Origin of the sequence: Paracoccus aminovorans, from assembly GCF_900005615.1 — a bacterium.
GTDB lineage: Bacteria > Pseudomonadota > Alphaproteobacteria > Rhodobacterales > Rhodobacteraceae > Paracoccus > Paracoccus aminovorans.
The window spans coordinates 1-111,329 of sequence record NZ_LN832562.1 but is presented as its reverse complement, the minus strand read 5'-3'; the positions used below and the strand labels follow the sequence as shown (position 1 = coordinate 111,329).

The following is a 111,329-nucleotide window of genomic DNA, read 5'->3' as shown; positions in this document are numbered from 1 at the left end:
TGAACGGCATTGGTCCTTATGAATAAGGTTGGCCCGCTTCGCCGATACGTCAAGTCCCCGATCACCCGCAGGCGACTGAAAGCACATAATATTGTATGCAGTTTGGCTGCTTATGCGATCCGCCGCAGGGGCAAGCGCGTCAGGTCGCGCCGGGCGCGAAGCCCGGCCAGTACAGGCTGTCGGGAGTCGGCCGGGCGCCGAAGATCGCCTGCCCCACCCGGACCACGGTCGCCCCTTCGGCGATGGCCAGTTCGTAGTCGCCCGACATGCCCATCGAAAGCCCAGCGATCCGCGGATCGACCGCCCGCGCCTTGTCGCGCAAAGCCCGCAGCCGCGCAAAGCAGGGACGCACCCGGTCCATGTCGGTGCTGAACAGCGCCAGCGTCATCAGCCCCTTGGGACGCAGGCGCGGAAAGCGTGGCAGCGCCTCGACCAGGGGCAGCAGTTCGTCGGGGTGCAGGCCGAACTTGCTGTCCTCGTCCGAGGTATTGACCTGCAGATAGACGTCGAGGTCGCGCCCCTCCTGCGCCAGACGCCGGTCCAGCGCCTCGGCCAGCCGCAGGCTGTCCAGGGCATGGAATTCATGCGCGAAGCGGGTCAGAAACTTGACCTTGTTGGTTTGCAGATGGCCGACGATGCACCAGCGGATGTCCAGATCGGACAGCGCCTCGTGCTTGCCCATCGCCTCCTGGATCTTGTTTTCGCCGAAGTCGCGGATGCCGGCGGCGAAGGCCAGGCGCAGGACATGCGCGGGCACGGTCTTGGTGATCGGCAGCAGCCGCACCTCGGCGCGGTTCCGGCCGGCCTGGGCGCAGGCGCGGGCGATCCGCTGCTCGACCGCAGCCAGGTTGTCGCGAAAGGTGGTCAGCGGATCGGCGCCGAAACGCGCAAGCTCATCGGGCGAGAAAGGGGCGGTCGGCTGATCGGTCATGCTGTTCTTCCTCGGTGACGCTTCGGCAGGCCGCTGGCGGGCCGGCCTTGCCCAATCTGCGCGGTTCGCGCGTCCGCCGCAACACCTGCGAAAGGTCATGCAGGGGAGAAGCCCGGGCCTGCCCAATCCGGCGCTCACACACCGCGCCGATGCGCCCGCCAGGTTATCTGGGGTAACTGTTTCTGTTCTCGTCGCGTGTGGAGAAAGCGCCTCTTGCCATACCGTGAACGGTGATCTGACCGGCTTTTGCCGGGCCACCACCAACCGGAATGGAGAGAGACGATGGACTATTTTGCAGGACTGGATGTTTCCCTTGAGATGACGAGCATCTGCATCGTGGATGCTGATGGGGCCGTGATGAAGGAGGCGAAGGTTGCTTCCGAACCGGGCGACCTCGTTGCGTTCTTCGAGCAGTGCGGCATGGTGATGAAGCGGATCGGCCTTGAAGCCGGCGCTCCGTCGCAATGGCTTTACGGCGGCATGGCCGAAGCCAGTCTGCCGGTCGTGTGCATCGAGACGCGGCACGCCAAGGCGGCGCTGTCGGCCATGCCGAACAAGACCGACCGCAACGATGCGCGCGGGATCGCCAACATCATGCGCACCGGCTGGTTCCGCGCCGTGCATGTGAAGACGCAGACCGCACAGGAGCTGCGCTTCCTGCTGGTTGCTAGACAGACGCTGGTGCGCAAGCTGATGGATATCGAGCTGGCGATCAGAGGCATGCTGCGAAGCTTCGGTATGAAGATGGGCGTGGTATCCAAGCGCAACTTCGAAGCGCGCGTTCTGGAACTCGCCGGGGGCCGTGCGATGCTGATGCGGGCGCTCAATCCGATGCTGACCGCGAGGCGCGCCCTGGCCATCGAATATGCCAACCTGCAAAAGGTGGCGATGGACTTCGCCCGTGACGACGACGTGTGCCGCCGGCTGATGACCGTTCCCGGCGTCGGCCCGATCGTGGCGCTGACCTATCGTGCGACCATCGACGTGCCGTCGCGGTTCCGACGCTCCAAATCGGTCGGGGCGCATCTGGGGCTGACGCCGCGCGCCTACCAGTCTGGCGAGGTCGACTGGAACGGGCGCGTCTCCAAGAGCGGCGACGCGATGGCGCGGGCCGCCCTCTACGAGGCCGCACACATCTTGCTGACCCGCGTGAAACGCTGGTCGTCGTTGAAGGCGTGGGGCATGCGGCTGGTGAAGAACCGCGGGCACAAGCGGGCTGTTACCGCGCTTGCGCGCCGGATGTCCGTGCTGATGCATCGTATCTGGGTCGAGGGAACTGTCTTCATCTGGAAGACGGGCGATAGCCAAGTCGTGGCCCCCGCCGCAGTTGGCGGAGCATGAGATTGCCAGTCGGTCATCCGCATCGTGGGAGGCTGACATAGGCTGAGAGATCCGCTGCGGCGGAGAGATGTCCCCCGAGGGGACGAGGGTTCGGGTGAGACCGTTCAGACTCTTGTCCGCATCGCGTTCTGCGATTGTGACGACGCGGGTTAGCTTGGCCGCCCGACCTTCCGATCCCTGCTTGTGGCGATCCTGATATCGACCACGGAAAGAAGCGTGAGCCGCTCGGGGTGATGTCGATGATCCGCTCATGGCGTGTCCTCCGGCTTGATGCCTGGAATCCACGGAAGACGGACAGATCGGGATGGCTCTTTCGCTGCTTGTTGCGAACGCGCACGATCATTGGCAAGATGATCGCGGATGGCACTGGGCGCGTGCTTCACACCCACAGAAACAGTTAAAGAAGAAACTGAGACAGCACCGTCGCCCACGGAACCAGAGCCCGCGCGGCATGGCAGTCGAGGGTCTGCTCCTCGTCCGAAGCAACGGCATCGCCGGGGACGACATATGGATGAAGCCGCCGGAGGATGACACGGCAGTTCTGGCGCGGACGGCCGCCCTCGGTCAGCCGGGGACGGTCAGGGCGCGGCGGCCGCGATGGTCGCCTGCACCGCCTTCTGCCAGCGGGCATAGCGGTGCTGCCGGCGCTCCTGCGCCATTTCCGGCAGGAACCGCCGCTCCAGGGCCCAATCCTGGGCGAAGCTGTCGGGATCCGGGCAAAGCCCCGCGGCCAGTCCGGCCAGATAGCCGGCGCCCAGCGCCGTGGTCTCGGTCACCCGCGGCCGGTCCACCGGCGCGCCCAGGATGTCGGCCAGGAACTGCATGGTCCAGTCGCTGGCCACCATGCCGCCGTCGACGCGCAGCACGCCCTCGGCCGCGGCGGGCCAGTCGGCGCGCATCGCTTCGAGCAGGTCGCGGGTCTGGAAGCCGACGCTTTCCAGCGCCGCGCGGGCGAATTCCGCCGGGCCCGAGTTGCGCGTCAGGCCAAAGATCGCGCCCCGGCACTCGGGCCGCCAATAGGGCGCGCCAAGGCCGGTAAAGGCCGGGACCAGCAGCAGTTCCTGCGAGGGATCGGCGGCCTCGGCCAGCGGCTGGGTCTCGGCGGCGTCGCGGATGATCTTCAGCCCGTCGCGCAGCCATTGCACCACGGCCCCGGCGATGAAGATCGAGCCCTCCAGCGCATAGGTCGTTCGTCCGTTCAGGCGATAGGCGATGGTGGTCAGCAGCCGGTTCGACGAGGGCACCATGTCGACGCCGGTGTTCAGAAGCGCGAAGCAGCCGGTGCCATAGGTCGATTTCATCATCCCGGGCGCGAAGCAGGCCTGGCCCACAGTCGCGGCCTGCTGGTCGCCGGCGACGCCGAGGATCGGGATCTCGCGGCCGAAAAGGTCGGCGCGGGTCATGCCGAAATCGCCGGCGCAGTCCCGGACCTCGGGCAGCAGCGCCATCGGGATGCCCAGAAGCGCGCATATCTCGTCGTCCCAGCGGTTTTCGGCGATGTTGTAAAGCAGGGTGCGGGCGGCATTGGTGGCGTCGGTGACGTGCCGCTTGCCGCCGGTCAGGTTCCAGATCAGCCAGCTGTCGACGGTGCCGAAGGCCAGTTCGCCCGCCTGCGCCCGGGCTCGCGCGCCGTCCACGTTGTCCAGCAGCCATTTCAGCTTGGTGCCCGAGAAATAGGGATCGAGCAGCAGCCCGGTGCGTGCCGAGATCATCGGCTCGTGCCCCTCGGCCTTCAGCCGGTCGCAGAGCGCGGCGGTGCGGCGGTCCTGCCAGACGATGGCGCGGTGCAGCGGCTGGCCGGTCTTGCGGTCCCACAAGAGCGTCGTCTCGCGCTGGTTGGTGATGCCGATGGCGGCGATGTCCGCGGCATGCAGCCCGGCCTTTTCCACCGCCGCCCGCGCCACGCCGGCGACGCTGACCCACAAGTCCAGGGCGTCGTGCTCGACCCAGCCCGAGGCGGGGAAATGCTGAGGGAACTCCTTTTGCGCCGAAGCGACGGGGTTGAGCTTGGTGTCGAAGACGATGGCGCGCGACGAGGTCGTGCCCTGGTCGATGGCAAGGATATGGATCATGGGCCGGTCTGTTCCACGGGTCGCAAGGCAAGGCGGGCAAGGCCGAGGCCTTGCCCGTCGTCAGATCATTTCTGCCAGGACTTGATCAGCTCGTCATAGGAAACCGTCTCGCCCTGCGGCTTTTCGTTTTCCAGCTTGCCGACCGGCGCGCCGGGGGCATCGAGCCATTCCTGCGGGTCCTTTTCCTCGTTCAGCTTCGGACCCAGATCGCCCTGCACCTTCGAGCGCTCCAGACGGGCCAGCACCTTTTCCTGCTCGGCGCAAAGCGCGTCCAGCGCCTCTTGCGGGGTCTTGGCGCCCGACAGCGCATCGCCGATATTCTGCCACCAGAGCTGCGCCAGCTTCGGATAGTCCGGGATATTGGTGCCGGTCGGCGACCATTGCGTGCGGGCGGGCGAGCGATAGAACTCGACCAGACCGCCCAGCTTGGGCGCGCGATCGGTGAAGTGCTGGCTGTCGATGGTGGACTGGCGGATGAAGGTTAGGCCCACGTCCGATTTCTTCACATCGACCGTCTTCGAGGTCACGAATTGCGCATAAAGCCAGGCGGCCTGCGCGCGGTCCACCGGGGTGGATTTCAAGAGCGTCCAGCTGCCCACGTCCTGGTAGCCGATCTTGGTGCCGTCGGACCAATAGGCGCCATGCGGGCTGGGGGCCATGCGCCATTTCGGCGTGCCGTCCTCGTTCATCACCGGGGTGCCGGGCTTGACCATGTCGGCGGTGAAGGCGGTATACCAGAACATCTGCTGGGCGATGTCGCCGCGCGCCGGGACCGGGCCGGCCTCGCCGAAGGTCATGCCCATGGCTTCCGGCGGCGTGTATTTCTTGAGCCAGTCGATGGCCTTGGTCACGGCATAGACCGCCGCCGCGTCATTGGTCGCGCCGCCGCGCGCCACGCAGGAGCCGACCGGGCGCGAGTTCTCGTCGACCCGGATGCCCCATTCGTCGACCGGCAGGCCGTTCGGCTCGCCCTTGTCGCCCATGCCGGCCATGGACATCCAGGCATCGGTGTAGCGCCAGCCCAGGCTGGGGTCCTTCTTGCCATAGTCCATGTTGCCCCAGGCCTTCTTGGGACCGCCCTCGATATAGGACATGTCGCGGCCGGTGAAGAATTCGGCGATGTCCTCATAGGCCGACCAGTTCACCGGCACGCCCAGGTCGTAGCCGTATTTGGCCTTGAAATCGTCCTTGGTCTTCTGGTCGTTGAACCAGTCGTAGCGGAACCAGTAGAGGTTCGCGAACTGCTGGTCGGGCAGCTGGTACAGGTCGCCGTCCGGCGCGGTGGTGAACTTCAACCCGATGAAATCGGGCAGGTCCAGCGTCGGGCTGGTGAAGTCCTTGCCCTCTTCGGCCATCCACTTGGTCAGGTCGCGGGCCTGCTGATAGCGCCAATGCGTGCCGATCAGGTCCGAGTCGTTGACATAGCCGTCATAGATGTTCTCGCCGGTCTGCATCTGGGTCTGCAGCTTTTCGACGACGTCGCCCTCGCCGATCAGGTCGTGGGTGATCTTGATGCCGGTGATCGCGGTAAAGGCCGGGGCCAGCACCTTGGATTCATATTCATGCGTGGTGATGGTTTCCGAGACCACCTTGATCTCCATCCCCGCCAGCGGCTTCGCGGCGTCGATGAACCACTGCATTTCCTTTTCCTGGTCGGCGCGGGGCAGCGTGGACATCTCCCCGATCTCGGCGTCCAGGAATTTCTTGGCGGCCTCCATGTCGGCCCAGGCCGGGGCACCCGTGACCATCAGCGCCAGCGCGATGGCTGTGGCCGCGCCGGCCCCTCTGTGCGATATGATTCTTGTCGGTCTCATGGTTTTCCTCCCTGACGAGACTTCTTGGTTAGACCCAGCGGAACACCGCTGCGGCAAAGACAAGGCACAGCGCGAGTGCCCACCACAGCGGCGGGCCCGCGAAGAACAGCCAGCCCAGGCAGATGAAAGCCGAGCCGAGCAGGCTGATGAACAGCCGGTCCCCGCGCGTCGTCTCGATGCGCAGGATGCCGGTGCGCGGGGTTTCGGGAAACCGCAGCGCAAGAATGGTGAAAAGCGTCAGCAGGCTGGCGATCACCCAGAAGAACAGCGCGACCGGGAAGGTCCAGGCCATCCAGCCGCCGGGGATCATCGGGTCGAACCATTGCTTTTCGCCGCTCGTGCTGGGGGTGGCCCAGAGCAGGAACGCCAGGGCAGCGCCCAGCACGGTGACGGCAGCGATGCAGATCGCGGTCCAGTTGACGCGGCGAACGGCCAGGTCGGTCATCACACCCTCCCCAGGGCGAAGCCCTTGGCAATGTAGTTGCGCACGAACCAGATGACGAGCGCGCCGGGGATGATGGTCAGCACCCCCGCCGCCGCCAGCACGCCCCAGTCCATGCCGGATGCGCTGACCGTGCGGGTCATGGTCGCGGCGATGGGCTTGGCGTTCACCGAGGTCAGCGTACGCGACAAGAGCAGCTCGACCCAGGAGAACATGAAGCAGAAGAAGGCCGCGACCCCGATGCCCGAGGCGATCAGCGGCATGAAGATCCGCACGAAGAAGCGCGGGAAGCTGTAGCCGTCGATATAGGCGGTCTCGTCGATCTCCTTCGGCACGCCGCGCATGAAGCCTTCCAGGATCCAGACCGCCAGCGGCACGTTGAAGAGGCAATGCGCCAGCGCCACCGCGATATGGGTGTCGAACAGCCCGATCGAGGAATAAAGCTGGAAGAAGGGCAGCGCGAAGACCGCCGGCGGCGACATGCGGTTGGTCAAGAGCCAGAAGAACAGGTGCTTGTCGCCCATGAAGTTGTAGCGCGAGAAGGCATAGGCGGCGGGCAGCGCCACGGCGATGGAAATCACCGTGTTCATAACCACATAGATGATCGAGTTCACATAGCCCATATACCAGCTGGGGTCGGTCAGGATCACCCGGTAGTTCCGCAGCGTCAGGTTGTGCGGGTAGAGGCTGAAGCTGCCGGTGATCTCGGCATTGGTCTTCAGGCTCATGTTGACCAGCCAATAGATCGGAATCAGCAGGAACAGCAGGTAAAGCACCATGACGATGGCCGAGGGTTTGAGGCGCATCACAGGCCCTCCGGAATGTCGGACGGGTTTCGGTCCATGCTGGTCATCACGGTGTAGAACACCCAGGAGACCAGCAGGATGACCAGGAAATACATCAGGCTGAAGGCGGCCGCCGGGCCCAGGTCGAACTGCCCGACCGCCATCTTCACCAGGTCGATGGACAGGAAGGTGGTCGAGTTGCCGGGACCGCCGCCGGTGACGACGAAGGGCTCGGTATAGATCATGAAGCTGTCCATGAAGCGCAGCAGCACGGCGATCAGCAGCACGCCCTTCATCTTCGGCAGCTCGATATAGCGGAACACGGCCCAGCGGCTGGCCTGGTCGATGCGCGCCGCCTGGTAATAGGCCTGCGGAATGGATTGCAGCCCGGCATAGCAGAGCAGCGCGACAAGCGAGGTCCAGTGCCAGACGTCCATGACGATGACCGTGACCCAGGCGTCGATCGGGTCGTTGGTATAGTTGTAGTCCAGCCCCAGGGCCTCAAGCGTATGGCCCAGCAGGCCGATGTCGACGCGGCCGAAGATCTGCCAGATCGTGCCGACCACATTGAAGGGGATCAGCAGCGGCAGCGCCATCAGCACCAGCACCAGGCTGGACCAGAAGCCCTTCTGCGGCATGTTCAGCGCCACGAAGATGCCCAGCGGCACCTCGATGGCGAGGATGATGGCCGAAAACAGCGCCTGCCGCCCCAGCGCCTCGTGCAGGCGCGAGGAATGCACCATCTCGTCGAACCATTCGAGCCCGGCCCAAAAGAATTCGTTGTTGCCGAAAGTGTCGTTGAAGGCATAGTTCACCACCGTCATCAGCGGGATCACCGCCGAGAAGGCGACGATCACCAGGACCGGCAGCACCAGGAACCAGGCCTTGTTGTTCCAGGTCTTTTCCATCAGCCTTCCCCCTCCGGCGCCACGCGCCAGTCATCGGCATAGACGTTGATCTTGGACGGCAGGAACGCCACGCGCGGCTCGGCCGGCAGGGCGCCGCCCTCGGGCAGGACCAGGTTCAGCGCCCGGCCCGCGACCTCGCCGCGCAGCAGGCGGTGACGGCCGACGTCCTCGATCCGGCGCACGGCCAGCGGCAGGCCCTCCGCCGCCAGCGCGACGTGTTCGGGGCGGATGCCGATCTGCACCCGGCCCGCCAGCGCCGGATAGCGGGCGCCCAGGGCCACGATCTCGCCGCCCGGCAGCCGGGCCTGATCGCCGCGCACCTCGGCGTCCAGGAAGTTCATCCCCGGCGAGCCGATGAAATAGCCGACGAAGCTGTGGGCCGGACGCTCGAACAGCTCCTCGGGCGTGCCGATCTGGACGACCCGGCCGTCATACATGACCACGACCTTTTGCGCGAAGGTCAGCGCCTCGGTCTGGTCATGGGTGACATAGATCATGGTATGGCCGAACTGGCGGTGCAGTTCCTTGAGCTGGGTGCGCAGTTCCCATTTCATATGCGGGTCGATGACGGTCAGCGGCTCGTCGAAGAGGATCGCGTTCACGTCCTCGCGCACCATGCCGCGGCCAAGGCTGATCTTCTGCTTGGCGTCGGCGGTCAGTCCCTGGGCCTTGCGCGCCAGCATCGCCTCCATGCCGATCATCGCGGCGATGCGGTCGACGCGCGCCTTGATATAGGCCGCGTCCTTGCCGCGGTTCTTCAGCGGAAAGGCCAGGTTCTCGCGCACGGTCATGGTGTCGTAGACGACCGGGAACTGGAACACCTGCGCGATGTTGCGGGCCGCCGTCGGCGCGTCGGTCACGTCGCGGTCGCCGAACAGCACCCGGCCGTGGCTGGGCCGCAACAGCCCCGAGATGATGTTCAAGAGCGTGGTCTTGCCGCAGCCGGACGAGCCCAGCAGCGCATAGGCGCCGCCGTCCTGCCAGACGTGGTCCATTTCCTTCAGCGCGTAATCCGCTTCCGATGTCGGATGCGGGTTATAGCTGTGGGCCAGGTTCTTCAGCGTGATCTGCGCCATGTCAGGCCGCCTTCGCATAGGATGCGGGCGCGGCCAGCCGGCCGTCCGCGTCGAACAGATAGACATGCGCCGGGTCCAGCCAGACCGTCAGCGGCTGGCCCGCGCTCAGCACATGCACGCCCTCGACCAGACCGACCCAGCGGTCGGCGCCGTGATCGACATGGATGAAGGTTTCCGAGCCGGTGATCTCGGTCGCGACCAGCGTGCAGGGGAACGCCACCGCCGCCGGGCTGTGCCGTTCCAGCGACAGGTGATTGGCGCGAAAGCCGGCCAGATAATCGCCATCGGGCAGGCCGGGAACGGCGGGCACCGCGACTTCGCCCAGCAGCAGCCGGTCGCCGCGCCGGGTGGCGGGGACGAAATTCATCGGCGGATCGCTGAACACCCGCGCCGTGGTCGCATCGACCGGCGCGCGATAGACCTGCGGTGTCGGGCCGAATTGCGTCACCCGGCCCTGCCACAGCGTCGCGGTATGGCCGCCCAGCAGCAGCGCCTCTTCGGGCTCGGTGGTGGCATAGACGAAGATCGCGCCGGATGCCTCGAAGATGCGCGGGATCTCGACGCGCAATTCCTCGCGCAGCTTGTAGTCGAGGTTCGCCAGTGGCTCGTCCAGCAGCACCAGCCCCGCGCCCTTGACCAGCGCCCGGGCCAGCGCGCAGCGCTGCTGCTGGCCGCCCGACAGCTCCAGCGGCTTGCGCGCCAGCATCGGCGTCAGGCGCAGCATCTCGGCGGTCTCGCGCACCTTGCGGTCGATCTCGTCCCGCGGCCGGCCCAGGATGCGCAGCGGCGAGGCGATGTTTTCATAGACCGAAAGCCCGGGGTAGTTGATGAACTGCTGATAGACCATGGCGACGCCGCGGTCCTGCACGCGCTGGCCGGTCACGTCCCGGCCCTGCCACAGGATGCGGCCGGCGGTCGGCTGGTCGAGCCCGGCCATCAGGCGCATCAGGCTGGTCTTGCCCGAAAGAGTCGGGCCCAGCAGCACGTTCATCGTGCCCTCGCGCAAGGTCAGGCTGGTCGGGTGGATATGCACCCTTCCGCCGACAAGACGCGAGACGCCCTGCAATTCCAGCGCCATTCCTTCTCCTCCCCTCGCCGCCCCCTCCGGGCGGCGGATCATCGCGATCCGACGAAGCCTTCCAGCGCGCGGATCTGGTTGTCGCTCATGTGCAGCCCCAGCTTGGTGCGGCGCCACAGGATGTCCTCGGCCGTGCAGGCGAATTCGTTGGCAATGAGCCAGTTTACCTCGGTCTCGCTCAGCCCGGCACCGAAATCGCGGCCCAGGTCCGCAAGACTTTGCGCGCCGTCCAGCATCAGGAAGGCCTCGGTGCCATAGGTGCGCACCAGCCGCTGCGCGAGGCGCGCGGTCAGGAACGGAAAGCCGGCCCGAAGCCGCGCGATCAGTTCGGGGGCGCCGTCGACCGGGAAATCGCCGCCGGGCAGCGCCACGCCGGCCGTCCAGGGCTGGCCGGCCTGCGGAAAGAACGGCGCGAGCTTTTCCAGCGCGCCTTCGGCCAGCCGGCGATAGGTGGTGATCTTGCCGCCGAAGACATTCAGCAGCGGCGGCCCCCGGGTGTCGAGGCTTAGCACATAGTCCCGCGTCGCCGCCGTCGCCGACTTGGCGCCGTCGTTGTAGAGCGGCCGCACGCCGGAATAGGTCCAGACCACCTGCTGGGGCGTCACCGGCGCGGCGAAATACTGGCTGGCGAAGGCGCAGAGATAGTCGCGCTCGGCGTCCGAGCAGCGCGCCTCGCCCGGCGGACCCTGGTGGTCCATGTCGGTGGTGCCGATCAGGGTGAAATCCTGCTCATAGGGGATGGCGAAGATGATGCGCCCGTCGCTGCCCTGGAAGAAATAGCAGCGGTCGTGGTCGTAGAGCTTCGGCACCACGATATGGCTGCCGCGCACCAGCCGCACCCCTTCCGACGAGCGGATATGCGCGACATTGCGGATCACGTCCTCGACCCAGGGGCCGCCGGCGTTGACCAGGGCGCGGGCCTGATGGGTCTGCAGACCCTCGGGACCTTCGGTCGTGACCTGCCACAGATCGCCGACGCGCTCGACATGGGTGACGCGGGTGCGGGTCAGGATGGTGGCGCCGCGGGCTGCCGCGTCGCGCGCGTTCAGCGCCACCAGCCGCGAATCCTGCACCCAGCAGTCGGAATATTCCCAGCCGCGCCGGAAGCCGGGCTTCAGCGGCTTGCCGAAGCGGTCGGTCGCGAGATCCAGCCGCGTGGTGCCGGGCAGGATCTTGCGCCCGCCAAGGTGGTCATAAAGAAACAGCCCCAGCCGGATCAGCCAGGCCGGCCGGCGGCCGCGCGTCCAGGGCATGACCAGGCCCAGCAGGCGCGAGGTCGGCGTGTCGCTTTCAAAGCGCATCTGCGGCGAATAGGGCAGCACGAAGCGCATCGGCCAGCTGATATGGGGCATGGCGCGCAGCAGGGTCTCGCGCTCCTCCAGCGCCTCGCGCACCAGGCGGAACTCGAAGAACTCCAGATAGCGCAGCCCGCCGTGGAACAGCTTGGTCGAGGCGGAGGAGGTCGCCTGCGCCAGATCGCCCATCTCGGCCAGCGTCACCGACAGTCCGCGGCCGGCCGCGTCGCGCGCGATGCCGCAGCCGTTGATGCCGCCGCCAAGAACGAAAAGGTCGGTTGCAGGTCGCGCTTCCGATGACACGCCGGTCCCTCCCTTTCGTGCTGCCGCAAAGGTGCAATGCCGGCGTCGCAACGGTCAAGCATTAATTTTCGTTTATGATCGTTTCATAACAAAAACGAACTTCAATGCGCGGCAGCGCAGCAAGATTGGCGCAAAATTGCTGCGCTTGCAGCATGGACCTGCGGCGGATGCGCGCTTCCTTTCGCCCATCCGCGCGGCGCGACCCGACGAATCGGCGCCGCAACGATCCCTGTTGAAGCCGGGCTTCCGCTCTTGCTAAGCATCCACAGCGCAGAGAACAGGAAGGAAAGCCAATGCCAGCCCCAACCCCGAAACTGCGGATCGCCGCCCTGTCCGCCCTGGTCCTGCTGGTTGCGGGCTGCGGCCTGGGGAGGCGCCACAGCCCGCTGGAATGTATGGAGCGGGCGATGTATTTCGAATCCAACCGCTCCAGCCGCGACGGCATGATCGCCGTGGGCAGCGTGGTGATGAACCGGGTCGAATCCGGACAGTATCCGCGCTCGATCTGCGGCGTCGTCGGCCAGCGCGGGCAGTTCGCGCCGGGCATCATGACGCGGCGCATGAACGACAGCGGCCTGCCCAAGGTGCGCGAGGCCGCCCGCGCCGTCATGCGGGGCGAGCGCCACCCGATGATCGGCAATGCGATGTTCTTCCACGCCGCCAGCCACCGCTTCGGCTATGACAACATGCATTATGTCCTCGTGGCCGGCGGCAATGCCTTCTACGAGAAGCGCAAGAGCCATCTCGTTACCCAGCCCGTGCCGCCGCGGCCGGTCGAGGGCGTCACCGGCTGGTAGCCCGGCCCCGACAAAGCGAACGCAAACGAATATTTCCGAGCACGCGCTTGTCGGCCCTTGCGCCGCGGCGGCGTCCTTGACGGCCGGCGCGATGCACATCCCCGTGCGCCACCGGCGGAGGAAGGCGGATTCCCGCTCTGGTGGTCTTGGTATTGTCCGGAAAATCTGGCAAAGGACGGCGCATCGTTGAACAGGGGCCATCCACATGAGCAGCACCGAGACAGAAACCCTGGGTCAGGCGGCCACGCTGACCCATCTTCAAAGGCTTGAGGCCGAGAGCATCCAGATCATGCGCGAGGTGGTCGCCACCGCCGACAATCCGGTGATGCTCTATTCGGTGGGCAAGGACTCGGCCTGCATGCTGCATCTGGCGAAAAAGGCCTTCTACCCGGCACCGCCGCCCTTCCCGCTCTTGCATGTGGACACGACCTGGAAGTTCCGCGCCATGTACGAGCTGCGCGACCGCGCCGCGGCCGAGGCGGGCATGGAACTGATTGTCCACCACAACCCCGAGGCGATGGAAAAGGGCATCAATCCCTTCGACCACGGCAGCCTGCACACCGACATGTGGAAGACGGACGGGCTGAAACAGGCCCTGACCCAGTTCAATTTCGACGTGGCCTTCGGCGGCGCGCGGCGCGACGAGGAGAAATCCCGCGCCAAGGAGCGTGTGTTCTCGTTCCGCTCGGCCAACCACCGCTGGGATCCCAAGAACCAGCGCCCCGAGTTGTGGAAGCTCTACAACACCCGCAAGGGCAAGGGCGAATCGATCCGGGTGTTCCCGCTGTCGAACTGGACCGAGCTCGACATCTGGCAATATATCCACCTGGAAGGCATCGACATCGTGCCGCTGTATTTCAGCGAGCCGCGCCCGGTCGTGGAACGCGACGGGCTGCTGATCATGGTCGACGACGAACGCTTCCGCCTGCGCGACGGCGAACAGCCGATGATGAGATCGGTGCGCTTCCGCACGCTGGGCTGCTATCCGCTGACCGGCGCCGTGGAATCCGAGGCCAGGACCCTGCCCGAGGTCATCCAGGAGATGCTGCTGACCACGACCTCGGAGCGTCAGGGCCGCGCCATCGACCACGACCAGTCCGCCTCGATGGAGAAGAAGAAACAAGAGGGGTATTTCTGATGAACCTTGAGAACAAAGACCCCGTCTATGTCACCGAAGCGCTGATCGCCGAGGATATCGACGCCTATCTGCTGAAGCACCAGCACAAGACCATGCTGCGCTTCATCACCTGCGGCTCGGTCGACGACGGCAAGTCGACGCTGATCGGCCGGCTCTTGTACGACAGCAAGATGATCTTCGAGGATCAGCTGGCAAGCCTTGAAAACGACAGCAGATCGGTCGGCACCCAGGGCGGCGAGATCGACTTTGCCCTGCTGGTCGACGGGCTGGCCGCGGAGCGCGAACAGGGCATCACCATCGACGTGGCCTATCGCTTCTTTGCCACCGACAAGCGCAAGTTCATCGTCGCCGACACTCCCGGCCACGAGCAATATACCCGCAACATGGTCACCGGCGCCTCGACCGCCGATCTGGCGGTGATCCTGATCGACGCGCGCCAAGGCGTGCTGACCCAGACCCGGCGCCACAGCTATCTGGTGAACCTGCTCGGCATCAAGAACGTGGTGCTGGCGGTGAACAAGATGGATCTGGTCGATTACTCGGCCGAGCGCTTCTACGAGATCGTCAGCGATTACAGCCATTTCGCCAAGCAGATCGGCATGGACAGCTTCCTGCCGATCCCGATCTCGGGGCTCAAGGGCGACAACATCGTCACCAAAAGCGCCGCGATGCCCTGGTACCAGGGCCCGACCCTGCTGGGCCACCTGGAAGAGGCGCCGGTCAACGATGCCCGCATGCAGGAACAGCCCTTCCGCATGGCGGTGCAATGGGTCAACCGGCCGAACCTGGACTTCCGCGGCTTCGCCGGCCAGATCGGCGCCGGACAGGTCGCGCCGGGCGACGCGATCCGGGTGCTGCCCTCGGGCAAGACCACGACGGTCAAGTCCATCGTCACCTTCGACGGCGATCTGGACCAGGCGGTGGCCGGGCAATCCGTCACCATCACCTTCGCCGATGAGATCGACTGCTCGCGCGGCGACGTGATCGCTCAGACGGACGCGCCCTGCGAAGTGGCCGACCAGTTCGAGGCGACGCTGGTGTGGATGGCCGAGCAGGAGATGCTGCCGGGCCGGCCCTATATCCTGAAGATCGGCACCCAGACCGTGACCGCGACCGTCACCGAGCCCAAGTATGAGGTGAACGTCAACACGCTGGAACATCTGGCCAGCAAGACGCTGGGCCTGAACGCGATCGGCGTGGTGAACATCTCGACCGACCGGCCGATCCCCTTCGAGGCCTACGCCACCAACCCCGACCTGGGCGGCTTCATCCTGATCGACCGGATGTCGAATGCCACGGTCGCGGCCGGCATGATCCATTTCGCGCTGCGCCGCTCGCAGAACGTGCATTGGCAGGCGCTGGATGTCGACCGCGAGGCCCATGCCAGCCTGAAGAACCAGAAGCCCGCCGTGGTCTGGTTCACCGGCCTGTCGGGTTCGGGCAAGTCGACCATCGCCAATATCGTCGAGAAGAAGCTGCATGCGCTCGGCAAGCACACCTTCCTGCTGGACGGCGACAACATCCGCCACGGGCTGAACCGCGACCTGGGCTTCACCGATGCCGACCGGGTGGAAAACATCCGCCGCGTGGGCGAGGTCGCCAAGCTGATGACCGACGCCGGGCTGATCGTGCTGACCGCCTTCATCTCGCCCTTCCGCTCGGAACGGCAGATGGTGCGCGACCTGATGGCGCCGGGCGAGTTCGTCGAGGTCTTTGTCGACACGCCGCTGGCGGTCGCCGAATCGCGCGACGTCAAAGGGCTCTACAAGAAGGCGCGTTCGGGCCAGCTGAAGAACTTCACCGGCATCGACAGCCCCTATGAACTGCCCGAGAACGCCGAGATCACGGTCAATACCGTCGATCTGACGCCCGAGGATGCCGCCGAACGCATCGTGCAGCATGTGTTGACCCGCATGAGCTGACGCGGCCAACCCCGCGGAATTGAATAATAAGCCAGGCAAAAGGGCGGGGTCGGCAACGGCTCCGCCCTTTCCATGCGTCCTTTCGGCAACACTGTCCGAAAGTGGTATTGTTGTTCCGCCCATGTGCAAGGCAGGCTGGGCGAAAGAACAGCAGGAGATGACCAAATGAAAGGCACGGTCACGATCACGGGCCGCAACGGCGCGCTGGTTTCGGGCGAATACGAGGTGACGGGCGACCGGCTTCGGGTGGTCTATGAGGGACAGGAACGGCTGGCCCGCATCGACGCCTGGCAGGTCGATCATCTTGCCGAGGCTTTGCTGCGCGACCTCTGGCTGGGCTAGCGCGCACGCCGCACCGCAGACAAGCCGAAGGGCGAGGCCCTCGATCCAGAGAAGCACCGGATCGAGGGGCCTTAACCAGCCAGCACAACAGCCGCGCCGATTCCCCGGTCGAGAGCGTCAGGCGGACGAAAAGCACGGTGTTCCCTGCCCGTCCTTCCCGACCTCCGCATCTGCAGCAGTTCATTCGATACAGGGTAACGGTTCCGGAATCCCGGAGGCGATTCGTCGCCCCTGCATTGCCGCCTCCGGCGCGGAATCAGCCCGGAAAGGGCAGGACCTCGGCGGCAGCGGGCCACTGCAGGATGAAGGCGCCGCGGCCGCCGTCGCGTTCGTTGCCGCACAGCACCAGCGCGGGACCGGCCGCGCCCTTGGCCGACGCTTCGCGCGCGGTGGCGCAGGCGGTGGCCAGCCAGCCGGCACCGACATGGCCGAATCTTTGCGCCGGATGGATCGGCTCGATCCCCTCCTGCGCCAGAAGGCCGGTCATCCTGACCATAGCATAGGACAGTTCCGAGGCGCGGTAGCGGCTGTTGTTCCAATCGCTGAAAAGCGCCTGCGGCGCGGCAAGCCCCAGGCGCTCGGCCTGGTCCAGCACCGCCAGCGCCGCATCGCTCAAGCCGGTGAAGGCGCTGTCGCGTTCGGCTTGGGCGGGCACCGGCTCTTCGGCTTCGGCCAAGGCGGCCACCTGCAAGGCGGGTGCGTGCACGGCATCCGCCTCGACCAGCGCGGCGATGGCGGCCTCGCCGGGGACCAATCCCCAGGGATTGTCGCGGCTGAACAGCCCATTCGCGTCGCAAAGCGCATTCAGCCGGCGCCGGCAGCAGAAACTGTCCGCCGCGATCAGCAGCACGGGCCGGCCCTGCGCCGTCAGTTCGGCCGCGGCCCGCAGCGCGGGCACCGCGGTCGCGGCGTCGCCCCGCAGCGCCACCACCGGACCATCCGGAGGGATCCAGCCGCTGTTGCGCAGCTCCTGCACGATGTCCCCGGCGATGGCCTGCGCCTGCGCTTCCTCCAGCCCCGGATCGCCGCAGGGTGTCAGCAGCACCAGCCCCACCGCCGGCCAGGTCCGGCCCAAAGCAGCGAAGGACTCGCCCAGATCCTGCAACGCCTCGGCGACCAGCGCCCGCATCCGGGCCTTGGCCCCGTCCAGCGTGGCGCCGGGGGCGAAGGCGCACAGCTGCGGCCGGAAGTCGGCGCCGATGAAATCCGACCGGCGGGCCAACGGCAACAGGTCCTCCTCGGCCGCCGCGATGATCGCGGCCAGGCCTTTGCCGAAAGCCGTGGACAGGCCGGACGCCGTGATCTGCATGTCCGGTTCAGGCCTCGATCGGTTCGGGCACCGGGGCGGGACCCAGGCAGGCCAGGATGGCGTGCAGGGCCGCCGCCTCGATCGAGATCGAGGTGATCGCCAGGTCGTCGCCCGCGGGGAAATATTCCTCGTCCCCCGGCTCGTGCTCGGCCGGCGTGCCGGGCGGCAGGAAGCCGCATAGCGCCGACAGCATCAGGATCGCGTCCTCGGTCTCGGCATCGGGCATCCACGCCGCCCATCCGGGAACCAGCAGCCGCTCGGCCTGCCAGACCGGACCCGGCACGCCGCCCAGGTGGAACGGGTCGAAGGGCGCCGCCGGCCCCTCGCCTTCGGCGGTGATCTCGATGCCGGCGACCTCGGTCTCAAAATCGGTGCCGGCATAGATGGCCAGCGCCGCCTCGCGGTCGCCGTCGAGCGCATCCAGCAATTGCTGGAAATCGCCGGGGTCGTTGTCGTTGGCGGCGATGAGCAGCCGCAGCGCGACCACGAGCAGGTCGCGCGGCAGCGGATCGGCCTGAAGCAGGACCTCGATCAGGTCTGGGCCGACTGCTGCGACCGAAACCTCAAGCCCGCGCGCGCCCAGAAAGCCGCGCCCGGCCAGATGGCGCAGCGGAGCAAAGCTGTCCGCCAGCGTCTCGGCATCGCCGGCCAGGTCCAGTTTCACCGCCTTTTCCGCGCTGTAGCGCAGGGTCAGCCGCGCCCGCCGGGGGTTCTGCGGCACCGGGCCGAGCGTCAGCTTGGCGATATATTTCTGCACCGTCATGTCATGCCCCGTAACGTGTGAACCAGTCTTCCAGCCGGTCGATCTTTTCATCGCCGCCGCCGCTGCCGAACAGCACGTTGCGGACATAGTTCCACTCGACGCGCGCCGGCCGCAGCGATTGGGCCACGGCGCGATAGACCGAGATATCCTCGGCCCGGTTCACGTCGCCCCAGATCGGCGCCGGGCCGGCGGTGATCGCGGTAAAGCCGCCATGATCACGAATCTCGACCCCCGCCGTTCCGGCCAGCGCCGACAGATCCAGCGCCGCGCCAAGGTCCGGACCCATCAGGCAACGCCAGCCGATGTCGGGGATGCGAGGGGTATCCTCCTCGCCGCCGCCGGCCGGGCGGCGCAGCGCGCGCTCGGCCTGGTCGGGCTGCACCTCGATGGCGGCGCGAAAGCGCGGCGTGACCCGGGGCAGCATCCAGACCAGGCTGTCCTTGGCCGTCGGCAGATAGAGGCCCATGCCCATCACGCCCCAGACCAGCGGCAGCCCGGCGACGGCCGCGCAGAAGGCATCGGCAAAGCCCACCGGATCGGGCGTGTCGGGCGGCAACTCGACCTGGATCAGCGCCAGATGGGCGCGCTGCTCGATGCGCAGATGCGGCGGCGCGACGATGGCATCGGGCGCGTCCAGCCAGCCGTTGAAGCGCAGGGTCGAGGGCCATTCGAACGGTGCCTGCGCCAGCCATTCCCGCGCCTGGGCGATGGTCCGGTCATCGACCGGCTGCGGCGCAGGCCTGCGTGACCCGCCCCCCGCCTTGATGAACCAGGCCAGCCGGTCACCGGCGGCGACCAGGAACAGGTCAAGCACCCGCAGCGCCGCCGCCCGCATCCGCGGATCGGCCACGGGCAGATCGAAGAAGCCCATCATCCGAAAGGCCGGCAGGGCGAAGGTGGTCTCGTTGTATTGCAGCGGCGCGGGGGGCATCAGATCATCCCCACCGGCGGCGCGCCCGCCGCCTTGTCGCATTGGCAGGTCTGGTTGTCGACCTTTTGCGGCACCTTGTCGTTCCCCAGCGCCTGGCCGTAGGCCTCTTGCTGGCGCTGCGCGGATTGCCAGTCGTCCTGGTATCCGGTCGCGGGATCGTCGAACTTGAAATCGTAGATGTCCTGCAGGGCGCCGTCCTGGTCCATGACCGCGAAATCGGGCTGGATGCGGATCGCCTTGTCCATCAACAGGTCGCTCGACTTGATCATGTCATAGACCTCCTTGACCGAGATGGCGGTATCCACCACGTCGTAGATCGTCGACAGCACGTTCAGCCCCGGCACCAGCTTCAGCCAGGCGCGGCCGGCCATCTGCGCACCCTTCTGCACGATCTTGCGCTGCATCAGCTTCTCGACCTGGCGCTTGATCGCCCGTTCCAGCCCCGAGCGGTCGTAGATCTTGCGCGCGCCCTCGAAGATCTTGTCGGCGGTGGAATAGAAGGTGCGCTCGGCGGCGCCCAGCCGGTTGCCGAGCGCGCGGCTGAGCGTGCTGCCCTTGTTGGCGAGCTGGCGCTCCAGCTTGTCCTTGGCCAGCCCCGAGGGGCGCGGGCAGTTCGTCCGCCCCGAGCGCTTGCACTGGTGCCATTCGTCGCGCGCCTCGCAGAAGACCTTGCACAATTCGCGCATGATCGGGTCGGTGATCGCCGCCGGCACCTCGTAATGCCCGCCGGCGCCCGAGATGCAGTTGCGGTTGTTCATGAACATCTTGTCCGACAGCCGGGCGATGTTGCGCCCCTCGACGCGGACGTTGGGCGACCAGGTGATCCAGGTGCTTTCATGCAGCTGCGTGCCAGAGATCACGCCCTTGTTCACCCCCGGCTCGTCGCCGATGCAGCGGCTGTGGGCCGAGCCCCGGCAGTCGATGGTATTGCCGCCGTCGGCCAGCACCGTCCGCGTCCCGCGCACCAGGTCGCGCGAGAAGGAGATGATCGAGAAGGGCACCGGCACGTTGTTCGCCAGCCGGCAGACATCCGGGGTCGAGTTCACCTCGTGCCCGCCGGTGCCCCTGTGCGAGATCGTCAGACCGTTGGCCGAAACGGTATGGGCCATGCGTCCTCCCTATCCTTGCGCCGCATCGAAGGCGGGCATGTCGGGCGCGGCGACGGCGAAGCCCTGCAGCTCGCGCAGGGCGATGAAGCTGCGCTCGACCTTGACGTCGAATTGCGCGGCGCCGATGGGCAGCGCCGCCTGCAGCACCATGGACAGGCGCATGGCGTCGCTGTCGATGGTCAGCATCTGCAGGCGCGGCGGATGCTGCACCCATTGGCCGCGAAACCGGGTCGCCACCTCGAACCCCAGCCGGGGCAGCGCGAAGCGCAGCGGCTGCGGCGCGATGCCGATCAGTTCAACCGGGGCGCCGAACAGGGCCTCGGGGTCCAGCCATTGGTCGGGCGGCGCCGCCTGCCAATAGCGCGGGTCCAGATCGGCCGGCAGCAGGGGCGCGCGGCGGCGCAGCCACGCCTGGTCGTAGGTGCCGCCCAGCCGGCTGCGCTGCGGCCAGCCATGGGGCACGGGGGCGAAGCTGACCGGCACCCGGCTGCTTTCGCCCTGACCCTCGGGGACGAGGCGCGGCAGCGCGGCCCCCTCTTGCCAGAGCGTGCCCCGGCCCAGCGGGTTCTCGGCCACCTCGGGACCGCCCCAGGTCGCGGTCCAGTCCAGGGGCACGGGGGCGCCGGGCTGCGGTGCGGGACGCGGCCGGCCGCGATGCCATTGCCGCGCCGGCAGCACGCGCAGCGCCTTGCGCCAGTCGCCGATGAGCAGGCTGGCGGTCCAGCCCCGGTCGGGGCTCGCCCCGTCCGGCGGATGGGCATGGCCCGACAGCAGCACGTCGCAGAACGGTCGCGGCAGCGAGATGTCGCGGTCCGCCACCATCCGCTCGCCCTCGGTCAGCGGCGCCTGCAGCAGGGGCGGCTGCGGCACCAGATGGCGCAGGGGCTGATCGGGCCGGATGGCGAAACTGGCCTTCAGCACGATGCTCCACAGGCTGCGGCCTTGATGGTCGCGCTGGAAGCCCGCCCAATGCGGAAAGGGGCTGCGGTTTTCAACCTGCCACATCTGCGGCCCTCAGTTCAGGTCGATCCAGGCCCCGCGCAGGCCCATGCGCCCGGCGGAATCGATGGTGATGTCCTGCGCCTTCAACCGCATGCGGCCGTCGGGATGCAGGCGGATCTGCGCCTTGCCGCAGCCGATGCTGACCCAGCCCTCGGCATCGGCGCCGCCCTGGGCCAGCCCGGCCCGGGCCGCCTGCGCGGCGGTGACATAGCCCAGCACCACCGTCCGGCCGGGAATGTCCCTGCAGACCGCGACCAGCCCAGCGGCGGCCCGCGGCAGGTCCGACAGCACCAGCAGCGCGCCCGGCACGGGCTCGGCCAGTACCGGCAGCCCGTCGGCGCCCCGGCCCAGCACCAGCCGCAACTGCAGGTCGCCCTGCGCGGCGGCCTCGGGTTCGGAAAGGAACGGCTCGTGCTTCATGCCGCACCTCGTCCCGGCAGGGCCGGGCGGATCGGGCGGCCGCGACGGCAGGCCTGGCTTTTGGGGGCGTTCATCCGGGCCTCCGCGAAAAATACTCAAACAAAACTGGCGGCATATTGCCCGCAGCGCGCGGCCAAGCCAAGCACCAACTGAACGTCACTTACGCAAAGGCCCGGGACGGCGGCACGGACATGAAAAAGCCGCCCGGATCCGAAGATCGGGGCGGCGGCATGGGTGTCGTCGGATCGGCCGGACCGGCCGCGATCACAGATGGATCGCGCGGAAGGCCTTTTGCGAGATGCCCAGCATTTTCAGGTCGCGCGCATCCGGGCTGCGGTGCATGTCCACCGCGGCGGCGGCATGGACAGCGGCGCGGAAGGCGCCGAAGAACGAGCGGAGGGACTGAAGGGCGGTCATCTGATTTGCCTGTCTGGTCTTGGTTTCAACAAGACACAGATGGGCCCGCACGCGTCCATCCGCAACGCGCATTCGGTCAGACCCGCCATGACCTGGGATCATGGCGGGTCTTGGGATCAGTCCTCGTCGCCGGCCAGCTGCGCCAGCACCTCGCCCTTGCCGCGCGCGCGCAGGATCAGCGGCACGATCAGCGCCAGCGCGGCCAGGCCCAGCAGCGTGGCCGCGATGGGCGAGTGCAGCAGATAGCTCCAGTCGCCCTGGCTGATCGACAGCGCCCGGCGCAGCTGCTGCTCGGCCATCGGGCCCAGGATCAGGCCGACGACGATGGGCGCGATGGGATAGCCGTAAAGCCGCATCACATAGCCCAGCACGCCGAAGCCCAACAGCATCCCCAGTTCGACGCTGGAGGGGTTGGCGCCGATGGTGCCCAGGGTCGCGAACAGCAGGATGCCGGCATAGAGCCAGGGCTTGGGAATGGTCAGCAGCTTCACCCACAGCCCGATCAGCGGCAGGTTCAGCACCAGCAGCATCGCGTTCGCGATCAGCAGGCTGGCGATCAGCCCCCAGACCAGCGTCGGGTTGGTGGCAAAGAGCAGCGGGCCTGGCTGCAGCCCGAACTGCTGGAAGCCCGCCAGCATGATCGCCGCCGTGGCCGAGGTCGGCAGGCCCAGCGTCAAGAGCGGCACCAGCGTGCCCGCCGCGCTGGCGTTGTTGGCGGCCTCAGGACCGGCCACGCCCTCGATGGCGCCCTGGCCGAACTCCTCGGGGTGCTTGGTCAGCTTCTTCTCGGTCGCCTAGCTCAGGAAGGTGCCGATCTCGGCCCCGCCGGCCGGCATGGCGCCGATCGGGAAACCGATCACGGTGCCGCGCAGCCAGGGCTTCCAGGACCGTGCCCAGTCCTGGCGGTTCATCCAGACCGAGCCCTTGACGGCGGTGACCTCGTCGTCGTGCTGCACGCGCTGGCCGGCGATGAACAGCGCCTCGCCCACCGCGAACATGGCGACGGCCATGGTGGTGACCTCGATCCCGTCCAGAAGCTCGGCCTGGCCGAAGGACAGCCGCGCCTGCCCGGTCAGCTGGTCGATGCCGACGCAGGCCAGCGCCAGGCCCAGGAACAGCGAGGTCAGCCCGCGAAGGGCGGAATCGCCGAAAGCGGCCGAGACGGTGACGAAGGCCAGGACCATCAGCGCGAAATATTCGCGCGGGCCGAACACCAGCGCCACCTTGACGATGGTCGGCGCCAGGAAGGCCAGCAGCAGCGTCGCGATCAGCCCGGCGATGAAGCTACCGATGGCGGCGGTGGCCAGTGCCGGCCCGCCCCGGCCCTTGCGGGCCATCTTGTTGCCTTCCAGCGCGGTGATGATCGAGGCGCTCTCGCCCGGCGTGTTCAGCAGGATCGAGGTGGTCGAACCGCCGTACATGCCGCCGTAATAGATGCCGGCGAACATGATCAGCGACCCCGCCGGGTCCAGCCGATAGGTGACGGGCAGAAGCAGCGCCACGGTCAGCGCCGGGCCGATGCCGGGCAGGACGCCCACGGCGGTGCCCAGCGTCACGCCGATCAGCGCATAGAACAGCAGCATCGGGTCCGAGGCGGTGGCCAGCCCCTGCATCAGGAAGTCGAAGGCGCTCATGGTTCAGCCCCCCGGAAAGACCAGATGCTCCAGCGGGCCGGGCGGCAGGTGCAGCATCAGGAGTTGCGAGAAGATCACCCAGACCAGGAAGGACAGGGCGATGCCGACCGGCAGGGTCAGCGCCAGGTTGCGCTTGCCGAAGGCCCGGGCGGTGCAGGCGAAAAGGACGCCGGTCGCGATGGAAAAGCCCGCGACATGCAGAAGCAGCAGCTGGGCGGCAAGTCCGGCGACGATCCACAGCACCGGCGCGACGCGCTGCGGCGGACGCTCGGGAAAGTCGCCGCGCAGCGCCTCGATGGCGGTCCAGACGCCCAACCCGATCAGGCATCCGGCCACCACGCGGGGCACGCTGGCCGGGCCGACGCCGGAATAGCCGCCCAGATCGGCCAGCCGGGCGCTGTCCCACAGCATCACCCCGGCGATCACCACCAGCCCCAGGGCGATGACAAGCGCCGCCACATCCGGGCGGCGCTTGGTTTGCGGTTGCAACTCGCTCATTTCACCAGACCGATGTCCTTGAGGATCGTGGCGGTGGATTCCTCGTCCTTGGCGAGCTGGGCGTCGAATTCCGGCCCGGCCAGGAAGGTGTCGATCCAGCCCTTGTCGGCCAGCTGCTTCTGCCAGTTCTCCGACTTGGCCATCTTCTCGATATCGGCGGTGACCTTGGCCTTCTGCTCGTCCGAAAGCCCCGGCGCGGCCGCGACCATGCGCCAGTTCTGCAGGTCGACGTCCAGGCCCGATTCCTTCAGCGTCGGCGCGTCCACGCCCTCGATCCGCTCGGGCGACGAGACCGCGAGCAGGCGCAGGGTGCCGGCCTTGACCTGGGACTCGAACTCGCCCAGCGAGGAAACGCCCGCGGTGACCTGGTTGCCCAGGATCGCGGCCAGCGCCTCGCCGCCGCCGGAATAGGCGATGTAGTTGATCTTGGTCGGATCGACGCCGGCCGCCTTGGCGATCAGGCCGACGGCGATATGGTCGGTGCCGCCGGCCGAGCCGCCGGCCCAGCTGACCCCGCCCGGGTTTTCCTTGAGCTTGGCGATCAGCCCGGCCATGTCCTGGATCTCGGACGCGGCCGGGACCACGATGGCCTCGTATTCGCCGGTCAGCCGGGCGATGGGCGTCACGTCCTTCAGCGAGACGGGCGAGCCGTTGGTCAGGATGGCGCCGACCATGACATAGCCGCCGACGATCAGCGCGCTCGGGTTGCCCTTGTTCTGGCTGGCGAATTGCGCCAGGCCGATGGTGCCGCCGGCGCCGGGCACGTTCTGGACCTGCACCGATTTCGAGATGCCTTCCTCTTGCATCACGGTCTGCATGGTGCGCGCGGTCTGGTCCCAGCCGCCGCCGGGGTTGGCGGGCGCGATGATGGTGTAATCGGCCATGGCCGGCAGCGCCATGGCGCCGGCGAAGAGGCTGGCGAGAACGAGATGCTTCATGGTTTCCTCCGCATCGGCCGAACGCGCGCGGCGCCGGCCCGTTTTCTGTTATTCATGGCTTGCGGCCCGCATCTCTCCCGGAATGCGGGCGCTCCTCCGTGAACCCGGCTGGCGGGTCCTGCACCCTTTGCACCATAGAAACCTGTCATGGACCTGACGCCAAGGGGAAAAACCGCGCCGCCCTACTTGGCCGACAGCGCCGCGTTCCAGCGCGCAAGCAGCCGCGCCCGCGTCGCCTGGTCCAGATAGGCCAGCAGGCCGGGGCTGACCGGTACCGGTTTCAGCCGCACCCCCTCCAGCCCCGCCATGCCGCCCGCCGGCTGCGCCTGGCCCGCCACCTCCAGGCTGACGGCCGACAGCCGCAGCGTCCGCGACAGCAGCGCCTGCCCATCGGGGGACATCAGAAAGGCCAGGAATTCCGCGCCCCGTTCCGGCGCCCGCGCCGCGCGCGGCACCAGCGCCACGCGCGAGACGACCACGGTGAAGTCGCGCGGCAGGATCACCCCCACCTCCTCGGGGTGCTGGCGCGCCCAGTCGGCGGCATAGGAGCCGAGCAGGTTGTAGCCCACCGCCAGCCTTCCGTCGGCGATGCGGGTCAGGATCTCGGCCGTGGTCGGATATTGCCGGACGCCGGTGCGCCCCATCTCGCGCACGATGTCCCAGATCCTCGGGTAAAGCTCCTGGTCGCGGGCCAGGAACAGATAGCCCACGCCCGAGCGCGCCGGGTCGTAGGTGCCGATCCGGCCCCGCGCCTCGGCCGGGTGCTCGGCCAGCCAGCGCAGCAGCTCGGCCCGGGTCGAGGGCGGCGGATGGTCGCGGAAGCTGGGCTTGTGATAGGCAAAGACCGCCGGCTCGAAGGTCAGCGCATAGGCGGTGTCGCGCCAGTTCGCCCAGTCGGGCCAGTCGGGCGTGTCCGGCGTCACCACCGGCCGGGCGAAGCCGTCGTTCGCCAGCTTCACCTGCAGGTCCATGGCCGAGGAAAAGGCGAAATCCGCCGTGCCCCGGCCCGCCTGGGTCTCGGCCACGATGCGGTCGTGCAGGGCGCCGGTCAGCAGGTTCTCGTAACGCACCGCCAGGTCGGGACGGCGGTCCTGGAACGCCCGGATCAGCGGCCGGGCCAGATCGTCGTCGAGCGAGGAATAGACCAGCAGCTCGCCCGCCGCGCGGCCCGAAGGCGCCGGAAACAGCACCGCCTCGGCCCGGGCGATGCCGGTCAGGGCCAGGATCAGCAGGGCGGGCAGCAGGGCAAGGCGCATGATCGCGAAAGCTTGCCCCAGCCGGACCCCGTTCACAAGCTGGGGCACAGCCGCTAACCTGCCGGGCCGAGGGGGGACCTTCATGCGCATCCTGCTGGTCGAGGACAATCTTTCGCTGGCCGAGGGCCTGTCGGCGCTGCTGCGCCAATCGGGCTATGCCGTGGACGTGGTCCATGACGGCGCCTCGGCCGAGGCCCTGGCGGCGGCGGAAAGCTTCGAACTGGTGATCCTGGACCTGAACCTGCCGCAGATGGACGGGCTGGAAGTCCTGCGCGCCATGCGGGCGCGCAGGAACCCGGCGGCGGTGATGATCCTGACCGCGCGCGGCACGCCCGAAGAGCGGGTGCGCGGCCTCGACCTCGGCGCCGACGACTATCTGATCAAGCCCTTCGACATCGGCGAGTTCGAGGCCCGCATCCGCTCGCTTTTGCGCCGGCAGGCCGGGCTGCGCACGGCGACGGTCAGCTTCGGCGCGCTGAGCTTCGACCAGAACAGCCGCAGCTTCGCGGTCGAGGGCCGGCCGCTGGACCTGCCCGCGCGCGAACGCGGCCTGTTGGAGCTGCTCATCACCCGCGCCGGCAAGGTGGTGCCGCGCGACAGCATCGTGCAATCGCTGACCTCGCTGGAGGACGACCTTTCCGCCAATGCCATCGAGCAATATGTCAGCCGGCTGCGCAAGCGCCTGGCGCCCGCCGGACTGACGGTGCGCACGGCGCGCGGCATCGGCTATTTCCTGGACCGGGCCGAGCCTTGAGCGGCAGCCGGCCCTTTTCCATCCGCCGCCGGCTGCTGGTCTGGCTGCTGGTGGCGACGGCGGTCTTCGGCGCACTGGCGCTGGTCGACACCTGGCGCGAGGCCAAGCGCATGGCGACGGCGCTGGCCGACCGGGTGCTGGCCGGCTCGGCGCTGGTGATCGCCGAACGCGCCTCGCTGGACCAGGACGGCATGATCGCCATCGAGATTCCCTATGGCGCGCTGGAAATGCTGAGTTCGGCCGCCGAGGACCGGGTGTTCTATCGCGTCGACGGCCCGCCGGGGCGGCTGGTGACGGGCTATGGCGACCTGCCGGTGGCGCAGGCGGTGCCGGGCGGCGATCCCGGCTTTGCCGACGGCAGCTTCCGGGGCGAGCCGGTGCGGGTCGCGACGCTGGCCCGCGCCGCCTCGACCGGCATCGACGAGGTGCCCTTCACCGTCACCGTGGCCGAGACCACCGGCGCGCGCGAGGAATTGACGCGGACCATCCTGATGCGCTCGGCCCTGCGGCTGGGGCTGATGATGCTGGGCGCGGCGCTGATCGTCGGCATCGCCGTCACCGTCTCGCTGCGGCCCTTGTCGCGGCTGTCCGAGGCCATCGCCACCCGCAGCCCCGACGACCTTTCGCCGGTCGAGACCCCGGTGCCCAGCGAGGTGCGCGGGCTGGTCGGCGCCATCAACGGCTTCATGCTGCGGCTGAAATCGGCGCTGGACGGCTTGCGCAACTTCACCGGCAACGCCGGCCACCAGCTGCGCACGCCGCTGGCGGTGGTGCGCACGCAGCTGGCGCTGGCGGCCCGCGCCGGCACGCTGGCCGAGGCGCAGTCCGCCGCCGCCAAGGGCGACGCCGCCGTCGCCCATGCCGAGCGCATCCTGGCGCAGCTTCTGCTGCTGGCCAAGGTCGATGCGGCGGCCGGCCGGGCGCCCGACGTGATCGACCTTGCCGGTTTCGCCCGCGACCTGACCGCCGAACAGATCCCCGCCGCCGCCGAGGCCGGCATCGACCTGGGGTTCGAGAGCGGCTTCGCGGGGCCCCTGCCCGTCCGCGCCGAGCCGCTGCTCTTGGGCGAGGCGCTGGCCAACCTGATCTCGAACGCGATCCGGCACACCGGCCGGGGTGCGATGGTGACGATCCGCGTCCGCGCCGAGGGCGCCGAGGCGGTGCTGGAGGTCGAGGACGACGGCCCCGGCATCCCGGCCGAAGCCCGCGCCGCCGTCACCGGCCGCTTCGCGCGCGGCGAGACCCAGGGCCAGGGCATGGGTCTGGGCCTGCCGGTGGTGGAAGAGATCGCGCGGCTCTTCGGCGGCCGGCTGAGCCTGCATCCCGGCGCCGGCGGCCGCGGGCTTTGCGCCCGGATCGCCTTTCCGATCGCGGATTGAACCCGGCCTAGCCGTCGGCGCCGCGGAAATGCCATGCGCCGTCGCCAAGCGCCGGGGCGGCGCGGTCCGTCACCAGGGAACTGCGCGAAAAGCGCAGGGGGCTGCGCAGCCCGGCGATGCCTTCGGGCGCGATCCGCAGCCCGCGCGCCAGCACCTGCGGCTCGGCCAGCGCCTCGGCCACGTCGTTGACCGGGCCGGCCGGCACCCCCACGGCTTCCAGCGCCGCGATCAGCCCGGCGCGGGTGAAGCCCCGCGTCGCCGCCGCAAGCCGCGGCACCAGCCGGTCGCGATGCTCCACGCGGGCGGGATTGGTGGCGAAATCCGGCTCCGAGGCCAGACCCGCCAGGTCCAGCACCCGGCAGAGCGCCGCGAATTGCCGGTCGTTGCCGCAAGCCACGATCAGATGCCCGTCCGCGGCCGGAAACAGCTGATAGGGCACGATGTTCGGATGGGCATTGCCCAGCCGGTGCGGCACCATCCCGCCCAGCAGGCAGTTGGTGGCCTGGTTCGCCAGCACCGCCACGCCGCAATCCAGAAGCGACAGGTCCAGATGCTGGCCCCGCCCCGAGCGCGCGCGCTCGGCCAGCGCCGCCTGCACCGCGATCACGCCGTAAAGCCCGGTGAAGATGTCGATCCAGGCGACGCCGACCTTCTGCGGCTCGCCCGCCGGGTCTCCGGTCAGGTCCATGATGCCGGACATGCCCTGGATCAGGAAATCGTAGCCCGGCTGCGCCGCCCGCGGCCCGTCCTGGCCGAAGCCGGTGATCGAGGCATAGACCAGCCCGGGATTGCGCGCGGCAAGCGTGTCGTAATCCAGCCCGAAGCGACGCAGGCCCCCGACCTTGAAGTTCTCGATCACGACATCGGCCTGGTCGATCAGCCCGCGCAGGCGCTTCAGATCGGCCCGGTCGTTGAAATCGCAGGTCACCGAGGTCTTGCCCCGGTTCGCGGCATGGAAATAGGCGGCGACCTCTTCGGTCGTGCCGTCGGCGCGCGGCCTCTGGACGAAGGGCGGACCCCAGCGGCGGGTGTCGTCGCCCTCGGGCGCCTCGACCTTGATCACCTCGGCGCCGAGGTCGGCAAGCGTCTGGCCGATCCAGGGACCGGCCAGGATGCGGGCCAGTTCGACCACCCGCAGCCCTTGCAGCGGCGGCTCAGCCAAAGGCCTGCAGCCCGGTCTGCGCCCGACCCAGGATCAGCGCATGCACGTCATGCGCGCCCTCGTAGGTGTTCACCGTCTCCAGGTTCTGGGCATGGCGCATGACGTGATATTCGACGGAAATGCCGTTGCCGCCATGCATGTCCCGGGCCATGCGGGCGATCTCCAGCGCCTTGCCGCAATTGTTGCGCTTGACCAGCGAGACCATCTCGGGCGCCATCCTGCCCTCGTCGAACAGCCGGCCCAGGCGCAGGCTGGCCTGAAGCCCCAGCGCGATCTCGGTCTGCATATCGGCGAGCTTCTTCTGGTAAAGCTGCGTCGCAGCCAGCGGGCGACCGAACTGCCGGCGGTCGAGGCCGTATTCGCGGGCCCGGAACCAGCAATCCTCGGCCGCGCCCATGACGCCCCAGCCGATGCCGTAGCGCGCGCGGTTCAGACAGCCGAAGGGGCCGCCCATGCCCTCGGCCCCGGGCAGCATCGCCGATTCGGGGACCGCGACATCCTCCATCACGATCTCGCCGGTGACCGAGGCGCGCAGGGACAGCTTGCCCTCGATCTTCGGCGCGGACAGCCCCTTCGTGCCCTTGTCCACCAGAAAGCCGCGGACCTTGCCGCCATGCGCCTCGGATTTCGCCCAGACCACGAAGACATCGGCGATGGGGGCGTTGGTGATCCAGGTCTTGGCGCCGTTCAGCACATAGCCGCCCGAAACGGGCGTCGCCCGGGTCTTCATGCCGGCGGGGTCCGAGCCGGCCTCGGGCTCGGTCAGGCCGAAGCAGCCGATGAGCTCGCCCGAGGCCAGTTTCGGCAGGTATTTCCGCCGCTGCTCGTCGCTGCCATAGGCCTCGATCGGATACATCACCAGCGAGCTCTGCACCGAGGCCATGCTGCGATAGCCCGAATCGACCCGCTCGATTTCCCGCGCCACCAGGCCATAGGCGACATAGGACGCGCCGGCGCCGCCATGGGCCTCGGCGACGGTGACGCCCAAAAGGCCGGCGGCGCCCATCTCGCGAAAGATCTCGGGGTCGGTGGTCTCGTCCAGATAGGCCCGCTTGACGCGCGGGGCCAGGGCGGACTGGGCGAAGGCGGCGGCGCTGTCGCGGATCAGCCGCTCTTCGCCGGTCAGCTGGTCGTCCAGCAGGAAGGGGTCGTTCCAGGCGAAGGGGGCGGGCTTCCGGGCCATGGGTCACTCCTTGAGTCGCGGCGATGCTAGCCGAAACCGGAAGCCGAGGCCAAGCGGCCGGCGCCATGCGAAAGCGCCCGAGCCAAGGCCCGGGCGCTGTCCCGCATCGCGGCAATGGGCGTCAGGCGTCGCCCTTGAAGTCCATGCGGCCGGCCAGCAGCACCGCGACGGTCGAGCAGATGGCGCCCGACAGCAGGTAGAGACCCGCGGCGGGCAGCCCCAGCCAGGTCGACAGCAGCAGCGCGGTCAGCGGCGCGAAGCCGGCGCCGAACATCCAGGCCAGGTCCGAGACGAGGGCCGAGCCGGTATAGCGGTTGCGCACCCCGAAGAGCGAGGCGACCGCACCCGAGCTTTGCCCGAAGCTGAGGCCCAGGATGAAGAAGCCGGCGATCATATAGATCGTCTCGCCGGTCTGGCCGGCCGAAAGCAGCAGCGGCGCCAGGATGGCGAAGCCGCCGATCAGCAGCGCCCCGACCAGCAGCAGCCGCTGGCGGCCGATCCGGTCGGCCAGGAAGCCCGACAGCAGGATCGCGGCGATGCCGGCGACGGCGGCCACGGCCTCGATCACCAGGAAGCTGACCAGGGTCTCGTTGGTGTAGAGGAAGATCCAGGACAGCGGATAGACCGTGACCATGTGGAACATGGCAAAGCTGGCCAGCGGCACGAAGATGCCCAGCAGCACGGCGCCGCCGTCCTCGGCCAGGGTCGTGCCCAGGCGGGTGGGCTGCAATTCGCGCGACCGGAACAGCTGGCCGAATTCGTCGGTGGCGACGATGCGCAGCCGGGCGAACAGCGCCACCACGTTCACCGAGAAGGCGACGAAGAACGGATAGCGCCAGCCCCAGTCGAGGAAGTCCGCTTCCGAGAGATTCGCCGCCAGATAGGCGAAGAGCAGGCTGGCCACGATCAACCCGATCGGCGCCCCCAGCTGCGGGATCATGGCATAGAAGCCGCGCCGGTTCCGGGGCGAGGTCAGCGCCAGCAGCGACGGCATGCCGTCCCAGGCGCCGCCAAGCGCCAGCCCCTGGCCGATGCGCAGCACCGCCAGGATGACGATGGCCCAGTCGCCCGCCGTGTCGTAGCTGGGGATCAGCCCCATGGCGACGGTGGCGGTGCCCATCAGGAACAGCGCCGTGGTCAGCTTGGTGACGCGGCCGTGGCGGCGGTCGACGGCCATGAACAGCGCGCTGCCCAGCGGCCGCACCACGAAGGCCAGCGCCAGCAGCGCGAAGGACAGCAGCGTCCCGCTGAGCGGATCCACGAAGGGAAAGATCCGCTGCGGGAACACGATCACCGAGGCGATGGCAAAGACGAAGAAATCGAAGAACTCGGAGGTTCGTCCGATGATGACGCCCACGGCAATGTCCGAGGGCGAGACCGGATGCCCCTGGTGTTGCGGGGCCGGGGCGCTGGAGCGGCCGGAATGGGCCGAAGAAGAGGTGCTCGACATGCGGATGATTTCGATCTGGTCCAGATTCGTGCCGGGCGCGGCCCAGGGCCCCCCGGCGTCCTGCCCTTTCCCTAGCGCCAGACCGGGGGCGAACAGCATAGGGCAAAACGTCGCATGTCGCCTTGACCCAGATCAAGGTAGTGAAGCGCAACTTGCCCGGTGCATTTCCGATTCGGTCGGCTGCGCCATCAACCGGACAGCAGGTAGTCCAATGAAAATAAAACATATATTTCACCGCCTGATAGGGCTTTCGCTTCTTGTCCCCCTTGCCGCCTGCAAGGCCGAGGTCCTGGCGCCGGCCGGTGACGTCGCGGCACGGCAGCGCGACCTGCTGGTGATCTCGACGCTTCTGATGCTGCTCATCATCGTGCCGGTGATGGTGCTGACGGTGTGGTTCGCGGTGAAATACCGCGAAAGGAACCGCGCGGCCGAATATGCGCCCGACTGGGACCATTCCACCAAGCTCGAGTTCGTGATCTGGGCGGCGCCGCTGCTGATCATCATCTCGCTGGGGGCGCTGACCTGGGTCGGCACCCATCTTCTGGACCCCTACCGCCCGCTGGAACGCATCGAGGCCGGGCAGCCGGTCCCCGCGGAGCAGACGCCGCTGCGGGTGCAGGTGGTGGCGATGGACTGGAAATGGCTGTTCATCTATCCCGACGAGGGCATCGCCACCGTCAACGAACTGGCCGTCCCGGTGAACCGGCCGGTCGAGTTCACCCTGACCTCGACCTCGGTGATGAACGCCTTCTACATCCCGGCCATGGCGGGCATGATCTATGCCATGCCGGGGATGCAGACCACGCTGCACGGCGTCTTCAACACCCCGGGCGAATACAAGGGCATCGCTTCGCATTACTCGGGCCACGGCTTTTCGGGGATGCATTTCAAGACTTTCGCCAGCGACGACGCCGATTTCCGCGCCTGGGTCGAAAAGGCCCGCGCCGCCGGCGGCACGCTGGACCGGCCGCGCTACCTCGATCTCGAGGCGCCCAGCGAGAACGTGCCGCCGATGTCCTTCGCCGAGGTCGATCCGCAGCTGTTCGCCCGCGTCGTCAACATGTGCGTCGAGCCGGGCAAGATGTGCATGGCCGAGATGATGGCCATCGACGACCAGGGCGGCGCCGGGCTGGCCGGGACCATGAACACCACCGCGCTGACCTATGACAAGCACCAGCGCCGCGGCGCCCGCGTCCCGGTGCTGGGCTGGGAGCCCTTCCAGGTCGCCTCGTTCTGCACGCCCGAGGATTCGGCGCTGATGTTCGGCAGCGGGGCGCTGGCGGTGCAGCCGCCGGCGGACCAGTCGCCGCTGCGCGGCCGGGCGCTGACCCCGCCGCGGGGGCTTCTGTCCCTCTCGCATGACACTGACATGACCCAGCTCGACCCGGCGGCGGGTCAGGCGCGGAATTTCTGAACGGACGCTCGCATGGCTATCCCCAGCAACGAAACGACATTCCTTTTCGGCCGGCTGAACTGGGACGCGATCCCGAAGGAGCCCATCGTCTGGGCCACCTTCGTCGCCGTCGCCGTCGGCGGGCTGGCACTGCTTGCGGTGCTGACGAAGTACCGGCTGTGGGGCTATCTCTGGAAAGAGTGGTTCACCTCGGTCGATCACAAAAAGATCGGCATCATGTATGTGGTGCTGGCGCTGATCATGTTCGTGCGCGGCTTTGCCGACGCCATCATGATGCGGCTGCAGCAGGTCTGGGCCTTCGGCGGCTCCGAGGGCTATCTGAACAGCCATCACTACGACCAGATCTTCACGGCGCATGGCGTCATCATGATCTTCTTCGTGGCCATGCCCTTCATCACCGGGCTGATGAACTACATCGTGCCCCTGCAGATCGGCGCGCGCGACGTGTCCTTTCCCTTCCTGAACAATTTCTCGTTCTGGATGACGGTGGGCGGCGCGGTGATCACCATGGCGTCGCTGTTCGTCGGCGAATACGCCCAGACCGGCTGGCTGGCCTTTCCGCCGCTGTCGGGCATCGGCTACAGCCCCTGGGTCGGGGTGGATTACTACATCTGGGGCCTGCAGGTCGCGGGCGTCGGCACCACGCTGTCGGGCATCAACCTGCTGGTGACCATCCTGAAGATGCGGGCGCCGGGCATGACCATGATGCGGATGCCGATCTTCACCTGGACCTCGTTCTGCGCCAATATCCTGATCGTCGCCTCGTTCCCGGTGCTGACCATGACGCTGATCCTGCTGACGCTGGACCGCTATGTCGGCACCAACTTCTTTACCAACGACCTTGGCGGCAATCCGATGATGTATATCAACCTCATCTGGATCTGGGGCCACCCCGAGGTCTATATCCTGATCCTGCCGCTGTTCGGCGTCTTCTCGGAAGTCACCTCGACCTTCTCGGGCAAGCGGCTGTTCGGCTATTCCTCGATGGTCTACGCCACCGTCTGCATCACGGTGCTGAGCTATCTGGTCTGGCTGCACCACTTCTTCACCATGGGCTCGGGCGCGTCGGTGAACTCGTTCTTCGGGATCACCACGATGATCATCTCGATCCCGACCGGGGCCAAGCTCTTCAACTGGCTGTTCACCATGTATCGCGGCCGCATCCGCTATGAGCTGCCGATGATGTGGACGGTGGCCTTCATGCTGACCTTCGTCATCGGCGGCATGACCGGCGTGCTGCTGGCGGTGCCCCCGGCGGACTTCGTGCTGCACAACTCGCTGTTCCTGATCGCCCACTTCCACAACGTGATCATCGGCGGCGTGCTGTTCGGCCTGTTCGCGGCGATCAACTTCTGGTGGCCCAAGGCCTTCGGCTTCAAGCTGGACGTGTTCTGGGGCAAGGTCTCGTTCTGGTTCTGGGTCGTGGGCTTCTGGGCCGCCTTCATGCCGCTCTATATCCTGGGGCTGATGGGCGTGACCCGCCGGCTGCGGGTCTTCGACGATCCCGACCTGCGGATCTGGTTCGCCATCGCGGCCTTCGGCGCCGTACTGATCGCCTGCGGCATCGCGGCCATGTTCATCCAGTTCGGCGTCTCGATCCTGCGGCGCAACCGCGCCGACTATCGCGATGTGACCGGCGACCCGTGGGACGGCCGCACGCTGGAATGGGCGACCTCGTCGCCGCCGCCGGCCTACAACTTCGCCTTCAGCCCGATCTCGCACGGGCTGGATACCTGGTGGGAGATGAAACAGGCCGGAGCGCGCCGGCCGCTGGCCACCTACCAGCCGATCCACATGCCGAAGAACACCGGCACCGGCGTCATCCTGGCGGCGCTGTCCACGATCTGCGGCATGGCGCTGATCTGGTATGTCTGGTGGCTGGCCGCCGCCAGCTTCCTGGGCATCATCGTCGTCTCGATCGCCCATACCTTCAACTACGACCGCGACTATTACATCCCGGTCACGGACATCGAGGCGGCCGAGGACGCCCGGACGCGCCAGCTTGCGCAGGGGGCCTGAACCATGAACACCGCAACCCAAGACAGCATGAGCCGCTATTGGGAGCTTGAGCCCCATCACCACCCCGAGGGGGCCTCGACCAGCATCGGCTTCTGGGTCTACCTGATGAGCGACTGCCTGATGTTCGCGGTGCTTTTCGCGGTCTTCGGCGTGCTCGGCAGCAGCTATGCCGCCGGGCCCGGGCCCAAGGACCTGTTCGACCTGGAGCTGGTGGCGGTCAACACCGCGATGCTGCTCTTGTCGTCGATCACCTTCGGCTTCGCCATGCTGGCCATGGCCAAGGGCAACCAGAGCGGCACGCTGCGCTGGCTGGCCGTGACGCTTTTCTTCGGCCTGTGCTTCCTCGCCATCGAGCTCTACGAGTTCCACCACATGATCCATGTCGGCGCCGGGCCGCAGCGGTCGGGCTTCCTGTCGGCCTTCTTCACCCTGGTCGGCACGCACGGGCTGCACGTCACCTTCGGCTCGATCTGGCTGGTGACGCTGATGATGCAGATCACCCGCAAGGGGCTGATCCCCGCCAACCAGCGCCGCATGACCTGCCTGTCCATGTTCTGGCACTTCCTGGACGTCATCTGGATCGGCGTCTTCACCTTCGTCTATCTGCTGGGGATGATCTGATGCCTGCCGATCACGCACACGCCCATCACGACCACCATGGCCACGGCGCGGGCCACGACCACGGCAGCTACGGCTCCTATCTCAAGGGCTTCCTGCTGTCGGTGATCCTGACCGCCATTCCCTTCGGCATCGTCATGGCCGGCGGCTTCGAAAGCCGGGGACTGACGGCCGTGGTCGTCATCGCCTTCGCCGTGGTGCAGATCCTGGTGCACATGGTGTATTTCCTGCACATGTCCGGCAGCCAGGAAGAGGGCTGGACCCTGCTTTCCACCATCTTCACCGTGGTCGTGGTGGTGATCCTGCTCGCCGGCTCGATCTGGGTCATGTATCACATGAACACCAACATGATGCCGCAGATGAACCACGAGATGACGCAGGGCTTCGGCTCGTGACCCGGGCGGGGGACGGCCGTCCCCTGCGCAGGCTGGCGCTCCTGACCGGGGCGCTGGCCATTTTCATGGGCTTCTGCGCGCTGGGGGTCTGGCAGGTGCAGCGCCTGGCCTGGAAGACCGACCTGATCGCACGGGTCGAGGCGCGGCTGGCCGCGCCCCCCGTCCCCGCCCCCGGCCCCGCCGATTGGCCGGGGCTTTCGCCGCGCGCGGACGAATACCGTCGCGTGGCCGTCGCGGGCCGCTATGCCGCGGACAGCGACGTGCTGGTCAAGGCGGTGACGGACCGCGGCCCCGGCTTCTGGGTGATGACGCCGCTGGCGACGCCCGGCGGCTGGACGGTGCTGGTCAACCGCGGCTTCGTCCCCGACGAGGCCCGCAGCGCCGCCCGCGCCCTGCCCGCCGCCCCCGCCGAGGTCACCGGGCTGCTGCGCATGAGCCAGCCCAAGGGCGCCTTCCTGCGCCGCAACCGCCCCGACGAAAGCCGCTGGTATTCCCGCGACACCGTCGCCATCGCCGCCAGCCTGGGCCTGCCCGCGGTCGCGCCCTATTTCATCGACGCCGACGCCCGCCCGGACGGCGATCTGCCCATCGGCGGGCTGACCGTGGTCGGCTTTCGCAACAGCCACCTGGGCTATGCGCTGACCTGGTTCGCGCTGGCCGCGCTCTGGGCCGGCTGGCTGGGCTGGCTGTGGCGCCGCGGCAAGGCCGACTGATACCGACACGCCGTGAATTCGACCGCAAGCCGCGGAGTGCGGCACATGCCTTTCGGGTGCAGATATGCTATCGCACCCATGACAGAAAGGCCGCGACCATGGAACAGCGTCCCCTTCCCACAAGCGACGATCCCCGCTGGCAGGCCGTGCTGGCCCGCGACGCGGCCGCGGACGGCGGCTTCGTCTATGCCGTGCGCAGCACCGGGGTCTATTGCCGCCCCTCCTGCCCCGCACGGCGGCCGAGGCCCGAGAACGTGCGTTTCTTCGCCACCCCCGACCAGGCCGAGGCGGGGGGCTTTCGCCCCTGCCGGCGCTGCAACCCGCGCGGCGCCTCGACGGCCGAGGCCAATGCGGCGCTGGTCGCCGCCGCCTGCCGGCTGATCGAAAGCGCCGAGACCCCGCCCAGCCTCGACGTTCTGGCCGACGCCGCCGGGCTCAGCCCGTTCCATTTCCACCGCCAGTTCAAGGCGATCACCGGGCTGACGCCGCGCGCCTATGCCAGCGCCCATCGCGCCGGCAAGCTGCGCGAGCGGCTGCGCAGCGGGTCCAGCGTCACCGGCGCGATCTATGAGGCCGGCTTCGGCGCGAACAGCCGCTTCTACGAAAGCGCGGACGGGATCCTGGGCATGACGCCCTCGGCCTGGCGCAAGGGCGGCGCGGGCGAGGAAATCCGTTTCGCGCTGGGGCAATGCGCGCTCGGCGCCATCCTGGTGGCGCAAAGCGGGCGCGGCATCTGCGCCATCGCGCTCGGCGACGACCCCCAGGCGCTGCTGCGCGAGTTCCAGGACCGTTTCCCGCAGGCGCGGCTGATCGGCCGCGACCCGGAATTCGAGGCGCTGGTCGCCCGGGTCGTCGGCTTTGTCGAGGCGCCCGGCATCGGGCTGGACCTGCCCCTGGACATCCGCGGCACCGCCTTCCAGCAGCGGGTCTGGCAGGCGTTGCGCCGGATCCCGCCCGGCACCACCGCCACCTATGCCGAGATCGCCCGCCGGATCGACGCCCCCAGCGCCACCCGCGCCGTCGCCCAGGCCTGCGCGGCCAATACGCTCGCCGTCGCCATCCCCTGCCATCGCGTCGTCCGCAGCGACGGCGGGCTGTCGGGCTATCGCTGGGGCGTCGCCCGCAAGCAGGCGCTGCAGGACCGGGAACGCGCCGGCTGACCCGATCCGGACTATACCTGCGATTCCTGCGCCGAAGGCGCCTGCCGTCTCTGCGACCGGACTCCAAGGAAGCGTCGGATCCTGCAGCCCGGGCCTTCGGCAGCCAAGCGATCCTGCCAGCCGAGAGCCAGATGCTGGAGAAAACGGCCTTCCGACGGGATGGGCGAACGGACACAGCTCCGGCATCGCACTGCGACGACCTGCCGCCACCGTCCACCGCCTCTGCTCTGTTGCGCCGCTCACGGAGCCGAAGGGGGCACGGCCCCCCGGCATCTGATCGCCGGCGCCCCGGGCCGGCGCGTGTTCATCGCCCGGCCTAGCGGGACCGACCCAGCCGCAGCCGGGGCAGCGAGGCTGCGGCCGCGGCCCAGGCCAGGACTGCGCAAAGCGCGATGGCCGGCACCATGGTCGCGGCGGTGTTGTCGATGAAGGGCCCGGTCACGGCGATCATCAACCCTCCGGTCAGCATCTGCACCGTGCCGCCCAGCGACGAAGCGAGCCCGGCGATGTCGGGATGCGGGTCCATCGACATGACCATGGCGGTGGGCATCACCAGGCCCAGGCAGGCATTGGCCAGGAACAGGCCCGCGACCACCACCGGCAGCGCGTCGATCCCGGCCAGCACCACCGCCGACAGCCCCAGCGACAGCGCCGCGAAGCCGGTGATCGCCAGGGAAATCACCCGCTCCATCCCATAGCGCCCGGCCAACCGGCCGGCGAATTGAGAGGCCGAGAAGAATCCGATCGCATTGACCGCGAAGGCCAGCGAAAAGCCGGTCGGGCCCAGCCCGTATTGCCGGGTATAGACGAAGCTCGCCGAGGCCAGGAACACGAAGAAGCTGGCGATGCCGAAGCCGCCGATCAGCGTCAGCCCCAGGAAGCGGCGGTCGCCCAACAGCCGACGCGCGCCCGCCAGCATCGCGCCCAGCCGCACCGGCCGGCGCTGCTCGGGGGCCAGCGTCTCGGGCAGCACGAAAAGGATCAGCATCAGGCTGACGGCCGCGGCACCGGCCAGAACCGCGAAGATCTCGCGCCAGCCGCCCCAGGCCATCACCATCGAGCCGGTCAGCGGCGCCAGCATCGGCGAGACCGAGATCACGATCATGATCGCCGCCATCATCCGGGCCGCCGCCGGGCCGGTCGCCATGTCGCGGATCACCGCGCGCGGCACCACCATCAGCGTGGCCGCGCCCAGCCCCTGCAGGGCGCGGGCGGCGATCAGCCAGCCGATGTCGGGCGCCAGGCTGGCGGCGATGCTGGCGACCAGGAAGATCACCACGCCGACCAGCAGCGGCCGGCGCCGGCCGACGGCATCCGACATCGGCCCATAGATCATCTGGGCAATGCCGAAGACGATGAAATAGGCGGTCAGCGTCAGCGCCGCCATGGGTTCGGTGGTGCCGAGGTCGCCGGCCACCTCGGGCAGAGCGGGCAGATACATGTCGATCGCGAAAGGACCGACGGCGGACAGCAGGCCAAGCAGCAAGGCCATGCGGAACAGGGGATCACGCATCGGGAAACCTGTGGGATGTGCAGATGTGGAAAGGCGGACGCGAAATCGCGCCAAGAGTCGTTCGCCGCCGCCGCGCCCCTGATGCCACGGCCGGGCGGCAGCTGCAAGCGCCCCGCGCGCGCCGCCGCCGGGTTGATAAATGTTTACCTTTCGGGAAACCTGCTTCCCCGACGCCGCGTCCGGCCGCAAGATGGCGCCTCGTTTGCCGGATTCTGTCGCGGAGGTCGCGGATGAGGCTCTATCATTTCATATTCATGGCCCAGCTCGCCGGGATCGTCGGCCTGCTCGGAGCCGCGGTGGTTTATTGGTAGACGGGTTGCAGCCGATGGCTTGACAGGTGCGCCTGACATGCAACAGTGGCGCCATGAACAACGTGGCTGATTGGTTGACAGACGAAAGCCCGGTCAGTCGGAGAAACGCCGCCGAAACGGTGTTCGAGGATCTGCGAGGCGCCATCCTGGCCGGCCAGCTGCCGGTCGGAACCCGCTTGCCCTCCGAGGCCAAGCTGGCCGAGCGTTATGGCGTCAGCCGCCCCATCATCCGCGAGGCGATGCGGTCCTTGCAGACGCTGGGCCTGACCCGCAGCCGCAGCGGCAGCGGCAGCTTCGTGATCTCGGACCGGCAGTCGCCGGAACTGGCCTATGGCCAGTATTCCGCCCGCGAGCTCATCGAGGCCCGCCCCTTCATCGAGATCCCCGCCGCCGGCTGGGCCGCGCTGCGCCGCAGCCCCGGGCAGATGGCCCGGCTGATGCAGCTTTGCGACAGCATGGAGCGGCAGGAGGACGCGCTGAAATGGGTGCGGCTGGATTCCGATTTCCACTGCCTGATCGCCGAGGCCGCGCATAACGGCGTTTTCGGCCGCATCGTCACCGATTCGCGCGATGCGCTGATCCGGCAGTCCGAGCTGGTGAACCTAGTGGCCGATCGTCGCGTGACCTCGAATCACGAACATCGCCGCATCGCCGAGGCGATCCGCGCCGGTTCCGAAGAGGCGGCGCGCGCGGCGATGCGCGACCATCTGGACGAGGTCGAGCAGGCGATGGGCCGGATCATCGGCCAGCCGCCGGTGCGCCGGTAGAATCCATCTTTCCCACGCCGTTGCAGGCGATATATCGTCCGGTTTCGCGGGCTTCGAGGGTCTGGCGCAGCCGGACGGCCGCTTGACCCCAGGCGGCGCTTGCGGCTAATTCGGGAAAGCTGTCAGACAGATTTTGCGCCGCAACACCCAAGGCGGCGGACCAGGGGGAAGGACATGCGCGATCCTGCCGAAGGCGGCGCGGCCATGCGCGCCGGGCAGCCGGTTCTGGCGGTTCTGGCCACCGGCGGCACCATCGCCAGCCGGCGCGGCACCGACGGCGCCGCCCGCCCCGGCCTGACCGGACAAGAACTGCTGGCGCTGGCGCCGCCCCTGCCGGCCGAACTGCGCGTGCAAGAGCTGCTGGCCAAGGATTCCGCCAGCCTGACGCTGGCCGACATGCAGCGCATCAGCGATGCCGTCGGCGCGCAGCTGGCCGATCCGGCCATCGCCGGGGTGGTGGTCCTGCACGGCACCGACGCCATGGAGGAAACCGCGCTGCTGGTGCAGCTTCAGCACCTGCCCGCAAAGCCGGTGGTGTTCACCGGCGCCCAATTCGCTGCCGACGACCCGCGCTCGGACGGGCCGCGCAACCTGGCCGACGCGCTGCGCGCGGCGCTGCGGCCGGCCCCGGGGGTGGCGCTGGTCTTCGGCTGCCGGGTGTTGCCGGCCTGGGGGCTTTACAAACATGCTTCGGATTCGCCCCAAGCCTTTTGCCGCGCCGCCGAGGAAGAGCCGACCGTGACCCGCGCCCTGCCGGCGCCGGTGTCCCGGCTGCGCGTCGACATCGTCGCCGCCCATCCCGGCAGCGACGGGCTGCACCTAGACGCCAGCGTCGCGGCGGGGGCCAGCGGCATCGTGGTCTCGGCCATGGGCTCGGGCAATGCCACGCCGGAACTGGTCGCAGCCATCGCCCGCGCCCGCGCGCAGGGCATTGTCGTGGTCGTGTCCAGCCGGGTGCCGCGCGGGCTGCTGGCGCCGATCTACGGCGGCGGCGGCGGCGGCCACGACATGCGCCGCGCCGGCGCCATCCATGCCCGGCTGCTGCGGCCGGGCCAAGCCCGCATCCTGCTGGCGGCGCTGCTGGCGAACGGCTGCCCCGAGGCCGAGATCGCCCGCGCCTTCGAGGGCCGCGCCGGTCTGAGGCTGGCCGGATGCAAGCCATGCTGCTAGGGTCATGCCATTGCCCATCTGGATGATCTTGACGCCATGTCCGCTCCCGCTCCTCCCGCCCGGCTGATGCTGAAACCCGCGCAGCTGCGCCTGATCCAGCAGATCGCGGACCATGGCCAGCTGCAGCTGGCGGCCGAGACCGTGGGCATGACCCAGCCCGCCGCCTCGCGCATGCTGGCCGAGATCGAGAACCTCGTCGGCGCCCAGCTGTTCCTGCGCCAGCCCAAGGGCATGGAGCCGACCGAAATCGGCCGCACCGTGCTGCGCCGCGCCCGCGTCATCCTGCGCGAGATGGTCAGCATGGCCGCCGACGTGCGCGCGCTGCGCGAGGGCGTCGGCGGCAGCCTGCGCGTGGGCGCCGTGACCGGGCCGGCGGTGGGCTATCTGGTCTCGGCCATCCGCGAGATCAAGCAGGACGCGCCCGATGCCGACATCACCGTGGACGTGATGCCCTCGCGCGAGCTGCTGGGCCATCTGGCGGCGGGCGAAATGGATTTCGTGCTGGCCCGCATCCTGCCCGAGTTCGACAGCCAGGACTTCAACATCCTGCCGATGCGGGACGAGAAGGTCAGCTTCCTGACCCGCGCCGGCCATCCGCTGAGCCGCGCACCGACAGTCACGCTGACCGAGCTTGCGGGCCAGGAATGGATCATGCAAAGCCGCGGCGCTCCGATCCGCGAGGCGACGCTGGCAGCCTTTGCCGATGTCGGGCTGGCCGAGCCCAGGAACATCGTCAACAGCCCCTCGCTGCTGCTGACCATCGCCTATCTGGCGCAATGCGACGCGGTGGCGCCGATGTCCGAGGAGGTGGCCGAACTGCTGATCCGGCCGCCGGTGGCGGCGGGTTTCGCCATGCTGCAGGTCCCACACGAGATCCGGGTCTCGGCCTATTACCTGCTGGACCTGAAGCGCCGGCCGCTGTCGCCGCTGGCGATGCGGCTGCGCGAGAAGCTGGTCGCCCTGTCGCAAAGCCCGGTGCGCGACGCCTGGCAGGGCAGCCCCGGCGATGCGGGGCTCCCGCGACAACGCTGAAAGCCGAGCCCCTGTCTGCCGCGGCGCCCGCTCCTGGTCAGGCGTTCTGCAGCTCGCCCGCATCGGGGTTCTGCAGCACCGCGCGGTCGGTCTGGCCCAGCAGCTGCGAGGTGACGGTGCCGGCGGTCATCGCCCCCGAGACGTTCAGCGCCGTGCGGCCCATGTCGATCAGCGGCTCGACCGAGATCAGCAGCGCCACCAGCGTCACCGGCAGGCCCATGGCCGGCAGCACGATCAGCGCCGCCATGGTGGCGCCGCCGCCCACGCCGGCGACTCCGGCCGAGCTGAGCGTGACGATGGCGATCAGCGTCGCGATCCAGGTCGGGTCCAGCGGGTCGATGCCCACGGTCGGCGCCACCATCACCGCCAGCATCGCCGGGTAAAGCCCGGCACAGCCGTTCTGCCCGATGGTGGCCCCGAACGAGGCCGAGAAGGACGCGATGGTCTGCGGCACGCCCAGGCGGCGGTTCTGGATCTCGACGTTCAGCGGGATGGTCGCGGCGCTGGAGCGGCTGGAAAAGGCGAAGCTCAGCGCCGGCAGGATCTTCTTGAAAAAGACCAGCGGGTTCACCCCCGTCGCCGTCAGCAGGATGCCATGGACCGCGAACATGATGGCCAGCCCCAGATAGGAGGCGATCACGAACTTGCCGAGGTTCAGGATGTCCGCCGCGTTCGAGGTCGCCGCCATCTTGGTCATCAGGGCCATGACGCCATAGGGGGTCAGCGCCATGATCAGCCGCACCAGCTGGCCGATCCAGGCCTGCAGCAGGTCGATCAGGTTCAGCAGGCCGTGCCCCCGCTCGGGGTCGCGCCGCACCAGCCGGATCGCCGCCACGCCCAGGAAGGCGGCAAACACCACCACCGCGATGATCGAGGTCGGGTTGGCGCCGGTGAGGTCGGCGAAAGGGTTCTTCGGGATGAAGGACAGGATCAGCTGCGGCACGGTCAGGTCGGCGACCTTGGGCGCATAGCTGGCTTCGAGCGTGGCCAGCCGGGCGGTCTCGGCCGCGCCCTGGGCCAGTCCCTCGGCGGTCAGGCCGAAGGCCAGCGACATGACCACCCCGACCAGCGCCGCGATCGCCGTGGTCAGGAACAGCGTGCCCAGGGTCAGCACCGAGATGCGGCCAAGCGCCGAGGCGTCGTGAAGCCGCGCGACGGCACTGAGGATGGCGGCGAAGATCAGGGGCATGACCACCATCTGCAGCAGCTGCACATAGCCGTTGCCGACGATGTTGATCCAGCTGATCGTGGTCCCGAGCGCGGCGGATCCGGATCCATAGGCCAGCTGCAGCCCGATCCCGAACAGAGTGCCGATCACCAGGCCGACGAGGACCCGCATCGACAGCGACAGCCGACCGCCCCCCAGGCGGGCCAGCGCCAGAATCAGCGCGGCGAAGATTGCGAGAGTGATGAGAACGGATGCCATGGGCGCCTCCGGCAATTGCAGATTGTTCCGTTTACCTCGAATGCAAGCCTCGCGTACAGGCGTGCTGCGGATCGCGATGCGGGGCCCTGTTCGCAGGCAAGCCGCGCCGCCTCCCGCCGGTTCCGCAGCCGGGGGCGGATTATCTATCCAGGCTAGCTTCATCTTCTGGATATTGCCGGATTGTCGCCAAGGCCGCAGGCAGGATAGCCTTCCGCCCGCACGGAATGCGGAATCGGCCCCGGCCGGTCCCGCGAAGCGGCGGGGGGCCGTTTGCCGTGCGCGAACGGGGCCGCAGCCCCGCCCGAGCATTGCACGAGGAGGACCCCATGCTCACCATCACCCGCCTGGACCAGCAGGACGCGCGTCGCCTGATCGAGGGCGCCGAAGCCCATTCCCGCAGCATCGGTGTGCCGATGTGCATCGCCATCACCGACGAAAGCGGGCATTTGCTGGCCTTTTCGCGGATGGACGGCGGCAAGATCACCTCGACCACCATCGCCATCGACAAGGCCTTCACCGCCGCCGCCGCCCGCAAGCCGACCCACGAATACGGCACCGCCAGCCAGCCCGGCGCACCGGCCTGGGGCATTTCCTCGGCCATCGGCGGCCGGCTGATGGTGGTCGGCGGCGGCCTGCCGGTCGAGCACGACGGCCAGGTGATCGGCGGCATCGGCGTGTCTTCCGGCTCGCCGGCACAGGACCAGTCGGTGGCGCAGGCCGGCATCGACCATTGGCTGGCCGCCCGGCCCTGACAAAGGTCGACGGGACGCGAAGGCCCCCGCCATCCGGGCCGCTTAGGCGGCGGCGGACCGGCCGAAGCGCCTAGCGCTTCGGCTTGCCCTTGGGGGCGGGTTTCGAGCCGGCCTTGAAGCCCAGCTTGGCCGCGAAGGGCTTGCCCTCGGATTTGTGCGACTTGAAACCGGCGGCACGGCGCGGCCGGGCATCGCCGTCGCGCTCGGCCCGCGCCGGTGCGCCATGCGAACGGAATCCGGCCGCTTGCGCCGCCCCGCCCTTCTGCGCCTGCTTCTTCTCGCTGCTCCAACGCGCCTTGCGCGGCGCTTCGGCGGGCTCTGCCTCGGCGGGCTTGCTCGGGCGCACCGGCTCGGCCAGGTCCTGCGGATCCAGCAGGGCCGGCCGCTTCTTCGGCGCCGGCCGCTCGACCGGCTCCGGCCGGGGCGTCTCGGCATGGGATGCCCGCTCGCGATCCTGTCCGCGATGCGGCTTCCTCTCGCGCGGGGCCTGCATTTCTTCGTTCTGCAAATACTCCTGCCGAGGCTTCCGCTCGCGCGGCGCCGCCGGCTCGAACACCGGCTCACCCTCGATGCGGCGCATGGTCAGGCCCGGCTCCAGCTCGGCACGCTCGCCGAACTGGCCCGCGACCGCCGCGGCGATCTGCACGAAGGTCTGGTCGGTCTTGACCCGGATCGCGCCGATCTCGTCACGGGTGATGCCGCCGGTCTCGCAGATCTTGGGCAGCAGCCAGCGCGCCTCGGCCCGGCCGGAATGGCCGACCGACAGGAGGAACCAGACCGAAGGGCCGAATTCGCCGCGCTCGCGAGGGGCGGTGGGCGCGGGACCGGCGTTGTCCGACAGCTCCTCGGGCGCCGGGCGGCCTTCGCGCCACAGCCGCAGGAAGGCGGCCGCGACCTGCTCGGGTCCGAACCGCTCCAGCAGCGCGCCGGCCAGCGCCGCGTCCTCGCCCGGGGCGTCGTTCAACCCGGGATGATCCAGCATGCGCTGGTCGTCCTGGGCCTGCACCTCCTCGGCCGAAGGCGCCTTGCCCCATTCTGCCACCAGCTTGGCGCGCTGCATCAGCCGCTGCGCCCGCTTGTATTCCGAGGACGGCACGATCAGCACCGAGGTGCCCTTGGCCCCCGCCCGGCCGGTGCGGCCCGAGCGGTGCAGCAGCGTGTCGGGGTTGGTCGGCAGGTCGGCATGGATCACCAGTTCCAGCCCCGGCAGATCGATGCCGCGCGCCGCCACGTCGGTGGCGATGCAGACCCGGGCGCGGCCGTCGCGCAGCGCCTGCAAGGCATGGCTGCGTTCCTGCTGGCTCAACTCCCCCGACAGCGCCACGACCTTGAAGCCGCGATTGCCCATGCGCGCCAGCAGGTGGTTCACATTGGCGCGGGTCTTGCAGAAGATGATCGCGCGGCTGGCCTCATAGTAACGCAGCGTGTTGAAGATCGCGTGCTCGCGGTCGCGGGTCTGGACCGAAAAGGCGCGGTATTCGATGTCGCCGTGCTGGCGTGCCTCGCCCTGGGTCTGGATGCGCAGCGCATCGCGCTGGAAATCGCGGGCCAGCGCCTCGATGGCCGGCGGCACGGTGGCCGAGAACATCAGCGTGCGGCGTTCCGCGGGCGCGGCGCCCAGGATGAACTCCAGGTCCTCGCGGAAACCCAGGTCCAACATCTCGTCGGCCTCGTCCAGCACGACGGCGCGCAGACCCGACAGGTCCAGCGAGCCGCGCTCGATATGGTCGCGCAAGCGGCCGGGGGTGCCGACGACGATCTGCGCGCCGCGCTCCAGCGCCCGGCGCTCGTTGCGATAGTCCATGCCGCCGACGCAGGTGGCGATGGCGGCGCCGGCGTAAAGCCAGGCCAGTTCGCGCGCGACCTGAAGCGCCAGTTCGCGCGTGGGCGCGATGGCCAGCGCCAGCGGCCGGTCGGCAGCGGGCAGCGCCTCGCCGTCCAGGACGTCGCCGGCCATGGTCAGGCCGAAGGCCACGGTCTTGCCCGAGCCGGTCTGGGCCGAAACCAGCAGGTCGCGGCCCCGCGCCTCGGGCGCCAGCACCGCCTGCTGCACGGAGGTCAGGCTGGCATAGCCCTTGGCCGCCAGCGCCGCGGCCAGAGGCGCGGCAATATCGTATTCGTTCATGTTCTTCGCCAGAAAGGGGATGCGGATGCGCATCCGGGTGACGGCACCATTCCCCTTTGCGGCCGGGCCCTCCCAACGGCCCGCCGGCCCGGAACGCGGAGCCAAGCCGCCCGCCTAACGCTTTCGGGCCGGCGAGTCAAAGCGTATTCGGCCCGCCGGACCCGGCGTCACCGCCGCGATCCCGGGCCAGACTGCGGCGGATCTCGTCCAGGAAGATGCGCAGCGCCGGCACCGGGGCGTCGGGGTGATAGACGATATAGACCTCGGATATCGGCGGATCGGGCCGGATCGGCAGAAAGGTCAGCGGTCCCGCGGTCAGGCGCGCGATCCCTGCCGGAACGATGCTGACGCCGAACCCGGCGACGATCAGGCTGGGGATCGACTGCGCGTCCACCACCTGCTGCGACACCCGCGGCCGATGGCCCGAGGCGACGATGCAGGCCATCACATAGGCGGCGAAATCCGAACTGTCGGGCCGCAGCACCACATGCTGGTCCTCGCTCAGGTCCTGGATCGACACGCAGGTGCGGCCGGCCAGCCGATGGTCGCTGCGCACCAGCGCCACCATTTCTTCGCGCCAGCCGTATTCATGCGCCAGTTCCGGGTCGCGCGGCATCGAGCGGTTGAAGCTGACATCGGTGCGGCGGCTGCGCACCTCGTTCAGCTGCAGGCTGGGGGACTGCTCGTGCACGCGCAGCGTGATTCGCGGATGGGCGCGGGAAAATCCGGCCAAAAGCTCGGACAAGCCGCCGCGCAGGATCGAGCCGGTGGCGCCGATTTCCAGCATCCCGTCCTGTCCCTGCCCGATTTCGCGGATTTCCTGCATGCTGCGCTCGTATTGGTCCAGCATGTTGCGGGCACGCGGCAGAAACACCTCGCCGGCACGGGTCAGGGCGACCCTGCGGCTGGTGCGGCTGATCAGCTGGGCGCCCACCTCGCGCTCAAGTGTTTGAATCTGCGTGCTGAGCGGCGGTTGCGACATGTGCAGCCGCTGCGCCGCGCGGGTGAAGTTCAGCTCTTCCGCCAGGACGACGAAGCAGCGCAACTGACGCATTCTCATAGCGTGACCGAATGGATGACCGACAAATCAATATTAGACACAAATTCACCATTGGCAAAGAATGATCGGCATTCGGGGGCTTGCCGCAAGGCGGAAATGACGCGGGGGAGGATCCGGCGTTCCGCAGCCCGGCACCGGCGCCCCCACAAGAGGGAGGAAGGAAACACATGCCGAATTGGTCCCGGTCCTTGTTTGGACAGGTCTGCGTGGCGCTGGTGCTGGGGATTGCCGCCGGCTTCTTCGCGCCGGAATTCGCCGCCAAGATGAAGCCGCTGGGAGACGGTTTCATCAAGCTCATCAAGATGCTGATCCCGGTCATCGTCTTCTGCGTCGTGGTGCACGGCATCGCCGGCGCGGGCGACCTGAAGAAGGTCGGCAAGGTCGGCGTGCGCGCCATCGTCTATTTCGAGGTCATCACCACCGTCGCCCTGGCCCTGGGCCTGGCCATCGCCTATCTGTTCGGGCCCGGCCACGGCATGAACATCGACGTCAGCACCCTGGATGCCTCGGCGCTGTCGGCCTATGTCGACCGGGCGCATGAGGTCAGCGACGGCGGCACCATCGCCTTCCTGATGAAACTGATCCCGTCCACCATGATCAGCGGCTTCGCCGAGGGCGACGTGCTGCAGGTGCTGCTGGTCTCGGTGCTGTTCGGCTGCGCGCTGTCGCTGGTCGGACCGCGCGGCAAGCCGCTGCTGGGCATGATCGAGCTGGTCGGCGACACCACCTTCAAGATCATGTCCTTCATCGTCCGGCTGGCGCCGCTGGGCGTGTTCGGCGCCATCGCCTTCACCACCGGCAAATACGGCGTCGGCTCGCTGGCGCAGCTGGGCTCGCTGGTCGTGCTGTTCTACATCACCATCGCCATCTTCGTCTTCGTGGTGCTGGGACTGGTGATGCGGGTCGCGGGCTTCAGCATCTTCAAGCTGCTGCGCTACCTGCGCACGGAGATCGGCATCGTCGCCGGCACGGCCTCCAGCGACTCGGTGCTGCCGCAGACCATGCGCAAGCTGGAGCACCTGGGCATCAAGGACTCGACCGTGGGCCTGGTGGTTCCGACCGGCTATTCCTTCAACCTGGACGCCTTCTCGATCTACCTGACGCTGGCCGCCGTCTTCATCGCCCAGGCGACGAACACGCCGCTGGCCACGGGCGACCTGCTGGCGATCCTGGGCGTGGCGCTGATCACCTCGAAGGGCGCGCATGGGGTTCCCGGTTCGGCCATCGTGATCCTGGCGGCGACGCTGGCCGCGATCCCGGCCATCCCCGCCATCGGCCTGGTGCTGGTGCTGTCGGTGGACTGGTTCATGGGCATCGCCCGGGCGCTGGGAAACTACCTGGGCAACTGCGTCGCCACCGTGGTCGTCGCCTCCTGGGTCGGAGACATCGACCGCGACCGCGCCCGCCGGGTGCTGGACGGCGAGAACATGCCGACCCTGGACATCCTCGACGAGGATACGCCCGTATCGGACACCGTGCCGCAGCACGGCTAAGAGGTCCCTCGCGGCGCGGACCGGGGAAGCGCGACACCCCCGGCCCGCACCGCCGAGAAGACGGCCTGCGCCTTCCCTCCCGATGGCGCAGGCCTTTCCATGTCAGCCCGCCAGCAACCCGATCAGCGCCTGCATGGCGCGGGTGCGATGCCGCCGCGGGTCGGTCAGCAGGGAAAAGGGCCGCTCGGCCCCCGGTAGCGGCAGGCTGCGGATGCGGCCCGCCGCTTCGGCCGTTTCGACCGCGCGATGCGACAGCACGCCCAGCCGGCGGCTGGCCGCCACCGCGCCCAGCACCGCCTCGTTCGAGGGCAGCTCCAGCGCCGGCGGCAGGTCCGCGGCCGACAGCCCCTGCCCCTCCAGCCAGGATTCGAAGGCCGCGCGGGTGCCGGACCCCGGCTCGCGCAGGACCCAGCCCTGCGCAGCAAGCTGCGCCACCGGCACCGCCGCCAGCCCCGCCCAGGGATGATCGGCCGCCATCACCAGCACCAGTCGGTCGCGCGCCACCACCTGCCGGCTCAGCCCGCCATGCGCGACGTCGCCCTCGACCAGCCCCAGGTCGGCGGCGCCCTCTTGCACCGCGTCGGCGGCCTGGGCGGTGTTGCCGACGCTCAGCCGCAGTTCGATCCCCGGATGCAGGTCGCGCAGCGCCACCAGCCGCGGCGGCAGCCAATAGCTGGCCACGGTCTGGCTGGCGTGCAGCCGCAGCCGTCCGCGCGGCTCGCGGGCCAGGTCCTCCAGCACCATCTCGGCGGTCTCGGCGCGGTCCAGCACCGCCCGCGCCTCGGCCATGAAGGCGGCCCCGGTCTCGGTCAGCGCGATGCGGCGGCCGATCCGGTCGAAGCAGCGCACGCCATGCCGCGATTCCAGCGCCGAGATCGCGGCGCTGACCGCCGATTGCGTCAGGTTCAGCGCCTCGGCCGCACGGGTGACATGCTGGCGCTCGGCCACGGCCAGGAAGATGCGAAGCTGTTCCAGCGTCATGCGCCGCATATTAGCAAAATCGAACGGTCTGACAAATATAATGCGATGGATCGATTGATAATCCGGGACCATGTTCTGCCCGACAAGAGAAGGAGCGGTATCATGTCTCATCTGAACCCTGCACCGGCCCAGGGAACGCGCACCGGCACCGGCTGGGGTGCGCTCGTCCCGGGGCTGGGGCTGACGCTGGGCATCGCGTTGCTGGCGACGGCGGCGCAGCGGCTTTCGGGCCTGGCCGCGCTCAGCCCGCTGGTGCTGGCGATGCTGCTGGGCATGCTGCTGCGCAACCTGTGGGGCACGCCCGAGGCGGCGCGGCCGGGCATCGGCTTCTCGCTGCGCCGGGTGCTGCGCCTGGCCGTGATGCTGTTGGGCTTCCAGCTGACGCTGGCGCAGTTGCGGGCGGTGGGCGTGCCGGGGCTGGCGGTGATCGCGGTCACCCTGGCCGCGACTTTTGTCTTTACCAAATGGGCCGGCCGCGCGCTGGGGGTCGAGCGGCGGCTGGCCGAGCTGATCGCCGCCGGCACCGCGGTCTGCGGCGCCTCGGCGGTGATGGCGACGAACACCGTCACCCGCGGCTCGGACGAGGACGTGGCCTATGCCATCGCCTGCGTCACCGTCTTCGGGTCGCTGTCGATGGTGGAGATGCCGGTCCTAGGCGGGCTGCTGGGCCTCGACCCTGCGCATTACGGCATCTGGGTCGGGGCCAGTGTGCACGAGGTGGCGCAGGTGGTCGGCGCCGGCTTCCAGCACGGCGCCGAGGCCGGACAGGCCGCGACCGTCGCCAAGCTGAGCCGGGTGATCCTGCTGGCGCCGCTGATCCTGACGCTGGGGGCGCTGGCCCGGCGCCGCGGCGAGGGCGCAAGGGGCGCCGCGCCCGCGCCCTGGTTCGTGCTGGGCTTCGTGGCGGCGATGCTGCTGAACAGCGCCCTGCCCCTGCCCGCGCCGATGGCCCAGGGCCTGGCCCGGGTCACCACCTTCCTGCTGACCGTGGCGCTGGCCGCGATGGGGCTGGAAACCGACCTGCGCAAGCTGCGCGCCAAGGGTATCCGCCCGCTTGCGCTGGGGGCGCTGGCCTGGCTCTTCGTCTCGGGGCTGGCCCTTGCCCTGGTGACGCTGGTCTGAGCCATTGACCGCGGCCGCCGGCGCCCCCAGTTTGGGCGGGAACCGAGGACCGGAGCCGCCATGCAGCCCGCCGACACCCGCCCGCTGACCCGGCGCGAGACCGAAGTGCGCCGTTTCGTCCGCGCCCGCTACGGGCTGCGCGGCACGCTTTCGCTGCATCGCCACGCCCTTGGGCTGGACCTGCTGAGGGCACCGGTCAACGTCATGCTGTCGCCGCTGTTCCTGCTGACCCGGCTGGCGGCGCCCATCCTGCGCCGGCTGCGGCTGGCGCGGGCGGCGGACTGGCTGTCACGGCGGCAGATCTTTCTCAAGTCCGACATCGCCCGGCGGATCGAGGCCGACCTGGCCGGGCTGATCGACGACCTGGCGGCCAAGGGCCTTGCCCCCGCCGCACCGCCCGAGACCGTCGCCCGCGCCGTCGCCGACTATGCCGAGACCCGCAACGCCGTTTCCGAGATCACCACCTCGGCGCTGGTGGCCGCTGCGGGGCTGTTGCTGTTCCACCGCGCCACGCCGGGGGTGATCTCGCTGGCCGGGCCGGTGGCGCAGCTGCGGGCGCAGGCCCAGGCGGTCGAGGATTTCGCTCTGGGAAGCTGGGTCGGCCGCATGTGGTACGGCGCCTTTCCGACCCAGCTCTCGACGCTGGACCTGGTTCTGACGGGGGTGGTGCTGGCGGTGCTGGCCTCGGTCGTGACCACCTTCGCCGGGCTGGTCGCCGATCCGCTGCAACGGGCCAGCGGCACGCATCGGCGGCGGATCATGCGGCTGCTGCAGCGGCTGGACCGCGCGGACCAGGCCCCGGCCCTGGGGCGCGAGCATCTGCTAGCGCGGATGGGCGATCTGTCGGACGCCGCCCTCAGCCTGTGGCGCAGCCTGAAAGGCTGAGGCCGCGCTAGCCGCGCAGGCTGGCCACGGCGGGCTGGCGATAGGCGATCCAGGCCGGCAGCGCCGCCAGGACCGCCGCCACCACCAGCAAAGCGGCCAGGCCCGCGGCGTCGCCCGGCGCCCATTCCACCGGCAGGTCGAACCCCTGCCGGGCCGAGACCAGCCGCGACAGCTGCACCGCCGCCAGCCAGCCGCCGGCAAAACCCAGCAGGATGCCCGCGGCCAGCAGCAGCAGCATCTCGGACCAGACCAGCGCGAAGATGGCGCCGCGCGGGGCGCCGAAGGCGCGCAGGGCCGCGACCTGCCGCCGGCGCTGGCCGACATGGATGACCGTCACCAGCGCCAGCGCCGCCGCGACCAGCAGCTGCGCCCCCAGCGCCACGAAAGACAGCACCTGCCTGGCATCGCCCAGAAGCCCGTAGAGACCCGTCAGCACCTCGGCCGGGAACACCGCCAGCGTGGCGCCGCCCGCGCGATAGTCCTGGCGCAGCTTGTAGGCGTCGGCGATGCTGGCGGGCTTGACCAGGATCGCGGGCAGGCCGGGGGTGTCGTCCCCGTGCCATGCCTCGTCCAGCGGCGCGGCCGGGTCGAAGCCGTGCCCGTCATGGTCGTGGTCGCGCCCGTCATGCGCGTGACCAGGATCATGCCCGTCGGCGCCCTCCATGCCATGCACGTCCCAGACCGAGCGGATCGGCACCAGGATGGCGCGGTCCCAGGCGGTGCCGGTCGGCGCCATGCGGCCGGCGACATGATAGTGTACGCCCTCGTGGTCCTGGCCGCCGTGCGCCAACGCGCCATGCGAGGGCGTGATCTCTGCGCCGATCGCCAGCGGCACCCGGGACCCGACCACCGCCTCGCCCTCGGCGGCGAAGACGCGGCCCTCGGCCAGGGCGGGTGCGAATTCGCGGACCAGCCGGGTGGTCGTGCCGACCAGCGGAAAGTCGCGGTAGAAATCGCCGAAGCCCACCGGCGCGGCCCAGGCGACGCGCGGGTCCTCGGCCAGGTCGGCCAGCAGCGCGCCCCGCATCAGCGGCAGCGCCGCGGGTTGCAGGAACACGGTCGAGAGCGCCAGCTGCGTCTCGCTGCCCGGCGCGCCGATCACCAGGTCGAAGGCATCCGCGGCCCGGGCACTGCCCAGCCGCAGCGCGCGTTCCTGCAAGGTGACGCCGACGCCCAAGGCCACGGCCAGCGCGATCAGCAGCACCATCACCAGCGCCCCGGCCCAGAGCCGGCGCAGGTCGGCCAGGATGAACCGCAGCATCAGGCCGCCTCCGCGATCCGGTCGGCCGCGACCGCGCCGCCGGCCAGACTGATCCGACGCGGCAGCCGGGCGATCAGCGCCGGATCGTGCGAGACCGCGATCAGCGTCGCGCCGCTTTCGCGGGCAAGGTCGATCAGCAGCGTGGCGATGGCCGCGCCGGTGCGCGCGTCCAGGCTGGCGGTGGGTTCGTCCGCGACGATGACCCCCGGCCGGCGCAGCAGGGCGCGGGCGACGGCGACGCGCTGCATCTCGCCGCGCGACATGGTCTCGATCCGCTGGCCGGGACGGCCCAACCCCATGCCGGCCAGCAATGCCCCGGCGCGGGCGACCAGGTCGCGCCCGGCGACCCGGGCCATGCGCGCCGGCAGCAGCACGTTTTCCAGCGCCGTGAGGCCCGGGAACAGGTGGAAGTCCTGCATGACCAGGCCGACGTTGCCGCCGCGCCAGCGGTCGCGGGCGCCCTCGGACAGGGTGACGATGTCGGTCGCGCCCCAGCGCACCGCGCCGCGCCCCGGCCGTTCGAGCCCGGTCAGAACATGCACCAGCGTGGACTTGCCCGACCCCGAGGGGCCGGCGACGGCGACCATCTCGCCCGCGGCGATGCGCAGGTCCGAGACGGCAAGGGCGGGACTGTCGAGGCCGGGAAAGCGGACCTCGACGCCGGAAAGATGCAGTGCGGGCATGGGCGGGTCAGGCCCGCTCGTAGCGGGCTTCGCGCAGGCGCAGCTGGCTGACGAAGCCGGTGTCGGGATCGGTCCACGAGCCGCGCTCCAGCACGCCCCGGGCCTCGATCGGCTCGTTCGGCCGGGTGAAGGTCTGCTTGCGGGCCAGATAGACCACCAGGATATTGTCTGGCCAGTCGGCATCGGTCGAGCAGAACGGGCACAGCGCCATAGGGATCTGGGTCAGGACGAAGAATTTCGCCTCGGCCTTCAGCGGCGGGGCCATGAAGCCCTTCATTCGGATCGGCTGGCCGGTCAGCGCCTTGACCTTGCCGGAAAACTCCAGCCCCAGCGCGCTGAACGAGCTGTAGAGATCGTCGAAGGTGAGTTCGGGCGCGGCGGCCCGGGCCGGCCGCGCCAGCGAAAGCGGCAGGCCGGCGGCAAGGCCGGCGAGGCAATGCCTGCGGGTGATGGTCATGCGCGTCATGCGGCGGTCCTCCTGTTCGGCGGACCTGCCCGGAAGGCCGGGCAGGTCGGTCATGCGGTCATTTCTGCACGGTGCCCAGCGCGAAGGTGTCGGCCAGAACCTTGTAGACGTCGGATTGCTCCATATAGCCCTTGAACGCCTCGGCGCCCGGTCCGGCCGCCTGCAACACGATGTCGTCCACGGCATGGACGGCGGTGTCGTTCTCGCGCGGCAGGTTGCCCGTGCGCAGCACCGCGCCGGGAACGTCCTTGTAGGCCTCGTTCGCGACGTAATTGCCGTCGCCGTCCTGGATCGCCGGGACGAAGGGACCGTCCAGCTTGGCGCCCCAGGTCTCGTAATAGTCCGGGAAGTTCGAGGCGAAGATCGCCAGCGGCCGCTTCACGTCCACGCTGTCGGGATAGCCGTCGCCATCGGCATCGACATAGTCGGGAAAGCCCGCGTCGTCATAGACGCCGACCTTCTCGCGCATGTCGTCGCCGGGCTTTTCCGTGTCGATGGTGCCGATCAGCGAAACCCCATGCGTATGGTCGCCCGTCACCACAACCAGCGTGTCGGGGTTCTTCGCGGCAAACTCGCGCGCGACCGCGACGGCGTGGTCCAGCTCGATAGTCTCCAGCACGGCGCGTTCCCAGTCCATCGGGTGGGACATCTTGTCGACCGAGGCGCCCTCGACCATCAGGAAGAAGCCCTCGGGGTTCTTCGACAGCTGCGCCAGCGCGGCATTGGTCATGTCCACCAGGCCCGGCTGGTCGGGGAACTTGTCCACGGTGCCCTTCTTCAGCTGGTTGCGGTCCAGCCAGGTGTCCATGTTGCCGGTATGGAACAGGCCCAGCAGCTTGCCGGTATTGCTGCCGGCGGCGGCCTCGAGCTCGGCCTTGGTCGAGGCCAGCGTATAGCCGGCGTCGCGGAAGAGCTGGACATAGTCCTTGTCGTCCTTGCGCTTCGAGCCGGGCACGTCCGATTTCAGGAAATAGGCCGAGCCGCCGCCAAGAACCACCTCGGGCTGCACGCCATGGATCATGCCGACGATCTCGGCCTTGTCGCCGCGTTTGCGGGTGTGCGAGACCACGGCGGCCGGGGTGGCGTCCTCGAGCTCGGCGGTCGAGACGATGCCGATGGACTTGTTGGTGGTGCGGCGCAGCGCCTCGGCGATGGTTTCGACGCGCGGGTCGTCCAGGCTGTCGGGGGTGCGGTCGGCATAGACGCCCAGCGCGTTCACCCGGCTCTTGTGCCCGGTCATATAGGCCGAGGCGGTATTGGCCGAGTCGGTGGCAATGGAATGCGTGGACGAGGTGCCGATGAAGGCCATGTGGTCCAGGTCGTCCATCGCCAGCCGGCCGTTCGCCTTGCCGTCGGCCATGCCGCGCGACATGATCCGGGCCGAGGTGCGGTGCGCGACCGACAACCCGTCGCCGATGAGGAAGATGACGTTCTTGGCCTTGGGCACCGCGCCGGTGGCATAGACCTCCCAGGTGACGGATTTCGTCTCGTCGCCGGCCTTGACCTCGACGCTGTAGCTGCCCGGCTCGGCCAGGGCGAGGTCGCGCAGGATCAGCGCCGAGCCCAGCACCTTGTCCTCGTCGCCCTTTTCCTCGGCCACGAATGCGGCGGGCTTGCCGAAGACCTCGGCATAGGGTTTGCCGTTCACGGTGACCGCGATGTCGCCCTCGGCATGGGTGCCGTCCAGCTCGACCTTGAAGTCGAAGGGCGAGCCGGCAAGGATCGTCGCCCGGTCGAGCGGATAGATGTCCGCAGCCGCGGCGGGACCGATCGACAGGGCGATGCCGGTCAGCATGGTGCTGGCCGCAAGGACGGCAGAGAGATTGCGCATGGATGCCTCGTTATGCATTGGCGGGCCCGCGGCCCATGGGCGCTGCCTAGGCGATGCCTGTAACGATCATACGGCAAGGGTGTGACGGTCGGATGACGATTTGCCGGCGGGGGCGTCAGCCCGGGGCGCCGGGATCGGCGGGGCCGGGCTCGGGCGCGGCCCAGCGATAGCCGATGCCGGGCTCGGTCAGGATCAGTTCGGGCCGGGCCGGATCGTGCTCCAGCTTCTGGCGCAGCTGGCCGACAAAGACCCGCAGATAGGGCACGTCGTCGACATGGGCCGGCCCCCAGACCAGCTGCAGCAGCCGGCGATGCGTCATCACCCGCCCGGCATTGCCGGCCAGCGCCGCCAGCAGGTCGAATTCCTTGGGCGTCAGCCGCAGCGCCTCGCCGTCGCGGCTGACCTGATGCGCGGCCAGGTCGACCAACAGCCCGCCCTGCCGGATCTGCTCGGCCCGGGCGGCGCGGCGCGGGCGCAGGCTGGCGCGCAGCCGGGCCAGCAATTCGCCGATGCCGAAGGGCTTGGCGACGAAATCGTCGGCGCCGAGATCCAGCGCCATGATCTTTTCCATCTCCTGGTCATGGGCCGAAAGCACGATCACCGGCAGGTCCCAGCGCAGCCGCAGCCGCTCGATCACCTCCTTGCCGTTCATGTCGGGCAGGCCCAGGTCCAGGATCACCAGATCCGGCGCCAGAGCGGCGACCTGGGCCAGGGCCTCGGCGCCCGAGGCGGCCAGGCAGGTGTCATAGCCAGCCGCCGCCAGCGCGTGGCCCAGGAATCGCTGGATCTGCGGCTCGTCGTCGACGACCAGGATCAGGCGGCGCTCGCTCATGCGCCGCTTCCGGCCTCCGGCCGCGGAACCGGCAGCCAGATCGCCAGCGCCGTCCCGCCAGGGGCCGCCGTCATCCGCCCGCCCAGCGCCCGGGCGATGCCCTTGCAGATCGGCAGGCCCAGCCCGGTGCCCGGCGGCGCCCCCACCGCCTGGTCCGAGGCCAGCCATGCCGCGATGGCCGGCGGCAGCCCGCGCCCGCCGTCCGCGACCGTCAGCACCAGTTCCTCGCCCTCGACCGCACCAGTGACGCGGATCGGGCCGGGCGCGTATTTCACCGCGTTCTCGACCAGGTTGAAGACGGCCTGCTCCAGCAGCCCGGCCTCGGCCCGGATCATCGGCAGCGGTGCCAGTTCCGCCGCGATCTGCGCCTGCGGCCAGCTACGCCGCGCCCGCGCCACCGCCGCCTGCACCACATCGCCGGCATCGACCCAGGCCATCTGCGCCGCGATCCCCGATTGCAGCCGGGTCAGTTGCAGCAGCTTCTCGACATAGCGCGCCAGCCGGCCGGATTCCTCCTCGATGGCGGCCAGCAGGTCGGCCTGCGAGGCCGGCGGCAGTGTCGCGCCCAGTTCGCGCAGCGTCGTCACCGCGCCCAGGATGGTCGCCAGCGGCGTGCGCAGGTCGTGCGACAGCGAGGCGAGCAGCGCCGCCCGGGTCTCTTCCGCCGCCGCGCGGCGGCGCTCGGCCTCGGCCGCCTCGGCCAGGGCAAGCCGCTGCAAGGCCTGCTCGGCCTGGCGCAGCACCACCTCGATCCCGGTCTCGCGCCAATCCCGGTCGCGCCGTTCGGGGGCCAGCCGGGCGTGGCCCAGCACCAGCCGCCGCGCACCGCCGGCGCCCAGCGGATAGAAACTCAGCCGCGCGCCGCTCCAGCCGCGGGCGGCGGCCAGTTCGGCCCGGCCGCGGCGAAAGGCCACATCGGCGGCGTCCAGATCGCTGGCCTCGGGCAGATAGCCCCGGGGCTCGGCCGCCAGCAGGCGCAGCTGGCCGTCCTGCGACGCCAGCGCCGCCGCCGGTCCCTGCGACAGGTCGTGCAGATGGCGCAGCGCGATGCGGGCCACGTCCTCGGTGCTGGCGGCGCCGGCCAGGTCGCCGCTGACCCGCGACACCACCTCAAGCGCCGCCGCCCGGCCCTTGGCGGCATCGACCTGCTCGCGCAAACGCCCCGCCAGAATGCCGGTCAGGCCGGCCGCCAGCAGAAAGACCGCCAGCGTCACCAGGTCCTGCGGCCGGGCGATGAGCAGGGTGAAATGCGGCTCGACGAACAGGAAGTTGAAAGCGGCGATGGCGCCCAGAGCGCTGGCGATGCCGACCCAGAAGCCGAAGGCGGCGGCGCTGACCAGGACCGCGGTCAGGAACAGCAGGATCGAGACGTTCTCGGGCAGGAAATGATGCAGCCGCGCGGCGCCCAAGGTCACCAGCCCCAGCAGCAGCGCCGCACCCAGCAGGCCGCCCAGCCGCGGCGCGGTGCTCCAGCGGCGGTCGTCGGGCGGCAGACGGTGCGGATCCGGACTGTCCATGGCCGGATCTGGCGCCATGGCGCGGCGCTTGTCCATGGGTCTTTACGCTTTCCTTACGCCCCGCCTGCGAATCCCTGTCGATCTCTTATGCGCCGCCGGGTCATGCTGCCTGTCCTGCCGGAGGCGATTCCGGCGCAAGGAAACCGACATGGCAAGTCTCGATACCCCTCTGTCCGACAGCGCGATGCGCCGCCCCGGGCTTCTGCCGCTGTCGCTGGCCGCGCTGGGGGTCGTCTATGGCGACATCGGCACCTCGCCGCTTTACGCCTTCCGCGAGGCGATGCTGGCCGCCGGCGCCCGTCACGGCGGCGTGGCGCGCGAGGACGTGCTGGGCGTGCTGTCGCTGATCGTCTGGGCGCTGGTGCTGGTGGTGACGGTGAAATACGTGCTGATCCTGCTGCGCGCCGACAACCAGGGCGAGGGCGGCACGCTGTCGCTGCTGGCGCTGGCGCAGCGCGCCATGGGGCGGCAGAACCGGGCGGTTCTGGTGCTGGGGCTGATGGGCGCGGCGCTGTTCTACGGCGATGCGGCGATCACCCCGGCGATCTCGGTGCTGTCGGCCATCGAGGGGCTGAAGCTGGTCACCCCCGGCGTCGATCCGTTCATCGAGCCCATCGCCATCGCCATCATCATCGCCCTGTTCCTGGTCCAGAACCACGGCACCGAGGCCGTGGCGCGCTTCTTCGGCCCGGTGATGCTGGTCTGGTTCATGGTCATGGCCGCCGGCGGCATCCACTGGACGCTCCAGGACCCCGAGGTGCTGGCGGCGCTGAACCCTGTGCACGCCCTGCGCTTCCTGATGGACAACGGCAAGCTGGGCCTGATCGTGCTGGGCGCGGTGTTCCTGGCGGTGACCGGGGCCGAGGCGCTTTACGCCGACATGGGCCATTTCGGCCGCAAGCCGATCCAGCTGGCCTGGCTGTTCATGGCCTTCCCCGCCCTGCTGCTGACCTATTTCGGCCAGGGCGCGCTGGTGCTGTCGCGGCCCGAGACGATGGCGAACCCGTTCTTCCACCTGTTCCCGGCCTGGGCGCTGCTGCCGGTGGTGATCCTGGCGACGCTGGCCACGATCATCGCCAGCCAGGCGGTGATCACCGGCGCCTATTCGCTGACCCGGCAGGCCGTGCAGCTGCGCATGCTGCCGCGCATGAAGATCCGCCATACCTCGGACGAGCATCAGGGCCAGATCTACATGCCCGGCGTGAACCGCTGGCTGATGCTGGCGGTGCTGGCGCTGGTGATGCTCTTCGGCTCGTCCTCCAGCCTGGCCTCGGCCTATGGCATCAGCGTGACCGGGACCATGGTCATCACCGCGCTGCTGGCGATGATCGTGGCCTGGAAGCACTGGAAACTGCCACTGTGGCTGGCGGTGGCGATGATGCTGCCGTTCCTGGTGCTGGACGTGACCTTCCTGGGCGCGAACCTGATGAAGATCGGCGACGGCGGCTATGTGCCGCTGGGCATCGCCGCGGCCATGCTGGTCACCATGGCCAGCTGGATGCGCGGCACCGCCATCGTGCTGGCCAAGGACCGCGAGGCCGAGCTGCCCTTGGCGGCGCTGCTGGCGCAGATCCAGAAATCCGAATCGATCGCGCCGGTGCCGGGCACGGCGGTGTTCCTGACCTCGACGCCGGACCTCGCGCCCTCGGCGCTGCTGCACAGCCTCAAGCATTTCAAGTCGCTGCACGAGCAGAACGTGATACTGACCATCACCACCGCCGAGGTGCCCCATGTCCCCGCCTCGGACCGGGTGCGGATCGAGGACCTGGACGACCGCTTCCGCCGTGTCGCGCTGGTCTATGGCTATGCCGAGGAACCGGACGTGCCGCGGGCACTGCTGCAATGCCGCCGCCAGGGCTGGAAGTTCGACATCATGGCGACCTCGTTCATCCTGTCGCGGCGGCGGCTGCGGATCTCGACCCGCTCGCGCATGCCCAGCTGGCAGGGCAAGCTCTATATCGCGCTGTCGCGCAACGCCGCCGCGGCCTCGGACTATTTCCGCATCCCGGCCGGGCGCGTGGTCGAGATCGGGGCGCAGATGAACATCTAGCCGGCCACGGGAAACCTCCGCGCGATAGCGGAGTCTCGACCGCAAACCCGCAAATTCGCCTTCATTCGGTCGGAAACGCCTTTCGCGCCGAACCTTGCCGAAACCGGAACGATTTCCGCCAGAGCAGGGCTGAAAAGCCGCTCTTCGGCAGCCTGCCCAGAGTTCGTTCAGCCGATCCGGGCCAGGGCCTCGCCGAAGCCCAGCGTCGCGCCCTCTTCCGCTGCGCGAGTGAGCCGGCCTTTGCGATGCGCCTCGACGCGGGTCTCCATCTTCATCGCCTCGATGACGGCGACGACCTGGCCCGTCTCGACCTCGGCGCCGTCCTCGACTTGCCACAGCGTCAGCGTGCCCGCGACGGGGGCGGTCAGGGCGGCGGCATCGGCTTCGGGGGCGGTTTCACCGACCGCCGTGCCCTGCGGCATCTGCGCCAGCAGGTTGCCGGGCAGGCCCAATTCATGCAGCTGGCCGTCGATCTCGATGGCGAGGCGCAGCAGCGGCGCCGGCGGCACCGGGGCGACGCGGGCGTGGGGCGCGACCGCCTGGGCCAGGGTCTCGGCGAAATCGGTCTCGATCCAGCGGGTATGGACGCGGAAATTCCCGTCCTCGGCACGGAAATCCGGCGCCTCGACCACGGCGCGGTCGAAGGGCAGCACCGAGGCGACGCCCTCGATGTGGAACTCGCGCAGCGCACGGACGGCGCGTTGCAGGGCCTCGGCGCGGGTGGCGCCCGTCACGATCAGCTTGGCCATCAACGAATCGAAGCTGCCCGGCACCACCGAGCCCTGGGCCACGCCGCTGTCCAGCCGGACGCCCGGCCCCGAGGGCGCATCGAAGACCTCGACCGGGCCGGGCGTGGGCAGAAAGCCGCGCGCGGGGTCCTCGACATTGATGCGGAACTCGATGGCATGGCCGCGCGGTTCGGGCACGGTCTCGTCGGCCAGCCTTGCGCCTTGCGCGACGCGGATCATGGCGCGCACCAGGTCGATGCCGGTGGTTTCCTCGGTCACCGGATGTTCGACCTGAAGCCGCGTGTTCACTTCGAGGAAGGAGATCGTGCCATTGGCCGAGAGCAGGTATTCCACCGTCCCGGCGCCGGAATAGCCGGCATGGGCGCAGATGGCGCGGGCGGAATCGTGGATGCGGGCGCGCTGTTCGTCGGTGAGGAAGGGCGCGGGCGCCTCCTCGATCAGCTTCTGGTTGCGGCGTTGCAGGGTGCAGTCGCGGGTGCCCAGCACCTTGACGGTGCCGTGCCGGTCTGCCAGCACCTGCGCCTCGACATGGCGCGGGCGGTCGAGGAATTGCTCGATGAAGCATTCGCCGCGGCCGAAGGCGGCCTCGGCCTCGCGGGTGGCGGATTGGAACAGCTCCTCGACCTCTTCCAGCCGCCAGGCGACCTTCATGCCGCGCCCGCCGCCGCCGAAAGCGGCCTTGATGGCGATGGGCAGGCCGTGCTGCTTGGCGAAAGCCAGCGCCTCGGCCGGGGTTTCGACCGGACCGGGGGTGCCGGCGACCAGCGGCGCACCGACGGTTTCGGCAATGCGGCGGGCCTCGATCTTGTCGCCGAGCGCCTCGATCACCTTCGGGTCGGGGCCGATCCAGATCAGCCCGGCGTCCTGCACGGCCTGCGCGAAATCGGCCCGTTCCGACAGGAAGCCATAGCCGGGATGGATGGCATCGGCGCCCGCCTTGCGGGCGATGGCGATGATCTTGCCGGCGTCGAGATAGGTTTCCTTGGGCTTGTCGCCGCCCAAGGCATGGGCTTCGTCGGCCATGCGGACGAACAGCGCGTCGCGGTCGCTGTCGGCATAGATGGCGACGGAGCGGATGCCCTCGTCGCGGCAGGCGCGGATGATGCGGACGGCGATCTCGCCGCGGTTCGCGATCAGCAGGCGGTTGATCGGCCGGGTCGGGCCGGTGGCGAAAAGCGTCATGCGGGCCTCCGTAGCGTGATCGGGGCGAAGTCGTGGGCGGCGGTAAAGCGGATGCGGGCGCCGGGCGGGATCTGGCCGGCGAGGTCCAGCGCCTCGGGGCGCAGCGTGGCGATGACCGGATAGCCGCCGGTCAGCGGGTGGTCGGCCAGAAACAGCACCGGCTGGCCGGAATGCGGGATCTGGACGGCGCCGGTCTCGGCGCCTTCCGAGGGCAGTTCGCGCGCGTCCTCGCGCGTGACCGGCGCGCCCTGCAGGCGGATGCCCACGCGCGAGCTTTGCGGCGTGACCAGCCATTCCTGAGCCAGGAAATGTCGGACCATCTTGGGCGTGAACCAATCCGTGCGCGGGCCGAGGGTCACCGGCAGTTCCACCAGATCGCCGGCTTTCGGCAGCGGCGGTTCGGGTTCCGGCACGGCCGTGGCGGTGGCGGGACGGTTCGCCGGGGTCAGAACCGCGCCCGGGATGATCGGCTCGGGACCGACATGGGCCAGCGTATCGGTCGCAGCCGAGCCCAGCACCGGCGCAGCCCGATACCCGCCGCGCAGGGCCAGATAGCTGCGCATGCCCGCGCCGGGCGGAGCGATGCTGATCTCGTCGCCCGCATCCACCGCGAAAGCCGCACCGCGCGGGATGAGGTGACCGGCGACGCTGGCCTGGGTCGCGCCGGTCAGCGCCAGCACCATGGGTCGGTCGGCCCGCAGCCGGACGGGACCCAGGGTGATCTCCAGCGCCGGCGCGTCCGAGGGGTTGCCGACGGCGCGATTGGCCCTGCGCAGCGCGCCCATGTCCAGCGCCCCCGAGGCGGAAACCCCTTGCCCGCCCTGCCCCGGCCGCCCCTCGTCCTGAAAGACGATGGGAAAGGCGGTGGACAGCACGCGCAGGCCCTGCTCGGGTTGCGGCTGCGGGATGGCGGCCGAGGGGCGGACCTCAGCCTTGCGCGCGACGAAACGGCAGCGCACGCCGGGGCGCAGCAGCGCCGGTGGGTCGCGCGACAGGTCCCACATCGGCACCGCTGTGCGGCCGATCAACTGCCAGCCACCCGGCGTTTCCTGCGGATAGACGCCGCAGAAGCGCCCGGCCAGCGCCACCGAACCCGCCGGGATGCGGGTGCGCGGCGTCGCCCGCCGCGGCAGGTCGAAGCGAGGATCGTCGCAGGTCATATAGGCAAAGCCCGGCGCGAAGCCGCAGAAAGCGACCTGCCAGGTGGTCTCTTGATGGGCGGCATTCAGCTCGGCCTCGGTCAGGCCCATATGGGCGGCGACATCGGCCAGGTCCGCGCCGTCATAGGTCACGGGCAGCTCGACCGTCTCGCTGGCGCGGGCGGCGGGCGGCGTGCCGGGGGCCGGCTGGCGGGCCAGGACCGCACCGGCCAGCCGGCCGTCGGCGGCCACGCCCGGCGCGGTGCGGATCATCAGCGTGCGCGCGGCCGGGACGATCTCGGAGACGCCGGGCACCGGATCGGCCAGAAGCGCGTCGAACAGCGCCAGCGTCTGGTCGAGGTCGTCCAGTTCCGCGAGCAGGGTGCGGGGACCGATGGGCAGGAAGCGCATGCTCATACCTGCCAATGCGTGTCGGGCACGTCGGTGATGAACATGTGTCCCGGCGCATGGGTGATGGCAAAGGGCGGCCTCGACGCCATCAGCGCCGCCTGCGGGGTCACGCCGCAGGCCCAGAACAGCAGGAAGTCCCAGGCCCAGTCCCGGGGCAGCGCGATCAGGTTGCATTGGGTAAAGCCCGGCGCCAGCCCCGCCGTGGGGCGCGGGGGGGCGTTGCGGCAGGATAGCCGGGCGGCGCGGGCGATGGCGATGTCGGGGGTCATGCCGCGCCCGGGGCGAAGGGGGCGATGGTGACGCCGTTCTCGACCAGCACGGCGCGGATGCGGACGGCCATGGCGACGGCTCCGGGGCTGTCGCCATGCACGCAGATGCTGTCGGCGCGCAGCCGCAGGAGCGAGCCGTCCGCCGCCTCGATCGCCCCCTCGGTCGCCAGACGCAGCATTCGGGCGGCGACGGCCTCGGGGTCGTGCAACACCGCACCGGGATCGCGTCGCGAGACCAGCTGTCCGTCGGGGCGATAGCCGCGGTCGGCGAAGGCCTCGGCGATGGTGGGCAGGCCGGCCTCGGCCGCCTGGGCCAGGATCGGCGTGCCGGCCAGACCCATCAGGGCAAGCGCGGGATCGACGACGCGGATGCCCTCGATCACCGCCGCGCCTTGGCGGGCGTCGGTGGCGATGGTGTTGTAAAGCGCGCCATGCGGCTTGACGTAGGTGACGCGGGTGCCGGCGGCGGCGCAGATGCCCTGCAGTGCGCCGATCTGATAGATCACGTCGGCCACCAGCTCGGCATGGGTCACGTCCATGGGCCGGCGGCCGAAGCCCACCCGGTCGGGGTAGGAGACATGCGCGCCGATGGCGACGCCGCGCGCCGTCGCCTCGCGCACCGTGGCCAGCATGGTCAGCGGGTCGCCGGCGTGAAAGCCGCAGGCCACATTGGCCGAGCTGACGATGTCCAGCATGGCGGCATCGTCGCCCATGCTCCAGGCGCCATAGCCCTCGCCCAGGTCGCTGTTCAGGTCGATCCTCATCCCGATTCCTCCGACTGCGGCCGCTTTGCGATCCCTGTGGTTGTCGATCAATTCATAGAGGATTCCCATGGCAAAATCTGCGTTTGCGGGACCGCGCGGGCTTGTCAGCGGGTCGTCGATGCGACAATGACGCGCATCAGCTGCCCATTTGCAGGGCAGATCGGAAAAGGTGCGCAATGACGAAACCGGCCGGGACCATGCTGCACCGGATCGCCCTGGCGCTGGGGCCGGCGATCGCCCCCGGCTCGCCGCGCGAAGCGCTGCGGGCGGGAATCGGGGCGCTGGTCGGGCTGGGGATCTCGGGGCTGTTCCTGCTGTCGCCGGCGACCGACCTGCGGCTGGGGCTCTATATGATCGCGCCCTTCGGGGCGACCTCGGTGCTGGTCTTTGCGGTGCCGAACAGCCCGCTGGCGCAACCCTGGTCGGCGGTGGTGGGCAATGTCGCCGCTGCGGTCCTTGGCGTGATCGCCTGCCTGCTGGTGCCCGATCCGGCCTGGCGCATCGCGCTGGCGGTCGGGACCACCATCGCGATCATGGTGCCGCTGCGCGCCGTGCACCCGCCCGCCGGCGCCGTCGCCATGACTGCGGCGCTGAACCCCGAGGCGATTCAGCAGCAGGGCTTCGGCTTCGTTGTCGCGCCGGTGCTGGCCGGCACGGTGGCGCTGGTGGTGATCGCCATGCTCTACGCCCGGGCGACCGGCCGGCGCTATCCGTTCCGGCATTTCGAGGACCCCGGCCCGCATGGCACCGCCGACCATCCGGCCATGGAGCGGCTGGGCCTGTCCGAGGCCGAGCTGACCGAGATCCTGCAACGCTATCGCCAGTCGCTGAACCTGGGCGTCGAGGACCTGGCCCGGCTGATCGGCGCCGCCGAGCTGCAAGCCGCCAGCCACCACGCCGGGCCGCTGACCGTGGCCGAGGTCATGTCGCGCGACCTGGTGACCGTCGGGCCGCAGACCCGCCTGTCCGTGGTCGCGGACATTTTCCGCGAGCATGGCTTCACCTCGGTCCCGGTGGTCGAGAACGGCGACCAGTTCCGCGGCGTGATCTTCCAGATCCACCTGATCCGCCGCGCGCGCGAGGACGCCTTTCGCCACGACCGCCGGCTGCTTTCGGCCATGACAGACCTGCTGGGCCGCTCGGGCACGGCGGCGCGGGCCGGACAGATCATGCAGACCGATCCGCCGCATGTCGCCCCGGACAGCCCCATCGCGACGCTGCTGCCGATGCTCGCCTCGGGCGACTGCCATGCCGTGCCTGTGCTGGACGGCGGGCGCATCGTCGGCATCGTCACCCAGACCGACCTGATCTCGGCCCTGGCCCGGCAAAGCCTGCGCCGCGAGCGCGCGGCGCATTAACCACTTGCCCATAACGACAGGCCCCGCCGCATTGCAGAAACGGCCGTCTCGCGGCTAATCTGCCGTCGGTTGCGTCAATCCGGGGGAATCATGCACCGTCCGACGCTGGGTGCGGTGGCCATCGGCCGCAACGAAGGCGACAGGCTGAAAGCCTGCCTGCGCTCGCTGGTGCCGCTGTGCGACCGCGTGGTCTATGTCGACAGCGGCTCGCGCGACGATTCCGTGGCTTTCGCCCGGTCGCTCGGCGTCGAGGTGGTCGAACTGGACACGACGACCCCCTTCACCGCCGCCCGCGCCCGCAATGCCGGGGCCGAGGCGCTGCTGGCCGGGGGCGAACTGGACCTGGTGCAATTCGTCGACGGCGACTGCCGGGTCGAGGCCGACTGGCTGGATGCGGGCGTCGCCGCCATGCAGGCCGTCGCGCGGCTTGGCATCGTGACCGGCTGGCGGGGCGAGATCCAGCCCACCGCCACCGTCTACAACCAGATGTGCGAGGTCGATTGGCGCCGCCCCGCCGGCCCTATCGTGGCCTGCGGCGGCGACATGATGGTGCGGGTCGCGGCCTTTCGCCAGGTCGGCGGCTTCGACCCGACGGTGATCGCGGCCGAGGACGACGAATTCTGCCTGCGCATCGGCAAGGCCGGCTGGAAACTGGAGCGGCTGCCGGTGCAGATGACCTGGCACGACGCCGCCATGACCCGTTTCGGCCAGTGGTGGCAGCGCACAATCAGGAACGGCCATGGCTTCGCCCAGGTCGGCGCCATGCATCCGCCGCATTTCAAGCGCGAGCAGCGGCGGGTCTGGGTCTATGGACTGGTGCTGCCGCTGCTTTTCCTGCTGGGCCTGTTCACCAGCGCCTGGCTTTCGGTGCTGGTGCTGGCGCTCTACGGGCTTTCGTTCTGGAAGACCTGGCGCGGACTTGCCGGCAAGCCGATGGCGCTGCACCAGGCGGCGCTGCTGACGCTGGCCAAGATCCCCAACCTCTTGGGGATGCTGACATTCCACCGCCGTCGCCGAAGGGGCGACGATATGCGGATTATCGAGTACAAATAGGAGTTTGCAATGACCTCGGACCTGCGCGTCGCCATTATCGGCGCCGGCTACATCGCCTCGTGGCATGCGGATGCGATCAAGGCTGCGCCCGGGGCGCGGCTGGTCGCGGTCTGCGACCCGGCCCGCGACGCGGCCGAGGCGCTGGCCTCGGGCTATGGCATCGCCGCCTTCACCGACCTGGACCAGATGATCGAGGCCGGGGTCTGCGACGTGGTGCATATCCTGACGCCGCCGAACCTGCACCGCGACCTTGCGGTGAAATGCCTGGGCGCGGGGCTGCATGTGCTGGTCGAAAAACCGGTAGCGCTGTCGGTCGAGGAAGTGGACGCCATGGCCGAAGCCGCCCGCGCCAGCGGCCGGCACCTGGGCGCCTGCCACAACTTCCTGGCGCTGCCGTCCTATGAGAAGCTGAAGGCGGCCAAGAGCACCGGCGATCTGGGCCTGGTCAGCAGCGCGCAGATCAACTGGGCGCTGCCGCTGGTGCCGCTGCGGTCGGGGCCCTACAGCCTGTGGATGCTGCGCGAGACGCCGAACCTGCTTCTGGAGCTGGGTCCGCACCCCTTCTCGCTGGCGACCGACCTTCTCGGCCCGCTGCAGATCGAGCATGTCAGCCTGGGCCAGTGGATCACCCTGCCCGGCGGCGACCAGCGCCCGCAAAGCTGGCGCATCCTGGCCCACGCGGGCAACGTCGACGTGACCATCGCCCTGTCCTTGGTCGAGACCTTCGACGACCGCTCGGTGACGCTGCGCGGCTCATCGGGCATGGCGCGGATGGATTTCGCCGCCGACACGCTGGTGGTGGCGCGCGACAACACCGCCGATCTGGTGCTGAACCCGCTGCTGAAGGAACTGGGCCGCTCGGGCGCCCATCTGCGCGAGGGGGTGCGGAACGCCGTCCGGCAGGCGGCGTCGCTGAACCAGAAAAGCCCCTATGGGCTGAGCTTCCGGGCCACGGTGGCCGCCTTCTACGACGGCATCCGCAGCGGCCGGCCCGACCCGCGCTTCGCGCCCGATGCGGCGCGCGCCGTCATGGCCGGCATCGGCGAGGCGCTGGATCGGCTGCCGGCGCTGCCGCCGGTGCCGGCGCGGCCCATCGGCACGCCGCAGCCGCGCGTCATGGTGATCGGCGGCACCGGCTTCATCGGCCGCAACCTGACCCGGCGGCTGGTCGAGCGCGGGCATGACGTGCGCGTCGTCTCGCGCGGGAAGAACGGGCCCTTCCCCGACCTGGCCGACCATGTCGAGACCCATGGCGTCTCGATGCGCGACGAGGATGGGCTGGCCGAGGCGATGGCCGGGATGGACGTGGTCTTCAACCTGGCCAAATCGACCGACAAGAGCTGGCAGGCGGCGCTGGACAACGACGTGGCCACGACCGAGCGCATCGGCCGCGCCGCCATCCGCGCCGGCATCGGCCGGCTGATCCATACCGGCACCATCGCCTCATACGACATGTCGGACCCCGGCCGGACCATCACCGAGGCCACCGGTTTCGGCGAGATGGAGACCCGCAACATCTATGCCCGCTCGAAGGCCGAGGGCGAAAGGCGGCTGCTGGCCATGCAGGCGCAGGGGTTGCGGCTGGTGATCGCCCGGCCGGGCATCGTGCTGGGCGACGGCGGGCCCTTGCAGCATTGGGGCATCGGCCGCTGGCACGGCGCCGGCGCCGTGCGGCTGTGGGGCAACGGCCGCAATATCCTGCCCTTCGTGCTGGCCGACGACGTCTCGGACGGGCTGATCGCGATGATGGACCGCGACGAGGCCCTGGGCCAGGACTTCAACCTGATCGGCGACCCGATGTTTTCGGGCCGCGACTATTTCGACGCGATCCACGCCCGCACCGGGGCCCGGCTGAAGGTCAGCGGCTCGAACCTGACCGCGCTCTGGGCGGTCGATGCCGGCAAGCAGGGGCTGAAACGCTATGCCTTGCGCAGGAAGGGTGCGACGCCGGCCTCGCTCGCCGACTGGAAATCGCGCGGGCACCTGTCGCCCTTCGACAACCAGAAGCCCAAGCGGCTGCTGGGCTGGGTGCCGGAATCGGACCGCGACGCCTTCTGGCGCCGCGCCATCGACGAGGCACATCTGTTCTGGTGATCAGATCAGCCCGTCCAGCAGCAGGAAGCCGGGCAGCCAGCCGGTGAAGATCCCGGCCAGCAGTGTGACCCAGGCGGTCTGCCGCTGGATCGGGCGGCCCTGCGCCAGCAGCAGGAAATACATGAACCAAAGGACGCCCCAGACCGCCCAGTTCAGCGCCAGCCACAGCTCGGTGGCGCTGCCGGCGTCGGCCAGGGCGCGCAGGGTCACCGGCACGGCGGTGATGGCGACGAACAGGCTGAACCAGCCCAAGCCGCGGCCGTCGGCGCCGGAGAAGCGGTTGTAGGCGACCCACAGATAGGTGGTGCAGAACAAAAGGCTCAGCGCGCCGTTGCGGATGCTGGCCGCAGAAGCGCCGGCGCCGAAGGCGTCGTGCAGCACCGAAGCCCCCGAGACCAGCGCGGTGACCAGGTTGATCACCACGATCTCGCGGTCCGCGATCCGGCCCAACAGCCATAGGCCGTTGAGAAACAGCACCGCACCGACATAGAACAGCACCAATCCGGTCAGCATCGGAACCCCCTGGCAGCAAAGGCAGATGCCCGCAAAAGGCGCGCAATCGCCGACATGCGCAATGGGCATTCTTTCAACCCGCCCGGCATAGAGCCTTCGGGTTTACGGGGCAATCCCGGTCAGCGGCTGGGCGCGCACCACCTGCCAGACGATGTCCTGCAGCCGCCGCGCCAGTTCCGGGGACGGGGCGTGCGCAGGGCTGCCATCGGCCTTGGCCAGCGCCGCCGGCAAGCCGACGGGGCTGCGGCCATAAAGCACCGCGTAATGCGTCAGCGCCACGATATAGGTCCCCAGGTCGTTGAGATGGATCGTGTCTAGCGAGCCGTCCGGGTTGCGGGCGAAAAGCTGCTCGCGCGCGGTCAGCTCGGCGATGCCGCCGGCCTCGGCCTCGCGCACCACGGCCGCCATGACCTGCCCGGCCGGGATCAGCCAGACCGGCTTGCCGGCAGCGCGGGCGGCCGGCCACAACAGGTCGGGCTTCCACATGGTTTCCAGATCCTCCGGCAACCGGGCCAGCCAGTCCTGGGGGTCGTCGAGCGGATGCCAGCTTTCGTAAAGAAAGATCTGGCCCTGAGGGTTGCGGGCGGCAGCCTCGGCCGCCCATTTTCCGACCGCGTTGCGGCTGTCCTTGTAGGCGATGGCGTCCTTCAGCCCCACCATCTCGGTCATGACGAAGGCGTCGTATGCGCCGCTTTCCAGCGCCTCATGCGCCTCGCGGTGATGCGGGGTGGCGTTTTCCTGGGCATAGCCGTTGACCGCCTCCGGACCGCGCCAATGCTCGCTCAGCGCCGCGCCCCAGCCCAGCTGCAACGCGTAGTCGTGACCCTGCCCGGCCATCTGCGCCAGCATCGCCGGCATGTCGCGCCCGACCAGGCTGTGGCCCAGGTGATAGACCCGCAGCGGCCCTTCGGGCAGCGCCCGGGGCACCTGGTACAGCACCTGCACATCCGCGCCGGTATCGGCGACGGCCTTGCCGCGCCACCAGCCGGCGGCGAACCAGATCAGCGCCAGAAGGACGGCGGCAAGAACCAGGGCAACGAGATAACGCAAGCGGCGACCTTTCCTTTGGCTGCGACCCTAGCAGAAAATCGGCGCAGCAAAAAGGCCGCCGCCCTTGCGGGGCGGCGGCCGGGATCGGGTTATGCGCGGCTTACGCCTTGTGGTTGTGACGGTTCCAGCGGATCGAGGACCAGAACGAGATGCCGATCAGCGTCGCACCGCCCAGGCCGGTGATGACCTCGGGGATATGCACCAGCGGCTGCACGAACATGATGACCGACAACGCGATGATGGCATAGAAGGCGCCATGCTCCAGGAAGCGGTATTCGGCCAGCGTGCCGCGATCGACCAGCATGATGGTCATGGAGCGCACATACATGGCGCCGATGCCCAGGCCGATGGCGATGACGAACAGGTTGTGCGTCAGCGCGAAGGCGCCGATCACGCCGTCGAAGCTGAAGGACGCGTCCAGCACTTCCAGATACAGGAACGCGCCCAGACCGCCCTTGGCGCCGGCCTGCAGCGTCTGCTGGCTGCTGTCCAGCAGCCCGCCCAGCACCTCGACCAGCAGGAAGGTCAGGAGGCCCCAGATCGCCGAGCTGAAGAAGACCTGCGATTCGGCCCCCTCCAGGAAGCGCGAGAAGATCAGCACCGTCACCAGCACCACCGCGACCTCGATGCCGCGGATGGTGGCATAGCGCTGCATCTTGTCTTCCAGCCACTTGACCCAGTGGACGTCCTTTTCGTGGTCGAAGAAGAACGACAGGCCGACCATCATCAGGAAGGTGCCGCCGAAGGCCGCGATGGGCAGATGCGCGTCATGCATGATGCGCGAATATTCGTCCGGCTGCGTCGCCGCCAGCACCATGGCCTGCCACGGCCCGATCTTGGCCGCGATGACCACGATCAGCAGCGGAAAGATGATCCGCATCCCGAAGACGGCGATGATGATGCCCCAGGTCAGGAAGCGCCGCTGCCAGACCGGCGTCATGTCCTTGAGCTTGTTGGCATTCACGATCGCATTGTCGAAGGACAGCGAGATTTCCAGCACCGCGAGCACGGCGCAGATGAAGAAAACGGACAGCGTGCCGCCGACCGTTCCGGTCGACTCCCAGCCCAGGAAGGCGCCAAGCGCCAGTCCAAGGACGGTGACGATGAAGGCCCAAGTGAAATATTGCACGGTGGGGCGAGGCGCCCGGCCACCGATGCCGCTCCCCGAAAGAGGATTGCTTCCCTGCGTCATGTGAAAAAGTTCCAGGCGGCTGGTCAAAGATCGATGCCGACATCACGAACGTGCCGCCACGTCCGCCAGAGGGGCCCGGACATCAAACTGCGTTCTCGCAACAGCGTGAACAGAGCCGGCATGCCGGAATTCGCACCGCATTGCAAGCGTTTCCTTGAACCGGCCGCGCATTTTCCGCGCCCGCTGCTTGTTCGGCCGGCGGCGATCCGCTAGTCAGGCCGCGCAGCGCGGCCCGGCCCTGCCGGCGAAGGCGCCAGAAAGGACGAAAGCCCCAGATGCGCGCAAGCCCAGACCTGCCGGATCGCGACCGCCTGCGAATCGCCGCCCTGGTCGTCACCCACAACCGGCAAGAGAAGCTGCGCGTCACCATCGCCCGGCTGCTGGCCGAGGACCTGGACCATGTGCTGGTCTTCGACAACGCCTCGACCGACGGCACCGGGGATTATCTGGAAAGCGTGGACGACCCGCGTTTCGTCGTCATGCGCAGCCCCGAGAACCTGGGCGGCGCCGGCGGCTTCGCCCATGGCCTGCGCCAGCTGGTCCAGCACCACGACCCCGACTGGATCGTGGTCATGGACGACGACGGCCGCCCGTTCCCGGGCACGATGGCGCGGTTCCGGGCGCTGGACCTGGGCGGCTGGGACGCGCTGGGGGCGGCGGTGCTGACGCCCTCGGGCCAGGTCTGCGAGATGAACCGGCCCTATCGCAACCCGTTCTGGCGGCTGCCCGAATTCCTGCGCACCCTGGTCGGCGGCGGCCGCGGCGGCTTCTACATCGACGACCGGACCTACGACGCCGGCTCGGATCCGGTCGAGATCGACATGAGCTCCTTCGTCGGCCTGTTCCTGTCGCGGGCCTGTTTCGCGCGGGCGGGTTATCCGGACGAGCGGCTGTTCATCTATGGCGACGACCAGCTCTATACGCTGGAGATGCGGCGCAAGGGACTGCGCATCGGCTTCCTGCCGGAACTGCGTTTCGAGCACGACACCGGCGCCGTGCATACCGGCGGCCATATGGTGCTGCGGCCGCTGTGGAAGGTGTATTACATCCACCGCAACACGCTTCTGGCCTATCGGGTGGCGGCGGGGCCGTGGTTCTGGCCGCTGCTGCCGCTGCTGGCGCTGAAATGGCACCGCCGGGCGCGACACTACGGGCCCGACGCGGCGCGCTATCGCCGCATCATGCGCCGGGCCTTCCGCGACGGGCTGCGCCGCCGCCTGGGGCTCAGCCACGCCGAGATCGTGGCCCTGGCCGAGCGGCGGGACTAGCAGCCTGCCGAACAATCTCCGCGACGCGGCAGAATGGCAAAGAAGCGGGAAGGTCGTCTGGGATCGCCCGAAAATGGCCTGCTGTCCGGCCGATCCTGGTCGGACCCGGAACGATTTTCCGCCCCGACCGCCTCTCGGAGGTCCTTTTCGGCAGCCGGGCAGCGGTCTTACCACAGGTGACGGCGCAGGGCGTCGCCCTCTTGCGGCGGGGCGGCCTCGGTGCTGCGCATGTCGGGCACGCCGATGTCGCGCAGCAGATGCGCCGGCAGGTCGGCCAGGGCCTTGCGCGTCGCCGGATCGTCCAGCGCCGCCATCCGGTCGGGGCAGACGGATAGGGTGGGCTTATCCCGGCGCAGCACACCGAGGACCAGCCGGATCAGGCCCGGCAAAGGGCTGACCTGCCGGTTATATGCGGAATTGTCGGGCATCTCGCCCTCCTTTCGGCGGTGGTGGTTGATCCACGACCCGATCATGCTAGCTTCGCGCGGCGATGGCCAACAAAGCCTCGGCACCTATCCATAAGGCAGCCTTATGTCCATTCCTCCGCTTGCCGCCCTGCGCGCCTTCGAGGCGGTGGCCCGGCATCTGAGCTTTACCCGCGCCGCGCAGGAGCTGGGCATGACCCAGGCCGCCGTCAGCTATCAGATCCGCCTGCTCGAAGAGCGGCTGGCGACGCCGCTGTTCCTGCGCAAGCCGCGCGGGATCGCACTGACCGAGACCGGGGCGCTGTTCGCGCGGCCGACCGTCGACGCCTTCGACATGCTGCGCGAGGCCTATGCCGACCCCTCGGCGGATGCGGTCTCGACGCTGTCGATCTCGACCGTGCCGACCTTTGCCGGGGCCTGGCTGTCGCCGCGGCTGGGCAAGTTCCAGATGCATCACCCGAACCTGGCCGTGCGGCTGGAGACCAGCGACACCCTGGTCGATTTCGGCCGCGAGGACATCACCGTCGCCATCCGCGCCGGCGAGGGCGACTGGCCGGGGCTCGAGGCGCATTGCCTGATGCCCATCGAATACACGCCCATGATCTCGCCCGCGCTGGCAAAAAAGCTCGACCTGCGCCAACCCGCGGACCTGCTGAAACTGCCGCTGCTGGACCGGCAGGACCCGAACTGGGCGGTGTGGATGCAGGCGGCGGGGGTGGAGTTCTGGGAAACCCCGCCCAAGCCCGGGCTGACGCTGTCCACCGACCTGCACGAGGCGCGGGCGGCGCTGGAAGGCTATGGCGTCGCGCTGCTGACCCCGCGCTTCTTTCGCTTCGAACTGGCGACCGGCAGCCTGATCCAGCCCTTTCCGCTGGTGGCGCCGAACGGCCGCAGCTTCTGGCTGGTCTATCCCAAGGGCCGGCGCAACCGCCCCGCGATCCGCAAGTTCCGCGCCTTCCTGCTGGACGAGATCGCCTGCGACCCTGGCTAGGCCGGCTGGCCTTCCGCCGCCCGGGGCAGCGGAAAGAGCCGGTCGTAGGCGACGTTGAAGACGAAGTTGTAGACTAGGTAGAAGGCGACGATGAACAGATCCAGAAGCAGCGTCTGCCACAGCGTCATGCCCAGGTACCAAGCCATCGGCGGCAGCAGCATGACCAGCAGCCCCAGCTCGAACAGGACGGTATGCAGCAGCCGGTGGCGCAGCGCCTTGCGCACGTCGCCGGCCCAGCGCCGCATGGCGTGGTCGAAGCCCAGGTTGAAGACGAAGTTCCAGACCGTCGCCAGCGTCGCCGCGCCGACGCCGACCACGCCCATGTCGAGCACCGGCTTGTCATAGAGCCAGGCCGCCAGCGGGGTGACGATCGCCAGCCCGATCAGCTCGAAGCTGACCGCATGGCGGACCCGATCCGGAAAGCTGCGCATGGTCATGGTGATTCTCCGTCATTGCCTCGGACGTTTTCTATCTGTATTTCCCGGGATGCAAAGTTGGATACCATCTGATCGGCAGATAGATGACGGTGACGCTGGAACAGCTGGAGGCCTTTGCCGCCGCAGCCGAGCACGGTTCGTTCTCGGCTGCCGGCCGGGCGCTGCGCAAGGCGCAATCGGCGATCAGCACCCAGATCTCGAACCTCGAAGAGGACCTGGGCGTGGCGCTGTTCAGCCGCCAGGGCCGCAACCCGGTGCTGACGCCCGCGGGCGAGCGGCTGCTGGCCGAGGCGCGGGTGGTGCTGGACCGGCGCGCGCATCTGATCGGCGTCGCCGCCAGTTTCGAGGCCCATGTCGAAAGCCGCCTGGTCGTCGCCGTGGACGAGCTCTACCCCGAGGCGGTGCTGGCCGCGCTGCTGGCCGAATTCGCCGCCCATTTCCCGCATGTCGAGCTGGAACTGCTGTTTCCGATGATGGAGGACGTGAGCCGGCTGATCCTGGACGGCAAGGCCGACATCGGCGTGATGTGGCGCCAGGAGGCGCTGCCGCCCGAGATCGGCTTCCGCACCCTGGGCTGGGTGCCGCTGCAGCTGGTCTGCGGCCGGGACCACCCCCTGGCCCAGGGCGCGGTGGAATGGGAGGACCTGAAGCGCCACCGCCAGCTGATGGTCGCCGTGCGCAGCGAGGGGCCGGAAAAGCAGCGCCTGCGCACCGCCGCCGAGGTCTGGTGGGTGGAAAGCCACTGGGTGATCCTGCAGCTGGTCCGGCGCGGCATCGGCTGGGCGCTGGTGCCCGACCACATCATCCGCGAATCGCCGGTCCGGGACGAGCTGGCGATCCCGCCGCTGCGGTTCGACGGCGCCGACTGGCCGGTGGCGCTGGAACTGGTCTGGCACAAGCAGCGCCCCAGCGGGCCGGCGGCGACATGGCTGCGGGAACGCTTCGCCGCCCGGCAGATCAGCGACTGGCCGCGCCACAATCAGACGACCGTCGAGCAACGACCCGAAGGAGGGACGACATGACACCGAGAGCAGCCGGCATCGGCGCGGGCCACGCCCGCCCGCCTGGAACCATCGACCACCACGGCGCGGCGCGGACGGCGGACGCGCGCTGGAACAGGGGCCGGACATGCTGAAACTGCCCAACGACGGCCCCGCCACCGGCCGCCCGCTTCCGGAGCTGCTGACCGGCGACGGTCCCGCCGCCGTCACCCTCGTCATCGCCGCAGCGCAGCCTGCGCTGGCGCAAAGGCTGGCCGCCGGCCGCCTGCACGGCGACCCCGAGGCCATCGTCGGCACCAACGACAGCGGCGACAGGCAGAAGGCGCTGGATGTCGCCGCCCATCACCACATGCTGGACGCGCTGGCCCGGGCCGGCGTCGGCCGGGTGCTGTCCGAAGAGGCCGAAGAGGTGATCACCCTGAACCCCGGCGGCGCCTGGGACGTGGCGATGGACCCCATCGACGGCTCGGGCAGCATCGGCATCGGCGCGCCGCTGGGCATGCTCTATTCCATCCTGCCCGCCGCGCCCGAGGGTTTCCTGCGCAAGGGCCGCGCCGTGGCGGCGGCGGGCTATGCCAGCTTCGGCCATTCGCTGGATTTCGGCTGGTCGCTGGGCGCGGGCGTCGACATCGCCACCTTCGACGCCGAGGCCGGCTGCTTCCGCCTGTCGCGGCAGGGGGTCAGGCTGAAACCCGCGGCCTCGACCATCGCCTACAACGCCTCGAACGAGCGTCACTGGCCACCCGGGCTGCAAGCCTGGCTGCGCGACCTGCGGCTGGGCAAGCAGGGTCCGCGCGGGCGCGACTTCAACATGCGCTGGCTGGCCGCCGCCGTGGGCGAATTGCACCGCATCCTGCTGCAGGGCGGCGCCTTCCTCTATCCCGCCGACGCCCGTCCCGGCTACGAGAACGGCCGGCTGCGGCTGATCTACGAATGCGTCCCCATCGCCTTCCTGATCGAGCAGGCCGGCGGGTTGGCCTCGGACGGCACCGGGCCGATCCTGGACCGCCAGCCGCGCGCGCTGCACGAGATGACGCCCCTGTTCTTCGGTGCTAAGGACGAGGTCGAATCCCTTCTTTCCCATCTCGCCAGCAAAGGATAACGCCCCATGGCCATGATCACACTGCGCCAGCTTCTCGACCATGCGGCCGAGAACGGCTACGCCGTCCCGGCCTTCAACATCAACAACATGGAGCAGGGCCTGTCGGTGATGACGGCCGCCGCGGCCACGGACAGCCCGGTGATCCTGCAAGCCAGCCGGGGCGCGCGTGCCTATGCCAACGACCTGGTGCTGGCCGGTCTGATCGAGGGCCTGTCGCGCGCCTTTCCGGACATCCCGATCTGCATGCATCTGGACCACGGCAACGGTCTTGCAACCTGCGCCACCGCGATCCAGAACGGCTTCACCAGCGTGATGATGGACGGCTCGCTGAAAGCCGACGGCAAGACCCCGGCCGATTACGCCTACAACCGCGACATCACCGCCCGCGTGGTCGAGATGGCCCATGCCTGCGGCGTCTCGGTCGAGGGCGAACTGGGCGTTCTGGGCAGCCTGGAAACCGGGATGGGCGACCAGGAGGACGGCCACGGCGCCGAGGGCAAGCTGTCCGAGGACCAGCTGCTGACCGATCCGGCCGAGGCCGAGCAATTCGTGAAGGACACCGGCGTCGATGCGCTGGCCGTCGCCATGGGCACCAGCCACGGCGCCTACAAGTTCACCCGCAAGCCCGACGGCGCCATCCTGGCCATGCATGTGATCGAAGAGATCCACCGCCGGCTGCCGAACACGCATCTGGTCATGCACGGCTCCAGCTCGGTGCCCGAGGATCTGCAGCAGATCATCAACGCCTATGGCGGCGACATCAAGCCGACCTGGGGCGTCCCGGTCGAAGAGATCCAGCGCGGCATCAAATCCGGGGTGCGCAAGGTCAACATCGACACCGACAACCGGCTGGCGATGACCGCCGCGATCCGCCGGAAGCTCAGCGAAGAGCCGGCCGAGTTCGACCCGCGCGGCTATCTGAAGCCCGCCATGGCGATGATGACCGAGATCTGCAAGGCCCGGTTCGAGGCCTTCGGCACCGCCGGCAACGCCTCGAAGCTTCGGCCGCTGCCGCTGGCCGCGATGGCGAAACGCTACGCCTGACGGCCGGCGCCGGGCCGCGCTGCCGCGCCCGGCCCTTGCGGGGCGGGCGCGGGGCCTTATCTGCAAGGCATGGACGAATTCGACGCCCTCTTCCGGCGGCTGGCGCAGTCGCGCTTTCGCAGCCGCTTCCGGCTGGGCCCGCGCGAGCGGGCCTATGCCGACGCCAAGGGGCGCGACACCATCGCCCGCCACGCCGGCGACTTCATCGCCGCGCGGCTGGCCCCGGCGCAGCCCCGCAACGACGGCCGGCAGACGCCGATGCGCGGCCATCCGGTCTTTGTCGCCCAGCACGCTACCGGCAGCTGCTGCCGGTCCTGCCTGGCGAAATGGCACGGCCTGCCGGCCGGGCGGGCGCTGACGGCGCCCGAGCAGGCGCGCATCGTCGCCCTGCTGATGCGCTGGATCGACCGCCAGATGGGCGATGTCCCGCCGCCGCCCGACCAGCGCCCACCCGACCCGCCGCCATTCGGCCCATCTCGGGCATCTTGACCGCCCGGGCGGGTTTCGACAGTCTGCCGCTGCTTTCGGGCCGTCGGGCAAGGCAGGGGATGCAGGGCAGTTTCAGCGAATTGATGCGGCGGCGGCGCTCGGTCCGGGGTTTTCTGGACCGTCCGGTCGACCGCGGACTGGTCGAAGAGATCTGCCGGCTGGCCCGCACCGCCCCCAGCGGCGCGAATCTGCAGCCCGGCCGCTTCCACGTCCTGGCCGGCACCGCGCTGTCCGACCTGACCGCCGGGCTTCGGGCCGCGATCGACGCCGGCACGCCCGAGACGGCGGAATATGCCTGGTTCCCCGAGCCGATGCCGGCCGCGCTGAAGGCACGGCAGCGGGCGGCGGGCTATGCGCTTTACCAGGCGCTGGGGATCGGCCGGCGCGACCTCGACGGCCGCCGCCGGCAGTTCCGGCGCAACTACGATTTCTTCGGCGCGCCGGTGGGGGTGGTGGTGACCATAGACCGGGCCATGGGCAAGGGTGGCTTCATGGACCTGGGGATGAGCCTGATGGGCTTCCTGCTGGCGGCCGAGGCGCAGGGCTTGGGCGCGACCGGCATCGGCGCGCTGGCGAATTACGGCCCGACCGTTCATCGCCTGCTGGCCCTGCCCGAGGACGAGATGGTGGTCTGCGGCATCGCGCTGGGTTGGCCGGACCCCGAGGCGCCCGAGAACGCCTTTCGCACCGAACGCGCGGCGCTGGCCGAATACGCCAGCTTCCGCGGTTTCTAGCCGCCGGCCGAGGAAGCGCCAAGCGCCGTCCCCCGAGCGGTCTGCCGAAAACGGCTTCCCCAAGGGCGCCGGGGCGACGTTCCGGCTTCGGAGAAGACCGGCCCCGAAACAAGGCATATCGGCCGGATCCGGGACCGATGTCCTGATGCCCGGCCGAGCCCGCCCCGTCGCACGGACCATTTCGGCGGCCTGGCGACAAACCGGCCAACGACCCGGAATCTTCGGATTTCCGGCCGGATCGCGGCGCACACGCCGCCAAGGCTCCGGCCCGCAATCCTTTCGGCGCCCCGCCAGCAGGCGGCGCAGCAGAAATCGTTCTAGATCCAGCGAAGATCCGCCTGAAAAATGAAGCGTTTTCGGCTTATTTTTGGCGGATTTCCCGTTCACCGCCCGCGTTGTCCTACCGCACTGACTTTTTCAGCACCCGGCTAGAGCCGTTCCAGCACCAGCGCGCTGCCAAGGCCGCCGGCGGCGGCGATCGCGGCCAGCCCGCGCTGGCCGGGCCGGGTCAGGTCGTGAAACAGCCGCACGGTCTCGATCGCGCCCGAGGCGCCGATGGGATGGCCGCGGGCCAGCGCGCCGCCACCCGTATTGATCCGCGCCTCGGGCAAGCCGGTCTCGCCGGCGCAGGCGATGGCCTGGACCGCAAAGGCCTCCATCAGCGCGACGGCGTCGAGGTCGCCGGGCGATGTCCCGCTGTCCGCCAGCGCCGCCCGGATCGCGGGCACCGGCGCCAGCCCGGGCAGCGCCGGATCGGCGCCCAGCGTCGCGCCCGCAAGGATGCGCAGCCGGGGCGTCGCCAGTCGCCGCGCCACGGTCTCCGAGACCAGCAGGCAAAAGCCCGCGCCATCCGCGGCGGCGGCGGTGTTGGCGGCGGTGACGCTGCCCGCCAGCACCTTGGCGCGGGCGCAAAGCTGCGGCGTCATCGGCCTGGCGAAAGGGTCGTCCCGCACCCCGGCGACGGCCGTGATCTCGGCCCGCAGCCGGTCCCGGGCGGCCAGCGCGCGGGCATGGCTGGCGATGGTCCAGGCGTCCTGCCGGGCGCGGGAAATGCCCAGCTGCGCGGCCACGGCCTCGGCCGCCTCGGCCATGCCGGGGTCGCGGTCGGGCCAGGGGGTGAAGGGCGGCTGGTCATAGGCCGCGGGCGGCCCGCCCTGCGGGTCGGTGCGCAGCCGCAACGGCCGGCGCGAATAGCTTTCGGCCCCGCCCGCGATCACCACCTGCGCCCGCCCGGAACCAATCAGCGCCTCCGCCAGCAGCACCGCATCCATGCCGCCGCAGCATTGCCGGTCGATGCCCAGCCCCGCCACCCGCTGCGGCAGGCCCGCCGCCAGCGCCGCCACCCGGGCCGGATTGCCACCCGCCCCCAGCGCATTGGCCAGGATCAGCTCGTCCACGGCGCCGGGCGCCAGTCCGGCATCGCGCAAGAGGTCGGCGATAACCGGCGCGGCCAGCTGGTGGATCTCAAGCCCGCGAAAGGCGCCGCCGCGCGGCACCACGGCGCTGCGCCGGGCGGCGACGATGACCGCCCCGGTCACGGCGCCACCAGCCGGGCCAGCGCCGCCAGGTCGGGCTTGTCCGACCCGAGCCGCGGCAGCCGGGCCAGGAAGACGATGCGGCGCGGGGCGGCATGATCGCCCAGCGCCTCGCGGCAGGCGCGGCGCAGGCTGGCCGCCAAGGCGTCGTCGCCCGCGCCCTCGACCGCCGCGACCACGGCATGGCCGCGCCGCGCATCCGGCAGCGCCAGCGCCGCGCAGGGCCGGGCGGAGGCCGCCGCCAGCACCGCCTCGACATCCTCGAGGAACAGGTTGCGGTCGGCCACCGTCACCATCCGGCTTTCGCGGCCGCGCAGGAACAGGTTGCCCCGGTCGTCCAGCCGGCCGATGTCGCCGGTCGTCAGATGGCCGTCCCGGCGCGGCGGCATGGGCAGGTCAGGCTCGGCATAGCCCTGGAAAAGATAGGGACTGGCGACGGCGATCCGGCCTTCGGCGTCCAGCCGCAGATCGACCCCCGGATAGGCGCGCCCGACCGAGCCTTCGGGCGTCTCGGCATCGGCGATGGTGATGAAGCTGGTTTCCGAGGCACCGTAAAAGGCGCGGATCGCGGCATTGGGACACAGCGCCGCCACGCCCGCCCGGCAGGCGGCATCCAGCCTGCCGCCGCCGCAAAAGACATGCGCCACCGCCGGCAGCACCCCCTGCCCCGCCAGCAGCAGCCGGTGCAGCTGCGTGGGCGTGGCGTAAAGCACCGTCGCCCCCGCCTCGGCCAGGGTCGCGCGCTGCCGGCGCGGGCTGTCCCCCGCCAACACCATCAGGCCGGCGCCCAGATGCAGCGCCTCCAGCGCGGCGTAAAGCGCCAGCGAATGGCCCAGCTGGCCCAGCACCGCATAGCGGTCCCGGGCCGACAGGCCGAAGGCGGCGCGGTTCACCTCGAAACTGGCGATCCAGGAGGCGTGGCTGCGGCGGATGGTCTTGACCCGCCCGCCCGAGCCGGAGCTCTGGCAGCACAGCCACGCCCCCGGCACACCGCCATCGGCACGGATGCCGGCCAGGCTCGCATGGATCGGCAGGCCCCACGCCAGGCAGTCGATGAGCGCCGCCACCGCCGCCGCGTTCTGCCCGCGCGCGCCGCAGCCCAGCACCGCGCCGGGCCGCGCCGGGGCGAAGGCCGCGGGCGTCACAGCCGCGTCCGCACCCCGGCGGCGGGGCGATGCCAGGCCAGCGTCTGCGGCCGGGCGCGGGCCAGCGCCTGCACCAGCATGCCGGTGATCGCCGCCTTCAGCAGGTCGCCGGGGACAAAGACCGCGACCAGCCTGAACGCCTCGGCCAGGGACTTGCCGCTGACCAGCGCAAGCCCGCCCGCGCCCATGACGTAAAGCACGACGATGCCGCCGAAGACCGCCCCCAGCCCCGCCGCCAGCCCGGCCGAGCGCAGCCGGACATGCTCGACGAACAGCCCGGTGGCGAAGGCCGCGACCGGAAAGCCCAGCGCGAAGCCCGCCGTGGGCGAGGCGAAGACGCCCAGGCCGCCGCGCCCGCCGGCAAGCAGCGGCAGGCCCAGCGCCACCAGCAGCAGGAAAAGCCCCGCCGCCGCCGCGCCGCGGCGTGCGCCCAGCACCGCGCCGGCCAGCATGACGCCCAGCGTCTGCGCGGTGATCGGCACGCCGAAGCCCAGCGTGATCTGCGGCACCAGCCCCAGCGCCGCGATCATGGCGGCGAAAAGCGCGACCTGCGCGATATTGCGTTCCATGTCCTCTCCTATTCCTGTTCCCAAGGGGCAAGGGCACCACCCCGCGCCCGCAAAGCCTCGCCGACATGATCGGCGTCGTCCATAGCCTGCAAGGTCAGCGGCAGCACCAGATGCCAGCCCGGCCGCCGACGGGACCGCGCCCGCCAGGCCTCGGCCAGGGTCTCGGCGCGCTGGACCAGCACCGGGGTAAAGCGGACGACCAGCGGAATCGCGATCTCCAGCGCCCCGGTCCGCAGCCCCAGCCGCCGCAGCGGCGCGGTCAGCCGGTGGATCAGCGCCACCAGGTCCTGCAGCGGCGTGGTCATCGTCACCAGATTGGCCAGCGCCACCAGCGTGACCATGCGCAGCGTGATCAGCACCCCCTGCCGCAGGTCGCCGGTCAGCCCATGCCAGCCGAGCAGCAGCACGACGAAGGGCAGCACCACGCGCAGGCTGCGCAGGCCGGCGCGCAGAAAGGCCGGCCCCGGCGCCGCGTAAAGCGCCAGCACCGCCGCCAGCGCAATCCCGTTCGCCGCGATCCCGCCCGCCACGAACAGCACGGTCGAGACGACGCACAGCGCCCCCAGCTTCAGCCCGGCGGGCCAGCGATGGGCGCGGGTCTCAACCGGCGAGGTCAGCGAGATCATCGAGGTCCCCCAGCCGGATCATCTCGGCGGTGAAGGCGGGCAGCAATTCTGAGGGCCCGCCCCGGGCCACGATGCGGCCCCGGTCCAGCCAGAACAGTTCGTCGCAGGCTTCCAGATCGGCGGGCTCGTGCGAGATATGCAGAAGCCGCGTGTCCGCCCGGTGCAGGTGGCGGGCCAGCTGGCGCCGCGTCGGGATGTCGAGCCCGGCATAGGGCTCGTCCAGGATCAGCAGTTTCGGCCGCATCGCCAGAACCGCCATCATGCAGACCAGGTGCTTCTGCCCCTGCGACAGCGCCGAGATCGGCGCGTCGTGCCAATGCGGCTTGTCGAAGGCGGCGAGCACCGCCTGGACCCGCACCGCCGCCTGCGCCTTGTCCAGCCCCTGGTGGCGCAGGCCGAAGGCGATTTCCTCGGACACGCGCGGAAAGATGATCTGGTGCTCGGGGTTCTGGAACAGGATGCCCACGGTATCCAGCGCGGCGCGGCGGTCGCGGTAAAGGTCCTGGCCGTTGATGCGGATCCGGCCGCCGGTCGGCGCCAGCAACCCGGCCAGCAGCCGCGCCAGCGTGCTTTTGCCCGAGCCGTTGCGCCCGACCACGCCGATGCGCCGGGCCGAGGAATGCAGCGTCACCCCCGACAGCACCGGCCGGTCCGCGACCTCATAGCCCAGATCGTCCAGCCGGATGGCGAAATCGGCCGTCGCGGCCCGTTCTGCGTCATGGATCTGCGGCATTCTCATCCTGGCTTGGCCGGGCGCGCGATGGTTCCGCGCCTCTTTAACCGCAGAACGCCGCCGCGAGAAGCCCGCGCGGCATGCCGCGCCCCGACGCTGCGCCATTGCGCGGGCTTTCCCCAGGATTTGCGTCGTTGTTCCCCTTCCGGCCGCCGGCGCGCGCCTCCGAAGTCGGCCGAGGCTTTGTGAAAGCGCGGCCAGGCGGCGCGCAGATCGGAACAATGTTCTCCTTCGATATGCTGCGAAAAGGCTCCGCTTATCGCCCCATAAGGGGCCATTCCAGGGAAACGGTTTTCGGCGGATGTGCGGAAACCGGGTTTCCGCCCGCCCTCGACCCCGCGCGGTTGGTGGCGCGCCCGCAGCGGCCCTGCCGGACGCAGGACCGCGCTCTTTCGCCTGACGGCGCGGGGGAATCGGTCCAATACGCGGCCAGGGCATCATGCCGAGGCGGTATTCCGTCCGGCCCCCGCCGGCTTCGGGACAGCGCCCACGGCCGGCGCCGGCCGAGACGGCCGCGGCGCGGAACGCGCCCACCCCTGCCGTGGACAAAGGAAAGAGGTCCAGCGTCAGCATCGCCGCCGCCCCCCCCGACGCGCCGGTCGCGCGACACGCAGCTCAGGCCGAGGCGACACGGCAAGCGCAAGGCCCGCCCCAGGCTCTTTCATATCCGCCCGTTTTCATGGCAGGAAAGACCGCAGAACCAAGGCGGTGGGAGAGGTGGCATGAGTGCGACGACGGCGGTGCGCTTGACTCGTGCGGGGCTGGTCGGGACCGCCCGCGCCCTGCTGAGCCTGCGGGCCATCGACCTGCCGCCGCCCTCGGGCCAGCCGCGCATCCTGGTCGCGAACCACGTCAGCCACGCCGATTTCGTGGCGCTGTGGTCGGTGCTGCCTCCGGCGCAGCGGCTGCGCACCCGCCCCGTCGCCGGGGCCGATTACTGGGAACGCTCGGACCTGCGGGCCTGGATCGCCAACGCGGTCTTTCGCGCCGTGCTGATCGACCGCGACCCCGCCAGCCGCCGCGGCGACCCCATCGCCACCGTCGCCACGGTGCTGCAGGGCGGCGAGGACGTGATCTTCTTCCCCGAGGGCACGCGCAACCTGACCGATGCCCGGCTCTTGCCGCTGAAATCCGGCATCTTCCACCTGGCCCGCGCCGTGCCCCAGGCCGAGATCGTGCCGGCCTGGATCCTGAACCTGGACCGCATCCTGCCGAAGGGCGCCTTCCTGCCGGTGCCGCTGAACTGCGCCGTGCGCTTCGGCCAGCCCATGCGCCCCGAGACCGGAGAAAGTCGCGACGATTTCCTGTCCCGCCTCGGCGCCGCCATGCTGGCGCTGAGCCAAGCGAAAGGCTGAGCCATGGACCGTTTCCATTCCCCCTCGGCCTTCTTCTTCTACGGGCTCTTCGCCTTCCTGCTGCTGGCCTCGCTGGTCGCGCGGCTGCTGATCCGCTCGGGCCGGGTCCGGGGCGAGATGGCCGGCAACCTCGCCGACCGCATCCGGGCCTGGTGGGTGATGATCGGCGTGCTGGCGCTGATCTTCACCCTGGGCGCCGGGGCGATCACGCTGTTCTTCGCGCTGTGCTCCATGGCGGCCCTGCGCGAATTCGCCACCATTACCCATACCCGGCGCGACGACCACGACGGGCTCGCCATCGCCTTCTATGTCGTCCTGCCGCTGCAATACCTGCTGGTCTATTTCGAGGTCCCGGTCTTTGCCGCGCTGCTGATCCCGGTCTATTGCTTCCTGCTCTTGCCGGTCGTCACCGTCCTGAAGGGCGAGGTGCAGGGCTTCCTGACCCGCGTTTCGGAAACGCAATGGGCGCTGATGGTCTGCGTCTATTGCGTCTCGCATATCCCGGCGATCCTGACGCTGGACATTCCGGGCTATCGCTACAGCGCCTTCACGCTGGTCGCCTGGCTGATCCTGGTCGTGCAGGCCTCGGACGTGCTGCAATATGTCTGGGGCAAGGCGCTGGGGCGGCACCTGCTGGCACCGCGCGTCTCGCCCTCGAAGACGGTCGAGGGGCTGGTCGGCGGCGTCCTCAGCGCCAGCGCGCTGGGGGTGGCGCTGGCGCCCTTCACGCCCTTCGCGTGGTGGCAGGCCGGGCTGGTCGCGCTGACCGTGACCACCTTCGGCTTCCTCGGCGGGCTCATCATGTCGGCGATCAAGCGCGACCGGGGCGTCAAGGACTGGGGCACGCTAGTGCAGGGCCATGGCGGCATCCTGGACCGGCTGGACAGCCTGGTGTTCTCGGCCCCGGTGTTTCTGCATATCCTGGCATGGGGGTGGTTATGACTAAGGATTTCAGCCGGCGGCCGATCGCCAGCCGCAACACGAAATGGGCCGCCTATGTGACGCGGCGGCTGGTGGCCGAGGGCGTGGCGCCGAACCGCATCTCGGCCGGCTCGGTCGTGGCGGCGGCGCTGGCGGCCGGCGCCTTCGCGACGGCGGGCGCGGTCGGCCCGCTGTGGGCGGCGGGGCTGCTTCTGCTGCTGGGCGCGGCCCTCACGCAGCTGCGGCTGCTCTGCAACCTCTTCGACGGGCTGGTCGCGGTCGAGGGCGGCATGGCCAGCCCCGACGGCGCCTTCTGGAACGAGGTGCCGGACCGGCTGTCCGACCTGCTGATCCTCGCGGGCTTCGGCATGGCCTTGGGGCGGCTCGAACTGGGCCTGCTGGTGGGCGCGCTGGCGATCCTGACCGCCTATCTGCGCGAATTCGGCCGGGCGGCGGGCTTGGGCTCGGATTTCTCGGGGCCGGGGGCCAAGTCGCATCGCATGGCGGTGGTCACGCTGGGCGCCGTGGCGCAGGTCGTGGTCTGGTCGCTGGGCCAGAACTGGCCGGTTCTGTTCTGGGCGCTGTCGCTGGTACTGGCGCTGACGGCGGCCACCGTGGCCCGCCGCAGCTGGTGCATCCTGAGAAAGATGCGCGCCTGAGCCCTTGCCTCGCGGACAGCGCGGCACCAGATTCGTCAAAGAATCGCGTCAGGGGGGCTGAACTCGGCCGGCCTGACGTGCTAACAGGCGCCCCAGCCCGGACAACCATACCAGAGAACCGAAGCCATGCCCGCATATCGTTCCCGCACCACCACCCATGGCCGCAACATGGCAGGGGCCCGCGGCCTCTGGCGCGCCACCGGGGTCAAGAACAGCGATTTCGGCAAGCCCATCATCGCCATCGTGAACAGCTTCACCCAGTTCGTGCCCGGCCACGTCCATCTCAAGGACCTGGGCCAGATGGTCGCGCGCGAGGTCGAGGCGGCCGGCGGCATCGCCAAGGAATTCAACACCATCGCCGTGGACGACGGCATCGCCATGGGCCATGACGGGATGCTGTATTCCCTGCCCTCGCGCGAATTGATCGCCGACTCGGTCGAATACATGGTCAACGCGCATTGCGCCGACGCCATGGTCTGCATCTCGAACTGCGACAAGATCACCCCCGGCATGCTGATCGCGGCGATGCGGCTGAACATCCCGGCCGTCTTCGTCTCGGGCGGCCCGATGGAGGCCGGCAAGGCCACGCTGGGCGACGGGCGCACGGTCTCGCTGGACCTGGTCGATGCCATGGTGGCGGCGGCGGACGACAAGATCTCGGACGCCGACCTGGCGGCCATCGAGGAAGCCGCCTGCCCGACCTGCGGCTCCTGCTCGGGCATGTTCACCGCGAACTCGATGAACTGCCTGACCGAGGCGCTGGGTCTGTCGCTGCCCGGCAACGGCTCGACCCTGGCCACCCACGCCTTCCGCAAGGGGCTGTTCCTGGAGGCCGGGCGCCGCGCGGTCGAGATAGCCAAGCGCTATTACGAACAGGACGACGATTCGGTGCTGCCGCGCAATATCGCGCGGAAATCGGCCTATGAGAACGCCATGGCGCTGGACATCGCCATGGGCGGCTCGACCAATACCGTGCTGCACCTGTTGGCGGTGGCGCAGGAAGGCGGCGTCGATTTCACCATGGACGACATCGACCGGCTGTCGCGCAAGGTGCCGTGCCTCTGCAAGGTCGCGCCGAACAAGGCCGACGTGCATATGGAGGACGTGCACCGCGCCGGCGGCATCATGGCGATCCTGGGCGAGCTGGACCGCGCCGGGCTGATCGACCGCGACTGCACCACGGTCCACGCCGCCACCATCGGCGCCGCCATCGACCAGTGGGACATTGCGAAATCGAACGACCCGGCCGCGCGCGAACTGTTCCTGGCCGCCCCGGGCGGCGTGCCGACGCAGACCGCCTTCAGCCAGTCCTCGCTCTGGCCGGACCTCGACACCGACCGGGAAAAGGGCGTGATCCGCTCGGCCAGGACGCCGTTTTCCAAGGACGGCGGGCTTGCGGTGCTGCGCGGCAATATCGCGCTCGATGGCTGCATCGTGAAGACGGCGGGCGTGGACGAATCCATCCTGGTCTTTACCGGCACCGCGAAGGTCTATGAAAGCCAGGACGCGGCGGTCTCGGGCATCCTGACCGGCAAGGTCGAGGCCGGCGACGTGGTCGTCATCCGCTACGAAGGCCCCAAGGGCGGGCCGGGGATGCAGGAAATGCTGTATCCGACCAGCTACCTGAAATCCAAGGGGCTGGGGAAAGCCTGCGCGCTGATCACCGACGGCCGCTTCTCGGGCGGGACCTCGGGCCTGTCCATCGGCCATGCCTCGCCCGAGGCGGCGGCCGGCGGCACCATCGGCCTGGTCCGCGACGGCGACCGGATCGAGATCGACATTCCGAACCGCACCATCCACCTGGCCGTCCCGGACGAGGAACTGGCCGCGCGCCGGGCCGAACAGGACGCCAAGGGCTGGAAGCCGGCGCAGAAACGCCAGCGCCAGATTTCGGACGCGCTGCGGGTCTATGCGCAATTCGCCAGCTCGGCCGACAAGGGCGCGGTGCGGGTGCTGCCGGAATAAGACCCGGCGGCAGGAGATGAAAAAGGGGCGCCGCGCGGGCGCCCCTTTCGCGTTCCGGCGGGGATCAGTCCAGCTTGGACAGGTCCACGCGCAGCACCGAATCCACCGCATCCTTGCGGAAATCCGGGTGCTCGTCGCCATGCGGCACCTTGACGGTCACGAACAGCAGCTTGCCGTCCTGGCTGACCTCCAGGCTGTTCGGATGCGTCGGCAGCGACAGCGCGTGCTTGACCGCCAACGCCTTGGCGTCGATCACCACCAGCTTGCCGGTGCCTTTCGGCTCTTCCTGGCTGACGCCGCGGGTGGTGACATAGACCTCGTCGCGATCCGCATTATAGACCACGTCCAGCGTGCCCGTGCCGGCCGGGACCGTGCCGATCAGCTTGCCGTCCTCGGTGCCGAAGACATAGATCTGGCCGGTGTTGGCATCGGCCGCGAACAGCCGCCCGCCCTTGGCGTCCAGCGCCAGGTTGACGAAGAAATGCTTGGAATCGTCCTTGGCCGTGCCCTTGGTGTCGCCGGTCGAGAAACCGCCGACCCGCTCGCCCGAGGCGGCATCATAGACAGCGACCTCATCGATGCCGCCGCCGCCGACATAGACCCGGCCCTTGTCGCTGTCGACGGCAAGCCCCGCCGACCACAGGCCCGAGTCGTCGACGCGCTTGACCAGCTCGGCCTTTTCGCCGTCCACGATCCACAGCGCGCCCTTCTCGGTCGGGCTGGTGACATAGACGCGGTGGGTCTTTTCATCGACCGCGACCATGCGGGTATGCTCATAGCCCTCGCCGTCCTTCTGGCCCAGCTGCACCGAGCCGGTCAGGACCCCGCTCTTCGCGTCGAGGATGCTCAGCTTTCCGCTCATGGTATTGCCGACGTAAAGCCGGCCCAGGTCGCGGTCCATCGCCAGCGCGAAGGCGCCGTCGGGCAGCTGGATGCGGCGCTTGACGCTGAGATCGTCGCGGTCGAGCAGCCAGACATAACCGGCGCTCGGCCCCTCGAAGCTGGGATTCGCCGCGACGAAGACCACGCCCTGGTCGGCATCGTCCAGGATCTCGTAGGCGCCGGTGATGATGTCCTGGCGGATCACCGCATCGGCATAGCCCGCGGGCTGGACCAGCGCGGCCGCGTCCTGCGCCAGGGCCGGCAGGGCGGGTGCGGCCAGCGTCATCGCCAGCACCAGCGGCAGGATCGCGCGTTCGGCAAATGTTTTCCTCATTCCGTGTCCTTCTTCTGTCCTTGCGTCGAAAACCTCAGAAGCGCGACACCAGCGTCAGCGTGGCATTGCGCGGCTCGCCCCAGGAAATATCGCCCGGGTTGTTGTAATAGCGGCGGTCGAACAGGTTGTTGACGTTCAACTGCGCCGACCACTTGTCGCTGATGTCATAGCGCGCCATGGCGTCGAAGACGGCATAGCTGCCCTGCTCGACCCGATAGTCGGTGCCGCCGGTCGAGACCGTGGCCCAGGTGCCGCTCTGCCAGCGCAGCCCGCCGCCGACGGTCCATTGCTCCCCGCGACCGGGCAGATCGTAGCTGGTGAACACTTTGACCGAGCGGCGCGGCTGTTCCGGCGCATGGTCGCTGCCGTCGGCCGCCTTCATGCGCAGCGCGGTGGCGCCCAGGAACAGGTTCCAGCCCTCGCGGATCTCGCCCGCCAGCTCGACCTCGATGCCGCGCGAGCGGATGCCGTCGGCGCCGCGATAGGCGAATTCGCTGGTCCCCGGCACCAGGATATCGCCGTCCTGCACCGCGACATTGTCCTGCTTGGTGTCGAACAGCGCGACGGTGGCGTTCATGCCGCCGCCGAACAGCTCGGCCTTGGCGCCGATCTCGTAGCTTTCGCCCATGACCGGGTCGAGGTATTTGCCCTCGCGGTCGCGATAGCTTTGCGGGTCGAACACCTCGGTATAGCTGCCATAGACCGACCACTGGTCGTTCAGGTCATAGACCAACCCGGCGAAGGGCACGAATTCGCCGAACTTGCGGTCGTCGCCCTGGAACTCGGACCGCCAGTCGGTATAGCGCCCGCCGACGATCAGCGTCAGCGGATCGGTGACCGAGAACCGGCCCGAGGCATAGGCGGAATATTTCGTCACGTTGCGCTCATAGCCGGGCATATCGACCGGGTTGAAGTCCGGTCGCGGATAGGAGCCGTCGAAGTCGAAGATGCTGCCGACCGGGGCCAGATCGCCGGAAACGCCCGGCCAACTGCGGTCGATCCAGTCCTGATCGGCGCGAACCCCGACATTCACCACATGGCTGCGGCCGAACAGCGCGACCGGACCGGTGGCCTTGGCGTCGAAGCTCAGCAGCCGCGTGCGCTCCTCGCCGCCCCAGGCGCTGACATCCAGCCCCTCGCCCGTGGCCTGGTCGATGTCGCCATAAAGATACAGCAACTCGGCATTGTATTGCCGCCAGGTCGCGCCCAGCGTCGCCTCGGCCTGCCAGCCGTTGTCGAAGTCGTGTTCCAGCTTCGCCACGGCCGAGGTCTGCTTGCTGGACCAATATGCCCAGTCCGGCGCGTGCGAGAAGCTGCGCCCCAGCTCGATCTTCTCGCCATTGCTGAAGATCGCCGGAAGCTGGCCCCAGGTGGTGCCGGTCGGGTCGTAATTCTGATGCTCCAGGCTGAAGCGCAGCCGGGTCTTTTCGGTCAGGTCGGCGTCGATCGCGGCGTAATAGGTCTGCCGGTTCAGGTGATAGCGGTCGATGAAGGAATCGTGGCTGTCCGCATCCATGATGAAGCGGGCGCGCACGCTGGCGTCGGCATTCAGCGGCGTGCCCAGGTCAAGCGTGCCGCCGACCTTGTCCCAGCTGCCGAAGCGCAGCTCCATGCTGCCCTCTTGCGTGCGGGCATTGGCGCGCTTGCGGGTGATCGAGACCGCCGCCCCCGGCTCGCCCGAGCCGGTCATCAGCCCGGTGGCGCCGCGCAGCACCTCGACCCGGTCATAGGTCGCGGCCGAGGAGTTCACCCCGATGCCGGAATACCAGCCCTGATAGGTCGGCAGCGCCACGCCGTCGATCATGTAATTGCCGATCCAATAGCCGCGCGCATAGGTCGAATCGCGGTCGGTCTCATAGGAAACCGAGCTGACGCCGGTGGTATAGTTCAGCGCCTCGCGGGTCGAGGCGAAGCCCTGGTCCTTGATGCGCTGGTCGCTGATCACGCTGACCGATTGCGGCGTCTCGCGCACGGTCAGGGGCAGGCCGGTCGCAGTCGCCGCCTCGGGCGCGGCATAGCTGCCCGAGCCCTCGGTCGCGCCTGCAGCGCCGGTGGCCAGCGTCACCGTGTCCAGCACGACCTCGCCCGTGGCGCCCGCCGCCGGGGTGGCGGCCCGCGCCGGCGCGGCGATGGTGACGGTATTGCCGCTCAGCTGATAGCTCAGCCCCGATCCGGCCAGCAGCGCCGACAGCGCCTGGCCCCGCGTCAGCGCGCCGCGCACGCCGGGCGAGCTTTTGCCGCGCACCGTCGCCGGGTCGAAGAACAGCTGCGTCCCGGTGGCGGCGGAGAATTGCACCAGCGCCCGCGCCAGCGGCTGCGGCGCGATGTCAAAGCTGGTGCGGGCCTCCTGCGCCTGGGCGGGCATACCCGCCAAAGCCAGCGGCACCAGCGCACTGCCCATGCTCAGCGCCAGAATGCGGCGCGCCCGGCGCCGCGCGGTCTTGTTGCAGATCTGCATGTCGTCCTGTCCCCTGCCTGTTCGGCCCGTGCGCGACGGGCCCGTGTCCGATCCCGAGGGTCGCTGGCATGGCGCCCTCAACTGATCCGACACCGCAGGGCGGCCGGGGTTATGAACGGGACGGCGAAAATTTTTCATCCGGCCGCGCCTTCGGGCGCCCGCCGGTCCACCAGGACCACCAGCCCGGCCGCCTCGCGGACCCGGATCGGCAGGATGCGGGCGATATGGGACAGCGCGGCATCGGCGTCGCTGGCGTCGAAGATCGCCGTCACCGGCAGCGCGCCCACGGCGTCGTCCAGCAGCAGGATGCGGCCGCGGCGATAGCGTTGCAGCTCGGCCAGCACCTCGCGCAGCGGCACCTCGTCAAAGACCAGCCGGCCCTGGCGCCAGCCGGTCGCTGCCCCGGTGTCGACCGGCCGTCCGGGCACGAGGCCCCGCGCGCCATAGGACATCTGCCAGCCCTGCCCCAGCGTGACCGGCGCCGCCTCGCCCGCGCTGACCGAAACGGCATGTTCCGTCACCGTCACCACCACCTGCCCGGCGCGCAGGTTCACGTCGAAGGCGGTGCCCAGCGCCACCACCCAGCCCGCGCCGGCCTCGACCACGAAGGGGCGGGCGGCATCCGGCGCGACCTGGAACCAGGCCTGGCCTCGGTCCAGCCGGATGCGGCGCGCCTCGGGCGTCAGCTCGACCGAGATGCCGGCGTCCGGTCCCAGCTCGACCCGGCTGCCATCGGCCAGCACCAGGCTGCGGCCCTGGCCGATGCCGGCGCTGTAGTCGCTCTGCCGCGCCCAGCGCCAGCCCAGGGACAGGCCGACGGTCGCCGCCAGCCCACCCAGCAGCGCCTCGCGCCGGCCGATGCCCCCGCCCTGCCCGATGCGCCCGGCCCGGCGCATGCGCTCGTATTCCGGGCGCACCATCTCGAACCGCGCCCACAGCGCCTCGGCCTTGGCATAGGCGGCGGCGTGTTCGGGGTCGGCGATCCAGGCGGCGAATGCGCGGCACCGAGGCGCCGCCGTCGCCTCGTCCTGCATGGCGACGAACCATTCCAGCGCCTCCAGCGACAGCCCGTCCCGTTCCGCCTCGGCACTCACAGCCGGCGGTCCAGTTCGGCCATGGCCAGCACGATATGGGTGATGACCGTGTTGCGCGACACGCCCATGCGGGCGGCGGTCTGGTCGTGGCTCAGCCCCTCGATCCGGCTCAGGACAAAGGCCTGCCGGCGCCGTTCCGGCAGCGCGGCGATGGCCTGCAGCAACCGGCGCAACTCGGCGCGATACAGCGCCACCATCTCGGGCGAGGGCGACAGATCGGCCAGCGCCTCAAGGTCGGCGCCCTCGACCTCGACCGCGGCGCGGCGGCGGGCGTCGCGCAGGTGGTTCAGCGCCAGGTTGCGCACCGCCCGCGCCAGATAGGCGGCGCTGGGTTCCAGCGGCACCTGCGCCGCCCGGCCCAGGATATTGGCGAAGGCCTGCTGCACCACGTCCTCGGCCGTCGCGGCATTGCCGACCAGCCGCCGCGCATGGCCGCGCTGCCGGCGATGCTCGGTGCGGTAGAGAGCCGAAACGAGGGTCGAATGCGTCGTCAAGTCAAGGGAACCGCCTGCCAGCTTCGCCCGCCTGTCTAGGGGCAATCCGGACACCGCGCAATGCCTGATGCAATTACTCGGAAATTATCCGCCGGAACCTCTCGGCGGCCCCGGTCGTTGGGACCGCGACCGATCGCCGAGGGGGCCGGAATGCAGCGTCTGACATGTCCCCGATGCGGGCGGCGGGTCTATTTCCAGAACAACGCCTGCGCCTGCGGCACCCCCCTGCGCTTCGACCCCGAGGCCGGGCGCTTTCGCGACGGCGCCCCGCCCTGCCGGCAATTGCAGCTTATCGGCTGCAACTGGGCGGCCGAACAGCCGGGCGGGCCGTGCCGCGCCTGCGCGATGATCGCGGTCGTCCCCGATCTCTCGGTCCCGGGGAACGTGCCGCTTCTGGCCCGCAGCGCCGCCGCGCTGCGCTGGGTGCTGGCCAATCTGGCGCGCTGGCGCTGGTTCGCCGATGCCGATCCCGGGCCGCGGCCGGTGTTCCACATGCTGTCGGAACGGCTGGGCGAACAGCGGGTGCCGGTCTCGATGGGCCATGCCGACGGCGTGATCACCATCAACGTGGTCGAGGCCGACCCCGCCCTGCGCATCGCCCGCCAGCAGGAGCTGGGCGAACTCTATCGCACCATGATCGGCCACATGCGCCACGAGATCGCGCATTTCCTGTTCCAGCGCCTGGCCGTCCTGCCGGGGTTCGTCCCGCCGTTCCGCGCCCTCTTCGGCGACGAGCGCAGCGATTACACGGCCGCGCTGCGGCGCCATTACGCCGATCCGCAGCCGCCGGGCGAGCGCCACCTGACCGGCTATGCCACCATGCATCCGCATGAGGACTGGGCCGAGACCGCGGCCCATGTCCTGCACCTGGTGGACATGACCGACAGCCTGATGGCGACCGGGCTGACCGGCGACCAGATCCCGGCCCCGGGCTACGACGCCTATGCCGATCCGGACAGCGGCCATCTTTTGCAGGTCGCCGCCGCGGTGGCGCTGGCGGTGAACGAGATCAACCGGGCGCTGGACAATCCCGACGTCTATCCCTTCGTGCTGACCGAGACCACGCGGCGCAAGCTGACCTTCGCCCGCGACTGGCTGGCGCGAGGCGCCGTCGAAACGGGCGCCGGACCGGGGCTCAGCGCTCGGGCAGCGGGATGAATTCCGCGCGGTCGGTCGGCGGCAGGTCGAACAGGCCCTGCCCCCAGTCGGCCGCGCGCCATTCGCGCTTGGCGTGCTCGATGCGCTCCTTCGAGGAGGCGACGAAATTCCACCAGATGTATCGCGGCCCGTTCAGCGTCGCGCCGCCCAGCGCCATCAGCCGCGCGCCCTGCGGCCCGGCCGCGACGGTGATGCGGTCGCCGGGGCGGAACACCATCATCCGCCCGGCCTCGAATTCCTGCCCCGCTATGCCGACCGAGCCCGAGGTGATGTAAAGCCCCCGGTCCTCGTGATCGTCGGGCAGCGGGAAGCGCGCGCCGGATTGCAGCGTCACGTCCAGATAGAAGGTGTCCGAATACAGCGTGGCCGGCGCCCGCTCGCCATAGGCATGGCCCAGGATCAGCCGCGCCGTGATTCCCTCGGCCGCGATCTCGGGCAGGGTGTCCTTGCCGTGATGCTCAAAGATCGGCGCCATGTCCTCGCGGTCCTCGGGCAGCGCGATCCAGGTCTGGATGCCGAACAGGCTATGCGGCCCGGCACGGCCGGCCTCGGACGTGCGCTCGGAATGGCTGACGCCCCGGCCCGCCACCATCCAGTTGACCGCCCCGGGCAGGATCACCTGGTCGGTGCCGATGCTGTCGCGGTGGTGGAAATCGCCGCGATACAGATAGGTGACCGTGCCCAGACCGATATGCGGATGCGGGCGGATGTCCACGCCCTTGCCGGTCAGGAACTCGGCCGGCCCGGCCTGGTCGAAAAAGATGAACGGGCCGACCATCTGCCGGCGCGGCGCGGGCAGCGCCCGGCGGACCTCGAACCCGCCCAGATCCCGCGCGCGCGGGATGATCAGCGTCTCGATCTGCTCAAGGCCGGCGGCGTCCGGGCAGCCCGGCTCCAGTGAGGGGTTCCAGCTCATCCTGCTCTCCTTTCCCGGGGGCAGAGGGCCAACGCGAAAGACCCCGCGCCGGATCCGTTCAGGCCCGCAGCCCCAGCAGCCGCAGCGCCTGATCGACCTGATCCTCGACCGACAGCGCCATGTCCACGACGGCGCCGTCCTCGTCGGGACCCAGCATCTCCAGCGTGGCCAGCTGCGAATCCAGCAGCTTCGCCGGGAAGAAATGTCCCTCGCGGCTTTGCAGCCGCTCTTCCAGCAGCGCCCGGCTGCCATGGACATGCAGGAAGCGCACCCTTGGCGCGCCGCCGCGCAGGATGTCGCGATAGGCGCGCTTCAGCGCCGAACAGCCCATGACCGAGCCTTGCCCGGCCGCCTGGTTGCGGGCAAAGGCCTGGGCCAGCGCCCGCAGCCAGGGCGCGCGGTCGTCGTCGTCCAGCGGCACGCCCGCGCGCATCTTGGCGACATTGGCCTCGGGGTGGAAACCGTCGCCCTCGATGAAGGGCCAGCCCAGCCGGGCCGCCAGCGCGCCGCCGGTGGTGCTTTTGCCGCTGCCGGACACGCCCATGACGACGATATGCTGCACCGCCCCGCTCACAGCAGCCACCATCCGACCAGCGCGAACAGGAAGCCGATGCCGCCCAGCAGAGTCTCCATCACCGTCCAGGTCTTCAGCGTGGTCTTTTCGTCCATGTTGAGGAACCGCCCGACCAGCCAGAAGCCCGAGTCGTTGAAATGGCTCAGCACCGTGGCGCCGCCGGCAATGGCGATGACCAGGAAGCAGCGGTCCAGTTCGGTCAGGCCGGCGGTCGCGGCGACGGTGGGGGCGATCAGCCCCGCCGTGGTGGTCAGCGCCACCGTGGCCGAGCCCTGCGCCACCCGCAGCGCGGTCGCGATGACGAAGGCGGCGACGATCAGCGGCATGCCCAGCGTTTCCAGGCTGCCGGCCAGCGCCTGGCCGATGCCGCTGGCGCGCAGCACGCCGCCGAACATGCCGCCGGCGCCGGTGACCAGGATGATGGCGCAGATCGGCCCCAGCGCGCCGTCCATGATCCTCTCGATCTCGGCGGCGCTGCGGCCCTTGCCCAGCAGGAACATGGCCACGATCAGGGTGATCAGCAGCGCCACCGGCGTCTGCCCGATCAGCCGCAGCACCGTGACCCAGCGGGCCCCGCCATCGACCATGCCCATGGTCGCCAGCGTGCCCAGCCCGGTGTTCACGAAGATCAGCGCCAGCGGCAGCAGCAGCACCAGCAGCACGGTGCCGAAGGCGGGCGGCACCTGACCCTCGGGCGCCTCGACCACGCCCAGGATCTCGGGCACCGGCAGGGTGAAGCGATGCCCGGCCCATTTGCTGAACAGATAGCTGCCCAGGAACCAGGTCGGCAGCGCGACCACCAGCCCGACGACCAGCAAAAGCCCGATGTCCGCGCCCAGCAGCTCGCCCGCCGCGACCGGGCCGGGGTGCGGCGGCACGAAGGCATGCATGACCGCAAAGGCCCCCGCCGCCGGCAGCGCGTAGAGCAGCAGCGAGCCGCCGAAGCGATAGGCCACGCTGAAGATGATCGGCAGCATCACCACCAGCCCGGCGTCGAAGAAGATCGGAAAGCCGAAGAGCAGCGAGGCCACGCCCAGGGCCAGCGGCGCCCGGCTGGCGCCAAACTGGCCGATCAGCCGGTCGGCCAGCACCTGCGCGCCGCCGGTGATCTCCAGCAGCCGCCCGATCATGGCGCCGAAGCCCACCAGCAGCGCCACCGTCGCCAGGGTCGAGCCGAAGCCCTCCAGCAGCGTGGGGATCACCTTGCCCATCGGCACGCCGGCGACCATGGCGGTCGCCAGGCTGACCAGCACCAGCGCCACGAAGGCATGCAGCCGGAAGCGCATGATCAGCACCAGCAGCAGCGCCACCGCCGCGGCGGCGATCAGAAGCAGCACCGAGGTGCCGTATACGGGTTCGACCGGGTTCATGAAATCTCCTCCAAGCAATCTCCCCTGCGATCACCGCCGCGGCTCCCGACCGTGTTAGCGGTAACGCCCAGCCTCGCCATACGGGATGCGATGCGAAAAGTTAATAGGATTTTGCCGCTGACCCGCCGGTCAGGGCGCCATGGACCAGCCGCATCTCGTCCGACAGCGCCAGTTCCAGCGCCGCGCCCTCGGCATCCAGCACGCCGGGATCCTCCTGCCCGTCCGGCATCACCTCGCGCTCGGCCAGCCAGTCCAGCATGGCGCCGCGCACCGCCGCCGGCGACAGGTCCAGAAGTTGCGTCAGCATCCGCCGATGCGCGATCAGCCGGCCTTCGAGTGCGTCGAGCCGGGCGCTCAGCCTGTCCATGCGCGTTCCCTCCCTGGTTGCCGGATCATCATGGCACGGAACGCCCACCCGTCAAACCGCCGACTCGGCAGTGGTAAATGTTCTCTTTTTGTTCTAGAATGGCCCGAGGCAGAAGGAATCGCCATGTTCATGCAAAAACCGCCGCCCATCCCGCCGACCGGCCCGGCGCACAAGCTGTTCTTCGCCGCCGTCCCGCCCGCAGCGGTGGCCGAGCGCATGGCCGCGCTCTGGCAGGCCATGGGCATCCGCGCCCGGCTGCGGCGGCCGGTGCTGCACATGACCATCCAGATGGTGGCCGACGCCGAGACGGTGGACGACGCCCTCGCCGCCTTCCTGACCCGACCGATGCGGGACTTCCGCTTTCCGGCCTTCGACATCACCCTGGACCGGGTGGCGAATTTCGGCAGCCGGGCCGAGCGGCGCCGGCCGCTGGTCTTCACCACCCGCGGCCAGGACGCGGCCCCGAACGCGCTGGCCCGCGCCATCCGCCGCCGCTTCGCGTCCACCGCCTGGCCCCTGCCCCGCATGTATGTGACGCCGCATGTGACAGCCGCCTACGGCCGGCCGCTGCCGGAATCGGCCCGGCTGGTGCCGCCGATCCACTGGCATGTGGACGAGCTGGTGCTGATCGACAGCCTGCAGGGCCTGACCACCCACGTGCCCCTGGCGCGCTGGCCGCTGGGCTGAAGCCGCATCGACAATCGCCGGCCCGCGCTCTATCCATGCGCCATGAGCACGGGAACCGAGGAAACACTGGCCGTCCGCATCAGCCGCGCGCTGGCCGAGCGCATCGTCTCGGGCGAGATCGGCCCGGGCGAAAGGCTGCGCCAGGACCATATCGCCGAGGAATTCGGCGCCAGCCACGTCCCCGTGCGCGAGGCCTTCCGCCGGCTGGAGGCGCAGGGTCTGGCGATCAGCGAGCCGCGCCGGGGCGTGCGCGTCGCCGCCTTCGACCTGCCCGAGGTGCGCGAGGTGGCCGAGATGCGCGCCGCCCTGGAATCGCTGGCGCTGCGCCATGCCGCGCCGCATCTGACCCCGGCGATCCTGAACGCGGCGGAAGAGGCGACCAAGGCCGGCGACGCCTCGCGCGACGTGCGCTCCTGGGAGCAGGCCAACCGGCGCTTTCACAAGCTGATCCTGCTGCCCTGCGCCATGCCGCGGCTGCTGGCCGCCATCGACGACCTGCATGCGGCCAGCGCGCGCTTCCTGTTCGCGGCTTGGCAGTCGAATTGGGAAACCCGCACCGACCACGACCACCGCGCCATCCTGGCGGCGCTGCGCAAGGGCGATGTCGAGACCGCCTGCGCCACCCTGGCCCGGCATGTGCGCTGGATCGGCCGCCGCCCTGGCCCGGCCCGCGGCGGCGAACAGCGCGACGCCTTCGCGATCGAGGGCTAGCAGGCTGCTGAAAAAAAGCGCCGAGAAGGCGTCGGAACGGAACATCGTTCTGGGCCCAACCCGGATCGGCTGAAGATAAGTGTATTTGCGGACAATTCGAGGTGAGCTTTCCGCTTTCTGTCCATTGTGTCGCGTGGCGGGGAATTTTTCGGCGCCTGTCCGGGCCTTCGGTTCGCGGGCCGTCGAAAAGGGATCCGTGCGGGCGTCTTGGCGGAAACCGATGCAGATCCGGTGACGGCCTGGAAGATGGGGCATCTCCGGGCCGAGATGAGGCGGATTTCTCCGATACGGCCAAGCTTGCGCTCGCACGGAGGATTTCGGCAGCAGGTGCGGGCCAGGTCCGCAGGGGCGGCCTTAGTCTGCACCGCCGCTGGGGTATTTCGCAAAACGGAAAGCCAGGCGCCGGGCCAAGGCGGCCGGAACCGGTTTCCACCCCCGCGTGGCCGAAGGTTCGGAAACGGCGCACATAATGCGCCGGACAAGTCGCAGCGTTAGCAGGGGGACGTCGGCGGCTGTTTCCGCGCCACCAGCCAGCTGGCGACATAGGTCAGCGTCACGCCCTGCGGCCCGCCATGCGCGGCCTCGTAGCGGGCCAGAAAATCCTGCAGGGCGCCGCGGCTGCGGAACTGCCCGGCCCGGCCGTTCACCCCGGTCGCCCGCAGGTGGCGCAGCACCGCCAGCGCATCGGGAAAATGCAGCGCGATGCGCCATTCCCCGCAGCCGAGCGGGCGCCAGCCCGGCGGCAGCAGCGCCGCAATCGCGGCCCCGTCCAGGCAGGAGGGCGCCCCCGCCCGGCTGCCGAGCGCGCGCAGTTCCGGGAAATGGTCCGGCGCATAGCCCGACAGCGCCAGCACACCCCCGGGCGCCACGGCGGCGCAAAGCCGGTCCAGCACCTCGGCCGGCCGCGCCACCCATTGAATCATCGAGGCCGAGGCCACCAGGTCCAGCGCCTGCGGCAGCCTTGCCCGCGCGATGTCGCCCGGCAGATAGGTCGCGCGCACCCCCGGCAACGGCGGCGCCACCAGGTCGTTCAACCACAGCCTCTCGGGCCGCAGCCCGGCCAGGTGCCGCGTCAGATGGCCCGAGCCGTAGCCCGCCTCGAACACCCGGCGCGGCGGCTCGGGCGCCAGCCGGCGGCAGGCGTCGAACAGCGCCTTGGCGATCCGCCGCTGCGCCGTCGCCGCCCGGTCGTAGCTGGGCATCCCGCGCGCGAAGCTTTGCGCGATGCGCGCGCCGGCGGCGGTCATGCCAGCACCTCGTCCCAGTCGCGCATCGCCGCGAAGGGGTTGTGCCCGCAATCCAGGATCCGGGTCCGGTCCTGCCGTCCGTTCCAGGCCCGCAGCAGGTTCCGCAGCGGGAAAATGCGGTCCGACGCGCCCAGCAGGATGCGGTCGAAGCGCGGCGGGACCACGGCATCCCAGGCCATGACCGCGGCTAGTTCGGCCCGCAGCGCCTCCAAGTCGGCAGACCCTTCCAGCGGCGCCCCGGCGCGGCGGGCGAATTTCCGCAGGCTTGCCTCGGTCAGCCCGGCCGCTGTCGCCGCGACCCGCGCGCGCGGGATGCCCAGATCGTCGTCGCAGGGCAGCCACGAGCCGCAGACCGCCACCCGCCGCCGGAACGGATCCGGCCCCGGCAGCCGGCAGGCCGCGCCGACGCCGAAGGACCAGGCCACCAGATCCGCCGCCGCATAGCCCGCGGGCAAGGACAGCGGCGCCAGTGCGCGCCAGTCCGACAGCACCAGGATGTCGCGATCCCCGTCCAGATGCCGGAACGGCGCCGCGCCCAGGGCCCAGCCGGTCACCACCACCACCAGCTCGCGCGCGCCCTCGCGGCGCAGCCATTGCGCCCTCATCGCCAGCCCGCGATCCGCAGCATGGCGGCGCAGATCAGGTCCAGCTCGGCCCCGGTGGTGACGAAGGGCGGCATGCAATAGAGCAGCCGGCCGAAGGGACGCAGCCAGACCCCCGCCTCGCGGCAGAAGCCGTGCACCCGCGCCATGTCCAGCGGCGTGCGCATCTCGATCACGCCGATGGCGCCCAGGACGCGCAGATCCGCCACCCCCGGCAGGTCCCGCGCCGGGGCCAGGCCGCGCCGCAGCCCGGCCTCGATCCCCACCACCTGCCCCTTCCAGTCGCCCCGCGCCAGCAGGTCCAGGCTGGCGCAGGCCGCGGCGCAGGCCAGCGGATTGCCCATATAGGTCGGTCCGTGCATCAGCACCGGCGCCGGCCCCGCCGCAATCGCCTCGGCCACCCGCGCCGAGGCCACCGTGGCCGCGAAGGAGATCATGCCCCCGGTCAGCGCCTTGCCCAGGCACAGGATGTCCGGCACCACGCCCGCATGCTCCATGGCGAACATCCGGCCCGTGCGGCCGAAGCCGGTGGCGATCTCGTCGAAGATCAACAGCACGTCGTGGCGGTCGCACAGATCGCGCAACCCGGCCAGCCAGCGCGGGTGATGAAACCGCATCCCGCCCGCGCCCTGCACCACCGGCTCGACGATGAAGCCCGCGATCCGATGCCCCTTTTCGGCGAACAGCGCCGCGACCGCGCCCAGCCCGTTGCGGGCGGAATCCTCGTCCCAGCCGGCGCCGAAATCCACGGGCGGCCGCGGCACGAAATGCCGCGGCCCCAGCGCCGTGCCGAAGCGCCGGTGCATGCCCGCCTGCGGATCGCACAGGCTCATCGCCTTCCAGGTGTCGCCGTGATAGCCGCCGCGCACCGTGGCGAAATCGACCCGGCCCGGGTGCCGCATCTGCGCCTGCGCCGCCATCTTCAGCGCCACCTCGACCGCGACCGAGCCGCTGTCGCAATAAAAGATCCGGTCCAGCCCCGCCGGCAGCATCCCGACCAGGCGCCGCCCCAATCCGACCGCCGGGGCATGGGTCAGGCCGCCGAACATCACATGCGGCAGCCGCTCCAGCTGCGCCCGCATCGCCGCGACCAGCACCGGGTGGCGGTGGCCATGGGCCGCGCACCACCAGCTCGACATGGCGTCGATCATCCGGCTGCCGTCGGCCAGCTCCAGCCAGACGCCCTCGGCCGCGACGACCTCGTGCAGCGGGCCGGGATCGCCCATCGGGGCATAGGGATGCCACAGATGCGCGCGGTCGAAGCCGAGGTCGTTCATGCCATCGCCCCGCGGATCGCCGCCAGGTCGATGCCGGCAAATCCCGCCCGCAGCGCCTCCGGCGTCACCTCCGCCAGACGCGGCAGCCGGCCCAGGTCGCGCGCGCCGCCCAGGCCGGCGATGGCCGCCCGGCTGTCCGCGGCCTCGTCGCCGATGAAGGCGACGCCGGCGATGCGGCAGCCCGCCGCCCGCAGCGCCGCCAGCGACAGCAGCGCGTGGTTGATCGTCCCCAGCGCCGTCCGCGCGCACAGGACGACCGGCGCGCGCCAGCCCGCGATCACCTGCAGATAAAGCAGCCGCGGCGTCAGCGGCACCATCAGCCCGCCGGCGCCCTCGACCACCAGCGGCCCCGCCAGCCGGGGCAGCGCCAGGCGGGCAGGGTCGATCTCGACCCCCGCGCGCGCCGCCGCCAGATGCGGCGAGGCCGGCAGCGCCAGCCGATAGGCCTCGGCGAGCACCGGCCGGTCCGAAAGCCGCGCCACCGCGTCGCTGTCGGTTTCACCCTCCAGCCCCGCCTGCACCGGCTTCCAGTAATGCGCCCCCAGCGCCATGGCCAGGCCGGCGCTGAAAACGGTCTTGCCGATGCCGGTATCGGTTCCGGCGACCACGACCGCGCTCATGCCAGCGCCCGAAACAGCGCGGCGATGTCGTCCGACCCGACGTTCCCCGTCACCGAGATGCGCAGCCGCGCCGTCCCCTTCGGCACCGTCGGCGGCCGGATCGCGCGCACGTCGAAGCCCCGCGCCCGCAGACGCGCCGCCTGTTCCAGCGCCAGCCGGTCATCCCCCAGCAGCACCGGCACGATCTGGCTTTCGGCGGCGATCCCCAGCCGCGCGGCCGCCGCGCGGGCTGCGGCGATCCGGGCCTGCGCCTGCCCGGTCAGATTGGTCCCGGCCAGCGCCCGCAGCGCCGCCCGCAGCAGCGCCGCGGTCAGCGGCGCGGGCGCGGTGGCATAGACGAAGGGCCGCGCCCGGTTCACCAGCGTCTCGACCAGCACCCGGTCGGCGCAGACCAGCGCGCCCGACACGCCCAGGGCCTTGCCGCCGGTGTGCAGCGTGACCAGGTCGCAGCCCAGCCCCTGCGCCAGCCCCCTGCCCTGCGGCCCGAAGACGCCGGTCGCATGGGCCTCGTCCACCACCAGCACCGCATCCTCGCGCAGGGCCAGCGCCGCCAGATCGGCCAGAGGCGCCAGGTCGCCCTGCATGGAATAGACGCTTTCGACCGCGATCCAAACCCGGCCCGCGCCCCCTGCCCCGCGCCAGGCGGCGATCGCGCGCGCGGCGTCGGCGGCGTCGTTATGGGCAAAGGCCCGGGTCTCGGCCCGCCCCAGCCGCATGCCCTCATGGGCGCTGGCATGGATCAGCGCGTCGTGCAGCACCAGGTCGCCGCGCATCGGCAGCGTGGAAAAGATCGCCTGATTGGCCTGGAAGCCGCCGCCCATGAACAGCGCCGCCTCGGCGCCGAAAAAGGCCGCCGCCTCGGCCTCCAGCGCCTCGTGCTCGGGATGGTTGCCGCGCAGCAGCCGCGACCCGCCCGCGCCCGGCGGCACGCCGCGCGCCAGCGCCTCGGCCGCCGCCTTTGCCAGCAGCGCCGATCCCGCCAGCCCCAGATAGTCGTTCGAGGCGAAGTCCAGCCCCGCCGCCGGCGCCAGCCCGCGCAGCCGGCCGCGATGCGCCAGCGCCTCCAGCGCCGCCCGGTGCCGCGCGAAGCTCATGCTGCGCAGCCCTCGGTCTCGGCGCGCATCTCGGCCCGCAGCCCCAGCTTGGCGAACAGCGCCGCGTCGCGGTCCTCGCCGGGATTGTCCGCGGTCAGCAGCACCTCGCCGACGAAGATGGAATTCGCCCCGGCAAAAAAGCACATGGCCTGCAACTCGTCGCTCATCTCCGACCGCCCCGCCGACAGCCGCACATGCGATTTGGGCATCAGGATGCGCGCCGTGGCGATGGTCCGCACCATCTCCAGCGGGTCCAGCTTCGGCACGTCGGCCAGCGGCGTGCCCGCCATCGGCATCAGCATGTTGATCGGCACCGATTCCGGCGGCACCTCCAACCCGGCCAGCGTCTCCAGCATCGAGACCCGGTCCTCGGCGGTCTCGCCCATGCCGACGATGCCGCCGGCGCAGACGTTGATCCCGGCCGCGCGCACCCGGTCCAGCGTGTCCAGCCGGTCCTGGAAGCTGCGGGTGCCGATGATTTCCGGGTAATAGCGTTCCGAGGTGTCGATGTTGTGGTTGTAGTAATCCAGCCCCGCGTCCTTCAGCCGCAGCGCCTGATCGGCGTCCAGCATGCCCAGGGTCATGCAGGTCTCCATACCCAGCGCCTTGACGCCGCGCACCATCGCCAGCACCGCCGGCATGTCGCGCTCCTTGGGCGACCGCCAGGCCGCGCCCATGCAATAGCGCGTGGCGCCGGCGTCGCGGGCGCGCCTGGCCTCGGCCAGCACCCGCTGCACCTCGATCAGCTTCGAGGCCGACAGCGCCGACCCGTTCCGCGCCGATTGCGAACAATAGGCGCAATCCTCGGGGCAGCCGCCGGTCTTGATCGACAGCAGCTTGGAACATTGCACCAGATTCGGATCGAAATGCGCCCGATGCACGCTCTGCGCCTGAAACAGCAGGTCCATCAGCGGAAGATTATAGATTTCCTGCGCGCTGCACCTTGGTTCCGTCTGCGACATCCGCCATCTCCCTCAGCCTTGCCTGGGCAGTATCTATAAATTCGCAAAGCCAGAGTGATAAGCCGGATATATTATCTATTATTCTTGCCTTACGGACCCAGCACCCGCAGCTTGACGATGCTGCCGTCGCTGCGCTGGACGGCGATGCGCAACCGCTCCAGCAGATGGGTCTCGACATAGCTGGCGTGGAACCGCGTCGGCGCGAACAGCGTCAGGCAGCCGTCCCGGACCCCGGCCTCGGCCAGCCCGGCGAACCAGGCGTCGAACAGCGCCCGGTCCTCGGCCGCCAGCCGCGCCTGCGCCTCGCCCCAGACGCCTTCGGCCGCGACCGGCTCGGCCCGGTGCAGCGGCACCACATTGCTCACCGACTCGGGCGCGGCGCCGGTCAGCCGGGTCACGAAGTCCGGGCCGATGTTCTCCCATTCCGCCTTTGTATCCAACAGGATGCGTTCCAGGTTCAGCCCCAGGACCGAGACCCGGCCCCGCGCGCCCTGCTGCTTGATCTCGATCCAGCCGAGCGCCCGCAGCTTGGCCATCTCGCGCTTGACGGTGCGCTCGTCCACGCACCACAGCCGCGCGATCTCGCGCTGGCCGATGGTCAGCTCGTCGCGCTGCCAGTTGTAGCGGGTGGTGATCAACGCCATCAGCCGCAACACCAGCCGCTGGCGATGCTTGTCGCCGGCCAGGCCATGCGCCATCATCGCACTGAGCAAGTCATATTTCTTGGCCGCGGCCTCTCGACCGACGGCGCGGATCACCTGCATGACTATCCTGTCCCCGGAACGTGCCGGACGCCTCTTCTTACTGCTCGAAAGGGCCCCGCCTTTTGACGGTGACCCTGGGACGGCGGCGACGATCTGCTGTCGTCTGAAACGCTTTTCGCCATCTCGGTCCCATTTGCGTCCTGTTTTCCGATTCTGTCAAGCGCTTTGCCCGCAGCCCGTCTTTCCGGCCTCAATCATCAAAGAAAAAACGGTATCAATGGTATAGAGGGACATCCAGACCGTCCCCCATTCTGCCGCCTTTGTCCCCCATTCCGCCCCGCTGATCGCGGAAGCGTCCCCCTTTTCGGCGCCTGAAACCTTGGTCGCGGCCGTGGGGCAAGGGGTGGGCGATTCGGGCGGCGGAGCCAGGAAAGCCAGGGATTTCCAAGCTTTGATGCATTCATTGAAAACGGCTTTTGCCAAAAGCGCAAATCCGGCGTAAAAGCGGATTGGAACGAAATCTGCGTCCTAATAAAATACAGGCATCCTATGTATACGCATGAAGACCTCGCCCGGCTGCAGGCGCAATCGCTGAAGATGCAGGGCTGGATCCGCCGGCAGACCTTCAGCCCCGCGAACGAGAAGACGCTGCGCCGCTTCTCAAGCTGGGAGGTCGCCGAGCTGATCTTCCGCATCAACCAGTCCACCTTCCGCGGCAAGCTCGCCGCCGAGCCGAACCTTCCCCTCGGGGAAGTCGAGGAGGACGGCCGCCAGCGCTGGTTCTCGCTCGACGAGATCAACGAGCTGCGCCGCCGGGTCCGCATCAACCGCAAATCGCTGATGCCCTATCGCCCCGAGGGCAAGCGCGCCTTCCGCGCCGCCATCGCCAATTTCAAGGGCGGCGCCGGCAAGTCGACGGTGGCGCTGCACTTTGCCCATGCCGCGGCGCTGGACGGCTATCGGGTGCTGGTCGTGGACTTCGACCCGCAGGCGACGCTGAGCCATTCCATGGGCCTGACCGACGTCGGCGAGGACCACACCGTCTGGGGCATCATGGCCCGCGACCTGGAGCGCGAGACCGACCGCATGAACAATGCCGCGGCGGGCGCCGAGTCGGGGACCGCCCTGCCCCGCCGCAAGCTGCCGACCTCGATCCGCTCGATGGGCCTGGGCGCGCTGCGGCCGGCCGACTTCATCAAGCCGACCGCCTGGCCCACCATCGACATCGTGCCCAGCTGCGCCAATGCCGCCTTCGTCGAATTCGCCAGCGCCCAATACCGGCACCTGAACCCGGAATGGACCTTCTTCGGTGCGGTGTCGCGTTTTCTCGACAGCCTGGCGGATGATGCCTACGACCTGATCCTGTTCGATTGCCCGCCGGCCATCGGCTATCAGTCGATGAACGCGGTCTTTGCCGCCGACATGCTCTATATCCCCTCGGGTCCTGGGTATTGGGAGTATGACTCGACCACAAGCTTCATCGGCCAGCTGTCCGAGGCGCTGGAGGATCTGGCGCATGGTTTCGACAGCTTCCCCACGGGGAAGATCAAGCTGCCCAAGGCCTTTGCCGACATCCGCTTCCTGATGACGCGCTACGAGCCGTCGAACGAACTGCATCAGGCGATGTTCGGGGCCTTCAAGCAGGTCTTCGGCGAACATATGGCCGAGCATCCGATCGAGCTGACGCGGGCGGTGGAACAGTCGGGCCGCTTCTTGTCCTCGATTTACGAGATCGACTATCGCGAGATGACGCGCGGCACCTGGCGCCGGGCGCGCGCGACCTTCGATCAGGCCTATGAGGAGTTCAGGTCGCGCCTGGTCGCCGCCTGGGACAAGCTGGAGGATGAGGCATGAGCCGCAAGCGCCGCGTTTTCGAGATCGACATGCCCGAGGAGCCGGGCGCCGCGCCGGAGCCCGAAAGCTTCCCCGCGGGGAAGGAAGAGCGTGAGCATCGCCGCGGTCCCATGGCCACCGCCATCAACGAGACCGCGGAATCGACCCGCGACCGTGCCCGGCTGGAGGCGCAGATCCGGGCCGAGAACGACGCCCTGGCGCAAGAGCATGTGCGGTTGAAGCGGGCCGGCCTGATCACCGACATGATCCCGCTGGACGCGATCGACACCCGCAAGCTGATCCGCGACCGCGCGCCGGGGGCCGATTACGAACTGGCCGAACTGGTCGAATCGATCCGCGACATCGGCTTGTCGAACCCGATCCGGGTCGAGCCGGCGGGCGAGGGCCGCTATGAGCTGATCCAGGGCTGGCGGCGGCTGTCGGCCTATCGCCAGCTGCTGGAAGAGAGCGGGGATGCCGAGAAATGGGGCCGCATTCCGGCCGGGATCGCGGCGCGGGGAGAGGAGCTGCAGGGGCTTTATCGCCGCATGGTGGACGAGAACCTGGTGCGCAAGGACATCTCTTTCGCCGAGATGGCGCAGCTGGCGCTGCATTACGCCATGGACCCGATGACCGAGGAACACGACCCGGAAAAGGCGGTGGCGATCCTGTTCAAATCCGCGGGCTATCAGAAGCGCAGCTATATCCGCAGCTTCATCCGGCTGATGGAATCGCTGGGCGAGACGCTGATCTATGCCTCGGAAATTCCGCGGGCGCTGGGGCTGGCGCTGTCGCAGCGGCTGGACGAGGTGCCGGGGACGGCGGCGGCGATCCGGGCCGAGCTGAAGGACTGGGACACGCGCAGCATCAAGGACGAGCTGGATATTCTGCGCCGCTATGCCGGGCAGGGCGCCGACGGCGAGGCGCCGGCCGCCCCACGCGCGGCGGCGCCGACCGTCCCCGCGGGGAAGGCGCGGACGACCTTTCAGATCGAGCGGCCGCAGGGCAGCGCCAAATGCACCGCCGCCAACGGCCGGCTGGAGATCCGGCTGCCGCGCGACTTCACCGCCGTCGACCGCCGCCGGCTGGAGGCCGCGGTGCGGGCGATGCTGGAGAGCCTGGATTGA

The 111,329-nt window shown here is 69.5% G+C and carries 103 protein-coding genes and 1 pseudogene; 40 read left to right on the top strand and 64 right to left on the bottom strand.

What is annotated here, in order from left to right; all coding sequences use genetic code 11:
- Positions 1-139: 139 nt before the first annotated feature.
- Positions 140-931 (bottom strand): YggS family pyridoxal phosphate-dependent enzyme, encoded by a 792-nt coding sequence (locus JCM7685_RS16700; protein WP_074969976.1) that lies wholly within the window; start codon positions 929-931, stop codon positions 140-142.
- A gap of 282 nt (positions 932-1,213) precedes the next feature.
- On the opposite strand from JCM7685_RS16700, the gene JCM7685_RS16695 reads away from it, so the two are divergent.
- Complete coding sequence (locus JCM7685_RS16695; RefSeq protein WP_074968591.1) at positions 1,214-2,272, top strand: IS110 family RNA-guided transposase; 1,059 nt, start codon at positions 1,214-1,216, stop codon at positions 2,270-2,272.
- Positions 2,273-2,850: 578 nt separating this feature from the next.
- Here the strand turns inward: JCM7685_RS16695 and glpK are convergent.
- The 8 genes from glpK to glpD all read right to left on the bottom strand — a co-directional run bounded on the left by glpK (position 2,851) and on the right by glpD (position 12,045).
- On the bottom strand, positions 2,851-4,344 hold the full coding sequence (glpK, locus tag JCM7685_RS16685) for a glycerol kinase GlpK (protein ID WP_074966702.1): 1,494 nt from the start codon (positions 4,342-4,344) through the stop codon (positions 2,851-2,853).
- 65 nt (positions 4,345-4,409) lie between these two features.
- On the bottom strand, positions 4,410-6,092 hold the full coding sequence (locus tag JCM7685_RS16680; protein ID WP_408634337.1) for an ABC transporter substrate-binding protein: 1,683 nt from the start codon (positions 6,090-6,092) through the stop codon (positions 4,410-4,412).
- 94 nt (positions 6,093-6,186) lie between these two features.
- Positions 6,187-6,603 (bottom strand): DUF2160 domain-containing protein, encoded by a 417-nt coding sequence (locus JCM7685_RS16675; protein ID WP_074966700.1) that lies wholly within the window; start codon positions 6,601-6,603, stop codon positions 6,187-6,189.
- A complete protein-coding gene (locus tag JCM7685_RS16670) occupies positions 6,603-7,406 on the bottom strand; it encodes a carbohydrate ABC transporter permease (protein ID WP_074966699.1) in 804 nt (267 codons plus the stop codon). The genes JCM7685_RS16675 and JCM7685_RS16670 overlap by 1 nt, the downstream gene beginning before the upstream one ends.
- Positions 7,406-8,293, bottom strand: coding sequence for a carbohydrate ABC transporter permease (locus tag JCM7685_RS16665; RefSeq protein ID WP_074966698.1), 888 nt, complete (start codon positions 8,291-8,293; stop codon positions 7,406-7,408). Before JCM7685_RS16665 ends, JCM7685_RS16670 begins: the two co-directional genes overlap by 1 nt.
- Positions 8,293-9,369, bottom strand: coding sequence for an ABC transporter ATP-binding protein (locus tag JCM7685_RS16660; protein WP_074966697.1), 1,077 nt, complete (start codon positions 9,367-9,369; stop codon positions 8,293-8,295). The genes JCM7685_RS16665 and JCM7685_RS16660 overlap by 1 nt, the downstream gene beginning before the upstream one ends.
- Position 9,370: 1 nt before the next feature.
- Positions 9,371-10,447 carry an ABC transporter ATP-binding protein gene (locus JCM7685_RS16655; RefSeq protein ID WP_074966696.1) on the bottom strand — a complete coding sequence of 359 codons (1,077 nt, stop codon included), beginning with the start codon at positions 10,445-10,447 and terminating at the stop codon, positions 9,371-9,373.
- Positions 10,448-10,485: 38 nt separating this feature from the next.
- The gene (gene glpD / locus JCM7685_RS16650; RefSeq protein WP_074966695.1) at positions 10,486-12,045 is read right to left on the bottom strand and encodes a glycerol-3-phosphate dehydrogenase; all 1,560 of its coding nucleotides are present in this window, start codon (positions 12,043-12,045) and stop codon (positions 10,486-10,488) included.
- A 293-nt stretch (positions 12,046-12,338) separates the two neighbouring features.
- Here glpD and JCM7685_RS16645 point away from each other — a divergent pair, with 293 nt between their 5' ends.
- From JCM7685_RS16645 to JCM7685_RS19925, 4 genes are all read left to right on the top strand, one after another.
- The gene (locus JCM7685_RS16645; protein ID WP_074966694.1) at positions 12,339-12,842 is read left to right on the top strand and encodes a cell wall hydrolase; all 504 of its coding nucleotides are present in this window, start codon (positions 12,339-12,341) and stop codon (positions 12,840-12,842) included.
- Between the two features lie 205 nt (positions 12,843-13,047).
- Positions 13,048-13,980 carry a sulfate adenylyltransferase subunit CysD gene (gene cysD, locus JCM7685_RS16640; protein ID WP_074966693.1) on the top strand — a complete coding sequence of 311 codons (933 nt, stop codon included), beginning with the start codon at positions 13,048-13,050 and terminating at the stop codon, positions 13,978-13,980.
- Positions 13,980-15,902, top strand: coding sequence for a sulfate adenylyltransferase subunit CysN (gene cysN / locus JCM7685_RS16635; protein WP_074966692.1), 1,923 nt, complete (start codon positions 13,980-13,982; stop codon positions 15,900-15,902). The genes cysD and cysN overlap by 1 nt, the downstream gene beginning before the upstream one ends.
- Positions 15,903-16,067: 165 nt before the next feature.
- Complete coding sequence (locus JCM7685_RS19925) at positions 16,068-16,244, top strand: hypothetical protein (protein WP_170848902.1); 177 nt, start codon at positions 16,068-16,070, stop codon at positions 16,242-16,244.
- Between the two features lie 256 nt (positions 16,245-16,500).
- On the opposite strand, the gene JCM7685_RS16630 is transcribed toward JCM7685_RS19925, so the two are convergent.
- The 11 genes and pseudogenes from JCM7685_RS16630 to JCM7685_RS16585 form a co-directional block, all read right to left on the bottom strand.
- Positions 16,501-17,553, bottom strand: a complete 1,053-nt coding sequence (locus JCM7685_RS16630; RefSeq protein WP_074966691.1) for a hypothetical protein — start codon at positions 17,551-17,553, stop codon at positions 16,501-16,503.
- Positions 17,554-17,560: 7 nt separating this feature from the next.
- The gene (locus JCM7685_RS16625) at positions 17,561-18,316 is read right to left on the bottom strand and encodes a hypothetical protein (RefSeq protein WP_074966690.1); all 756 of its coding nucleotides are present in this window, start codon (positions 18,314-18,316) and stop codon (positions 17,561-17,563) included.
- 1 nt (position 18,317) lies between these two features.
- A complete protein-coding gene (locus JCM7685_RS16620) occupies positions 18,318-19,247 on the bottom strand; it encodes a DUF3396 domain-containing protein (RefSeq protein ID WP_074966689.1) in 930 nt (309 codons plus the stop codon).
- Positions 19,247-20,356 (bottom strand): DUF4150 domain-containing protein, encoded by a 1,110-nt coding sequence (locus JCM7685_RS16615; protein ID WP_074966688.1) that lies wholly within the window; start codon positions 20,354-20,356, stop codon positions 19,247-19,249. Before JCM7685_RS16615 ends, JCM7685_RS16620 begins: the two co-directional genes overlap by 1 nt.
- Before the next feature lie 9 nt (positions 20,357-20,365).
- Positions 20,366-21,361 carry a DUF2169 family type VI secretion system accessory protein gene (locus JCM7685_RS16610; RefSeq protein WP_074966687.1) on the bottom strand — a complete coding sequence of 332 codons (996 nt, stop codon included), beginning with the start codon at positions 21,359-21,361 and terminating at the stop codon, positions 20,366-20,368.
- A gap of 9 nt (positions 21,362-21,370) precedes the next feature.
- A complete protein-coding gene (locus JCM7685_RS16605; protein ID WP_074966686.1) occupies positions 21,371-21,778 on the bottom strand; it encodes a hypothetical protein in 408 nt (135 codons plus the stop codon).
- A 264-nt stretch (positions 21,779-22,042) separates the two neighbouring features.
- The gene (locus JCM7685_RS19920; RefSeq protein ID WP_170848901.1) at positions 22,043-22,195 is read right to left on the bottom strand and encodes a hypothetical protein; all 153 of its coding nucleotides are present in this window, start codon (positions 22,193-22,195) and stop codon (positions 22,043-22,045) included.
- 116 nt (positions 22,196-22,311) lie between these two features.
- Positions 22,312-23,829, bottom strand: a pseudogene (locus tag JCM7685_RS16600) (tripartite tricarboxylate transporter permease).
- A 3-nt stretch (positions 23,830-23,832) separates the two neighbouring features.
- Positions 23,833-24,327 (bottom strand): tripartite tricarboxylate transporter TctB family protein, encoded by a 495-nt coding sequence (locus JCM7685_RS16595; RefSeq protein WP_074966685.1) that lies wholly within the window; start codon positions 24,325-24,327, stop codon positions 23,833-23,835.
- Positions 24,324-25,265, bottom strand: a complete 942-nt coding sequence (locus JCM7685_RS16590; RefSeq protein ID WP_074966684.1) for a Bug family tripartite tricarboxylate transporter substrate binding protein — start codon at positions 25,263-25,265, stop codon at positions 24,324-24,326. The genes JCM7685_RS16595 and JCM7685_RS16590 overlap by 4 nt, the downstream gene beginning before the upstream one ends.
- Positions 25,266-25,447: 182 nt before the next feature.
- Positions 25,448-26,521, bottom strand: coding sequence for an ABC transporter substrate-binding protein (locus JCM7685_RS16585; protein WP_074966717.1), 1,074 nt, complete (start codon positions 26,519-26,521; stop codon positions 25,448-25,450).
- Between the two features lie 82 nt (positions 26,522-26,603).
- Here JCM7685_RS16585 and JCM7685_RS16580 point away from each other — a divergent pair, with 82 nt between their 5' ends.
- On the top strand, positions 26,604-27,275 hold the full coding sequence (locus tag JCM7685_RS16580; protein WP_074966683.1) for a response regulator transcription factor: 672 nt from the start codon (positions 26,604-26,606) through the stop codon (positions 27,273-27,275).
- The gene (locus tag JCM7685_RS16575; RefSeq protein WP_074966682.1) at positions 27,272-28,654 is read left to right on the top strand and encodes a sensor histidine kinase; all 1,383 of its coding nucleotides are present in this window, start codon (positions 27,272-27,274) and stop codon (positions 28,652-28,654) included. Before JCM7685_RS16580 ends, JCM7685_RS16575 begins: the two co-directional genes overlap by 4 nt.
- A gap of 7 nt (positions 28,655-28,661) precedes the next feature.
- Here the strand turns inward: JCM7685_RS16575 and JCM7685_RS16570 are convergent, their stop codons facing one another.
- From JCM7685_RS16570 to JCM7685_RS16560, 3 genes are all read right to left on the bottom strand, one after another.
- Positions 28,662-29,816 carry a CaiB/BaiF CoA transferase family protein gene (locus JCM7685_RS16570; RefSeq protein ID WP_074966681.1) on the bottom strand — a complete coding sequence of 385 codons (1,155 nt, stop codon included), beginning with the start codon at positions 29,814-29,816 and terminating at the stop codon, positions 28,662-28,664.
- On the bottom strand, positions 29,809-30,999 hold the full coding sequence (locus JCM7685_RS16565) for an acyl-CoA dehydrogenase (RefSeq protein ID WP_074966680.1): 1,191 nt from the start codon (positions 30,997-30,999) through the stop codon (positions 29,809-29,811). The genes JCM7685_RS16570 and JCM7685_RS16565 overlap by 8 nt, the downstream gene beginning before the upstream one ends.
- A gap of 121 nt (positions 31,000-31,120) precedes the next feature.
- Positions 31,121-32,449, bottom strand: a complete 1,329-nt coding sequence (locus JCM7685_RS16560) for an MFS transporter (RefSeq protein WP_074966716.1) — start codon at positions 32,447-32,449, stop codon at positions 31,121-31,123.
- Between the two features lie 211 nt (positions 32,450-32,660).
- Here JCM7685_RS16560 and cyoA point away from each other — a divergent pair, with 211 nt between their 5' ends.
- The 6 genes from cyoA to ada all read left to right on the top strand — a co-directional run bounded on the left by cyoA (position 32,661) and on the right by ada (position 38,768).
- Entirely contained in the window at positions 32,661-33,863 is a 1,203-nt protein-coding gene (gene cyoA / locus JCM7685_RS16555) for a ubiquinol oxidase subunit II (protein WP_074966679.1), read from the top strand.
- Between the two features lie 12 nt (positions 33,864-33,875).
- A complete protein-coding gene (gene cyoB / locus JCM7685_RS16550; protein ID WP_074966678.1) occupies positions 33,876-35,882 on the top strand; it encodes a cytochrome o ubiquinol oxidase subunit I in 2,007 nt (668 codons plus the stop codon).
- A 3-nt stretch (positions 35,883-35,885) separates the two neighbouring features.
- Entirely contained in the window at positions 35,886-36,503 is a 618-nt protein-coding gene (gene cyoC / locus JCM7685_RS16545) for a cytochrome o ubiquinol oxidase subunit III (protein ID WP_074966677.1), read from the top strand.
- The gene (gene cyoD, locus JCM7685_RS16540; RefSeq protein ID WP_074966676.1) at positions 36,503-36,895 is read left to right on the top strand and encodes a cytochrome o ubiquinol oxidase subunit IV; all 393 of its coding nucleotides are present in this window, start codon (positions 36,503-36,505) and stop codon (positions 36,893-36,895) included. The genes cyoC and cyoD overlap by 1 nt, the downstream gene beginning before the upstream one ends.
- 65 nt (positions 36,896-36,960) lie before the next feature.
- Positions 36,961-37,608, top strand: a complete 648-nt coding sequence (locus JCM7685_RS16535; RefSeq protein WP_074966715.1) for an SURF1 family protein — start codon at positions 36,961-36,963, stop codon at positions 37,606-37,608.
- 98 nt (positions 37,609-37,706) lie between these two features.
- A complete protein-coding gene (gene ada, locus JCM7685_RS16530; RefSeq protein ID WP_074966675.1) occupies positions 37,707-38,768 on the top strand; it encodes a bifunctional DNA-binding transcriptional regulator/O6-methylguanine-DNA methyltransferase Ada in 1,062 nt (353 codons plus the stop codon).
- 316 nt (positions 38,769-39,084) lie between these two features.
- Here ada and JCM7685_RS16525 read toward each other — a convergent pair whose 3' ends face one another.
- On the bottom strand, positions 39,085-40,281 hold the full coding sequence (locus JCM7685_RS16525; protein ID WP_074966674.1) for a multidrug effflux MFS transporter: 1,197 nt from the start codon (positions 40,279-40,281) through the stop codon (positions 39,085-39,087).
- Positions 40,282-40,645: 364 nt separating this feature from the next.
- Between JCM7685_RS16525 and JCM7685_RS16520 the strand changes: the two genes are divergently transcribed.
- The 3 genes from JCM7685_RS16520 to JCM7685_RS16510 all read left to right on the top strand — a co-directional run bounded on the left by JCM7685_RS16520 (position 40,646) and on the right by JCM7685_RS16510 (position 43,561).
- The gene (locus JCM7685_RS16520) at positions 40,646-41,359 is read left to right on the top strand and encodes a FadR/GntR family transcriptional regulator (RefSeq protein WP_074966673.1); all 714 of its coding nucleotides are present in this window, start codon (positions 40,646-40,648) and stop codon (positions 41,357-41,359) included.
- Positions 41,360-41,533: 174 nt separating this feature from the next.
- Positions 41,534-42,529, top strand: a complete 996-nt coding sequence (locus JCM7685_RS16515) for an asparaginase domain-containing protein (protein ID WP_211657831.1) — start codon at positions 41,534-41,536, stop codon at positions 42,527-42,529.
- A gap of 36 nt (positions 42,530-42,565) precedes the next feature.
- Positions 42,566-43,561 carry a LysR family transcriptional regulator gene (locus JCM7685_RS16510; RefSeq protein WP_074966672.1) on the top strand — a complete coding sequence of 332 codons (996 nt, stop codon included), beginning with the start codon at positions 42,566-42,568 and terminating at the stop codon, positions 43,559-43,561.
- A gap of 37 nt (positions 43,562-43,598) precedes the next feature.
- Here JCM7685_RS16510 and JCM7685_RS16505 read toward each other — a convergent pair whose 3' ends face one another.
- Positions 43,599-44,987 (bottom strand): L-cystine transporter, encoded by a 1,389-nt coding sequence (locus JCM7685_RS16505; RefSeq protein ID WP_074966671.1) that lies wholly within the window; start codon positions 44,985-44,987, stop codon positions 43,599-43,601.
- A gap of 326 nt (positions 44,988-45,313) precedes the next feature.
- Between JCM7685_RS16505 and JCM7685_RS16500 the strand changes: the two genes are divergently transcribed.
- Positions 45,314-45,739, top strand: a complete 426-nt coding sequence (locus JCM7685_RS16500) for a GlcG/HbpS family heme-binding protein (RefSeq protein WP_074966670.1) — start codon at positions 45,314-45,316, stop codon at positions 45,737-45,739.
- A gap of 70 nt (positions 45,740-45,809) precedes the next feature.
- Here JCM7685_RS16500 and JCM7685_RS16495 read toward each other — a convergent pair whose 3' ends face one another.
- Positions 45,810-47,864 (bottom strand): DEAD/DEAH box helicase, encoded by a 2,055-nt coding sequence (locus JCM7685_RS16495; RefSeq protein ID WP_074966713.1) that lies wholly within the window; start codon positions 47,862-47,864, stop codon positions 45,810-45,812.
- A 136-nt stretch (positions 47,865-48,000) separates the two neighbouring features.
- Positions 48,001-48,924, bottom strand: a complete 924-nt coding sequence (locus JCM7685_RS16490) for a LysR substrate-binding domain-containing protein (protein WP_074966669.1) — start codon at positions 48,922-48,924, stop codon at positions 48,001-48,003.
- A 167-nt stretch (positions 48,925-49,091) separates the two neighbouring features.
- Between JCM7685_RS16490 and JCM7685_RS16485 the strand changes: the two genes are divergently transcribed.
- Positions 49,092-50,417: a C4-dicarboxylate transporter DctA gene (locus JCM7685_RS16485; protein WP_074966668.1), complete on the top strand. Its 1,326-nt coding sequence runs from the start codon at positions 49,092-49,094 to the stop codon at positions 50,415-50,417.
- Positions 50,418-50,519: 102 nt separating this feature from the next.
- Here JCM7685_RS16485 and JCM7685_RS16480 read toward each other — a convergent pair whose 3' ends face one another.
- Positions 50,520-51,398: a LysR family transcriptional regulator gene (locus tag JCM7685_RS16480; RefSeq protein ID WP_074966712.1), complete on the bottom strand. Its 879-nt coding sequence runs from the start codon at positions 51,396-51,398 to the stop codon at positions 50,520-50,522.
- 102 nt (positions 51,399-51,500) lie between these two features.
- Here JCM7685_RS16480 and JCM7685_RS16475 point away from each other — a divergent pair, with 102 nt between their 5' ends.
- Positions 51,501-52,520 carry a YeiH family protein gene (locus JCM7685_RS16475; protein ID WP_074966667.1) on the top strand — a complete coding sequence of 340 codons (1,020 nt, stop codon included), beginning with the start codon at positions 51,501-51,503 and terminating at the stop codon, positions 52,518-52,520.
- Between the two features lie 60 nt (positions 52,521-52,580).
- Complete coding sequence (locus JCM7685_RS16470) at positions 52,581-53,405, top strand: DUF6635 family protein (protein WP_074966666.1); 825 nt, start codon at positions 52,581-52,583, stop codon at positions 53,403-53,405.
- Between the two features lie 7 nt (positions 53,406-53,412).
- Here JCM7685_RS16470 and JCM7685_RS16465 read toward each other — a convergent pair whose 3' ends face one another.
- The 6 genes from JCM7685_RS16465 to JCM7685_RS16440 form a co-directional block, all read right to left on the bottom strand.
- Positions 53,413-54,666 (bottom strand): FtsX-like permease family protein, encoded by a 1,254-nt coding sequence (locus JCM7685_RS16465; RefSeq protein WP_074966665.1) that lies wholly within the window; start codon positions 54,664-54,666, stop codon positions 53,413-53,415.
- Positions 54,666-55,349 carry an ABC transporter ATP-binding protein gene (locus tag JCM7685_RS16460; RefSeq protein WP_074966664.1) on the bottom strand — a complete coding sequence of 228 codons (684 nt, stop codon included), beginning with the start codon at positions 55,347-55,349 and terminating at the stop codon, positions 54,666-54,668. The genes JCM7685_RS16465 and JCM7685_RS16460 overlap by 1 nt, the downstream gene beginning before the upstream one ends.
- 7 nt (positions 55,350-55,356) lie before the next feature.
- Complete coding sequence (locus JCM7685_RS16455; protein ID WP_211657834.1) at positions 55,357-55,806, bottom strand: hypothetical protein; 450 nt, start codon at positions 55,804-55,806, stop codon at positions 55,357-55,359.
- 67 nt (positions 55,807-55,873) lie between these two features.
- Positions 55,874-57,646, bottom strand: a complete 1,773-nt coding sequence (locus JCM7685_RS16450; RefSeq protein ID WP_074966663.1) for an alkaline phosphatase — start codon at positions 57,644-57,646, stop codon at positions 55,874-55,876.
- Between the two features lie 115 nt (positions 57,647-57,761).
- Positions 57,762-58,478, bottom strand: a complete 717-nt coding sequence (locus JCM7685_RS16445; RefSeq protein ID WP_074966662.1) for a response regulator — start codon at positions 58,476-58,478, stop codon at positions 57,762-57,764.
- Positions 58,475-60,031: a DUF4118 domain-containing protein gene (locus JCM7685_RS16440; protein ID WP_231964748.1), complete on the bottom strand. Its 1,557-nt coding sequence runs from the start codon at positions 60,029-60,031 to the stop codon at positions 58,475-58,477. The genes JCM7685_RS16445 and JCM7685_RS16440 overlap by 4 nt, the downstream gene beginning before the upstream one ends.
- A 112-nt stretch (positions 60,032-60,143) precedes the next feature.
- Between JCM7685_RS16440 and JCM7685_RS16435 the strand changes: the two genes are divergently transcribed.
- On the top strand, positions 60,144-62,045 hold the full coding sequence (locus JCM7685_RS16435) for a potassium transporter Kup (RefSeq protein WP_083412618.1): 1,902 nt from the start codon (positions 60,144-60,146) through the stop codon (positions 62,043-62,045).
- Positions 62,046-62,212: 167 nt separating this feature from the next.
- On the opposite strand, the gene JCM7685_RS16430 is transcribed toward JCM7685_RS16435, so the two are convergent.
- Genes JCM7685_RS16430 through JCM7685_RS16415 form a run of 4 tightly spaced genes read right to left on the bottom strand, consistent with a single transcriptional unit; the run spans position 62,213 to position 66,559 of the window.
- Positions 62,213-63,976 carry an acetyl/propionyl/methylcrotonyl-CoA carboxylase subunit alpha gene (locus JCM7685_RS16430; protein ID WP_170848900.1) on the bottom strand — a complete coding sequence of 588 codons (1,764 nt, stop codon included), beginning with the start codon at positions 63,974-63,976 and terminating at the stop codon, positions 62,213-62,215.
- The gene (locus JCM7685_RS16425; RefSeq protein WP_074966661.1) at positions 63,973-65,526 is read right to left on the bottom strand and encodes a 5-oxoprolinase subunit B/C family protein; all 1,554 of its coding nucleotides are present in this window, start codon (positions 65,524-65,526) and stop codon (positions 63,973-63,975) included. The genes JCM7685_RS16430 and JCM7685_RS16425 overlap by 4 nt, the downstream gene beginning before the upstream one ends.
- A gap of 2 nt (positions 65,527-65,528) precedes the next feature.
- A complete protein-coding gene (locus tag JCM7685_RS16420) occupies positions 65,529-65,795 on the bottom strand; it encodes a D-glutamate cyclase family protein (protein ID WP_083412616.1) in 267 nt (88 codons plus the stop codon).
- Complete coding sequence (locus JCM7685_RS16415) at positions 65,792-66,559, bottom strand: LamB/YcsF family protein (protein WP_074966660.1); 768 nt, start codon at positions 66,557-66,559, stop codon at positions 65,792-65,794. The genes JCM7685_RS16420 and JCM7685_RS16415 overlap by 4 nt, the downstream gene beginning before the upstream one ends.
- 176 nt (positions 66,560-66,735) lie before the next feature.
- On the opposite strand from JCM7685_RS16415, the gene JCM7685_RS16410 reads away from it, so the two are divergent.
- From JCM7685_RS16410 to JCM7685_RS16400, 3 genes are all read left to right on the top strand, one after another.
- Positions 66,736-67,917, top strand: coding sequence for an HPP family protein (locus JCM7685_RS16410; RefSeq protein WP_074966659.1), 1,182 nt, complete (start codon positions 66,736-66,738; stop codon positions 67,915-67,917).
- 90 nt (positions 67,918-68,007) lie between these two features.
- A complete protein-coding gene (locus JCM7685_RS16405) occupies positions 68,008-68,970 on the top strand; it encodes a glycosyltransferase family 2 protein (protein WP_074966658.1) in 963 nt (320 codons plus the stop codon).
- Between the two features lie 9 nt (positions 68,971-68,979).
- Complete coding sequence (locus JCM7685_RS16400; RefSeq protein ID WP_074966657.1) at positions 68,980-71,064, top strand: NAD-dependent epimerase/dehydratase family protein; 2,085 nt, start codon at positions 68,980-68,982, stop codon at positions 71,062-71,064.
- Here JCM7685_RS16400 and JCM7685_RS16395 read toward each other — a convergent pair whose 3' ends face one another.
- From JCM7685_RS16395 to JCM7685_RS16385, 3 genes are all read right to left on the bottom strand, one after another.
- The gene (locus JCM7685_RS16395) at positions 71,065-71,577 is read right to left on the bottom strand and encodes an AmiS/UreI family transporter (RefSeq protein WP_074966707.1); all 513 of its coding nucleotides are present in this window, start codon (positions 71,575-71,577) and stop codon (positions 71,065-71,067) included.
- Positions 71,578-71,679: 102 nt separating this feature from the next.
- Complete coding sequence (locus tag JCM7685_RS16390; protein ID WP_074966656.1) at positions 71,680-72,627, bottom strand: hypothetical protein; 948 nt, start codon at positions 72,625-72,627, stop codon at positions 71,680-71,682.
- Positions 72,628-72,727: 100 nt separating this feature from the next.
- On the bottom strand, positions 72,728-73,819 hold the full coding sequence (locus JCM7685_RS16385; RefSeq protein ID WP_074966706.1) for a DUF475 domain-containing protein: 1,092 nt from the start codon (positions 73,817-73,819) through the stop codon (positions 72,728-72,730).
- A gap of 275 nt (positions 73,820-74,094) precedes the next feature.
- Between JCM7685_RS16385 and JCM7685_RS16380 the strand changes: the two genes are divergently transcribed.
- Positions 74,095-75,087 (top strand): glycosyltransferase, encoded by a 993-nt coding sequence (locus JCM7685_RS16380; protein ID WP_074966655.1) that lies wholly within the window; start codon positions 74,095-74,097, stop codon positions 75,085-75,087.
- Between the two features lie 167 nt (positions 75,088-75,254).
- Here the strand turns inward: JCM7685_RS16380 and JCM7685_RS16375 are convergent, their stop codons facing one another.
- A complete protein-coding gene (locus JCM7685_RS16375) occupies positions 75,255-75,515 on the bottom strand; it encodes a DUF1127 domain-containing protein (protein WP_074966654.1) in 261 nt (86 codons plus the stop codon).
- Positions 75,516-75,618: 103 nt separating this feature from the next.
- On the opposite strand from JCM7685_RS16375, the gene JCM7685_RS16370 reads away from it, so the two are divergent.
- The gene (locus tag JCM7685_RS16370) at positions 75,619-76,503 is read left to right on the top strand and encodes a LysR substrate-binding domain-containing protein (protein ID WP_074966653.1); all 885 of its coding nucleotides are present in this window, start codon (positions 75,619-75,621) and stop codon (positions 76,501-76,503) included.
- Here JCM7685_RS16370 and JCM7685_RS16365 read toward each other — a convergent pair.
- Positions 76,500-76,940: a PACE efflux transporter gene (locus tag JCM7685_RS16365; RefSeq protein WP_074966652.1), complete on the bottom strand. Its 441-nt coding sequence runs from the start codon at positions 76,938-76,940 to the stop codon at positions 76,500-76,502. The two genes, JCM7685_RS16370 and JCM7685_RS16365, sit on opposite strands and share 4 nt — an antisense overlap.
- An 83-nt stretch (positions 76,941-77,023) precedes the next feature.
- Here JCM7685_RS16365 and JCM7685_RS16360 point away from each other — a divergent pair, with 83 nt between their 5' ends.
- From JCM7685_RS16360 to JCM7685_RS16340, 5 genes are all read left to right on the top strand, one after another.
- A complete protein-coding gene (locus JCM7685_RS16360) occupies positions 77,024-77,962 on the top strand; it encodes a LysR family transcriptional regulator (protein WP_074966651.1) in 939 nt (312 codons plus the stop codon).
- Between the two features lie 106 nt (positions 77,963-78,068).
- Entirely contained in the window at positions 78,069-79,043 is a 975-nt protein-coding gene (locus tag JCM7685_RS16355) for a class 1 fructose-bisphosphatase (RefSeq protein ID WP_074966650.1), read from the top strand.
- A 6-nt stretch (positions 79,044-79,049) separates the two neighbouring features.
- Entirely contained in the window at positions 79,050-80,087 is a 1,038-nt protein-coding gene (gene fba / locus JCM7685_RS16350) for a class II fructose-bisphosphate aldolase (protein WP_074966649.1), read from the top strand.
- Positions 80,088-80,156: 69 nt separating this feature from the next.
- A complete protein-coding gene (locus tag JCM7685_RS16345; RefSeq protein ID WP_074966648.1) occupies positions 80,157-80,576 on the top strand; it encodes a DUF4186 domain-containing protein in 420 nt (139 codons plus the stop codon).
- Between the two features lie 59 nt (positions 80,577-80,635).
- Positions 80,636-81,310, top strand: coding sequence for a nitroreductase (locus tag JCM7685_RS16340; protein ID WP_074966647.1), 675 nt, complete (start codon positions 80,636-80,638; stop codon positions 81,308-81,310).
- 428 nt (positions 81,311-81,738) lie between these two features.
- On the opposite strand, the gene JCM7685_RS16335 is transcribed toward JCM7685_RS16340, so the two are convergent.
- From JCM7685_RS16335 to JCM7685_RS16315, 5 genes are read right to left on the bottom strand one after another with little or no spacing between them, the layout of a single operon-like run.
- Positions 81,739-82,848: a thiolase family protein gene (locus JCM7685_RS16335; protein ID WP_074966646.1), complete on the bottom strand. Its 1,110-nt coding sequence runs from the start codon at positions 82,846-82,848 to the stop codon at positions 81,739-81,741.
- On the bottom strand, positions 82,845-83,990 hold the full coding sequence (locus JCM7685_RS16330) for an AMP-binding protein (protein WP_074966645.1): 1,146 nt from the start codon (positions 83,988-83,990) through the stop codon (positions 82,845-82,847). The genes JCM7685_RS16335 and JCM7685_RS16330 overlap by 4 nt, the downstream gene beginning before the upstream one ends.
- Positions 83,987-84,559 carry a biotin transporter BioY gene (locus tag JCM7685_RS16325; RefSeq protein ID WP_074966644.1) on the bottom strand — a complete coding sequence of 191 codons (573 nt, stop codon included), beginning with the start codon at positions 84,557-84,559 and terminating at the stop codon, positions 83,987-83,989. Before JCM7685_RS16325 ends, JCM7685_RS16330 begins: the two co-directional genes overlap by 4 nt.
- 8 nt (positions 84,560-84,567) lie before the next feature.
- Positions 84,568-85,185 (bottom strand): energy-coupling factor transporter transmembrane component T family protein, encoded by a 618-nt coding sequence (locus tag JCM7685_RS16320; protein ID WP_074966643.1) that lies wholly within the window; start codon positions 85,183-85,185, stop codon positions 84,568-84,570.
- Positions 85,160-85,918 (bottom strand): energy-coupling factor ABC transporter ATP-binding protein, encoded by a 759-nt coding sequence (locus JCM7685_RS16315; RefSeq protein ID WP_083412614.1) that lies wholly within the window; start codon positions 85,916-85,918, stop codon positions 85,160-85,162. The genes JCM7685_RS16320 and JCM7685_RS16315 overlap by 26 nt, the downstream gene beginning before the upstream one ends.
- A gap of 722 nt (positions 85,919-86,640) precedes the next feature.
- On the opposite strand from JCM7685_RS16315, the gene JCM7685_RS16310 reads away from it, so the two are divergent.
- The 4 genes from JCM7685_RS16310 (at position 86,641) to ilvD (ending at position 90,818) form a co-directional block, all read left to right on the top strand.
- Complete coding sequence (locus tag JCM7685_RS16310; RefSeq protein WP_074966642.1) at positions 86,641-87,273, top strand: lysophospholipid acyltransferase family protein; 633 nt, start codon at positions 86,641-86,643, stop codon at positions 87,271-87,273.
- Between the two features lie 3 nt (positions 87,274-87,276).
- Positions 87,277-88,215 carry a phosphatidate cytidylyltransferase gene (locus tag JCM7685_RS16305; protein ID WP_074966641.1) on the top strand — a complete coding sequence of 313 codons (939 nt, stop codon included), beginning with the start codon at positions 87,277-87,279 and terminating at the stop codon, positions 88,213-88,215.
- On the top strand, positions 88,212-88,853 hold the full coding sequence (locus JCM7685_RS16300) for a CDP-alcohol phosphatidyltransferase family protein (protein WP_074966640.1): 642 nt from the start codon (positions 88,212-88,214) through the stop codon (positions 88,851-88,853). The genes JCM7685_RS16305 and JCM7685_RS16300 overlap by 4 nt, the downstream gene beginning before the upstream one ends.
- Positions 88,854-88,979: 126 nt before the next feature.
- Entirely contained in the window at positions 88,980-90,818 is a 1,839-nt protein-coding gene (ilvD, locus tag JCM7685_RS16295) for a dihydroxy-acid dehydratase (protein ID WP_074966639.1), read from the top strand.
- Positions 90,819-90,882: 64 nt separating this feature from the next.
- Here the strand turns inward: ilvD and JCM7685_RS16290 are convergent, their stop codons facing one another.
- From JCM7685_RS16290 to JCM7685_RS16275, 4 genes are all read right to left on the bottom strand, one after another.
- Positions 90,883-92,034 carry a YncE family protein gene (locus JCM7685_RS16290; protein WP_074966638.1) on the bottom strand — a complete coding sequence of 384 codons (1,152 nt, stop codon included), beginning with the start codon at positions 92,032-92,034 and terminating at the stop codon, positions 90,883-90,885.
- A 34-nt stretch (positions 92,035-92,068) separates the two neighbouring features.
- Entirely contained in the window at positions 92,069-94,492 is a 2,424-nt protein-coding gene (locus JCM7685_RS16285; protein ID WP_074966637.1) for a TonB-dependent siderophore receptor, read from the bottom strand.
- A gap of 134 nt (positions 94,493-94,626) precedes the next feature.
- Positions 94,627-95,586, bottom strand: coding sequence for a FecR family protein (locus JCM7685_RS16280; protein ID WP_211657829.1), 960 nt, complete (start codon positions 95,584-95,586; stop codon positions 94,627-94,629).
- Complete coding sequence (locus tag JCM7685_RS16275; protein WP_074966636.1) at positions 95,583-96,080, bottom strand: sigma-70 family RNA polymerase sigma factor; 498 nt, start codon at positions 96,078-96,080, stop codon at positions 95,583-95,585. Before JCM7685_RS16275 ends, JCM7685_RS16280 begins: the two co-directional genes overlap by 4 nt.
- Positions 96,081-96,230: 150 nt before the next feature.
- On the opposite strand from JCM7685_RS16275, the gene JCM7685_RS16270 reads away from it, so the two are divergent.
- Positions 96,231-97,238 carry a putative zinc-binding metallopeptidase gene (locus JCM7685_RS16270; RefSeq protein ID WP_074966635.1) on the top strand — a complete coding sequence of 336 codons (1,008 nt, stop codon included), beginning with the start codon at positions 96,231-96,233 and terminating at the stop codon, positions 97,236-97,238.
- On the opposite strand, the gene JCM7685_RS16265 is transcribed toward JCM7685_RS16270, so the two are convergent.
- The 4 genes from JCM7685_RS16265 to JCM7685_RS19690 form a co-directional block, all read right to left on the bottom strand.
- Positions 97,216-98,154 (bottom strand): pirin family protein, encoded by a 939-nt coding sequence (locus JCM7685_RS16265; protein ID WP_074966634.1) that lies wholly within the window; start codon positions 98,152-98,154, stop codon positions 97,216-97,218. The genes JCM7685_RS16270 and JCM7685_RS16265 overlap by 23 nt on opposite strands.
- Positions 98,155-98,212: 58 nt before the next feature.
- Positions 98,213-98,698 (bottom strand): gluconokinase, encoded by a 486-nt coding sequence (locus JCM7685_RS16260; RefSeq protein WP_231964754.1) that lies wholly within the window; start codon positions 98,696-98,698, stop codon positions 98,213-98,215.
- 26 nt (positions 98,699-98,724) lie between these two features.
- Positions 98,725-100,098: a GntP family permease gene (locus JCM7685_RS16255; RefSeq protein ID WP_074966632.1), complete on the bottom strand. Its 1,374-nt coding sequence runs from the start codon at positions 100,096-100,098 to the stop codon at positions 98,725-98,727.
- Between the two features lie 100 nt (positions 100,099-100,198).
- The gene (locus JCM7685_RS19690; RefSeq protein ID WP_074966631.1) at positions 100,199-100,465 is read right to left on the bottom strand and encodes a hypothetical protein; all 267 of its coding nucleotides are present in this window, start codon (positions 100,463-100,465) and stop codon (positions 100,199-100,201) included.
- Between the two features lie 123 nt (positions 100,466-100,588).
- On the opposite strand from JCM7685_RS19690, the gene JCM7685_RS16250 reads away from it, so the two are divergent.
- Positions 100,589-101,152 (top strand): 2'-5' RNA ligase family protein, encoded by a 564-nt coding sequence (locus JCM7685_RS16250; RefSeq protein ID WP_170848899.1) that lies wholly within the window; start codon positions 100,589-100,591, stop codon positions 101,150-101,152.
- Positions 101,153-101,194: 42 nt separating this feature from the next.
- The gene (locus tag JCM7685_RS16245) at positions 101,195-101,863 is read left to right on the top strand and encodes a GntR family transcriptional regulator (RefSeq protein WP_074966630.1); all 669 of its coding nucleotides are present in this window, start codon (positions 101,195-101,197) and stop codon (positions 101,861-101,863) included.
- A 491-nt stretch (positions 101,864-102,354) separates the two neighbouring features.
- On the opposite strand, the gene JCM7685_RS16240 is transcribed toward JCM7685_RS16245, so the two are convergent.
- The 8 genes from JCM7685_RS16240 to JCM7685_RS19685 all read right to left on the bottom strand — a co-directional run bounded on the left by JCM7685_RS16240 (position 102,355) and on the right by JCM7685_RS19685 (position 108,852).
- Entirely contained in the window at positions 102,355-103,110 is a 756-nt protein-coding gene (locus JCM7685_RS16240) for a methyltransferase domain-containing protein (RefSeq protein ID WP_074966629.1), read from the bottom strand.
- Positions 103,107-103,715, bottom strand: coding sequence for a pimeloyl-ACP methyl esterase BioG family protein (locus JCM7685_RS16235; RefSeq protein ID WP_074966628.1), 609 nt, complete (start codon positions 103,713-103,715; stop codon positions 103,107-103,109). The genes JCM7685_RS16240 and JCM7685_RS16235 overlap by 4 nt, the downstream gene beginning before the upstream one ends.
- On the bottom strand, positions 103,712-104,989 hold the full coding sequence (gene bioA / locus JCM7685_RS16230) for an adenosylmethionine--8-amino-7-oxononanoate transaminase (RefSeq protein WP_074966627.1): 1,278 nt from the start codon (positions 104,987-104,989) through the stop codon (positions 103,712-103,714). Before bioA ends, JCM7685_RS16235 begins: the two co-directional genes overlap by 4 nt.
- A complete protein-coding gene (bioD, locus tag JCM7685_RS16225) occupies positions 104,986-105,609 on the bottom strand; it encodes a dethiobiotin synthase (protein ID WP_074966626.1) in 624 nt (207 codons plus the stop codon). The genes bioA and bioD overlap by 4 nt, the downstream gene beginning before the upstream one ends.
- Positions 105,606-106,703, bottom strand: a complete 1,098-nt coding sequence (locus tag JCM7685_RS16220) for an aminotransferase class I/II-fold pyridoxal phosphate-dependent enzyme (RefSeq protein WP_074966625.1) — start codon at positions 106,701-106,703, stop codon at positions 105,606-105,608. The genes bioD and JCM7685_RS16220 overlap by 4 nt, the downstream gene beginning before the upstream one ends.
- The gene (bioB, locus tag JCM7685_RS16215) at positions 106,700-107,665 is read right to left on the bottom strand and encodes a biotin synthase BioB (protein ID WP_074966624.1); all 966 of its coding nucleotides are present in this window, start codon (positions 107,663-107,665) and stop codon (positions 106,700-106,702) included. The genes JCM7685_RS16220 and bioB overlap by 4 nt, the downstream gene beginning before the upstream one ends.
- 89 nt (positions 107,666-107,754) lie before the next feature.
- Positions 107,755-108,429, bottom strand: a complete 675-nt coding sequence (locus JCM7685_RS16210; protein WP_074966623.1) for a DnaA N-terminal domain-containing protein — start codon at positions 108,427-108,429, stop codon at positions 107,755-107,757.
- A gap of 156 nt (positions 108,430-108,585) precedes the next feature.
- A complete protein-coding gene (locus tag JCM7685_RS19685; protein WP_139218069.1) occupies positions 108,586-108,852 on the bottom strand; it encodes a hypothetical protein in 267 nt (88 codons plus the stop codon).
- A 66-nt stretch (positions 108,853-108,918) separates the two neighbouring features.
- On the opposite strand from JCM7685_RS19685, the gene JCM7685_RS16205 reads away from it, so the two are divergent.
- Complete coding sequence (locus JCM7685_RS16205; RefSeq protein ID WP_074966622.1) at positions 108,919-110,223, top strand: AAA family ATPase; 1,305 nt, start codon at positions 108,919-108,921, stop codon at positions 110,221-110,223.
- Positions 110,220-111,329, top strand: a complete 1,110-nt coding sequence (locus JCM7685_RS16200) for a ParB/RepB/Spo0J family partition protein (protein WP_074966621.1) — start codon at positions 110,220-110,222, stop codon at positions 111,327-111,329. The genes JCM7685_RS16205 and JCM7685_RS16200 overlap by 4 nt, the downstream gene beginning before the upstream one ends.

Coding starts and splice junctions, on each gene's coding strand:
- JCM7685_RS16700 (WP_074969976.1), bottom strand. CDS start 931: ATGACCGATCAGCCGACCGCCCCTTTCTCGCCCGATGAGCTTGCGCGT.
- JCM7685_RS16695 (WP_074968591.1), top strand. CDS start 1,214: ATGGACTATTTTGCAGGACTGGATGTTTCCCTTGAGATGACGAGCATC.
- glpK (WP_074966702.1), bottom strand. CDS start 4,344: ATGATCCATATCCTTGCCATCGACCAGGGCACGACCTCGTCGCGCGCC.
- JCM7685_RS16680 (WP_408634337.1), bottom strand. CDS start 6,092: ATGGTCACGGGTGCCCCGGCCTGGGCCGACATGGAGGCCGCCAAGAAA.
- JCM7685_RS16675 (WP_074966700.1), bottom strand. CDS start 6,603: ATGACCGACCTGGCCGTTCGCCGCGTCAACTGGACCGCGATCTGCATC.
- JCM7685_RS16670 (WP_074966699.1), bottom strand. CDS start 7,406: ATGCGCCTCAAACCCTCGGCCATCGTCATGGTGCTTTACCTGCTGTTC.
- JCM7685_RS16665 (WP_074966698.1), bottom strand. CDS start 8,293: ATGGAAAAGACCTGGAACAACAAGGCCTGGTTCCTGGTGCTGCCGGTC.
- JCM7685_RS16660 (WP_074966697.1), bottom strand. CDS start 9,369: ATGGCGCAGATCACGCTGAAGAACCTGGCCCACAGCTATAACCCGCAT.
- JCM7685_RS16655 (WP_074966696.1), bottom strand. CDS start 10,447: ATGGCGCTGGAATTGCAGGGCGTCTCGCGTCTTGTCGGCGGAAGGGTG.
- JCM7685_RS16645 (WP_074966694.1), top strand. CDS start 12,339: ATGCCAGCCCCAACCCCGAAACTGCGGATCGCCGCCCTGTCCGCCCTG.
- cysD (WP_074966693.1), top strand. CDS start 13,048: ATGAGCAGCACCGAGACAGAAACCCTGGGTCAGGCGGCCACGCTGACC.
- cysN (WP_074966692.1), top strand. CDS start 13,980: ATGAACCTTGAGAACAAAGACCCCGTCTATGTCACCGAAGCGCTGATC.
- JCM7685_RS19925 (WP_170848902.1), top strand. CDS start 16,068: ATGAAAGGCACGGTCACGATCACGGGCCGCAACGGCGCGCTGGTTTCG.
- JCM7685_RS16630 (WP_074966691.1), bottom strand. CDS start 17,553: ATGCAGATCACGGCGTCCGGCCTGTCCACGGCTTTCGGCAAAGGCCTG.
- JCM7685_RS16625 (WP_074966690.1), bottom strand. CDS start 18,316: ATGACGGTGCAGAAATATATCGCCAAGCTGACGCTCGGCCCGGTGCCG.
- JCM7685_RS16620 (WP_074966689.1), bottom strand. CDS start 19,247: ATGCCCCCCGCGCCGCTGCAATACAACGAGACCACCTTCGCCCTGCCG.
- JCM7685_RS16615 (WP_074966688.1), bottom strand. CDS start 20,356: ATGGCCCATACCGTTTCGGCCAACGGTCTGACGATCTCGCACAGGGGC.
- JCM7685_RS16610 (WP_074966687.1), bottom strand. CDS start 21,361: ATGTGGCAGGTTGAAAACCGCAGCCCCTTTCCGCATTGGGCGGGCTTC.
- JCM7685_RS16605 (WP_074966686.1), bottom strand. CDS start 21,778: ATGAAGCACGAGCCGTTCCTTTCCGAACCCGAGGCCGCCGCGCAGGGC.
- JCM7685_RS19920 (WP_170848901.1), bottom strand. CDS start 22,195: ATGACCGCCCTTCAGTCCCTCCGCTCGTTCTTCGGCGCCTTCCGCGCC.
- JCM7685_RS16595 (WP_074966685.1), bottom strand. CDS start 24,327: ATGAGCGAGTTGCAACCGCAAACCAAGCGCCGCCCGGATGTGGCGGCG.
- JCM7685_RS16590 (WP_074966684.1), bottom strand. CDS start 25,265: ATGAAGCATCTCGTTCTCGCCAGCCTCTTCGCCGGCGCCATGGCGCTG.
- JCM7685_RS16585 (WP_074966717.1), bottom strand. CDS start 26,521: ATGCGCCTTGCCCTGCTGCCCGCCCTGCTGATCCTGGCCCTGACCGGC.
- JCM7685_RS16580 (WP_074966683.1), top strand. CDS start 26,604: ATGCGCATCCTGCTGGTCGAGGACAATCTTTCGCTGGCCGAGGGCCTG.
- JCM7685_RS16565 (WP_074966680.1), bottom strand. CDS start 30,999: ATGGCCCGGAAGCCCGCCCCCTTCGCCTGGAACGACCCCTTCCTGCTG.
- JCM7685_RS16560 (WP_074966716.1), bottom strand. CDS start 32,449: ATGTCGAGCACCTCTTCTTCGGCCCATTCCGGCCGCTCCAGCGCCCCG.
- cyoA (WP_074966679.1), top strand. CDS start 32,661: ATGAAAATAAAACATATATTTCACCGCCTGATAGGGCTTTCGCTTCTT.
- cyoB (WP_074966678.1), top strand. CDS start 33,876: ATGGCTATCCCCAGCAACGAAACGACATTCCTTTTCGGCCGGCTGAAC.
- cyoC (WP_074966677.1), top strand. CDS start 35,886: ATGAACACCGCAACCCAAGACAGCATGAGCCGCTATTGGGAGCTTGAG.
- cyoD (WP_074966676.1), top strand. CDS start 36,503: ATGCCTGCCGATCACGCACACGCCCATCACGACCACCATGGCCACGGC.
- JCM7685_RS16535 (WP_074966715.1), top strand. CDS start 36,961: ATGGGCTTCTGCGCGCTGGGGGTCTGGCAGGTGCAGCGCCTGGCCTGG.
- ada (WP_074966675.1), top strand. CDS start 37,707: ATGGAACAGCGTCCCCTTCCCACAAGCGACGATCCCCGCTGGCAGGCC.
- JCM7685_RS16525 (WP_074966674.1), bottom strand. CDS start 40,281: ATGCGTGATCCCCTGTTCCGCATGGCCTTGCTGCTTGGCCTGCTGTCC.
- JCM7685_RS16520 (WP_074966673.1), top strand. CDS start 40,646: ATGAACAACGTGGCTGATTGGTTGACAGACGAAAGCCCGGTCAGTCGG.
- JCM7685_RS16515 (WP_211657831.1), top strand. CDS start 41,534: ATGCGCGATCCTGCCGAAGGCGGCGCGGCCATGCGCGCCGGGCAGCCG.
- JCM7685_RS16510 (WP_074966672.1), top strand. CDS start 42,566: ATGTCCGCTCCCGCTCCTCCCGCCCGGCTGATGCTGAAACCCGCGCAG.
- JCM7685_RS16505 (WP_074966671.1), bottom strand. CDS start 44,987: ATGGCATCCGTTCTCATCACTCTCGCAATCTTCGCCGCGCTGATTCTG.
- JCM7685_RS16500 (WP_074966670.1), top strand. CDS start 45,314: ATGCTCACCATCACCCGCCTGGACCAGCAGGACGCGCGTCGCCTGATC.
- JCM7685_RS16495 (WP_074966713.1), bottom strand. CDS start 47,864: ATGAACGAATACGATATTGCCGCGCCTCTGGCCGCGGCGCTGGCGGCC.
- JCM7685_RS16490 (WP_074966669.1), bottom strand. CDS start 48,924: ATGAGAATGCGTCAGTTGCGCTGCTTCGTCGTCCTGGCGGAAGAGCTG.
- JCM7685_RS16485 (WP_074966668.1), top strand. CDS start 49,092: ATGCCGAATTGGTCCCGGTCCTTGTTTGGACAGGTCTGCGTGGCGCTG.
- JCM7685_RS16480 (WP_074966712.1), bottom strand. CDS start 51,398: ATGACGCTGGAACAGCTTCGCATCTTCCTGGCCGTGGCCGAGCGCCAG.
- JCM7685_RS16475 (WP_074966667.1), top strand. CDS start 51,501: ATGTCTCATCTGAACCCTGCACCGGCCCAGGGAACGCGCACCGGCACC.
- JCM7685_RS16470 (WP_074966666.1), top strand. CDS start 52,581: ATGCAGCCCGCCGACACCCGCCCGCTGACCCGGCGCGAGACCGAAGTG.
- JCM7685_RS16465 (WP_074966665.1), bottom strand. CDS start 54,666: ATGCTGCGGTTCATCCTGGCCGACCTGCGCCGGCTCTGGGCCGGGGCG.
- JCM7685_RS16460 (WP_074966664.1), bottom strand. CDS start 55,349: ATGCCCGCACTGCATCTTTCCGGCGTCGAGGTCCGCTTTCCCGGCCTC.
- JCM7685_RS16455 (WP_211657834.1), bottom strand. CDS start 55,806: ATGACCATCACCCGCAGGCATTGCCTCGCCGGCCTTGCCGCCGGCCTG.
- JCM7685_RS16450 (WP_074966663.1), bottom strand. CDS start 57,646: ATGCGCAATCTCTCTGCCGTCCTTGCGGCCAGCACCATGCTGACCGGC.
- JCM7685_RS16445 (WP_074966662.1), bottom strand. CDS start 58,478: ATGAGCGAGCGCCGCCTGATCCTGGTCGTCGACGACGAGCCGCAGATC.
- JCM7685_RS16440 (WP_231964748.1), bottom strand. CDS start 60,031: ATGGACAAGCGCCGCGCCATGGCGCCAGATCCGGCCATGGACAGTCCG.
- JCM7685_RS16435 (WP_083412618.1), top strand. CDS start 60,144: ATGGCAAGTCTCGATACCCCTCTGTCCGACAGCGCGATGCGCCGCCCC.
- JCM7685_RS16430 (WP_170848900.1), bottom strand. CDS start 63,976: ATGACGCTTTTCGCCACCGGCCCGACCCGGCCGATCAACCGCCTGCTG.
- JCM7685_RS16425 (WP_074966661.1), bottom strand. CDS start 65,526: ATGCGCTTCCTGCCCATCGGTCCCCGCACCCTGCTCGCGGAACTGGAC.
- JCM7685_RS16420 (WP_083412616.1), bottom strand. CDS start 65,795: ATGACCCCCGACATCGCCATCGCCCGCGCCGCCCGGCTATCCTGCCGC.
- JCM7685_RS16415 (WP_074966660.1), bottom strand. CDS start 66,559: ATGAGGATCGACCTGAACAGCGACCTGGGCGAGGGCTATGGCGCCTGG.
- JCM7685_RS16410 (WP_074966659.1), top strand. CDS start 66,736: ATGACGAAACCGGCCGGGACCATGCTGCACCGGATCGCCCTGGCGCTG.
- JCM7685_RS16405 (WP_074966658.1), top strand. CDS start 68,008: ATGCACCGTCCGACGCTGGGTGCGGTGGCCATCGGCCGCAACGAAGGC.
- JCM7685_RS16400 (WP_074966657.1), top strand. CDS start 68,980: ATGACCTCGGACCTGCGCGTCGCCATTATCGGCGCCGGCTACATCGCC.
- JCM7685_RS16395 (WP_074966707.1), bottom strand. CDS start 71,577: ATGCTGACCGGATTGGTGCTGTTCTATGTCGGTGCGGTGCTGTTTCTC.
- JCM7685_RS16385 (WP_074966706.1), bottom strand. CDS start 73,819: ATGACGCAGGGAAGCAATCCTCTTTCGGGGAGCGGCATCGGTGGCCGG.
- JCM7685_RS16380 (WP_074966655.1), top strand. CDS start 74,095: ATGCGCGCAAGCCCAGACCTGCCGGATCGCGACCGCCTGCGAATCGCC.
- JCM7685_RS16375 (WP_074966654.1), bottom strand. CDS start 75,515: ATGCCCGACAATTCCGCATATAACCGGCAGGTCAGCCCTTTGCCGGGC.
- JCM7685_RS16370 (WP_074966653.1), top strand. CDS start 75,619: ATGTCCATTCCTCCGCTTGCCGCCCTGCGCGCCTTCGAGGCGGTGGCC.
- JCM7685_RS16365 (WP_074966652.1), bottom strand. CDS start 76,940: ATGACCATGCGCAGCTTTCCGGATCGGGTCCGCCATGCGGTCAGCTTC.
- JCM7685_RS16360 (WP_074966651.1), top strand. CDS start 77,024: ATGACGGTGACGCTGGAACAGCTGGAGGCCTTTGCCGCCGCAGCCGAG.
- JCM7685_RS16355 (WP_074966650.1), top strand. CDS start 78,069: ATGCTGAAACTGCCCAACGACGGCCCCGCCACCGGCCGCCCGCTTCCG.
- fba (WP_074966649.1), top strand. CDS start 79,050: ATGGCCATGATCACACTGCGCCAGCTTCTCGACCATGCGGCCGAGAAC.
- JCM7685_RS16345 (WP_074966648.1), top strand. CDS start 80,157: ATGGACGAATTCGACGCCCTCTTCCGGCGGCTGGCGCAGTCGCGCTTT.
- JCM7685_RS16340 (WP_074966647.1), top strand. CDS start 80,636: ATGCAGGGCAGTTTCAGCGAATTGATGCGGCGGCGGCGCTCGGTCCGG.
- JCM7685_RS16325 (WP_074966644.1), bottom strand. CDS start 84,559: ATGGAACGCAATATCGCGCAGGTCGCGCTTTTCGCCGCCATGATCGCG.
- JCM7685_RS16320 (WP_074966643.1), bottom strand. CDS start 85,185: ATGATCTCGCTGACCTCGCCGGTTGAGACCCGCGCCCATCGCTGGCCC.
- JCM7685_RS16315 (WP_083412614.1), bottom strand. CDS start 85,918: ATGCCGCAGATCCATGACGCAGAACGGGCCGCGACGGCCGATTTCGCC.
- JCM7685_RS16310 (WP_074966642.1), top strand. CDS start 86,641: ATGAGTGCGACGACGGCGGTGCGCTTGACTCGTGCGGGGCTGGTCGGG.
- JCM7685_RS16305 (WP_074966641.1), top strand. CDS start 87,277: ATGGACCGTTTCCATTCCCCCTCGGCCTTCTTCTTCTACGGGCTCTTC.
- JCM7685_RS16300 (WP_074966640.1), top strand. CDS start 88,212: ATGACTAAGGATTTCAGCCGGCGGCCGATCGCCAGCCGCAACACGAAA.
- ilvD (WP_074966639.1), top strand. CDS start 88,980: ATGCCCGCATATCGTTCCCGCACCACCACCCATGGCCGCAACATGGCA.
- JCM7685_RS16290 (WP_074966638.1), bottom strand. CDS start 92,034: ATGAGGAAAACATTTGCCGAACGCGCGATCCTGCCGCTGGTGCTGGCG.
- JCM7685_RS16285 (WP_074966637.1), bottom strand. CDS start 94,492: ATGCAGATCTGCAACAAGACCGCGCGGCGCCGGGCGCGCCGCATTCTG.
- JCM7685_RS16270 (WP_074966635.1), top strand. CDS start 96,231: ATGCAGCGTCTGACATGTCCCCGATGCGGGCGGCGGGTCTATTTCCAG.
- JCM7685_RS16265 (WP_074966634.1), bottom strand. CDS start 98,154: ATGAGCTGGAACCCCTCACTGGAGCCGGGCTGCCCGGACGCCGCCGGC.
- JCM7685_RS16260 (WP_231964754.1), bottom strand. CDS start 98,698: ATGGGCGTGTCCGGCAGCGGCAAAAGCACCACCGGCGGCGCGCTGGCG.
- JCM7685_RS16255 (WP_074966632.1), bottom strand. CDS start 100,098: ATGAACCCGGTCGAACCCGTATACGGCACCTCGGTGCTGCTTCTGATC.
- JCM7685_RS19690 (WP_074966631.1), bottom strand. CDS start 100,465: ATGGACAGGCTGAGCGCCCGGCTCGACGCACTCGAAGGCCGGCTGATC.
- JCM7685_RS16250 (WP_170848899.1), top strand. CDS start 100,589: ATGTTCATGCAAAAACCGCCGCCCATCCCGCCGACCGGCCCGGCGCAC.
- JCM7685_RS16245 (WP_074966630.1), top strand. CDS start 101,195: ATGAGCACGGGAACCGAGGAAACACTGGCCGTCCGCATCAGCCGCGCG.
- JCM7685_RS16240 (WP_074966629.1), bottom strand. CDS start 103,110: ATGACCGCCGCCGGCGCGCGCATCGCGCAAAGCTTCGCGCGCGGGATG.
- JCM7685_RS16235 (WP_074966628.1), bottom strand. CDS start 103,715: ATGAGGGCGCAATGGCTGCGCCGCGAGGGCGCGCGCGAGCTGGTGGTG.
- bioA (WP_074966627.1), bottom strand. CDS start 104,989: ATGAACGACCTCGGCTTCGACCGCGCGCATCTGTGGCATCCCTATGCC.
- bioD (WP_074966626.1), bottom strand. CDS start 105,609: ATGAGCGCGGTCGTGGTCGCCGGAACCGATACCGGCATCGGCAAGACC.
- JCM7685_RS16220 (WP_074966625.1), bottom strand. CDS start 106,703: ATGAGCTTCGCGCGGCACCGGGCGGCGCTGGAGGCGCTGGCGCATCGC.
- bioB (WP_074966624.1), bottom strand. CDS start 107,665: ATGTCGCAGACGGAACCAAGGTGCAGCGCGCAGGAAATCTATAATCTT.
- JCM7685_RS16210 (WP_074966623.1), bottom strand. CDS start 108,429: ATGCAGGTGATCCGCGCCGTCGGTCGAGAGGCCGCGGCCAAGAAATAT.
- JCM7685_RS16205 (WP_074966622.1), top strand. CDS start 108,919: ATGTATACGCATGAAGACCTCGCCCGGCTGCAGGCGCAATCGCTGAAG.
- JCM7685_RS16200 (WP_074966621.1), top strand. CDS start 110,220: ATGAGCCGCAAGCGCCGCGTTTTCGAGATCGACATGCCCGAGGAGCCG.